The sequence below is a fragment of the Agromyces sp. P2_B3 genome (genome assembly GCF_056404815.1).
Map to the genome: position 1 here is coordinate 54,402 of NZ_JBFUDH010000005.1, position 113,687 is coordinate 168,088.

General features: G+C 69.4%; 100 protein-coding genes (2 of these 100 cut by a window edge). 30 read left to right on the top strand and 70 right to left on the bottom strand.

Features of this window, described 5'->3' with window-relative positions; all coding sequences use genetic code 11:
* The 12 genes from AC1DZA_RS09910 to AC1DZA_RS09965 form a co-directional block, all read right to left on the bottom strand.
* Positions 1 to 1,153, bottom strand: partial view of an RNA polymerase sigma factor gene (locus tag AC1DZA_RS09910; protein ID WP_476772730.1) — the 5' portion only. It extends 89 nt beyond the left edge of the window; 1,153 of the gene's 1,242 nt are visible here — the first part of the coding sequence; the start codon lies at positions 1,151 to 1,153; the stop codon falls past the left edge of the window.
* The gene (locus AC1DZA_RS09915) at positions 1,150 to 1,485 is read right to left on the bottom strand and encodes a YciI family protein (RefSeq protein WP_476772621.1); all 336 of its coding nucleotides are present in this window, start codon (positions 1,483 to 1,485) and stop codon (positions 1,150 to 1,152) included. Before AC1DZA_RS09915 ends, AC1DZA_RS09910 begins: the two co-directional genes overlap by 4 nt.
* A 51-nt stretch (positions 1,486 to 1,536) precedes the next feature.
* Positions 1,537 to 2,136 carry a dihydrofolate reductase family protein gene (locus AC1DZA_RS09920; RefSeq protein WP_476761281.1) on the bottom strand — a complete coding sequence of 200 codons (600 nt, stop codon included), beginning with the start codon at positions 2,134 to 2,136 and terminating at the stop codon, positions 1,537 to 1,539.
* Between the two features lie 152 nt (positions 2,137 to 2,288).
* The gene (locus tag AC1DZA_RS09925) at positions 2,289 to 3,545 is read right to left on the bottom strand and encodes a four-carbon acid sugar kinase family protein (protein ID WP_476772622.1); all 1,257 of its coding nucleotides are present in this window, start codon (positions 3,543 to 3,545) and stop codon (positions 2,289 to 2,291) included.
* Positions 3,546 to 3,628: 83 nt separating this feature from the next.
* Positions 3,629 to 4,957 carry an MFS transporter gene (locus tag AC1DZA_RS09930; protein WP_476772623.1) on the bottom strand — a complete coding sequence of 443 codons (1,329 nt, stop codon included), beginning with the start codon at positions 4,955 to 4,957 and terminating at the stop codon, positions 3,629 to 3,631.
* A 66-nt stretch (positions 4,958 to 5,023) separates the two neighbouring features.
* Entirely contained in the window at positions 5,024 to 5,770 is a 747-nt protein-coding gene (locus tag AC1DZA_RS09935; protein WP_476772624.1) for a FadR/GntR family transcriptional regulator, read from the bottom strand.
* An 88-nt stretch (positions 5,771 to 5,858) separates the two neighbouring features.
* Complete coding sequence (locus AC1DZA_RS09940) at positions 5,859 to 7,220, bottom strand: NAD(P)H-dependent oxidoreductase (protein WP_476772625.1); 1,362 nt, start codon at positions 7,218 to 7,220, stop codon at positions 5,859 to 5,861.
* Between the two features lie 193 nt (positions 7,221 to 7,413).
* A complete protein-coding gene (locus tag AC1DZA_RS09945) occupies positions 7,414 to 8,208 on the bottom strand; it encodes an alpha/beta fold hydrolase (protein ID WP_476761276.1) in 795 nt (264 codons plus the stop codon).
* A 27-nt stretch (positions 8,209 to 8,235) separates the two neighbouring features.
* Entirely contained in the window at positions 8,236 to 9,618 is a 1,383-nt protein-coding gene (locus tag AC1DZA_RS09950; protein WP_476772626.1) for a class I SAM-dependent methyltransferase, read from the bottom strand.
* Positions 9,615 to 10,994, bottom strand: coding sequence for an FAD-binding oxidoreductase (locus tag AC1DZA_RS09955; RefSeq protein WP_476772627.1), 1,380 nt, complete (start codon positions 10,992 to 10,994; stop codon positions 9,615 to 9,617). The genes AC1DZA_RS09950 and AC1DZA_RS09955 overlap by 4 nt, the downstream gene beginning before the upstream one ends.
* Positions 10,995 to 11,003: 9 nt before the next feature.
* Complete coding sequence (locus tag AC1DZA_RS09960; protein ID WP_476761273.1) at positions 11,004 to 11,504, bottom strand: bifunctional nuclease family protein; 501 nt, start codon at positions 11,502 to 11,504, stop codon at positions 11,004 to 11,006.
* Between the two features lie 103 nt (positions 11,505 to 11,607).
* Positions 11,608 to 14,742, bottom strand: coding sequence for an efflux RND transporter permease subunit (locus AC1DZA_RS09965; RefSeq protein ID WP_476772628.1), 3,135 nt, complete (start codon positions 14,740 to 14,742; stop codon positions 11,608 to 11,610).
* A gap of 155 nt (positions 14,743 to 14,897) precedes the next feature.
* Here AC1DZA_RS09965 and AC1DZA_RS09970 point away from each other — a divergent pair, with 155 nt between their 5' ends.
* Positions 14,898 to 15,377: a MarR family winged helix-turn-helix transcriptional regulator gene (locus AC1DZA_RS09970; RefSeq protein ID WP_476772629.1), complete on the top strand. Its 480-nt coding sequence runs from the start codon at positions 14,898 to 14,900 to the stop codon at positions 15,375 to 15,377.
* 26 nt (positions 15,378 to 15,403) lie between these two features.
* On the opposite strand, the gene AC1DZA_RS09975 is transcribed toward AC1DZA_RS09970, so the two are convergent.
* The 3 genes from AC1DZA_RS09975 to AC1DZA_RS09985 all read right to left on the bottom strand — a co-directional run bounded on the left by AC1DZA_RS09975 (position 15,404) and on the right by AC1DZA_RS09985 (position 18,671).
* Entirely contained in the window at positions 15,404 to 16,627 is a 1,224-nt protein-coding gene (locus AC1DZA_RS09975; RefSeq protein ID WP_476772630.1) for a low temperature requirement protein A, read from the bottom strand.
* A 100-nt stretch (positions 16,628 to 16,727) separates the two neighbouring features.
* Positions 16,728 to 17,660: a lytic transglycosylase domain-containing protein gene (locus tag AC1DZA_RS09980; RefSeq protein ID WP_476772631.1), complete on the bottom strand. Its 933-nt coding sequence runs from the start codon at positions 17,658 to 17,660 to the stop codon at positions 16,728 to 16,730.
* Positions 17,661 to 17,789: 129 nt separating this feature from the next.
* Positions 17,790 to 18,671 carry an aldo/keto reductase gene (locus tag AC1DZA_RS09985; protein ID WP_476772632.1) on the bottom strand — a complete coding sequence of 294 codons (882 nt, stop codon included), beginning with the start codon at positions 18,669 to 18,671 and terminating at the stop codon, positions 17,790 to 17,792.
* A 50-nt stretch (positions 18,672 to 18,721) separates the two neighbouring features.
* Between AC1DZA_RS09985 and AC1DZA_RS09990 the strand changes: the two genes are divergently transcribed.
* On the top strand, positions 18,722 to 19,408 hold the full coding sequence (locus tag AC1DZA_RS09990) for a YdeI/OmpD-associated family protein (protein ID WP_476772633.1): 687 nt from the start codon (positions 18,722 to 18,724) through the stop codon (positions 19,406 to 19,408).
* A 14-nt stretch (positions 19,409 to 19,422) separates the two neighbouring features.
* Here AC1DZA_RS09990 and AC1DZA_RS09995 read toward each other — a convergent pair whose 3' ends face one another.
* Positions 19,423 to 20,361, bottom strand: a complete 939-nt coding sequence (locus tag AC1DZA_RS09995) for a LysR family transcriptional regulator (RefSeq protein WP_476772634.1) — start codon at positions 20,359 to 20,361, stop codon at positions 19,423 to 19,425.
* Between the two features lie 77 nt (positions 20,362 to 20,438).
* Here AC1DZA_RS09995 and AC1DZA_RS10000 point away from each other — a divergent pair, with 77 nt between their 5' ends.
* Positions 20,439 to 22,196 carry an L-aspartate oxidase gene (locus AC1DZA_RS10000; RefSeq protein WP_476772635.1) on the top strand — a complete coding sequence of 586 codons (1,758 nt, stop codon included), beginning with the start codon at positions 20,439 to 20,441 and terminating at the stop codon, positions 22,194 to 22,196.
* 39 nt (positions 22,197 to 22,235) lie between these two features.
* On the opposite strand, the gene AC1DZA_RS10005 is transcribed toward AC1DZA_RS10000, so the two are convergent.
* Positions 22,236 to 22,649, bottom strand: coding sequence for a VOC family protein (locus AC1DZA_RS10005; RefSeq protein WP_476772636.1), 414 nt, complete (start codon positions 22,647 to 22,649; stop codon positions 22,236 to 22,238).
* Between the two features lie 51 nt (positions 22,650 to 22,700).
* Between AC1DZA_RS10005 and AC1DZA_RS10010 the strand changes: the two genes are divergently transcribed.
* The gene (locus AC1DZA_RS10010) at positions 22,701 to 23,105 is read left to right on the top strand and encodes a VOC family protein (RefSeq protein ID WP_476760767.1); all 405 of its coding nucleotides are present in this window, start codon (positions 22,701 to 22,703) and stop codon (positions 23,103 to 23,105) included.
* Here the strand turns inward: AC1DZA_RS10010 and AC1DZA_RS10015 are convergent.
* Positions 23,102 to 23,587, bottom strand: a complete 486-nt coding sequence (locus tag AC1DZA_RS10015) for a nucleoside deaminase (RefSeq protein ID WP_476772637.1) — start codon at positions 23,585 to 23,587, stop codon at positions 23,102 to 23,104. The genes AC1DZA_RS10010 and AC1DZA_RS10015 overlap by 4 nt on opposite strands.
* A gap of 151 nt (positions 23,588 to 23,738) precedes the next feature.
* Here AC1DZA_RS10015 and AC1DZA_RS10020 point away from each other — a divergent pair, with 151 nt between their 5' ends.
* Entirely contained in the window at positions 23,739 to 24,416 is a 678-nt protein-coding gene (locus AC1DZA_RS10020) for a lysostaphin resistance A-like protein (protein WP_476772638.1), read from the top strand.
* A 45-nt stretch (positions 24,417 to 24,461) separates the two neighbouring features.
* The gene (locus AC1DZA_RS10025) at positions 24,462 to 24,935 is read left to right on the top strand and encodes a GNAT family N-acetyltransferase (RefSeq protein WP_476772639.1); all 474 of its coding nucleotides are present in this window, start codon (positions 24,462 to 24,464) and stop codon (positions 24,933 to 24,935) included.
* Positions 24,936 to 24,970: 35 nt separating this feature from the next.
* On the opposite strand, the gene AC1DZA_RS10030 is transcribed toward AC1DZA_RS10025, so the two are convergent.
* From AC1DZA_RS10030 to AC1DZA_RS10045, 4 genes are read right to left on the bottom strand one after another with little or no spacing between them, the layout of a single operon-like run.
* A complete protein-coding gene (locus tag AC1DZA_RS10030) occupies positions 24,971 to 25,717 on the bottom strand; it encodes a formylglycine-generating enzyme family protein (RefSeq protein WP_476772640.1) in 747 nt (248 codons plus the stop codon).
* Between the two features lie 26 nt (positions 25,718 to 25,743).
* Entirely contained in the window at positions 25,744 to 26,217 is a 474-nt protein-coding gene (locus AC1DZA_RS10035) for a DNA alkylation repair protein (RefSeq protein WP_476772641.1), read from the bottom strand.
* Between the two features lie 40 nt (positions 26,218 to 26,257).
* Positions 26,258 to 27,019 (bottom strand): SDR family NAD(P)-dependent oxidoreductase, encoded by a 762-nt coding sequence (locus tag AC1DZA_RS10040; protein ID WP_476772642.1) that lies wholly within the window; start codon positions 27,017 to 27,019, stop codon positions 26,258 to 26,260.
* A 22-nt stretch (positions 27,020 to 27,041) separates the two neighbouring features.
* Complete coding sequence (locus AC1DZA_RS10045) at positions 27,042 to 27,992, bottom strand: YncE family protein (protein WP_476772643.1); 951 nt, start codon at positions 27,990 to 27,992, stop codon at positions 27,042 to 27,044.
* A 204-nt stretch (positions 27,993 to 28,196) separates the two neighbouring features.
* On the opposite strand from AC1DZA_RS10045, the gene AC1DZA_RS10050 reads away from it, so the two are divergent.
* The 3 genes from AC1DZA_RS10050 to AC1DZA_RS10060 all read left to right on the top strand — a co-directional run bounded on the left by AC1DZA_RS10050 (position 28,197) and on the right by AC1DZA_RS10060 (position 30,901).
* Complete coding sequence (locus tag AC1DZA_RS10050) at positions 28,197 to 29,198, top strand: ThuA domain-containing protein (protein WP_476772644.1); 1,002 nt, start codon at positions 28,197 to 28,199, stop codon at positions 29,196 to 29,198.
* A gap of 188 nt (positions 29,199 to 29,386) precedes the next feature.
* Positions 29,387 to 30,127: an IclR family transcriptional regulator gene (locus AC1DZA_RS10055; protein WP_476760758.1), complete on the top strand. Its 741-nt coding sequence runs from the start codon at positions 29,387 to 29,389 to the stop codon at positions 30,125 to 30,127.
* Positions 30,128 to 30,130: 3 nt separating this feature from the next.
* Positions 30,131 to 30,901, top strand: coding sequence for an IclR family transcriptional regulator (locus AC1DZA_RS10060; RefSeq protein WP_476772645.1), 771 nt, complete (start codon positions 30,131 to 30,133; stop codon positions 30,899 to 30,901).
* Positions 30,902 to 30,907: 6 nt separating this feature from the next.
* Here the strand turns inward: AC1DZA_RS10060 and AC1DZA_RS10065 are convergent, their stop codons facing one another.
* From AC1DZA_RS10065 to AC1DZA_RS10080, 4 genes are read right to left on the bottom strand one after another with little or no spacing between them, the layout of a single operon-like run.
* A complete protein-coding gene (locus AC1DZA_RS10065; RefSeq protein WP_476760756.1) occupies positions 30,908 to 31,582 on the bottom strand; it encodes a TetR family transcriptional regulator in 675 nt (224 codons plus the stop codon).
* Entirely contained in the window at positions 31,579 to 32,487 is a 909-nt protein-coding gene (locus AC1DZA_RS10070) for a shikimate dehydrogenase (RefSeq protein WP_476760755.1), read from the bottom strand. The genes AC1DZA_RS10065 and AC1DZA_RS10070 overlap by 4 nt, the downstream gene beginning before the upstream one ends.
* Entirely contained in the window at positions 32,484 to 32,786 is a 303-nt protein-coding gene (locus AC1DZA_RS10075) for a Dabb family protein (protein WP_476772646.1), read from the bottom strand. The genes AC1DZA_RS10070 and AC1DZA_RS10075 overlap by 4 nt, the downstream gene beginning before the upstream one ends.
* Positions 32,783 to 34,630: a bifunctional sugar phosphate isomerase/epimerase/4-hydroxyphenylpyruvate dioxygenase family protein gene (locus tag AC1DZA_RS10080; RefSeq protein WP_476760753.1), complete on the bottom strand. Its 1,848-nt coding sequence runs from the start codon at positions 34,628 to 34,630 to the stop codon at positions 32,783 to 32,785. Before AC1DZA_RS10080 ends, AC1DZA_RS10075 begins: the two co-directional genes overlap by 4 nt.
* Before the next feature lie 133 nt (positions 34,631 to 34,763).
* Here AC1DZA_RS10080 and AC1DZA_RS10085 point away from each other — a divergent pair, with 133 nt between their 5' ends.
* Both AC1DZA_RS10085 and AC1DZA_RS10090 read left to right on the top strand, forming a co-directional pair.
* A complete protein-coding gene (locus tag AC1DZA_RS10085; RefSeq protein WP_476772647.1) occupies positions 34,764 to 35,522 on the top strand; it encodes an IclR family transcriptional regulator in 759 nt (252 codons plus the stop codon).
* Between the two features lie 3 nt (positions 35,523 to 35,525).
* Positions 35,526 to 36,290, top strand: coding sequence for an IclR family transcriptional regulator (locus tag AC1DZA_RS10090; RefSeq protein WP_476760751.1), 765 nt, complete (start codon positions 35,526 to 35,528; stop codon positions 36,288 to 36,290).
* A 75-nt stretch (positions 36,291 to 36,365) separates the two neighbouring features.
* On the opposite strand, the gene dctP is transcribed toward AC1DZA_RS10090, so the two are convergent.
* Positions 36,366 to 37,283, bottom strand: coding sequence for a TRAP transporter substrate-binding protein DctP (gene dctP / locus AC1DZA_RS10095; RefSeq protein WP_476772648.1), 918 nt, complete (start codon positions 37,281 to 37,283; stop codon positions 36,366 to 36,368).
* A 43-nt stretch (positions 37,284 to 37,326) separates the two neighbouring features.
* Between dctP and AC1DZA_RS10100 the strand changes: the two genes are divergently transcribed.
* A complete protein-coding gene (locus tag AC1DZA_RS10100; RefSeq protein WP_476772649.1) occupies positions 37,327 to 38,829 on the top strand; it encodes a Gfo/Idh/MocA family protein in 1,503 nt (500 codons plus the stop codon).
* A gap of 10 nt (positions 38,830 to 38,839) precedes the next feature.
* Positions 38,840 to 40,201 (top strand): FAD-dependent oxidoreductase, encoded by a 1,362-nt coding sequence (locus tag AC1DZA_RS10105; protein WP_476772650.1) that lies wholly within the window; start codon positions 38,840 to 38,842, stop codon positions 40,199 to 40,201.
* Positions 40,202 to 40,227: 26 nt separating this feature from the next.
* Here AC1DZA_RS10105 and AC1DZA_RS10110 read toward each other — a convergent pair whose 3' ends face one another.
* From AC1DZA_RS10110 to AC1DZA_RS10125, 4 genes are all read right to left on the bottom strand, one after another.
* Entirely contained in the window at positions 40,228 to 40,674 is a 447-nt protein-coding gene (locus AC1DZA_RS10110) for a type II 3-dehydroquinate dehydratase (protein ID WP_476761586.1), read from the bottom strand.
* 9 nt (positions 40,675 to 40,683) lie between these two features.
* Positions 40,684 to 41,964 (bottom strand): TRAP transporter large permease, encoded by a 1,281-nt coding sequence (locus AC1DZA_RS10115; protein WP_476761585.1) that lies wholly within the window; start codon positions 41,962 to 41,964, stop codon positions 40,684 to 40,686.
* 3 nt (positions 41,965 to 41,967) lie between these two features.
* Positions 41,968 to 42,696, bottom strand: a complete 729-nt coding sequence (locus tag AC1DZA_RS10120) for a TRAP transporter small permease (protein ID WP_476761584.1) — start codon at positions 42,694 to 42,696, stop codon at positions 41,968 to 41,970.
* 135 nt (positions 42,697 to 42,831) lie between these two features.
* The gene (locus AC1DZA_RS10125) at positions 42,832 to 45,522 is read right to left on the bottom strand and encodes an outer membrane protein assembly factor BamB family protein (RefSeq protein ID WP_476772651.1); all 2,691 of its coding nucleotides are present in this window, start codon (positions 45,520 to 45,522) and stop codon (positions 42,832 to 42,834) included.
* Between the two features lie 320 nt (positions 45,523 to 45,842).
* On the opposite strand from AC1DZA_RS10125, the gene AC1DZA_RS10130 reads away from it, so the two are divergent.
* From AC1DZA_RS10130 to AC1DZA_RS10160, 7 genes are all read left to right on the top strand, one after another.
* The gene (locus AC1DZA_RS10130; RefSeq protein ID WP_476772652.1) at positions 45,843 to 47,294 is read left to right on the top strand and encodes an aldehyde dehydrogenase family protein; all 1,452 of its coding nucleotides are present in this window, start codon (positions 45,843 to 45,845) and stop codon (positions 47,292 to 47,294) included.
* A complete protein-coding gene (locus tag AC1DZA_RS10135) occupies positions 47,291 to 48,175 on the top strand; it encodes a citryl-CoA lyase (protein WP_476772653.1) in 885 nt (294 codons plus the stop codon). The genes AC1DZA_RS10130 and AC1DZA_RS10135 overlap by 4 nt, the downstream gene beginning before the upstream one ends.
* Positions 48,176 to 48,186: 11 nt before the next feature.
* Positions 48,187 to 49,950 (top strand): thiamine pyrophosphate-binding protein, encoded by a 1,764-nt coding sequence (locus AC1DZA_RS10140; protein WP_476772654.1) that lies wholly within the window; start codon positions 48,187 to 48,189, stop codon positions 49,948 to 49,950.
* 50 nt (positions 49,951 to 50,000) lie between these two features.
* Complete coding sequence (locus AC1DZA_RS10145) at positions 50,001 to 52,721, top strand: TIM barrel protein (protein ID WP_476772655.1); 2,721 nt, start codon at positions 50,001 to 50,003, stop codon at positions 52,719 to 52,721.
* A 76-nt stretch (positions 52,722 to 52,797) separates the two neighbouring features.
* Positions 52,798 to 53,403 (top strand): helix-turn-helix domain-containing protein, encoded by a 606-nt coding sequence (locus AC1DZA_RS10150; RefSeq protein WP_476772656.1) that lies wholly within the window; start codon positions 52,798 to 52,800, stop codon positions 53,401 to 53,403.
* A 63-nt stretch (positions 53,404 to 53,466) separates the two neighbouring features.
* Complete coding sequence (locus AC1DZA_RS10155; protein WP_476772731.1) at positions 53,467 to 54,357, top strand: EamA family transporter; 891 nt, start codon at positions 53,467 to 53,469, stop codon at positions 54,355 to 54,357.
* Complete coding sequence (locus tag AC1DZA_RS10160; RefSeq protein WP_476772657.1) at positions 54,354 to 54,731, top strand: Rid family detoxifying hydrolase; 378 nt, start codon at positions 54,354 to 54,356, stop codon at positions 54,729 to 54,731. The genes AC1DZA_RS10155 and AC1DZA_RS10160 overlap by 4 nt, the downstream gene beginning before the upstream one ends.
* 15 nt (positions 54,732 to 54,746) lie before the next feature.
* Here the strand turns inward: AC1DZA_RS10160 and AC1DZA_RS10165 are convergent, their stop codons facing one another.
* The 4 genes from AC1DZA_RS10165 to AC1DZA_RS10180 form a co-directional block, all read right to left on the bottom strand.
* Complete coding sequence (locus tag AC1DZA_RS10165) at positions 54,747 to 55,508, bottom strand: SDR family oxidoreductase (RefSeq protein ID WP_476772658.1); 762 nt, start codon at positions 55,506 to 55,508, stop codon at positions 54,747 to 54,749.
* Between the two features lie 123 nt (positions 55,509 to 55,631).
* A complete protein-coding gene (locus AC1DZA_RS10170) occupies positions 55,632 to 56,369 on the bottom strand; it encodes an alpha/beta fold hydrolase (RefSeq protein WP_476772659.1) in 738 nt (245 codons plus the stop codon).
* 51 nt (positions 56,370 to 56,420) lie between these two features.
* Complete coding sequence (locus tag AC1DZA_RS10175) at positions 56,421 to 57,860, bottom strand: DHA2 family efflux MFS transporter permease subunit (protein WP_476772660.1); 1,440 nt, start codon at positions 57,858 to 57,860, stop codon at positions 56,421 to 56,423.
* Between the two features lie 5 nt (positions 57,861 to 57,865).
* Positions 57,866 to 58,816, bottom strand: coding sequence for an alpha/beta hydrolase (locus AC1DZA_RS10180; RefSeq protein WP_476772661.1), 951 nt, complete (start codon positions 58,814 to 58,816; stop codon positions 57,866 to 57,868).
* 219 nt (positions 58,817 to 59,035) lie between these two features.
* On the opposite strand from AC1DZA_RS10180, the gene AC1DZA_RS10185 reads away from it, so the two are divergent.
* Positions 59,036 to 59,968 carry an alpha/beta fold hydrolase gene (locus tag AC1DZA_RS10185; RefSeq protein WP_476772662.1) on the top strand — a complete coding sequence of 311 codons (933 nt, stop codon included), beginning with the start codon at positions 59,036 to 59,038 and terminating at the stop codon, positions 59,966 to 59,968.
* Between the two features lie 13 nt (positions 59,969 to 59,981).
* On the opposite strand, the gene nrdF is transcribed toward AC1DZA_RS10185, so the two are convergent.
* The 4 genes from nrdF to nrdH all read right to left on the bottom strand — a co-directional run bounded on the left by nrdF (position 59,982) and on the right by nrdH (position 63,924).
* The gene (gene nrdF, locus AC1DZA_RS10190) at positions 59,982 to 61,004 is read right to left on the bottom strand and encodes a class 1b ribonucleoside-diphosphate reductase subunit beta (protein WP_476772663.1); all 1,023 of its coding nucleotides are present in this window, start codon (positions 61,002 to 61,004) and stop codon (positions 59,982 to 59,984) included.
* Between the two features lie 60 nt (positions 61,005 to 61,064).
* Positions 61,065 to 63,197, bottom strand: coding sequence for a class 1b ribonucleoside-diphosphate reductase subunit alpha (gene nrdE, locus AC1DZA_RS10195; protein ID WP_476772664.1), 2,133 nt, complete (start codon positions 63,195 to 63,197; stop codon positions 61,065 to 61,067).
* Between the two features lie 5 nt (positions 63,198 to 63,202).
* Positions 63,203 to 63,619, bottom strand: coding sequence for a class Ib ribonucleoside-diphosphate reductase assembly flavoprotein NrdI (gene nrdI / locus AC1DZA_RS10200; RefSeq protein ID WP_476762130.1), 417 nt, complete (start codon positions 63,617 to 63,619; stop codon positions 63,203 to 63,205).
* A gap of 71 nt (positions 63,620 to 63,690) precedes the next feature.
* On the bottom strand, positions 63,691 to 63,924 hold the full coding sequence (gene nrdH / locus AC1DZA_RS10205) for a glutaredoxin-like protein NrdH (protein WP_067873141.1): 234 nt from the start codon (positions 63,922 to 63,924) through the stop codon (positions 63,691 to 63,693).
* Positions 63,925 to 64,462: 538 nt separating this feature from the next.
* On the opposite strand from nrdH, the gene AC1DZA_RS10210 reads away from it, so the two are divergent.
* Positions 64,463 to 65,191 (top strand): hypothetical protein, encoded by a 729-nt coding sequence (locus tag AC1DZA_RS10210; RefSeq protein ID WP_476772665.1) that lies wholly within the window; start codon positions 64,463 to 64,465, stop codon positions 65,189 to 65,191.
* 180 nt (positions 65,192 to 65,371) lie between these two features.
* A complete protein-coding gene (locus AC1DZA_RS10215) occupies positions 65,372 to 66,169 on the top strand; it encodes an alpha/beta fold hydrolase (protein ID WP_476772666.1) in 798 nt (265 codons plus the stop codon).
* A 20-nt stretch (positions 66,170 to 66,189) separates the two neighbouring features.
* On the opposite strand, the gene AC1DZA_RS10220 is transcribed toward AC1DZA_RS10215, so the two are convergent.
* The 6 genes from AC1DZA_RS10220 to AC1DZA_RS10245 all read right to left on the bottom strand — a co-directional run bounded on the left by AC1DZA_RS10220 (position 66,190) and on the right by AC1DZA_RS10245 (position 73,532).
* Positions 66,190 to 67,233: a LacI family DNA-binding transcriptional regulator gene (locus AC1DZA_RS10220; protein WP_476772667.1), complete on the bottom strand. Its 1,044-nt coding sequence runs from the start codon at positions 67,231 to 67,233 to the stop codon at positions 66,190 to 66,192.
* A gap of 177 nt (positions 67,234 to 67,410) precedes the next feature.
* On the bottom strand, positions 67,411 to 68,478 hold the full coding sequence (gene yjfF, locus AC1DZA_RS10225) for a galactofuranose ABC transporter, permease protein YjfF (protein ID WP_476772668.1): 1,068 nt from the start codon (positions 68,476 to 68,478) through the stop codon (positions 67,411 to 67,413).
* The gene (locus tag AC1DZA_RS10230; RefSeq protein WP_476772669.1) at positions 68,475 to 69,521 is read right to left on the bottom strand and encodes an ABC transporter permease; all 1,047 of its coding nucleotides are present in this window, start codon (positions 69,519 to 69,521) and stop codon (positions 68,475 to 68,477) included. The genes yjfF and AC1DZA_RS10230 overlap by 4 nt, the downstream gene beginning before the upstream one ends.
* Positions 69,518 to 71,254 (bottom strand): sugar ABC transporter ATP-binding protein, encoded by a 1,737-nt coding sequence (locus tag AC1DZA_RS10235; RefSeq protein ID WP_476772670.1) that lies wholly within the window; start codon positions 71,252 to 71,254, stop codon positions 69,518 to 69,520. The genes AC1DZA_RS10230 and AC1DZA_RS10235 overlap by 4 nt, the downstream gene beginning before the upstream one ends.
* A gap of 109 nt (positions 71,255 to 71,363) precedes the next feature.
* Positions 71,364 to 72,350, bottom strand: coding sequence for an ABC transporter substrate-binding protein (locus AC1DZA_RS10240; RefSeq protein WP_476772671.1), 987 nt, complete (start codon positions 72,348 to 72,350; stop codon positions 71,364 to 71,366).
* Between the two features lie 606 nt (positions 72,351 to 72,956).
* Complete coding sequence (locus AC1DZA_RS10245; RefSeq protein ID WP_476762839.1) at positions 72,957 to 73,532, bottom strand: HhH-GPD-type base excision DNA repair protein; 576 nt, start codon at positions 73,530 to 73,532, stop codon at positions 72,957 to 72,959.
* 169 nt (positions 73,533 to 73,701) lie between these two features.
* Between AC1DZA_RS10245 and AC1DZA_RS10250 the strand changes: the two genes are divergently transcribed.
* Positions 73,702 to 74,091 (top strand): VOC family protein, encoded by a 390-nt coding sequence (locus AC1DZA_RS10250; RefSeq protein WP_476772672.1) that lies wholly within the window; start codon positions 73,702 to 73,704, stop codon positions 74,089 to 74,091.
* A gap of 5 nt (positions 74,092 to 74,096) precedes the next feature.
* On the opposite strand, the gene AC1DZA_RS10255 is transcribed toward AC1DZA_RS10250, so the two are convergent.
* The 19 genes from AC1DZA_RS10255 to AC1DZA_RS10345 form a co-directional block, all read right to left on the bottom strand.
* Positions 74,097 to 75,164 carry a LacI family DNA-binding transcriptional regulator gene (locus AC1DZA_RS10255; protein WP_476772673.1) on the bottom strand — a complete coding sequence of 356 codons (1,068 nt, stop codon included), beginning with the start codon at positions 75,162 to 75,164 and terminating at the stop codon, positions 74,097 to 74,099.
* Between the two features lie 56 nt (positions 75,165 to 75,220).
* A complete protein-coding gene (gene araA / locus AC1DZA_RS10260) occupies positions 75,221 to 76,744 on the bottom strand; it encodes an L-arabinose isomerase (RefSeq protein ID WP_476772674.1) in 1,524 nt (507 codons plus the stop codon).
* 105 nt (positions 76,745 to 76,849) lie between these two features.
* Positions 76,850 to 78,478 (bottom strand): xylulokinase, encoded by a 1,629-nt coding sequence (locus AC1DZA_RS10265; RefSeq protein ID WP_476772675.1) that lies wholly within the window; start codon positions 78,476 to 78,478, stop codon positions 76,850 to 76,852.
* A complete protein-coding gene (locus tag AC1DZA_RS10270; protein WP_476762144.1) occupies positions 78,475 to 79,230 on the bottom strand; it encodes an L-ribulose-5-phosphate 4-epimerase in 756 nt (251 codons plus the stop codon). Before AC1DZA_RS10270 ends, AC1DZA_RS10265 begins: the two co-directional genes overlap by 4 nt.
* A 372-nt stretch (positions 79,231 to 79,602) precedes the next feature.
* A complete protein-coding gene (gene mmsB / locus AC1DZA_RS10275; RefSeq protein ID WP_476762145.1) occupies positions 79,603 to 80,841 on the bottom strand; it encodes a multiple monosaccharide ABC transporter permease in 1,239 nt (412 codons plus the stop codon).
* A gap of 30 nt (positions 80,842 to 80,871) precedes the next feature.
* Positions 80,872 to 82,401 carry a multiple monosaccharide ABC transporter ATP-binding protein gene (mmsA, locus tag AC1DZA_RS10280; protein WP_309974308.1) on the bottom strand — a complete coding sequence of 510 codons (1,530 nt, stop codon included), beginning with the start codon at positions 82,399 to 82,401 and terminating at the stop codon, positions 80,872 to 80,874.
* Between the two features lie 138 nt (positions 82,402 to 82,539).
* Complete coding sequence (gene chvE, locus AC1DZA_RS10285; RefSeq protein WP_476762151.1) at positions 82,540 to 83,622, bottom strand: multiple monosaccharide ABC transporter substrate-binding protein; 1,083 nt, start codon at positions 83,620 to 83,622, stop codon at positions 82,540 to 82,542.
* A 190-nt stretch (positions 83,623 to 83,812) separates the two neighbouring features.
* A complete protein-coding gene (locus AC1DZA_RS10290; RefSeq protein ID WP_476772676.1) occupies positions 83,813 to 84,610 on the bottom strand; it encodes an L-ribulose-5-phosphate 4-epimerase in 798 nt (265 codons plus the stop codon).
* A gap of 252 nt (positions 84,611 to 84,862) precedes the next feature.
* Entirely contained in the window at positions 84,863 to 85,882 is a 1,020-nt protein-coding gene (locus AC1DZA_RS10295) for a LacI family DNA-binding transcriptional regulator (protein ID WP_476772677.1), read from the bottom strand.
* Between the two features lie 150 nt (positions 85,883 to 86,032).
* Positions 86,033 to 87,538 (bottom strand): MFS transporter, encoded by a 1,506-nt coding sequence (locus AC1DZA_RS10300; protein ID WP_476772678.1) that lies wholly within the window; start codon positions 87,536 to 87,538, stop codon positions 86,033 to 86,035.
* A 91-nt stretch (positions 87,539 to 87,629) separates the two neighbouring features.
* A complete protein-coding gene (locus AC1DZA_RS10305; protein ID WP_476772679.1) occupies positions 87,630 to 88,964 on the bottom strand; it encodes a phytase in 1,335 nt (444 codons plus the stop codon).
* Positions 88,965 to 89,040: 76 nt separating this feature from the next.
* The gene (locus AC1DZA_RS10310; RefSeq protein WP_476761782.1) at positions 89,041 to 89,871 is read right to left on the bottom strand and encodes an aldo/keto reductase; all 831 of its coding nucleotides are present in this window, start codon (positions 89,869 to 89,871) and stop codon (positions 89,041 to 89,043) included.
* A gap of 124 nt (positions 89,872 to 89,995) precedes the next feature.
* On the bottom strand, positions 89,996 to 90,937 hold the full coding sequence (locus AC1DZA_RS10315; RefSeq protein WP_476772680.1) for a cyclase family protein: 942 nt from the start codon (positions 90,935 to 90,937) through the stop codon (positions 89,996 to 89,998).
* Complete coding sequence (locus tag AC1DZA_RS10320; RefSeq protein WP_476772681.1) at positions 90,934 to 92,349, bottom strand: APC family permease; 1,416 nt, start codon at positions 92,347 to 92,349, stop codon at positions 90,934 to 90,936. Before AC1DZA_RS10320 ends, AC1DZA_RS10315 begins: the two co-directional genes overlap by 4 nt.
* Before the next feature lie 57 nt (positions 92,350 to 92,406).
* Positions 92,407 to 93,255, bottom strand: a complete 849-nt coding sequence (locus AC1DZA_RS10325; protein WP_476761779.1) for a slipin family protein — start codon at positions 93,253 to 93,255, stop codon at positions 92,407 to 92,409.
* A gap of 96 nt (positions 93,256 to 93,351) precedes the next feature.
* Positions 93,352 to 94,515, bottom strand: coding sequence for a cystathionine gamma-synthase (locus AC1DZA_RS10330; RefSeq protein WP_476772682.1), 1,164 nt, complete (start codon positions 94,513 to 94,515; stop codon positions 93,352 to 93,354).
* 35 nt (positions 94,516 to 94,550) lie between these two features.
* Positions 94,551 to 95,918, bottom strand: a complete 1,368-nt coding sequence (locus tag AC1DZA_RS10335; protein ID WP_309974323.1) for a cystathionine beta-synthase — start codon at positions 95,916 to 95,918, stop codon at positions 94,551 to 94,553.
* A gap of 35 nt (positions 95,919 to 95,953) precedes the next feature.
* A complete protein-coding gene (locus AC1DZA_RS10340; protein WP_476772683.1) occupies positions 95,954 to 97,513 on the bottom strand; it encodes a sugar porter family MFS transporter in 1,560 nt (519 codons plus the stop codon).
* 121 nt (positions 97,514 to 97,634) lie between these two features.
* Positions 97,635 to 99,542, bottom strand: coding sequence for an ABC transporter ATP-binding protein (locus AC1DZA_RS10345; RefSeq protein WP_476772732.1), 1,908 nt, complete (start codon positions 99,540 to 99,542; stop codon positions 97,635 to 97,637).
* A 181-nt stretch (positions 99,543 to 99,723) separates the two neighbouring features.
* Between AC1DZA_RS10345 and AC1DZA_RS10350 the strand changes: the two genes are divergently transcribed.
* A complete protein-coding gene (locus AC1DZA_RS10350; protein WP_476772684.1) occupies positions 99,724 to 100,962 on the top strand; it encodes a hypothetical protein in 1,239 nt (412 codons plus the stop codon).
* Between the two features lie 2 nt (positions 100,963 to 100,964).
* Here the strand turns inward: AC1DZA_RS10350 and AC1DZA_RS10355 are convergent, their stop codons facing one another.
* The 4 genes from AC1DZA_RS10355 to AC1DZA_RS10370 form a co-directional block, all read right to left on the bottom strand.
* Positions 100,965 to 102,647: an alkaline phosphatase D family protein gene (locus AC1DZA_RS10355; protein WP_476772685.1), complete on the bottom strand. Its 1,683-nt coding sequence runs from the start codon at positions 102,645 to 102,647 to the stop codon at positions 100,965 to 100,967.
* A 119-nt stretch (positions 102,648 to 102,766) separates the two neighbouring features.
* A complete protein-coding gene (locus AC1DZA_RS10360) occupies positions 102,767 to 103,759 on the bottom strand; it encodes a carbohydrate ABC transporter permease (protein WP_476772686.1) in 993 nt (330 codons plus the stop codon).
* Positions 103,756 to 104,724: a carbohydrate ABC transporter permease gene (locus tag AC1DZA_RS10365; protein WP_476772687.1), complete on the bottom strand. Its 969-nt coding sequence runs from the start codon at positions 104,722 to 104,724 to the stop codon at positions 103,756 to 103,758. The genes AC1DZA_RS10360 and AC1DZA_RS10365 overlap by 4 nt, the downstream gene beginning before the upstream one ends.
* Before the next feature lie 110 nt (positions 104,725 to 104,834).
* Positions 104,835 to 106,193, bottom strand: a complete 1,359-nt coding sequence (locus tag AC1DZA_RS10370) for an ABC transporter substrate-binding protein (protein WP_476772688.1) — start codon at positions 106,191 to 106,193, stop codon at positions 104,835 to 104,837.
* A gap of 262 nt (positions 106,194 to 106,455) precedes the next feature.
* Here AC1DZA_RS10370 and AC1DZA_RS10375 point away from each other — a divergent pair, with 262 nt between their 5' ends.
* Complete coding sequence (locus AC1DZA_RS10375) at positions 106,456 to 107,478, top strand: LacI family DNA-binding transcriptional regulator (RefSeq protein ID WP_476761800.1); 1,023 nt, start codon at positions 106,456 to 106,458, stop codon at positions 107,476 to 107,478.
* Between the two features lie 46 nt (positions 107,479 to 107,524).
* Here AC1DZA_RS10375 and AC1DZA_RS10380 read toward each other — a convergent pair whose 3' ends face one another.
* A complete protein-coding gene (locus AC1DZA_RS10380; RefSeq protein ID WP_476772689.1) occupies positions 107,525 to 108,775 on the bottom strand; it encodes an MFS transporter in 1,251 nt (416 codons plus the stop codon).
* On the bottom strand, positions 108,772 to 109,233 hold the full coding sequence (locus AC1DZA_RS10385; RefSeq protein WP_476772690.1) for a MarR family winged helix-turn-helix transcriptional regulator: 462 nt from the start codon (positions 109,231 to 109,233) through the stop codon (positions 108,772 to 108,774). Before AC1DZA_RS10385 ends, AC1DZA_RS10380 begins: the two co-directional genes overlap by 4 nt.
* A 264-nt stretch (positions 109,234 to 109,497) precedes the next feature.
* On the opposite strand from AC1DZA_RS10385, the gene AC1DZA_RS10390 reads away from it, so the two are divergent.
* The 4 genes from AC1DZA_RS10390 to AC1DZA_RS10405 form a co-directional block, all read left to right on the top strand.
* A complete protein-coding gene (locus AC1DZA_RS10390; RefSeq protein WP_476761803.1) occupies positions 109,498 to 110,427 on the top strand; it encodes a carbohydrate ABC transporter permease in 930 nt (309 codons plus the stop codon).
* A 151-nt stretch (positions 110,428 to 110,578) separates the two neighbouring features.
* Positions 110,579 to 111,349, top strand: a complete 771-nt coding sequence (locus AC1DZA_RS10395) for a carbohydrate ABC transporter permease (protein ID WP_396133143.1) — start codon at positions 110,579 to 110,581, stop codon at positions 111,347 to 111,349.
* 107 nt (positions 111,350 to 111,456) lie between these two features.
* Positions 111,457 to 112,794, top strand: coding sequence for an ABC transporter substrate-binding protein (locus tag AC1DZA_RS10400; RefSeq protein ID WP_476772691.1), 1,338 nt, complete (start codon positions 111,457 to 111,459; stop codon positions 112,792 to 112,794).
* 169 nt (positions 112,795 to 112,963) lie between these two features.
* Positions 112,964 to 113,687: the start of a DUF6807 family protein gene (locus tag AC1DZA_RS10405; protein ID WP_476772692.1), read on the top strand. The gene runs 1,199 nt beyond the window's last position; the window shows 724 of its 1,923 coding nt (coding positions 1-724); the start codon lies at positions 112,964 to 112,966; its stop codon lies beyond the right edge, outside the window.

The window sequence follows — 113,687 nt, forward strand, 5'->3', positions numbered from 1 at the left end:
CGTAGGCGGGGCGCGCCTCCGCTCGACGCCCGAGCCGGCGCAGGAGCTCCGCACGGGTGGCGTGGAATGCGTGATAGCCGTCGAGCGCGTCTCCCACCCGGTCGACGGCCCTCAGCGCGGCATCCGGCCCCTCGAGCTCGCCGACCGCGATCGCGCGGTTGAGGGCGACGATCGGCGAGGCATCGAGTCGCTGCAGCTGGTCGTACAGGGCGACGACCTGCGACCAGTCGGTGTCGCGGGCGTCCCGCGCGTCGGTGTGCACCGCGTTGATCGCCGCCAGCAGCTGGTAGCGACCGGGAGCCGCGCCCGAGTCCAGGCGCTCGCGCACCAGCCGGTGCCCCTCCTCGATCAGCGCGCCATCCCACAGCCGGCGGTCCTGCTCCGCGAGCGGCACGAGCTCGCCTGCGGCAGAGAGGCGAGCCGGGCGGCGTGCCTCGGTGAGCAGCATCAGCGCCAGCAGTCCGGCCACCTCGCCGTCGTCGGGAAGCAGTTCGCGGATCAGCCGGGTCAGCCGGATCGCCTCGGCCGTCAGGTCGGAACGCACCGGGTCGGTGTCGGAACCAGTGGCGAGGTACCCCTCGTTGAAGACGAGGAAGAGCACGGCGAGCACGCCGGTGATGCGCGCCGGCAGATCCCGCGCCGACGGCACCCGATAGGGGATGCCGGCGGCGGCGATCTTGGCCTTGGCGCGGGTGAGACGCTGCGCCATGGTGCGCTCCTGCACGAGGAAGCCCTCGGCGATCTGCGGCACGGTGAGTCCGCCGACCAGGCGGAGGGTCAGCGCGATCCGTGCCTCCATCGCCAGGGCGGGGTGGCAGCACGTGAAGATCAGCCTGAGCCGGTCGTCGTTGATGACGCCGAGCGGCTCGGGCGGGTCGTGGTCGGTCAGCATCAGTGCCTCCCGGTGCTTGTCGGCGCGCTTGTGCTCGCGCCGGATGCGGTCGATCGCCTTGCGATTGGCGGTCGTGGTGAGCCACGCGCCGGGGTTGGGCGGCACGCCGTCGGCCGGCCACCGCTCGACGGCCGTCGCGAACGCCTCGGCCGCCGACTCCTCGGCGAGGTCGAGGTCGCCGAAGCGCTTGGCGAGTGAGGCGACCACCCGGGCCCACTCCTCGCGGTGCGCCCGGGTGATCGCCGTTCGGGCGTCGATCAGTCCTCCGGGCCCAGCAGCGGCCGCACCTCGAGCCGCCGGTTGCACGCCTTGGACCCGTCGGCCATGAGTGAGAGCGCGACGTCGAGGTCGGGCGCCTCGATGATCCAGAGGCCCGCCATGTGCTCCTTGGACTCGATGAAGGGTCCGTCCGTGAAGACGGGCTCCTCGCCTCGGCCGTCGATGACCGTCGCGGTACTCGGGTCGGCGAGGCCGGCCGCGAACACCCAGTGGCCGCCGGCCCTGAGCCGGTCGTTGAACGCGTCGATCGCGACCGCCTCCTCGGGCGTGCCCGAGTTGGTCCGGTGGTCGATCACGGAAACCAGGTACTGCATCTCACACCTCCGAGTGCGGTTCAGGTGCCATTGTGCGACGGATGCCGCGTGCTACGCGTACTGCGGACGCCCGGCGGGTCGGTACGTCTGCACCGTGATGCCCGTCGGGAAGGTGCGCGACTCGAGGAGCTCGAGGGCGAAGTCCTTGCCCGAGTCGGGGAACAGGCGCGTGCCGGCACCCACGATGACCGGGCAGACGATCAGCGTCATCTCGTCGACGAGCTCGTGCTCGAGCAGCCAGCGGATCAGCCGGCCGCTGCCGTGCACCTGCAGTTCGCCGCCCGGCTGGGCCTTGAGGTCCCGGATGGCGGCCTCGAGGTCGCCCGAGAGCACGGTCGAGTCCGCCCAGCCCGGGTCGGTGATCGTGTTCGAGGCGACGTACTTGGGGCGGGTGTTCAGCGCGCCCGAGAACGGGTTCTCGCTCGCGTCGCGAACGCCCCAGTACCCGGCGAAGAGCTCGAAGGTGCGCCGGCCGAACAGGAACGCGTCGGCGCGCTGGTAGAAGTCTGCGATGTAGCCGACCGATTCCTCATCGCCGACGGGGATCGCCCACCCACCCCGCTCGAATCCCGGGTCGAGGTCGGGGTTGTTCCCGCCGTTCGCCTGCATGACGCCGTCGACGGTGATCTGGGTGTTGGTGACGAGCTTCATGATCGTGGTCCCTCTCTCGAGCCGCCCCTGCGGCGACCTCTCACCCCTGCTACGAACGGGAGGGGCCGGATGCGACAGCGCCGCCCCGACATTCTCGTGAGGATATCGGCGAGCGTATCGACGTGGCGGCGGGAGCGCCGATCGGGTCCGACTCAGGCGGCGCGCAGCCCCAGCGAGTCGAGCACGCGCACGAGGGTGTCGGGAGCACCGACATTGCCGGGGACGACGACATAGAGCAGCTCCCGGCCGTCGTGGGTATTGAGCCGCCAGACCGACACGCCGGGGAGCACCTGCCCCACCACCACGGCCGACGTCGCGCCGATGCCGACGCGGGCCACCTCGGCCGACGTGATGCCGCCTTTCGACACGACGACCTCCACCTCGGGAAGCAGCGCACGCACTGCGGTGGTAAGGGCGGCCATCACCTTCTCACCGTGTGCGAGCGTGTTGTGCGTGGCCGACCGATCGCGCTCGCTCGTCACGATGGCGAGTGGATGCACGGCGAGGTGTGCCCTGGCAGCCTCGGCTGCCGTCCACCCCGCGGACGCCGGCTCGGCGAGGGCGGCGTCCGTGTCGATGACGGCGGGAGCGCCCCACGACGCGACGAGCGGCGCGAGCTGGGCGGTCGCGCCCGCCGTGTGCGAGCCGCACACGACCAGCACGGGGCCAGGTTCCGGGATCAGGGGCGGCTCGAGCAGTGAACGGCTCGCGACGCCGGCGAGTTCGGCCGCGAGCGGTGCCGCGCAGCGCACGACCACGTCGACTCCCGCCGTCGTCATCGCCTCCACGGCGCGGGCGATGGCGGCGATATCATCGGCGTCGACCGCGTCGGGCACGATGACGGTGCCGGCCGGCGCGTTCGCGATCGTGTCGGCGAGTGACGCGCCGTCACCGCGAACGGCGGACAGCGGGACCGACACGCCCGTGCGGCCCGACTTCTCGGCGACGTAGTCGACGAGCACGCCCGTGGAGAACCCGAACACCGGGTCATCCGCGTATTCGCTCTCTTGGGCGGGCACGTCGACACCGTCGACGCGCACGAGATGCACGCCGTCGCGGGTCGTGCGCCCGCCGTCGGGAAAGGCCGGCACGAAGAGCATGACCGCGCCGTCGTCGAGGAAGACCTCGGTCTCCGCGAAGACGTGGCCCCGGAGGGTCGAGTCGCCGCGGAGGACGAAGCGCACCTCGTCGCCGAGGCGCCGGGCGGCCTCCTCCCCGTCGGCGCGGATGCCTCGCACCAGCGCCACGGCGGTCGGCTCGTCGAGCGCGCGGCTGTTGGTCTGCACGTACACGCTGTCGGCCTTCCGCAGGGCGTCGGTCAGCAGGTCGGCGTCGCTCTCGAGGAGCACGGTGACGCCCGTGGCCGACTGCGTGCCGGTGGGGTCGTCGTCCAGGACGATGGTCTTCATGGTGATTCCTTGGTCGGGAGCGAGGAGGCGCAGCGAATGCCCGTGGAGGACGGGCCGGCGCGTGGGCCGGCCCGTCCGGGGCTTCACGCCTTGGCGATGATCTCGTCGACCCGGGCGCGGTCCTTCGGGCCCCAGGTCTCGCGGGTGACCAGCGTGCCGATGAGGCCGAGCAGGCCGCAGCCGAGGTAGACCCAGGCCACACCGCCCCAACCGAGGGGCACGGCGACCGCGGTCGCGATGAGCGGGATGAACCCCGAGATCGCCGCCGAGAACTGGTAGCCGATCGACGCGCCCGAGGAGCGGATGTTGGTGCTGAACAGCTCGGAGAACCAGGCGCCCTGCGTGCCCGCGAGCGAGTCGTGGATGATCGACATGGCGATGATGTACACGAACACGATCAGGTACGGCAGGCCGGTGTTGACGAGCAGGAACATCGGGAACGCGAACGCGATGAGCAGGATGGTGCCGAAGAGGTACATCGGTCGCCGCCCGACCCGGTCGCTCAGCGCGCCGAACAGGATGGTCGTGAAGAGCCCGATCGCGGCGGCGGTGACGAGGCCGGTGAGGGCGGTCGCCCGGTCGGTGATGGGGTCATCACCCGTCGTGAGGTACGACAGCATGTAGGTGACGATCACGTAGAACCCGCCCGACTCCGCGAGGCGCAGGGCGATGACCCGCAGGATCGTGCGCCAGTCGTTCTTGAAGACCTCCTTGAGGGGGTTCTTCACGACAAGGCCAGCGGTCTTCGTGTCGATGAACTCGGGCGACTCCGACACCTTGGCGCGGATGATGAGGCCGGCGATGATGAGCACCGACGACAGCAGGAACGGCAGCCGCCACGCGAGCTCGTTGTCGAAGTTCGTCGACCAGAGGAAGACGAGGTTGGCGAGGAGGAGGCCCAGCGGCACGCCGGCCTGCGGGATCGCCGTGTACTTGCCTCGCTTCTTCCATGGCGCGTGCTCGAACGTCATGAGGATCGCGCCGCCCCACTCCGCACCGAAGGCGATGCCCTGGATGACGCGGATGAGCACGAGGAGGATGGGAGCGAGCAACCCCACCTGCTCATAGGTCGGCAGGATGCCGATGAGCACGGTGGAGATGCCCATCAGGAGGAGCGCGCCGACGAGCACCGGCTTGCGGCCGATGCGGTCGCCGAGGTAGCCGCCGATGACGCCGCCGAGGGGGCGCATCGCGAAGCCGATGCCGAAGGTGGCGAAGCCGAGCAGGACTCCCACCACCGGATCCTCCGCGTGGAAGAACACGGTGTTGAAGTACAGCGCGGCGGCCGTGCCGTACGCCAGGAAGTCGTAGTTCTCGATGGTGGTGCCGACCGCACTGCCGATGGCGGTGCGGAGCTTGTCGGGTGAGCCGTTCTTGGCTCGGACCTGGGGGTCGATGGTCATGGTCGTCATGATCGGTTCATATCTCCCTTGATACTGGGCCGGTCGTGGCCCGTTCCCTCGGGAGTGAACCGTGGACTAGGTCCGGGCGGCGTTCCCGTGGTGAGCGTTGATCTTGTAGAAGTCGGTGATGTGCTGCTGCACGTGTTCGGCAGCGGCCGGCCCATCGCCGGCCACGATCGCCTGGAGGATCTCGCGGTGTTCTCGGCGGACGGTCTTGGCGGTCTCGCGCCAGTCCTCGAGCTCGGCGTACATCTGCACCATCTGCCGATGGATCGCCGTACGCAGCGAGCCCATGAGGTGGGCGGTCAGGGCGTTCCCCGTCGATTCCGCGATCCGCATGTGGAAGGCGGCATCCAGCCGGTTGAACTCGGAGGAGTCGATCCCGGGGTCGTCCATCCGGTCGAGGATCGCGGCGAGGTCGCCGTGGTCGTCGTCATCTGAACGGTAGGCGGCCTCCTCCACGCTCCACGCCTCGAGGGCGAGTCGGGTCTCCAGCACGTCGTTCCAGCTGAACTGCGCCAGTGCGATCTGGAGCTTGAGGAGGTTGACCATCCCGTCGCCGGGCGTCGAGAGGAGCACCGCTCCCCCATCCGGCCCACCGCCGCGACGGATCTCGACGACGCCCAGCGCCTCGAGCACCCGGAGCGATTCGCGCAGCGACGGCCGGGACACCCCGAGCGAGACGGCGAGTTCCCGTTCGCTGGGCAGGTGATCGCCCGCCTTCAGGCGCCCGTCGAGGATGCGCTCCTCGATCTGCGCCATCACCTGCTCGTACGTGCGGATGCGTTGGACCGGCTCCCAGCCCTCGCCGTTCGTCGCCATGATCGAACCCCTCCGGTCGCCGAAGTCCACGTCGAGTGGATGTCAGTGTCTCCATCGTAGTTTCCATGGTCGGACGGTCTGACCGGGCTCAGGCGGCGACGGCGTGTTCGGCGCGGAACTCGGTCTCGAGCTGCCGCCGGATCTGCACGGCGAACTGGGACTCGTCGAGCGTCACGTCGTCCCACGAGACCGTCTGGTCCTTCGGGACGTCGCGGATGAGCTTCGCCCCGTGTGCGAGGCCGAGGGGCAGCGCGTTGCGGTCGAGCGAGATGTGCGCGGGGGCCAGCTTGCCGAAGACGGTGTAGCCGCCCTCGCCGTCGAGCGTGTCGCCGGCGCGGAGGTCCTTCTTCGCGGTCGTGACGACGTCGCCGCGGAACCCGGTGGGCGCGCCCGTGGCCTCGCGGCGGAGCACCGCCGAGGCGATCGAGACGCCGAGCTCGAGCCCGATCATGTGGTACGGACGGTAGAGCGAGCCGTAGCGCCCGGTCTCGTCGGTGTGCACGCCGTACTCCTTGAAGCACTGCACGGCGTAGTCGGTGGTCGCCTCGAAGGTGACGTAGACGCCCCAGCGGAGGTTGTCGGGAACCTCGCGCCCGTCGCGGTACATGCTCGAGGCGATCTCGACCGTGCCGCGTCGGGTCAGGCTGCCGCCGGCGAACCGGTTCTCGCGGAACACGGTGGGCAGGTCGTCCTTGCTCGCCGCGGGGAAGAGCAGGCCCTCGTCCTGCGGGATGAGGCCGGTGCCATTGGCGACCGCGGCCATCTCGATCGCCGACTTGGTGCCGTCGAGGAACGAGTTGAACATCTTCGGGTTGTAGTCGCCGCTCGCGAGCTGCTCCGGCGTGAAGCCGTAGTAGTTCCACACGGTGTCGGGCGTGGAGTAGTTGTACTCGGGCAGGTACTTGGTGCCCTTGCCGGCGGCGACGACGTCGAAGCCGACCGTGCGGCACCAGTCGACGAGCTCGCAGATGAGCGCGGGCTGGTCGCCGTAGGCCATCGCGTAGATGACCCCGGCCGCCTGGGCGCGGCGCTGCAGGATCGGCCCGACCATGCAGTCGGCCTCGACGTTGACCATGATCACGTGCTTGCCGTGGTCGATCGCGGTGACGGCGTGGTAGGTGCCGACGAGCGGGTTGCCCGTGATCTCGAGGATCACCTCGACGGCCGGGTGCGTGATGAGCGCGGTCGAGTCGTCGATCACCGCGGTACCGCCGGTACGCGCGGCCTCGTCGAGTGAGGCCGCCGCGTACCGCTCGGCCGGCCACCCGGTGCGCTCCAGGGCGTCCTTCGCCTTGGGCACGTTGATATCGGCGACGCCGACGACGTGCAGGTTGTCGCTGCCGACGGCCTGCGTCAGGAACATCGAGGCGAACTTGCCGGCGCCGATGACGCCGACGCGGATGGGCCCCGCTTCGGCGGTGCGTTGCTGCATGAGCGTGAAGAGATTCACGGACCACTCCTTTGTAGATCTCCCGGACGATGGATGCCGGGCCTGAAACCTGTTGGATGAATGGTCAGACCATCATCGCGATGAAACGAGTGTATGAATGGTCTGACCATCTGTCAAGTACGAGATCTCCGGCGGGCGGGCGCGCCGAACGTCGGGTCCGCCCGATCAGAAGACCGGGACGACGCGATCCGGCTCAGCCCGCGAGGAACTCCACCGCGGCCTGGCGGAACACCCGCGACCCCGGCGCGTTGAAGTGGTGACGGCCGGGCAGCTCGACGAACGTGCCGTTCGGCGTGGCATCCGCCAGTCGCTTCGACCGCTCGAGGATCGCGTCCTCGCTGCCGGTCGCGAAGAGGATCGGCTGCTGCGGCGGATCAGCCGGGTCGGGGTCGGCGTCGCCGAGTCGCATGCCCTCGGCGAGCGCGATGAGCGCGCGCAGGTCGTTGTGCGGCACCCGCTCGGCGAGCGTCACGTAGTTCTGGGTCACCTGGTCTTCGACGGGGGTGCCGTGCTCGGCATACGCGCGCGCCTGCTCGATCTGCAGCCGCGCGAGGGGGCGCCCGTCGGGGATGCCGCCGAGCACCGCGCGCTCGACATGCTCGGGCACGTTCACCGCGAGCTGCCAGCCCACGCGCGCACCGAGCGAGTACCCCGCGTATCGCACGGTGTCGAGCAGGTAGGTGTCGAGCACGGTGACGAGGTCGTCGACGAACGCGTCCATGCTGTAGTCGGATGCCTCGTGCGGCTTGTCGCTCGCGCCGTGGCCGCGCTGGTCGACGCCGAGCACGCGGAAGCCCGCGCGCAGCAGGTCGCGCACCCACCCCGTGCTCACCCAGTTGTCGCGGCAGCTCGACGCGAACCCGTGCACGCAGAGCACCGTCGGCGCGTCCTCGTCGCCCCACGAGTACGTGGCGATGCGGCGGCCGTCGCCCGCCATCACGAACTGCGGCGACGGCATCTCGGTCAGGGCTGGCAGCGCGGCATCCATGTCAGCCATTCTCCCGGTGACCGGTCGTCAGGGCGTCCACCACGGCCGCAACGGCAGGTCCTCGTCGCCACCCCGCTCGTCGGGCCGCACCGCGAGCACCTGGTGCAGCTGGATGCCGCCCGACTCGAACGCGAGCCGCGACCCGGCCATGTAGAGCCCCCACACCTTCGCGGTGGGCAGGCCCACCTCGGCGACGGCCTCGTCCCAGTGGGCGACGAGGTTGGCGCACCAGTCGCGCAGGGTCAGCGCGTAGTGGGGGCGCAGGTTCTCCTCGTGCAGCACCTCGAACCCGACGTCCTGCGCCTCGGTGATGATGCGGCCCGACCCGGTGAGCTCGCCGTCGGGGAACACGTAGCGGTCGATGAACCCCCGCGTCGATGGGCGTGACGTGTTGTCGGGGCGGGTGATGCAGTGGTTGAGCAACAGGCCGCCGGGGCGCAGCCGCGACTGCAGGAAGCGGAAGTACGACGCGTAGTTGCGCACGCCGATGTGCTCGAGCAGCCCGATCGACGACACAGCGTCGAAGCCGCCCTCGGCCAGGTCGCGGTAGTCGCCGAAGCGCACCTCGGCCAGGTCGGCGAGGCCCTCCTCGGCGATGGCGCGCTGCGCCCACGAGGTCTGCTCCTCCGAGAGGGTCACGCCGAGGGCCCGCACCCCGCGGCGGGCGGCGTAGCGCACCATGCCGCCCCAGCCGCAGCCGACGTCGAGCAGCCGGTCGCCGGGCTTCAGCCGCAGCTTCTCGAACACGAGGCGGTACTTGTTCTCCTGCGCCTCGTCGAGCGTGGCGTCGGCGTTCGGATAGCAGGCGCACGTGTAGGTCATCGTCGGCCCGAGCACCCACTCATAGAACGTGTTCGAGACGTCGTAGTGGTGGTGGATCGCCTCCGCGTCGCGCGACTTGCTGTGCCGGAGGCCTTCGGCGACGCGGCGCCAGCGCGGCGGCACCTCCTGGGGCGGCGGCGCGATCGGGCGCAGGTGCTCCACCCCGACCGAGCGGAAGACCTGCGCCATGACGCGCGGCGACGGCATCCGGAACACGAGCTCGTCCGCGAGGGCCTTGAGCAGCTCGTAGGGATCGCCGGGATGCACCCCGTGGATCTCGAGGTCGCCCGCGATGTAGGCGCGGGCGAGGCCGAGGTCGCCGCGCGCGGTGGCGAGGTACGTGGTGCCTCGCGGCGTCTTCAGCTCGATCCCGAACGGGGCGTCGGCCGGTCCGGCCGAGCTGCCGTCGTAGGCGGTGAAGTGCAGCGGCAGGCGACCGCCGGCGAAGATCTCGAGGATCTCGGCGAGGGTCAGCTTGTGCGCGGTATCGGGGTGGCTCGCGGCATCCGGCCCGCCCGCGGCATCCGGATGGCTCGTCGACCCGGAGGTCTCCGTCGTGTCGGGCCGCTGGCCCTTGATCGTGGTCATCGTCGTTGCACCGCCTTCGCATAAAGGTCGAGGAGCCGTGAATCGGGGTCGTAGCGCGCCTTCGCCGCGCGGTAGTCGTCGCCGCCGTAGCGCGCGTCGAACTCGTCGCGCGCGTAGAACGCGTCGGAGTACAGCGACTTGTGGCCGTCGAGCTCGCTGACCTCGGCTTCGATCCGCCGGTTGGTCTCGCCCTCGGTCGCACCGACCGGAACGGTCGACCAGAAGCCGACGTTCACCCACGTGCGGCCTGGCTCGATCGGGTACACGGGCCACGCGGCGTCGTCGCGGAGGCGCAGGGGGCACAGCCAGACCGGCTCGATGGGCACGTTCGCGAGGAACCAGTCGAGGAACTCGGCGGTGCGTTCGATCGGGATCTCGACGTCCTGGATGACGCGCTCCCGTGGAGGCCGCCCCTTCAGCCGCTCGAGGCGATCGCCGATGTCGAAGCGCCGCTCGAGCCGCATGAGCCGTGCGTACGACCGGCTGCGCCGGTAGCGCCGGGGCCAGAACCGGCGCACGAGCGGATGCTGCGCACCGAATGCCGCCGAGCACCAGAACCAGTCGGTGTCCCACCGCCACAGGTAGTCGTGCACGGTGAGGTGGTCGTGCGCGGCGCCCTCCTCGTGCCTGATGGACCGGTAGTAGATGCGCTGGCCCGTGTAGTCGCTGACGGGTCCGGATGCCGCGGTCTGCGTGCCGAGGCACAGGTACGCCTCGTCCGCGCTGAACACGACGCCGTCGAGGAAGTCGACACGTTCCCCGTCGTGCCGGCCGGTCGCGACGATGGCGTCCATCGCGGCCACGAGCTCGCGGAGGTCGTGGAACCGCACGTGCGTGAGCGCGACGAACGGCAGCACCGGCTCGAGCTCGATGCGCAGGCGCACCGCATAGCCCAGCGTCCCGTACGAGTTGGGGAACGCGCGGAACAGGTCGGCGTGCTCGTTCGGCGAGGCCGTGACCACCTCGCCGGCGCCCGTGAGGATGTCCATCTCGAGCACGGACTCGTGCGGCAGCCCGTTGCGGAACGACGTCGACTCGATGCCGAGTCCCGTCACGGCGCCGCCCAGGGTGATGGTCTTCAGCTGCGGCACGACGAGCGGGGCGAGTCCGTGGGGAAGGGTCGCCGCGACCAGGTCCTCGTAGGTGCACATGCCGGCCACGTCGGCCGTGCGGGCCTCGGGGTCGACGGCGATGACGTGCGTCAGCCCCGACGTGTCGAGGCCGGGGGCATCCGTCGCCGATCGCGACCGGAACAGGTTCGACGTGGGCTTCGCGAGACGCACCGCGGATGTCTCGGGCACGGCCCGATAGCTCTCGACCAGGCGCTCGACGCCGTGGGCGTGAGCGGTTCGTGCGTCGGTCGCGGGCGCGGACACGACCCCACGCTATCCCTGGAAGTCCTCTGGGTCGACGTCATCGAGGAACCGCTTGAACTCGTCGAGCTTCTCCTCCTCGTCGTCCTGGTCGAAGTCGACCATCTCGGCGGGGATGCCGGCCTCGTCGAGCACCTCGTCGGCCACCCAGATCGGCGCGTGCACCCGCACGGCGAGCGCGATGGCGTCGGACGGGCGCGAGTCGAGCACCTGCGAGCCGGTCGGCGTCGTCAGGCTCAGCTCGGCGTAGAACGTGCCGTCGTCGATGCGGGTCACGTCGACCCGGTCGATACGGGCGCCGAGCGTGCCGAACAGGGTGGTGATGAGGTCGTGCGACAGCGGACGGGGCGCCTGCTCGCCCTGCACGGCGATGAGAATCGAGGTGGCCTCCTGCGCACCGACCCAGATCGGCAGCACCCGGCCCTCCCCCGGCTCCTCGAGCAGCGGCTTCAGCAGCACGATGTGCTGCCGTGCGGCATCCAGCGCGACACCGAGCACGCGAACCTGGACCATGGCCCCTCCCGTCTGGCGATCGGGTGTGGTCCTGCCATCGTACGTCGCAGCGGCGCGACGCAGCCCAACCTCGCGGCGGGGCTGCGTCGCGCGTACCGGAGTGCTAGGCCAGCGAGGGCTCGGGCTCCGGCTGCGGCTCGGCGCGCTCCTCGGCCAGGGCCGCCGACGCCTTCCGGAGTGCCCGCCGCTCGCGCCGCCCCTCGACGAGGCGGTAGAGCACCGGCACGAGGATGAGCGTGAGCAGCGTCGACGAGATGAGCCCGCCGATCACCACGATCGCGAGGTCCTGCGAGATGAACCCGCTCGACCCGGTCACGCCGAGCGCCATGGGCACCAGGGCGAAGATCGTGGCGAGCGCGGTCATGAGGATCGGGCGCAGTCGCTGCCGCGCGCCGTTGAACACCGCGTCGGCCACCGACTGGCCCTGCTTCCGGTACTGGTTCACGAGGTCGATGAGCACGATCGCGTTCGTCACGACGATGCCGATGAGCATCAGCATGCCGATGAGCGCCGAGATGCCGAGTGGGGTGCCGGTCGCGAGCAGCAGCGCGATGGCGCCGGTCGCCGCGAACGGGATCGAGACGAGCAGGATCAGCGGCTGGAGCAGCGAGCGGAACGTCGCCACGAGCAGCATGAACACGATCGCGATCGCCACGAGCATCGCGAGCCCGAGCTGCTGGAACGACTGCGCCTGCGTCTCGGCGAGGCCGCCGACCTCGGCGGTCACGCCCGAGGGCAGCTCCAGGTCGGTGAGCGTCTGCTGCACCGACGCGCTCACGGCGCCGAGCTCGCCCTCGTCGGGCGTGAGCGAGATCGTCGCGGTGAGGTCGCCCGACTGGCGGGTGATCGAGGTCGGGACCGTGACCTCCTCCACGGTCGCGACCGACGAGAGCGGTGCGAACCCAGCGGCGGTCGGCAGGATGAGCTCCTCGAGCTCGGCCACGGTCGCGGGCGCGTCGGGGCCGTCGATGTAGATGTCGAGCTCCTCGCCGTCGAGCGCGATCGAGCCGACCGATTGCGGCGAGAGCGTGCCCGCCACGATGCCGAGCACCTGCACCTCGGTGAGGCCCTGCTCGAGGGCGGCGGTACGGTCCACGGTCACCTGCACGATGGGCTGCGCCGGTGCGAGGTCGGTCGTGACCTCGGCCGTGTCCGGCGTGTCCTCGAGTGCCGTGTAGACGTCGGCCGCGGCATCCGTCAGCTCGGCCGCGTCCTGCGCCGTGACCACCACGTCGACGGTGCCGCCGAGTCCTCCCATGCCGGCCGAGGCGTCCGTGATCTCGACCTCGCCCGGCGCGTCGAGCTCTTCGAGCATCGTGCGCACGTCGTCCTTCAGGGCGACCTGGTCGGCGTCCTTCGACGTGTTGACGATGAACGTGGCGGTGGCGCCACCGCCGCCCATCATCGCGAAGACGCCGCCGCCGGTGCCGGCGGTGAGCATGACGTCCTCGACGCCGTCGATGTCGAGGAGTGCGTCCTCCACCTGCGCCGCGCCCGCCGAGATGGTCTCGAGGTCGGTGCCGTCGTCGAAGGTCTGCGTGAGGTTCAGCGTGTTCTGCCCGGTGCTGCCGAGGAAGTCGACCTTGAGCAGCGGCACCATGCCGAGGGTGATGACGAGCAGCAGCACCGACGCGGTGAGCGTGATCACCGGGTGCTTCTGCGTGCCGCGCAGCAGGGGCGTGTACCCGCGCTGCAGCCAGCCGCGGTGCTCCTTCTCCTCTGCCTCGCGACGCGTGGTCTCGGTGTCCACGACGTTCTTCGGCTGCCTCAGGAACCAGTACGAGAGCACCGGCACGATCGTCAGCGAGACGAGCAGCGATGACAGCATCGCGATCGTCACGGTGAGCGCGAAGGGGGCGAACAGCTCGCCGACCAGGCCGCCCACGAGGGCGATCGGCAGGAACACCGCCACGGTCGTGAGGGTCGAGGACGTGATCGCACCCGCGACCTCGCGCACGCCGGCGAGGATCGCGTGCTGCTTGGCCTCGCCGTAGCCGAGGTGGCGCTTGATGTTCTCGATGACGACGATCGAGTCGTCGACGACGCGGCCGATCGCGATGGTCAGCGCACCCAGGGTCAGCATGTTCAGCGAGTAGCCGCCGAGGTTCAGCCCGATGAAGGTGACGAGCACCGACAGCGGGATCGAGATGGCGGTGACCAGGGTCGAACGCACCGACAGCAGGAAGATCAGGATGACGACGATCGCGAACACCAGGCCGAGCAGGCCCTCGATCGCGAGGTGCTGGATGGACTCCTCGATGAACGGCGCCTGGCTGAACATCACGGTGAGCTCGACGTCGTCGAGCTCGGCGCCCAGGTCGGCGAGCGCGTCGTCGACCGCGTGGGTGACCCCCACGATGTCGGCGTCCTGCGTGGCGGTGATCATGAGGGAGAGCGCCTCGGCCCCGTTCGTGCGCGTGATCGACGTCTGCTCCTCGGCCACGAGGTCGACGGATGCCACGTCGCCGAGCGACACGACGACGCCCGGCTGCGTGGTCGACGCGAGCGGGATCTCACGCAGCGCGTCGAGGGACTCGATGGGCTCGCCGCCCTGCACGGGCATGAGCGTGCCGTCGCCGCTGACGCTGCCGAGCGGGAGGGTCATGCCGTTCGCCTCGAGGGCGCCCGAGATGGCCGTCGGCGAGATGCCGTACTCGGCGAGCGCGGCCTGGTCGGGCGCGATGACGACGCGCTGCGTCTCGGCACCCGAGACCGTGACGGCGCGCACGCCGTCGATCGACTCCAGGCGGGGCACCACGACGTCGTCGAGCTGGCTCGTGAGCTCGGCGAGCGACAGCTCGTCGGAGCTCGCGGTGAGGAACATGATGGGCAGGGCCGACGTGGATCCGCCCACCACCTCGGGAGCGGCATCCGTCGGCAGCGTGCCCTCGAGGCCGTCGAGCGCCTCGTTCAGCGAGGCGGTGAACTCGTCGGCGTCGGTGCCGTAGGCGTACGCGACCGACACGGTCGACACGCTCGACGAGCTCGTGGCCACGACGGACTCGACGCCGTCGAGGTCGCGCAGCGCGTTCGAAATCGGGAGGCTCACCTGCTGGTCCATCACCTCGGGGCTCGCGCCGGGGACGACCGTCACGACCTGCGACTGCGGCAGGTCGATCGGCGGGATCAGCTCCTGCTTGAGCTGCGTCATCGAGAACAGGCCGAAGCCGGCGATGACGAGCGTGACGAGCGCGATGAGCGCACGATTGGCGAGACTGAATCTGGCCAGCCTGAACATGGGACTCCGTTGGGGATCGGCGACGAGGGGTGCACGGCGGGGCCGGGGAAGCCGACGTCGGGCAGATGCTTAGCCTGAAGCAAAGCTTCGTCTCAGGCTAACCAAATGGCGCTGGGCGTGCGCTGTGAGCCCCGGAGGTCGTTACGGTAGGCAGTATGGCCACGGCGAACGAGCGGCAGGGCGCGGGCGACGACCGCCGCGCGCTGCTCGACCGGCTGGCGGCGATGCAGGACGCGCTCGACACGACGGCACTGCCCTCGATGCTCGAGCCGCTCATGTCGATGGATCTCACGATCCAGCAGCTCAAGGTGCTGATGATCCTCGTGACCTCCGACGAGGGCGGCACCGGCGCGGGTCTGGCCCGCGCGCTCGGCATCTCACTCGCCAGCGTCTCGGGCCTCATCGACCGGCTCGAGGGGCACGGCATGGTCGAACGGGTGGAGGACGAGCGCGATCACCGGGTGCGGCGCGTGCTCGTCACCCCCCTGGGCCGCCAGACCGTGCACCGCCTCGTCTCAGCGCAATCGCAGATGAGCCGCGAACCGCTCGAGAAGCTCGAGCTCGACGACCTGCGCGCGCTCGAGCAGGGCATGCGTGCCGTGCTGCGCGTGATGGGCGTGCCGCTCGAGGGGTAGCGCGCACGACGGCCGACGTACCGACGTCAAGCCGTGGTCGTGACCGCGGCGCGCCTCGACCGCTGCAGCACTCCCTCGATGAGCAGCATCGCGGCGAGCAGCGCCGCCACGATGACGAGCGCCCACATCGCGGCGACGAGCGCGAGCAGGGGGATCAACGCTGCGAGCGCCACCGCGGCTCCGAGGCGCACGAGCGGCCAGGGCAGGTCGGCGATGCGGCCGAACACGGCCGTCGCCGCCGCGTAGACGGCGACGCCGGCACCGAGTGCGGATGCCCCGAACGAGCCGAACGGCTCCGCGTCGGCGACGTGCGCCATCGCCTCCTCCACACCCAGCGCCGCGAGGATGATGCCGCCCACGATGGCGAAGTGCATGTAGGTGTACTCGTCGCGCGCGAACACGACCCGCGCACCGCCCGTGCGGCGCTGCAGTCCGTGCTCGCCCGCCGGCGCGATGCGCGTGAAGTACGCGCGCCACAGCAGCACCGAGATGGTGACCGAGATCGCCACGCCGAGCACGATCGGCCCGCTGATGGGCTCCTGCGCGACGCCCACCCCGATGGCCACGATCGACTCGCCGAGGGCGAGGATGACGATGAGCCCGTATCGCTCCGCCCAGTGCACGGGCGAGTGCAGGCGCCACCCCCCGCCGCCGCGGGAGCTCACGTACGTGAAGGTGAAATCCCAGGCGAACGCGGCAAGCCAGATCCACGTCTGCGCCGCACCGCCGATGAGCGCCCCGACGATGAGGGCGGTCGCCGACGGCAGCATCGCGACGAGCTGCGTGCCGAGCACCTGACGACGCAGGGCATTGTCGTCGCCGGCGACGATCACGTAGAGGGTCGTATGCACGATGCGCACGAACAGGTAGGCCAGCGCGACGACGAGCGGCGCGTACCACCCGCCGGGCAGGTCGTCGTAGGCCTCGGGAATCGCGAGCGCGACGACGAACACCGCGATCATGGCGAGCGTCATGCCCGCCTGCACCACACCGCGGTCGGCGGGCGCCTGGTTGCCGAGCCAGCTGTAGGAGCACCACATCCACCACAGCAGGCCGAGCACCACGAGCGCCTGGAGCACCCCCAGCGCGCTGTGCGTGTCGGCCATGAGCCCGCTGACCTGCGTGAACGCGAAGACGTAGACGAGGTCGAAGAACAGCTCGAAGGTCGTCACCCGGGCGGATTCGCCGCCGCCGGCGGCACGCGGCATCCGCTCGGCGTCGCCGTTCGGTTCGGTTCGCTCCTGCTGCACGGCACCAGTGTGCACCATCGCTCCGACACGGTGGCGGATGCCGCAACACGGCGTCAAGGGCGACGGCGACCGCGACGGCGACGTCGTCGCCGGCCCGCGGCTACCAGGCCGACTCGGCGTACCCGTTGGCGACCTTCGCGACCTTGTCGACGTAGTCGTTGTCGTGGTTGTAGGAGTAGACGCCCGCACGCCAGCCCTCGGGACTCGTCATGGAGCCCGAGGCGCACAGGTAGCGCGCCGTCGTCAGCGCCGCGTCGTCGATCTGGTTCGGGTCGGCCACGTCGTCGCCGTTCGCGTCGCTGCCCCACTTCTCCCACGTCGAGGGGATGAACTGCATGGGCCCGACCGCCCGGTCCCACTGGTCGTCGCCGTCGAAGAGCCCGCCGTCGGTGTCGGCGATCTTCGCCACGCCGTTGCCGTCGAGTGCCGGGCCGACGATCGCCGGCTCGGTGTAGCCGTACTCGTCGAGCACGCTCCGGCCGTGGCTGCCGTGACCCGACTCGATCGAGCCGATGGCCGCGATCGTCGTCCAGTCGAGCCCGCACTCGGGGTCCTCGGACGCGATCGTCACGTGCGCGAGCGCGTAGGCCTCGAGCGCCCGCTCTGGGATGCCCGTCGCCGCCGAGACCTGCGCCGTCCATGCGGGGTCGACGAGGGGCACCGGGGAGGCCGCGAGACCCGAGTCGGAGGCACCCGCTGTCTCATCGGGGGTCTGCTCTGCGGCGTTCGCCTGCCCGTCGGCAGGCTCGCCCGACTCGGTGGCTGCTCCGTCGCTGCCGGCGTCGGTGGGCGTGACCACCGGAGGCAGCGCCAGGCCGGGCGCGTTCGCTGCCGGCGCCGCGAATCCGCCGGGTTTCGCCGCAACGCCCGCGGCGTTCACCGCGAAGACCGCGCCGACCGCGAGCGCGACCACGCCCACCACGACGCCGACGTAGGCGGCGACGCGACGCACGAGACGCCATCCGGTGATGCGCGCCCGCCCCGGACGACGCTCGCCGAACTCGTCGGCGAAGGAATCGTCATCCCAAGACATCGGTGCGGTACTCCGTTCGGGCGTCGGTTCGTAGGGGTGCCCTCGGGCGGCCGTCGACTCCCGGTGAGCGTGCGTCGCCGACCCGTGCTTCAAGAGTACGCGTTCGTGCGCGCCCAGGCCCGGCCGATTTCAGTCCTCGGAGATCACCAGCCCGAACGCCTCGAGCGTGACAGCCTCGGGCTCGGGACCGCCCCGGATGCCGCGGTCGAGGCCGTCGAGCACGGCGACCTCCTCGGCGGCGAGCTCGAAGTCGAACACGTCGAAGTTCTCGCGGATCCGTGCCGGGTTCACCGACTTCGGGATCGCGGACCGGCCTTCCTGCAGATGCCACCGCAGCATGACCTGCGCGGGCGTCTTGGCGTGCTTCTCGGCGATCTCGAGGATCGCGGGATCCTCGAACGTGCTCGTGCCGCCCCGGTTGCGATACGACGTGATGCCGCCGATGGGCGACCACGCCTGGGTGACGGTGCCGTTCGCGGCATCCGCTGCCTGCACCTGGGGCTGGGTGAAGTACGGGTGCACCTCCACCTGGTTCACCGCGGGCACGATCTCGGTCTGCTCCCGCAGGCTCGCCAGGTGGTCGGGCATGAAGTTGCTGACCCCGATCGCACGCACCTTGCCGTCGGCGAGGAGCCGCTCCAGCGCGCGGTACGCCGCGATCGTGCGGTCGAACGCGGTCGGCAGCGCCTGGTGCAGGATGAGCAGGTCGATCGTGTCGACGCCGAGCTTGCGGCTGCTCTTGTCGAAGGCGTGCAGGGTCTCATCGAACCCGAAGTCGGTGATCCACACCTTCGTCTCGATGAAGACCTCGTCGCGGTGCAGTCCCGACGCGCGGATGGCCTCGCCGACGCCGTGCTCATTCCGGTACCCCGCCGCCGTGTCGATGAGCCGGTAGCCGGTGGCGAGGGCGGTGGCGACCGCCTCGGCGGTCTCGTCGGGCGGGGTCTGGTAGACGCCGAAGCCGAGCGCCGGCATCTCGACGCCGTTGTTCAGGGTGAGGTTGCGGTCCATGCTCTCGACGCTAACCCCGCGGGGTGGGTGGCTGCTGGCAGACTCGGCGCATGGCCACGACGATCGGAACCCCCGGCGGCACGCCCGACCGGCCGGCCGTGTTCTTCTCCGGCCCCGAGGAGTTCCGGGCGTGGCTCGAGGCGAACCACGCCACCGAGACCGAGCTGTGGATGGGCCTCTTCAAGCGGCACGTGCCCGATCGCGGGCTCACCTGGGAGCAGGCGGTGCCCGAGGCGCTCTGCTTCGGCTGGATCGACTCGGTCTCGCAGCGCATCGACGACGATGCGCGCCGCCAGCGGTGGACCCCCCGCAAGCCCGCCAGCATCTGGTCGAGCGTGAACATCGCCCTCGTCGAGCAGCTCACCGCCGACGGACGCATGCACCCCGCCGGCCTCGCCGCCTTCGAGCGACGGCGTGAAGACCGGTCGAGCGTCTACTCGCACGAGAACCCGCTCCAGGAGTTGCCGCCCGAGGCCGCGGCACGGCTGGCAGCGGATGCCGCGGCATCCGCGTTCTGGCAGGCGGCCACGCCCACCTACCGACGACAGGTCACGCACTGGGTGCTCTCGGCGAAGCAGGAGGCGACGCGCGAGCGGCGCCTGGCGCAGCTCATCGAGGAGAGCGCGGCCGGCCGGCTGGTGTCGTTCCAGCGCTACGGCGAGACGCCGAAGTGGGTGGAGCGTGCAGCTGCCGCCGCGCGCGCCGCGGCGTCCGCCTCAGGCACGGCAGGCGACTGAGCACGCGACTCGGGTCATCCCGGGCTCGCCGCCGCCAGCCGCATGGTCGCGCCGGCTCTCGCCGCGAACGCGGTGGCGCTCGTCGTGATGGTGCGCCGCATGACCTCGACCGCCGCGGTCGGGGCGACGTCCGCCGGACTCGCGACGCTGATCGTGCGGTCGAGCGTCGTGCCCTGGAGCCGGACCGGCCGCAGTCCCGGCCGATCGATGAGCACCATGGCCGGCACGATCGCGACCCCGAGGCCGCGCTCGACGAAGCGCAGCACCGCGTCCATCTCGGCCCCCTCGAGCACGACCTCGGGCGTGAGCCCGGCCGCGCGGAATGCGGCGTCCGTCGTGCTGCGCAGGTCGTAGCTCGAGCTGAAGGTGACCTGCGGCAGGCGGGCGACCTCCTCGAGCGTGATGGCATCGCGCCCCGTGACCGGCGGCGCGGCGGCAGACGAGACCACCACGAGCTCCTCCACGAGCAGCGGCGTGACCGTCAACCGCTCGGCCGACGAGGCATCCGTCGTCGTGATCAGCGCCAGATCGAGCTCGCCGCTGCCGAGTTCGTCGAGCAGCCGGAGCGACCCCTGCTCCGAGAGGTGCAGTTCGATCGCCGGATGCTCCGCGTGGAACGCGCTGAGCACCTCGGCGACCAGGCTGATGCAGAGGGTGGGCGTGGCGCCGAGCCGCACCCGACCGCGCTCCAGGCCGGCGAGCTCGGCAAGCTCGCGTCGCACCGACTCCGCGTCGGCGAGCATGCGGCGTGCGAGCGGCAGCAGCGACTCGCCCGCGACGGTCAGGGTGCTGCCGCCGCGGGCCCGGTGGAACAGCTCGGCGCCCAGATCCTGCTCGAGGGCGGCGATCTGCCGGCTCAGCGAGGGCTGGGCGAGGTAGAGCTCCTCGGCGGCACGGGTGAAGTTGCCGAAGCGCGCCACCTCGACGAAGCTCCGCAGTTGCTCGAGGTTCACATCGATAGCCTAGACGCATCGTTCCGAGGCAGAAGATGCATTGGAGTAATCGAGCGCGCCTCCCTAGCGTGGATGACATGAGCACCACGACCCCCGCCGGCACCACCACGCCTGAGCGCCAGATCTCCACGACCGTCCTCGTCATCGGCACGGGCGGATCGGGCCTGCGCGCCGCCATCGAACTCGCCGAGGCGGGCGTCGACGTGCTCGCCCTCGGCAAGCGGCCCAAGTCCGATGCGCACACCTCGCTCGCGGCCGGCGGCATCAATGCCGCCCTCGCCACGATGGATGCCGACGACAGCTGGCAGCAGCACGCGGCCGACACGCTGAAGGAGAGCTACCTGCTCGCCAACCCGCACACCGTCGAGATCGTCACCTCGGGGGCGGCTCGCGGCATCGAGGACCTCGAGCGGTACGGCATGCCCTTCGCCCGTGAGGACGACGGCCGCATCTCGCAGCGCTTCTTCGGCGCGCACACCTACCGCCGCACCGCCTTCGCGGGCGACTACACGGGGCTCGAGATCCAGCGCACGCTGATCAACCGGGCCGCGCAGTTGAATGTGCCGATCCTCGACACGGTCTACGTCACGCGCATCCTCGTGAACGACGAGGGCGCGGTCTTCGGCGCCTACGGCTTCGACCTCGAGGACGGCACGCGCTACCTCATCCACGCCGACGCGGTCATCCTCGCCGCCGGCGGGCACAACCGGATCTGGCGGCGCACCTCGTCTCGGCGCGACGAGAACACGGGCGACTCATGGCGGCTCGCCGTCGAGGCGGGCGGGCGCGTGCGCGACCCCGAGCTCGTGCAGTTCCACCCGTCCGGCATCATCGAGCCCGAGAGCGCGGCTGGCACCCTCATCTCCGAAGCCGCACGCGGCGAAGGCGGCATCCTCACCAACGGGCTCGGCGAGCGCTTCATGTCGAAGTACGACCCTGAGCGGATGGAACTCTCGACGCGCGACCGTGTGGCACTCGCCGCGTACACCGAGATCAAGGAGGGGCGCGGCACCCCCAACGGCGGTGTCTGGCTGGATGTCTCGCACCTGCCCCGCGAGACGATCATGCGGCGCCTCCCCCGCGTCTACCAGACCATGCTCGAGCTGCAGATGCTCGACATCACGAAGTCCCCCATCGAGATCGCGCCCACCGCGCACTACTCGATGGGCGGCGTGTGGGTGCGACCCGACGACCACGGCACGGATGTCCCGGGGCTCTACGCCATCGGCGAGGCATCCTCGGGGCTGCATGGCGCCAACCGCCTCGGCGGCAACTCCCTCATCGAACTGCTCGTCTTCGGGCGCATCGTCGGGCAGGCCGCCGCGGAGTACTCGCGCTCGCTCGACGCCCAGAAGCGGTCGGCCGCCGCCGTGCAGACCGCGCGCGACGAGATCGCGGCGCTCCTTGAATCCGACGGCGCCGAGAACGTGCGCGCCCTGCAGCGCGCGATCCGCGACACCATGACCGAGCACGCCGGCGTCGTGCGCGACGAGGAAGGCCTCCTCGCCGGGCTCGCCGAGCTCGACGGGATCGCGGCGCGCATGGCCGACATCGGCGTGCACCCCGACATCGCCGGCTACCAGGACCTGGCGCACGCCTTCGACCTCAAGTCGGCGGCCCTGGCGGCGCGCGCGACGCTCGAGGCCGCGCTCGAGCGGCGCGAGACCCGCGGATGCCACAACCGCAGCGATTTCCCTGACACGGATGCCGCGTTGCAGGTGAACCTCGTCTGGTCGCCCGCGACCGGCGTGACGCGCGAGGCGATCCCGCCCATTCCGGCCGAGATCGCGGCGCTCATGCGTGAGGTGTCGGTGGCCGGCAAGCTCGTCGAGTAGCCGCGAACGAGCGAACCCCTGGTCCGTGTCGGGTACGCCCTACGCCGACGGGCCCTCAGCCTGTTCTTGCAGCGCCAGCCACTCCTGGAGCTCGATCAGATTCCCTTCCGGGTCTTCCAGGTACGCGGTCCGTATCCGGTCACCCATCGGTTCCGGACCCCGGGCGAACTTCGCCCCCCGTGAGGTGAGCTCGGCGTGGGCGGCGTCCACGTCCTCCACCCGCAGGACGATCAGTGCCCGAGTTCCCTCCGGCTCCGATCCCAACGACCCCACCACGCCGGCCATCTGCGCCCGGTCCTGCAGTGCGATCGCGGCGTGTCCGGAGTCGGGGGTGAACTTGGCGTACGGACCGCTCTCGGCCTCGAATTGCGGCTCGAGCCCGAGCACGTCCCGATAGAAGCGGTAGACAGCGGGGAAGTCGGATACCAACAGGCGTATCTGAGTGAGCTCCATACCGACGTTTGTAGCCGAATTCCGGCGTCGGTTCCCGAATAGAATCTCGGGATGCTGTTCGACCATCTCGCCATCAGCGTCGACGACCTCCCTCGTTCGATCGCGCAGTTCGACCCCGTCATGCAGGGGCTCGGCTGCACCCGGCAGGACGCCGACGACTCGGTGTCCTGGTACAAGGGCGAGGAGGAGCTGATCCTCTTCCCCGCCCGCGAAGCGGGCAGCGGGCCGCATCGCACCGGACGGATCGGCTGGCAGCATCTCGCCTTCGCCGTCGACTCGCGCGCCGAGGTCGATCGCCTGCACGCGATCGCCGTCGACGCCGGATGGACGGCGGTGCGCGAACCGAAGCTCTACCCCCGGTTCAACGACCGCTACTACGCGTCCTTCATCGAGGATGACAACGGCATCCGCCTCGAGTTCATGTACAACCCGCCGAGGGACTCGTCCGCAGGCTAGTTCGCGCCCACCGCCCGCTCGATGAGCGCCCGCACGTCGGGAACGAGTTCGTCGACCGGCCCTTCGACCGGCAGTCCGGGCGCGATGCCGTTGATCGGCAGCACGGCCACGGGTGACGGCCCGGCGCCGAGTCCCCGGCGCCAGCCCGCGATCTGCTCCGCCGAGGCGACGTAGATGATCCGGCCCAGCCCGACCCAGGCATGCGCCGCCGAGCACATGGGGCAGTGCTCCCCCGACGTGTAGACCGTGGCCCCCGCCCGCTCGTCAACGGTCAGGTGCTCCGCTGCCCACCGGGCGATCGCGAACTCCGGATGCCTCGTGGGGTCGCCCGTGCTCTGCTCCCGGTTGCGGTCGGCGAACCGCTCGACGCCCGCGCTGTCGACGAGCAGCGACCCGAACGGCCCGTCGCCGGCGTCGAGCGCCTCCCGGGCGAGCTCGACCGCGCGGCGCAGGTGGATGAGGTCGATTTCCGAGATCGTCATGGGCAAACAGTATGCGGTGCCGCGTCGTCGATGGCGGATGCCGCGTGGCATCCGCCCCCGCGATACAGTCATCGGCGTAGACGTCATCAACGCCCCCGCACCCGTGGCCCCCTCGACCAGTCGGTGGGGTCTTCTTCATGCCCTCGTCGGCGTGGCCATCTTCGTCGCGTGCATCTTCGCGCCATCGTTGCTGCCCGACGAGTGGATGTCGTATCCGGTGTGGCTCGCCGTGCGGTTCACCATGCCGATGTTCGTCATCGGCTGGATCGTCTTCGCCTCCCGGAGGTGGGGCACGGGGAGCCTCGTCGCCGACTACGGGTTGTCGTTCAAGTGGATCGACCTCCTGGCGATCCCGGCGGCGTTCGCCGTGATCTGGGTCGGCGAGCCGATCATCGCTGGCATCGCCCTGGTCATGTTCGGCGATCCGGGTGGATTCGACACGAACGTGTTCACCTCCCCCGAACCGATGATCTGGGTGCCCGACCTGATCCTCGCGGTCCTCATCGCGCCGTTCACCGAGGAGATCGTCTTCCGCGGCATGCTGCAGCCCTCGCTGAAGCGGTGGTTCGACGGGAACGCGCCCGACCAGGACCGGAGCTTCCGGGCGACCAACGCGGCGGTGCTGATCACGGCCGCGTTGTTCTGCTCACTCCACCTGCCGCAGATCCTCGGCGGGGTCAACGGCGTGAGCCTCGCCGCGGTGACGTTCTTCTCGGGGATCGTGCTCGGGGCCCTGGCCATGGCCACCCGACGAACCGCACCGTCGATCGTCGTGCACTCGGCGACGAACCTCCTCGCGACCGCCACCGCCTACGGCCTCGTGACCTGACCGCGCCCCTTCGCCGGATCTGCTCGTGCGGCTAGTCTGACGGCCATGTCCGACGTCTTCACCGATGCAGATCCGCGACGTGCCCGCCCCGACGACGCCGAGACGGTCGCGCGCCTGCTGCACGACTTCAACACCGAGTTCGACACGCCCTCCCCCGACACGGCGATCCTGGCCGGACGGCTGCGTTCGCTGCTCGCCGGACCCGGAACGCTCGCCTACCTCGTCGGTGAGCCGGCGGCGGGGGTCGCGCTGGTGACGCTGCGAAGCAACGTCTGGTACGACGGACCGGTCGCCCTCCTCGACGAACTGTACGTGCAGCCCGATCTTCGCGGTCACGGCCTCGGCGCGGCGATGATCCGCCTGCTGGTCGCCGAGGCGCGGGCGACGGGCGTCTCGGCGATCGAGATCAACGTCGACGCGGGGGATGTCGACGCGCAGCGCTTCTACGAGCGCCACGGGTTCAGCGGCGCAGATCCCGGCACGGGAGAGCGCGCGTTCTACTATTCGCTCGAGCTGTAGGCACGTCAGCGAGGGACCCGCGCCTGCGCCGCAGCTCAGCGGCGCGGGGTCCAGCCCGACGGGAGCGGCCCGTCGATCGCGGCGCGTTCCGCGTCCGCCTCCGCAGACCAGCCCTGCGCGGCATCCGTCGCATCGAAGCCACCACGCGCGACGCGGAATCCGACGTCCTCATGGTGCATGCGCGGAGCGCCGCCCCGCCGGGTCGAGGCCCTGACGCTCCACGCGTCGTCGGCGAATCCGCCGCCCCGGAACACCCGATAGGCGTCGTAGCGGGCGGGATCGAGCAGGTCCCAGCACCACTCCCACACGTTCCCGAGGGTGTCGAAGAGCCCGTTCAGGTTGGGCAGCTTGGCGCCGATCTCCTGTGGGGCCGTCACGCCGTCGAGGCTGGTCCAGGCGACCTCGGCGAGCGGCCCGTAGTGCGCTCCGGTCGACCCGGCCCGGCACGCGAACTCCCACTCCGCCTCGGTGGGCAGCCGGTACCCGTCGGCGTCGACGTGCCACGTGACGTCTTCACCGTCGAAGGTGTACACGGGGTCGAGCCCCTCCCACTCGGATGCCGCGTTGCAGAACCGGATGGCCCGCAGCCAGCTCACGTCGGCCGCCGGGCGGCGCGGATGCGTCGCGGTCTCGCCGAGCATCTCGGCGAGCTGCTCCTGCGTCACCGGATACACGCCGATCTCGAACGGCTCGAGGTCGACGCTCCACCGCACCTTGCGGCGCGCGTCGTGCAGGACGACCGTGCCCTCCGCGATCCGCGCGAGCTCGATGTCGGTGGTCATCCGGGCAGTTTGGCCGTCATCCGCGCTCAGAGCAACCCGGCGGCGCGCTGCAGGTTCGGGTCGTCCGACTCCGACCACCGCTGCACGATCCGACGTGCGCGCGTGACATCCGGTTCCTCCAACCGCTCGAGCAGCGGGCCGACGACGTCGCCGGCCAGCGGATCGATCAACTCGGGCACGCGCGCGTCGCGAAGGAACTGCTCGACCCGGGTGAGGTCGTTTCCCCGCAGGAGCGGCAACGCACGTTGCAGCAGGACGATCGCCGCCAGCCGGCGCTCGTACACGGGCTGCGACCACAGCTCCGACGCGAGCGCCGTGACCTCGTCGTGCGGCATCCGTGGATATCGCCGGTCTGCATCGCGCACCGTGCCGCGCACCGCGCCGACGGATGCGCCGTAGAACCGGAGGCCTCCCCCGATGCGGTCGGCATCGGCATCCGCCCGAGCCTCGGAGCCCTCGGCCTGGAGGGTGCGGTCGATGAACTCGGCCGCGGACGTCATGCTTCGATTCTCCGCCAATCCGGGCGACGGGTGACGCTCGTCAGACGGCGGTGTATCCGCCGTCGACGACGAGGATCGAGCCGGTGACGAACGACGACGCGCCGCTCGCGAGGAACACGACGCTCGGAGCGATCTCCTCGGGGAGCGCGACGCGCTGCTGAGGCGCATCCTCCACCCAGTACCGCTGGAACTCGGGTCGGTCGACCGGTGCCATCTCGGTCTTGACGTAGCCGGGCGCGACGGCGTTCACGCGGATGTTGTAGGGCGCCCACTCGACCGCGAGCGACTTCGTGAGGTGGTGCACCGCCGCCTTCGAGGCGTTGTACGCCGGCTGCCACTGGGGGCGGTTGACGATCAGTCCCGACATGCTGCCGATGTTGACGATCGACCCGCCACCGAGCTCGCGCATGTGGGCACCGGCGGCGATGCTGGCCTTCCACAAGGCTCGCACGTTCAGGTCCCACACGCCGTCCCACTCCTCGTCGGTCACGTCGAACGACGGGTTGTGCACGCAGGTCCCGGCGTTGTTGACGAGCACGTCGATGCGCCCGAGGCCCTCGATCGCGGCATCCGTCATCGCCGCGACCTGCGCGTCGTCGGTGAGGTCGGCGGTGATCGGGAGGAACTCGTGCCCCGCGTCCCGCGCCTCGTCGACGACCGCGGCGTTGCGTTGTGCGCTGCGTCCGGCGATGGCGACGCGCGCGCCGGCTTCGGCCAGCCCGAACGCGAACGCCTTGCCCAGGCCCTGATTGCCTCCGGTGACGAGGGCGGTCTTGCCCTCGAGGCTGAATGGTGAGGTCATGCGTGCACCTTTCGTGATCCGCTCATCCCACCCCGTTCGGAGTGGGAAGCCGGCTCCAGGCGATCCCATCGGGATTGCGACCGGTCGTGATTCGACGCAACAGCCGTCCGGCACGAATGTCGACCTCCACGACGCAGTCGTCGACATCGCAGGCGGAATACGCGCGGACGCCGTCGGGGTGCAGCACGATCGCCTGTGGGTGGTCCGGGGTTGCGATCCGATGCACGACCTCGCCCGATCGGGGATCGACCACCGCGATCTCCGAAGCGGCCCTGAGCGCGACGATGAGGTGCGAACCGCTGGCCGTCACCGCCGTGCCGAACCCGATCGACGGCAACTCGATCCAACCGACGCGCTGGAGGAGCTCCGTATCGATGACGGCGATCCGAGGCGAACCCTGGTCGGCCGTGTAGGCGAACCGTCCTCCGGGCTCGAGGCAGATGCGGTTGACCTTCTCCGCCACCTCCACGACGCCACGGAGCGCACGCGACGGGACATCGATGACGCTGACGCTCCCCGGGCCGACATTCGCCGTCACGAGGCGACGTCCGTCCGCGCTGACCGCGAACGTGTGCGACTCCGCCTGACCGGTCGGCAGTCGTGCGACGACGCGAAGGGTTCGCTGGTCGATCACGGTGACCGATTCGTCGAGCTCCGTGGAGACGACCACGCGATCCGTCGAGAGCAGGCTCGATTGGTGCGGTCGGCTCGCGAAGCCCAGCCGGATCTCGCCGACACGCTGGAACGTCAGGAGATCGACGACGTCGACCCGCCGGCCGTCGCTTCCGGGAGATCCGACGGGCGCGTCGCTGTACACGGGCAGGAAGGCACGTCGTCCGTCCTCGGTCGCGACGACCTCATGCGGAGTGAAGCCTGATGCCGTGACCAACCCAGCATGGGTGGACGTCTCGAGGTCGATGACCTCGAGCGTGCTGTCGTCCTTGCACACGACGAGCAATCGACCGTCGTCCATGGCGCCTCCGGTCTCCAGTGAACGCCATCATCCACGCTCGTGTCCATCTCCAAGCGGGTCTCCGGTGGTTGGAAGTCGCGGTCGGCTTACTGGGTGGAACGGGCTTTGCCTCCCCGCTTCGGGGACGCCTAGATTCGCACCAGCCTCGGACCGATCGCGCTCGGCGCACTCGAGGAATCAGCAGGAACGATCAAAGGAGATCACATGAAATCCCTCATACGCTCCGGAGTCGCCCTCGTCGCCGCTGCAGCGCTCGGCGCGAGTATGGCCGTCGGAGGAACGGCCCTGAGCACTGGCAACGGGAACGGCAATGGCAATGGCAATGGCAATGGCAATGGCAATGGCAACGGTCTCGGCGGACAGCCGACGACGGCAAGCGAGATCTACCTCGATGAGATCAAGGACTACGGCGTCTGCCGCGGTGCCGATCCCGCCTGCTACAACGAATGGGGCAATGGCTGGACCGAGGGTGAGCCGAAACGGATCCTCATCTGGAGCCGCACCGCCGGCCCGCGCCACGCCCACCTCGGCACGCCGCTGGCGGCAGGGCTCAACCCGCCGCTGAACGCCGACAACATCGCCCAAGCCGCACTCATCGCCTGGGCGGCGGAGCGCGGGATCGCGGCCGACTACACCGAGGACCTGTCGCAGTTCCGCCTCAACAACTACCAGGCGGTCGTCTTCCTGAGCTCCAACCGGGACACCCTCGACGACGCGGCGCAGACGACGCTGATGCAGTACATCCGCGGCGGCGGCGGCTTCGTCGGCATCCACAACGCGTTCGGAGCCGAGTACCACTGGCCGTACTACGAGGGCCTGCTGGGTGGAGCGAACTTCTACAACCACGGACCGAACCGGGACGGCACGGTCGAGACGATCAACGGCAACGACGTCTCGACGTCGTTCATGCCCAAGACCTGGGCCTTCAAGGACGAGTGGTACAACCTGGTGCCCTATCCCAGCTTCGTCAACGTGCTGCTCGAGGTCGACAAGGCCACGAGCGAGGCGACCCCGGCCGGCCATGGCGAGTCGCACCCGGTGAGCTGGTGCCAGTACTACGACGGCGGCCGGGCGTGGCTGACGACCCTGGGTCACGACGCCGCGGCCTGGACCGGTGCCCCGCTGGCGGGCGACGAGTTCTTCAAGCAGCACGTGATGGAGGGCCTCGAGAGCGCCATGGGCATCAAGCCGTTCTGCGCGGTCTGAGGCACGTCCACGGACTCCGCGAGTCCTGAGCCGGAGGGCCCGAACACGCCGAAGCGGCGGCGTTCGGGCCCTTCCCACGCCGGCGAGGCGACACGATCGAGCGGGGCGTGTCCCACTCAGTGGGACCGCCCCGTCGGCAATGCCGGGCGCGCTTGCCGCCCCGACCGAAGCCGACGGATACTGCCGACATGCGATCCGCTCTCAGAGACGAGCCCGTCTCCGTGCTCGACCGGATTCTCGCCATCCTCGAGACCGTTCGGGAGTCCCACGGCTCGACCACGATCACCGGGCTCGCGCTCAGCACCGGCATTCCGAAGTCCACTGTCTCGCGCCTGGTCGGCGATCTCGTGCGGCAGCACTACCTGATGCGGACCGAGGACGGAGTCGTGATCGGCCTGAGGCTCTTCGAGCTCGGGGCGCGTGCCAGCACTCCCCGACGCCTCAGCGTTGCCGCCCTGCCGGTGCTCGTCGAGCTGTTCAACGCGACCGGTGAGCACCTGAACGTCGCGGTTCAGGAAGGGCGCGACATGCTCTCGGTGATCTCGGTGCGGGGCCGGTTGCGACCGGTACCGTCGCGGGCGGGAGTTCGCGTGCCGTCGGTGACGACCGCCCTCGGCAAGGCCGTCCTGGCATTCACGGATGACGAGTCGGTCCTCTGCAGCGTGATGAACGGCCTCGGTGCCCGCGAGCGTCACCTGCTCGAGCGGGAGCTCGCCATGGTTCGCGCGGAATCGGTCGCCATCGACCGCTGCGAGACCTTCCCGGGGGTCGTGGGCGTGGCGAGCCCGGTCCTCTCACCGGAACGGTTGCCGGTGGCTGCGATCTCCGTCGCGGGGCCGGTGACCGACATGGATGCGAACCGGATGATGCCGCTCGTGCGACACGCGGCGCTCGCGCTCACCCACCGGCTGGCACTGCAGGTGGCCTGACCGATGCCCGAGGCTGCCGCGAATGACGCGCTCGGCGTCCTCGACCGCATGACCTCCATCCTCGAGGCGTTCGACCAGGACGACCGTGGATTGGGCATCTCCGAACTCGCGCTGCGTGCAGGCCTTCCGAAGTCCACCGTCTCACGACTGGTCGCGACGCTGGTGCGCCAGAGGTATCTCGAGCGCGACGGGAAGCGGATCCATCTCGGCCTCCGGTTGTTCGAGCTCGGGCAGCTCGCCCAGCAGCCGCGAGAGCTCAGGGTCGCTGCTCTGCCGGTGATGGCCGACCTTCGCAATGCGACCGGCGAGAACGTGCACCTGGCCATCCCCGACCGCGGCGAGATGGTCTGCATCGGCGTGATGCGCGGCCGCTCGGCGGCACCGCCCACCGTCCGCACCGGCGGACGGCTGCCGATTCATGCCACCGCGCTGGGGAAGGCCGTGCTCGCGCACTCACCCTCTTCCGACGTCGAGGAGGTCCTCGCCTCGGGGCTCGAGGCCTGGACGTCCCGGACGATCAGGGATCCGGCGGAGCTGCGGCGTCAGCTCGTCGACATCCGACGGGGCGCGCTCGCGTCGGAGATCGGCGAGTTCGCTGCCGGACTGTCCTGCGCGGCGAGCGCCGTGTTCGCGCCCTTGGGCGGGCTGGTGGGGGCGGTCTCGGTCTCGGGATGCACGGACCGGTTCGACGCCGACCGGTTCGCACCGGCGATCCGCGCTGCTGCGCAGGCGCTCACGCGTCGCCTCGCGCCGGGCAGGCCGCCGGCGGTCTGACCCCGGTCAGGGCACGCGTCGGTCGTTGTGACGATCCGTCATGGTCGCAACGACCATGTCGCCGATGAGCCGTCGGTGCGACTCCTGGAGTGCGGGGTCGAGCATGTCCCGATCGAAGATGGCGGCGAAGGTGTGCCGGTTGGCGACGTGGAAGCACGCGTAGGCGCTGATCATCATGTGCACGTCGACGGCATCGACGTCGTCGCGGAAGATGCCGTCGCGCACGCCCCGCTCGATGACCTCCTCGAGCAGCGTGATGGCGGTGACGTTCTCGCGCAGAATCGTCTCCGACTGGCGCAGGTGCTCGGCGCGATGGATGTTCTCGATGCTGACGAGCTGGATGAACGCCTCGTGCGTCGTGTGGTGATCGTACGTCGCCTCCGCGAGGGTTCGCAGCGCGTCATCCGGTGACAGCTCGTCGATCTGGATCCCGCGCTCGACCCGGCGGATCTGCGCGTAGACGCGTTCCAGGACTGCGAGGTACAGCCCCTCCTTCGAACCGAAGTAGTAGTAGATCATGCGCTTCGTCGTGCGCGTGCGCGCGGCGATCTCGTCGACCCGGGCGCCCGCGTAGCCGTTCGCGGCGAACTCGGCGGTGGCGACCTCGAGGATGTCCCCCTGGGTCCGGATCGCCCGCTCGGTCATCCCGTTGTCGCGCACATCGCTCAGCCGATCGCTCATTGCGAACTCCCTCCGGCGCGGGACTGCCCCTCAGCGCGGACGAGCGCACGGAAATGCCGCTCCATCCGCTCACGATCGGGCCGCAGGCCCGAGATGATTCGGAGACTAGCGCATGCCTGCCCCACGGCCATCCGCCCACCGTCGAGCACGGGATGCCCGCGCTCGGCAGCCTGCCGGACGAGTTCGGTCTCGAGGGGTCGGTAGACGACATCCGACACCCAGGCTCCCTGCCGCAGCAGGTCGGGGTCGAAGGGGATCCCGGGGTGATGGAGCATGCCCATCGGCGTGGCGTGGACGACGCCGTTCGCGCGCGCGATCGCTCGGGGGACGTCGTCCGGTGCGATCGTCCCGATGCGGAGCGCCGGGAAGTGCGTGCGCATCCGTGCGGCGAGGTCTTCCGCGCGGGTGGGGTCGACGTCCACCAGGTCGAGCCGCTCGGTGCCCTCCGAGAGGAGCGCGTACGCGGTCGCCGCCCCCGCACCCCCGCAGCCGATCTGCACCACGCGCTCGAACGATGCTCCCGGCAGGCCTGCCACGAGACCGTCGCGATACCCCATCCAGTCCGTGTTGAACCCGATGAGACGGCCATCGTCGAAGACCACGAGGTTGACTGCTCCCAGGTGAGCGGCATCCGAGTCCAGCTCATCGACGAGGTCGACGACGAGCTGCTTGCAGGGGTGGGTGATGTTCATCGCCGCGAAGCCCGCGGACTCGGCTTCGGTGAGGATCGCGCCGACGTCCGTCGCCGGGCGGCCGAGCTCGATCAGGTCGAAGATGCGGTACTCGTAGTCGAGTCCCATCTCCCGGGCTTCCGCCTCGTGCATCGCCGGCGTCAGGGATGCGGTGATGCCCTCGCCGATCAGGCCGACGAGGTAGCGCCCTCCGAGGTCACGCGCACCGGTCACGAGGCATCCGGAATCTCGAAGTCGACCGTCGCAAGCGACACCTTCACAGGTGCGGAGATCTTCAGCACCTCGGCATGGGCCGGATGCTGCGTGTAGGCGGCCAGTCCGTCGAGGTCGTCGAAGTCGGCGACGATGGCGAGCTCATGCGAGGTCGGTCCTCCGAGCACATCCGGACCGACGCTCATGCTGCGCAGCTCGGGGATGTGACTCGGCAGTGCCCGCAGCAACGACATCCAATGCTCTCGCTGTTCCATCGTGAATTCCGGGACGAATCGAAAGACGGCGACGTGCCGGATCACGTGAGCACCCCCCGACGTACGGCGTGGCGATGCTGGTACTGGGCCGCGAGTCGGACGGGCGCGTTGAGCGCGCCGTACCCCGCGTATCCGCCGCGACGCTCGACGACCTCTAGGAACACGGTCCCGATGGGATGCGTGTAGAAGTGCAGGAATTCCCCGGTCTCGTCCCGGTCGTACATGACGTTCAGCTCCTTGAGCTCGTCGAGGAGCGCAGGCTCGAGCTGGTAGCGCGCCTCGATGTCGTCGTAGTAGTTCGCGGGGATGTCGAGGGGCCGGAAACCGCGGTCACGAGCCGCACGAGCGAGCGCGAGGGCATCGGATGTCGCGAAGGCGAGGTGCTGCGGAAGGATCGCATCCGCGCGCGCACCCGAGGGCACCAGGTTGAGCGCGATTCGCAGGATCTCGTTGTCGCTGTGGAGGACCTGGCTGCGTACCAGGCCCACCGGTGCGGCCACCTCGATCGACGCCTCCGTGCGCAGGTCGAGCACCGAACGGAAGAAGAGCACCGCTGCATCGAAGTGCTGCCAGGGCTGGGCGAGGTTGACGTGATCGATACGTTCGACCATCTGCGGGTCGCCGTGTTCAGGGGCGCCGAACTCACTCACCCATGCCGGCGTCGATTCTCCCGCGGCACCGAAGAACACCTCCGACCCGTCAGGCGCTCGAACACCGACGAGGGGTTCCTCGCCTGTTCCCTCCTCCCGAGGAACGTCGGGAGCGAACAGGTCTCGCGCCCGTCGCAGCGCAGTGGCAGGATCACTCACGGAAAGGCCGATGCCCGCGACCGTCGGCCGCATCTGCTCCGAATCCGGCGCGCCGAGCACGATCCGAACGGCGCCTTGCGACCACAGCTCGACCGGCTTCGTCCGGTGTTCTCCATGGGAGCGGAACCCCAGTTGCCCGAGCAGGCGCCTGAGCTCGTGCACCTCGCCGGTTCGCAGCTCGACGTAGTTGATGTCGGCAGGGGGCTCGACGGCGGGAAGCCCGGCCGTGCGCATCCGAGCCGCACCTCCGCCCGCCGCGGCGCCCAAGGAGGCGGCGGTCTCATGCTCGAGCCAGCGCAGCGAGCGTCGGGCGTCGACCGCCGTCGCGAGGGGATCAGCCTGGCGGAACGTGTCGTTGAAGATCTCGAGTGAGACAGGACCGTCGTAGCCCGTTCGAACCAGGTGTGCCATGAACGTGCCGAGGTCGAAACCGCCCTCGCCCGGAAAGAGGCGGTGGTGCCGGCTCCACGAGAGCACGTCCATCGACAGGAGCGGGGCGTCCGCCATCTGCACGAAGAAGATCTTGTCGGCGGAGATGGTCTCGATCGCCTCCGGACTGTGGCCCTTCGAGAGGATGTGGAAGCTGTCGAGGCAGAGGCCGATGCGTGGGTGGTCGGCGAGCCGCACGATGCGAGCGGCTGCTTCATAGCTGTCGACGAATCGGCCCCAGGCGAGCGCCTCATAGGCGACGCGAACTCCGAAGCGCTCCGCGACGTCCCCGAGCTGGCGCAGTTGGGCAGCGGCGAGCTGCTCATCCCCGCTCCGCGCCGTAGCGACGTTGCTGCACAGCAGCAGGGTTCGGATGCCCAGGCGATTCATCAGGGCGAACTTCGACGCGGCCCGGCGAAGGTTCTGGTCGAGGAGTTCGGGGCCGACACCCTCGAAGTCGCGGAAGGGCTGGTAGAGGTCGAGGGACAGGCCGAGCTGCTCGGCTCTCGCGCGGATCGCCTCAGGGGACTCGGGCGAGGCGACCAGATCCGGCTCGAAGATCTCGACGCCATCGAATCCCGCCTCGCGCGCGGCGACGAGCTTCTGGTCGAGTGTGCCGCTCAGGCAGACCGTGGCGATCGATGTGCGCATGGCACCCTTCTGCGTCCACCGCCATCGGTGTCCGCCTGGTTCTGAAAACAGCATTGCATGGATCTGTACGAACTAGTACGTTCGGAATCAAGGGCGGTCGACGACGATTCAAGCCGCTGGGAGGGGATACTCGATGACGAGTTTCGCCGAATGGAACACGGTTCCCGCTCGGCCGGGCGCACCGGCCTCTGTGCTCGGTCGCATGATCGCGATCCTCGATGCCGTGAAGGACTCCGGCGGCTCGATCTCGATCACCGATCTCGCGTCGACGACGTGCCTGCCGAAGTCCACCGTCTCGCGCCTCGTCGCGGAGCTGACCGCACAGCGCTACGTCGAGCGCACGGAGGACGGCGTGACCCTCGGGTTGCGCCTCTTCGAGCTCGGCACGCGCGCGAGCCTCCCCCGCCGGCTGCTCACCGCCGCGGCGCCAGTCATCCGGCAGCTGCGGGATGTCACGGGTGAGCGGGTGGGGCTGTGGGTCCAGCAGGGAACGGACATGGTGTCGATCGCCGCCGTCGCGGGTCGCCTTCCGATGCTCCCCACCCGAGCCGGCATGCGCTCGCCCGCGCTGACCACCGCCAGCGGCAAGGCCTACCTCGCCTTCTGCGCCGATCAGGATGTCGTGGACCGGGTGACCGCGCCGCTCATCGACGACGACGCCGATCACTTCCGCGCCGAACTCACGCATGTGCGCGCCTCCGTCGTCGCGACGGACCTCGAGGTCTCCTACCCCGGCATCTTCGCCGTCGCGAGTCCCGTACTTGCGGGTGACCGCGTGGTGCTCGGCGCGATCTCGATCGCCGGACCCAGTGGAGCGATGGACCCGGATCGCGTCGCACCCCTCGTGCGTGCCGCAGGCACGAACGTCAGCCGTCGACTCACGGCCGCGTAAGACATGCGCACCGCGGAGTGGACTGATTCGATCAGCGTGCTCGACCGCGTGACGGCCGTCTTCGACGCGTTCGGCGAGGAGGACGAAGGGCTCGGTGTCTCGGAGCTGGCCCGGCGTGCCAACCTTCCGAAGTCCACGGTCTCTCGGCTCGCCGCCGATCTCGTCGCGCAGCGCTTCCTCGACCGCGATGGCGCCAAGCTCTACCTGGGCACTCGCCTCTTCGAATTGGCCATGACCGTCGAGCAGCCGCGAAGGCTGCGCCACCTGGCGCTTCCGGTGATGACCGAGCTGCGCGACGCGACCGGTCAGACGGTGAACCTGGCGGTGCTCGAAGGCGCCGACGTCGTCTTCGTCGCGATCGTGCGCGGCGAGTCCGCGTCGAAGCCGTTGGCGAGGATGGGCGGCCGCCTCCCCGCACACGCGACGGCACTCGGGAAGGCCATCCTGGCCTGCTCACCGCAGGACGTCGTCGAGCGCGTCATCCGGGGCGGCCTTGAGGTGCGCACGCCGCACACGACCTCCGAGCCGTCGGCATTGCGGCGCGAGCTGATCGAGATCCGCAGGCTCGGGGTGGCGACCGAGAATGAGGAGTGCGCCATCGATCGCGCATGCGCGGCGAGCCCGATCCTCGGCCATGGTGGCGCGCCCGTCGCGGCGATCTCCGTGACCGGGACGGTCTCGGACGTGGTCCCCGACCGCGTCGCTCCGGCCGTGCGCGCCGCCGGGATGACGCTGAGTCGTCGGCTGGGCACGAGCCCGGCGCACTGATCCTCGAGCCGGTCGGACACTCGGAAAACGGGGTGGGTGCGTCTGCACACCCACCCCGTTCCTGCCTCGCGGAGGTCAGTCCGCGGTTTCGCGGATCGCCTGGTAGGCCTCGAGGTTCTCTCCGCTGAAGTAGCCCTCGAAGAACTTCTCCGCCTGACTGATGAAGGCATCCATGTCGATGTCCTCCTTCTCGATCACCGTGAACGCGTCGTTCGCGCGGTACTCGTCGAGGATCTCCTCGGTCGCCTCTTCGACGCACTCCCGGTTCTCGGGGCGGATCTCGTGGACGGTCTCCTCGAGCAGAGCCGTCTGCTCCTCGCTCATCTTCTCGTACGTCTTGTCGCTGACGAGGATCCAGTGGATGCCGACGTTGTGGTCGTTCAAGATGGCGGTGTTGAGGACCTCATCGTAGCTGGACGAGTGCGTCGCGACGATCGGGTTCTCCTGGCCTACCGCGATCCCCTGCTGCAGGGCGGTGTAGACCTCTTCGACCGCTACCGACACGGGGCTGGTCACTCCGAGCGCTTCGGCATTCGCGAGGAAGATCGGGGAGTTCGGGAATCGGATCGGCACGCCCTCCAGGTCATCGGGGCCGTGCACCTCGACGTCCTTGGTCGTGAAGGTGCGGTTGCCGAAGAACCAGCCGTCGACGATGTTGACGCCGGTGGCCTCATGGAACCCCGAGAACAGGTCTTCCGAGCCCTCGTCGATCCACTTGAACGCGTGGTCCACGTCATTGAACGCGTAGGCGGCATCGACGACGCCGATCGGCTCGTACGTGGCGCTGAGCGCGGACGCACCCTGCAGGTCGATATCGATGTCGCCGGCCTGCACGAGCGGGAAGCGGTCTGCGTCGGGGCCGAGCTGACTTGCCGGATACAGCTCGACGGTGAAGCCGATATCGGCTTCCTCGAGTCGCTCCTTGAGGAGCTCGACTCCGCAGAAGTAGTTCGGGGTCTGCTCGTTCTGGCTCGTCGCGACAGTGATGGTCACGGGCTTGTTGTCCGAAGCGCCCGCGTCACCGGACTCTTCGGGAGTGCCGCCGCCGCCGGCACAGCCGGTGACGACGAGGGTGGTTGCTGCGAGCACCGACGCGGCGATCAAGCCTCGGCGCGTCGATCGGGCTGTGCCCATGGGACTCTCCTCTTTTCTTCGCACGTCTTCGTGCAAGCGCCGACGTGAGATCGGTGGCCGAAGCGCGACATGCAGTCGACATGCTTCGCACGGGGCGAGATCGTCGTCGACCACGCTGTCAAGCTACGGCTCGGTGGCAGTGCCGACTCTTACGGACTTCGATCGGTTCGCAAAGCGATGTCCCGTCGAGTGGAACATGCTGGCCCGGGGTTCCAGTGGAGACGTCGCCGCTGAATGGAACGATTCGTGTGCGTCGATTCATCCTGCCATACGCTCGGTTCCGACCGGCGCAACGGCGACGTTGCAGGGAGGCCCCATGACCGCATCCGAAGCACCCCCTCTTCGCATCGGAGTGGTCGGAGCAGGTTTCATGGGGCGGCAGCACATCGAGTTCATTCGAGCGGCCCCCGGGGCCGTCCTGGCTGCGATCGCCGACCCGTTCCTGTCCGCGGACGTGCGTCACGACGGTCCGATATATGCGGACGTGGTGACGATGCTCGACGCAGGTGGGATCGATGCCGTCATCATCGCCAACCCCAACTCCCTGCACGTCGAGACAGCGGTCGAATGCCTCGAGGCCGGCGTCGCGGTGCTGCTCGAGAAGCCGATCGCCACGGACTCCGCTGATTCGCGTCGCCTCGTCGACACGGTTGCCAGGCTCAACGGGCGACTCCTGGTCGGCCACCACCGCCGCCATCATCCGGCCGTCGCAGGTGCCCGCACCGCCATCCGCGACGGCGAGCTCGGAGAGATCGTCGCCGTCAGCGGGCTCTGGTCCGCGCGCAAGGACGACGCGTATTTCACCGACACGCCATGGCACCGCGAACCGGGCGCAGGCGTCATGCTCATCAACGTCGTGCATGACCTCGACCTCTTGCGGCACCTGTGCGGCGAGGTGGCCGAGATCCAGGCGATGCGCGGTTCGCACGCCCGTGGCCTCGAGGTCGAGGACACGGTGTCGCTGAACCTCCGATTCGAGTCGGGAGCGGTCGGAAGCTTCCTCGCCTCCGACGCCGGGGTATCCCCGTGGGGATGGGACCAGGCCACCGAAGAGACGCTCGCGTTCCCATTCCTCCCCGACGAGGTCGCCTACCGGATCGTCGGCACGCGCGGGGCGCTGTCGGTGCCGAACCTCGCGAAGTACACCTATGGTCCGTCGGTCTCCCACGACTGGCATTCGCCGCTCTCTCGCACCTACCTTCCCGTCGAACGGCGCGGTTCCTTCGAGGCGCAGCTCGACCACTTCATCGACGTCGCACGTGGAACGGCGGAGCCACTCGTCACGGCCGACGACGCCTCCCGCACGCTCGCACTCGTCGAAGCGGCGGCGCTCGCCGCCGGCACCTCCGGGACGGTCGACGTCGCGCGGTTCCGGGCGGAAGTCGAACCACCGGAGCAGTCGTGACCGGGCAGCGATGACGACGCGGCGTGGTCGGGTGTTCGACGCGATCGTCGTCGGCGGAGGACTCGCAGGCCTGGCCGCGACGCAACGCCTCGCCGAGAACGGACTGACCGTCGCCCTGGTGGAGAAGCGTGATCGGCTGGGAGGCAGCTCCGCCTTGAGCGGAGGCTGGTTCGCGTTCTCCGCCACCACCCTCCAGCGCCGAGCGGGGGTCGAGGATTCCGACGACCTGTTCCTGGCGGACATGGCGGCGACCGGCGGAGGCTTCGCCGACGAGACGCTGCTGCGCGCGCTCGTCGACCGGCAGGCCGACGCGGTCGCGGCGATCGATCGTGCGGGGGCATGGACCGATGAGCTCAAGGTCAGTGCCGGAATGACCGTCGCCCGCGCACACCTCGTCCGCATCGGCGACCTCCTCGCGCACCTCGAGGACGAGGCCGTCGCGGCGGGTGCCGTCATCCTCACCGGCCACCCGGCCGGTGACCTCGTGACCGATGGATCCCGGGTGATCGGCATCACGTCCGGGAGCGGAGACCTCATCGCATCCTCAGGCGTCGTCCTCGCCAGCGGCGGGTTCTCGCGCTCGCGCGAGCTGCTCGACCTGTTCGTGCCGGATCAGGCTGCCGCCATGCCGTACGGAGGCGTCGGCAACACCGGCGACGGACTTCGAATGGCATGGATGCTCGGTGCCGGCCTCGCCGACATCGGGCACATCGCCGGCACCTACGGCCAGCACGCGGAAACGAGCGACGACGAGCACGAGCTGTTGACCGCCAATTACCTCGGCGCGATCCTCGTCAACATCCACGGTCAGCGCTTCGCGGACGAGTCCGAGTCGTACAAGATCCTCGGGTCGGCGGTGCTGGGCCAGCCGGGCCGGACTGCCTTCCAAGTCTTCGACGCCGTCGTACGGGCCCGTTCGAAGCCCGGCGTCCCGCTGTCGGACATGGAGCGCCTCGAGGAGCTCGGACACCTCGTGAGCGCACCGACGATCCCTGCGCTCGGGCGCGAGCTCGGGATCCCGCCGGAGCGGCTGGAGCGCACCGTTGCGCACTACAACGAGATCGTGTCAGGGCGCCGCGATGACCCGTTCGGACGGACGGGTCTCGTGAACGGGGTGGGCACGCTGGTGCGCCTGGAAACCCCGCCGTTCTACGCCTACGCCGCCGTGACCGCGATGACCTCGACGTACGGAGGGCTGAGCGTCAGGGCCGATGCGGCAGTGAAGCGGGTAAACGGAAGCCGCATCGAGGGGCTGTACGCCGCGGGTGAGGTCGTCGGAGGCTTCCACGGCGCCTCCTACATGACCGGAACAGCGCTGACGAAGGCACTCGTGTTCGGGATCCGAGCCGCCGACTCGATCGCCCGCAGCTGACCCGTCGCACGACTGCCAGGCGCTCGCTACGCGTCCTCGGGCGCCAACCGGTCGGCCGCACGAATCGCCAGCTCATATCCGTAGACGCCCGCGCCGGCGATGACCACCTGTGCGACCGGCGACACGAGGGAGTGGTGGTAGACGGCATCCCGGGCGTGGATGTTGGTGATGTGCACCTCGACAATCGGAGTCGTGAGCATTCGGAGGGCGTCAAGGATCGGCACGGACTGGAAACTGAAACCCGCGGGGTTGATCACGACGGTCGCCTGCCGGCGAAATGCCTCGTGCAACCACTCGACGATCTCGTGCTCGGCATTGGATTGGGCGAAGAAGAGGTCGAATCCCAACTCGCTCGCCACCCGTTCGCAGTCGCCACGAACATCGTCCAGCGTCGAAGAGCCATACACCTCGGGCTGGCGCAGGCCGAGCATGTTCAAGTTCGATCCGTTCAGCACGAAAAGCATCCGTGACATGGATGACTCCTACATCAGGCCGAGCAACGTCGGCAGGCTCGTGACGATCACCGGGAACAGGGTCAGGAGCAGCAGTACCGCCCCGAGCGGGATCAGGAAGGGAAGGATGCCGCGGAAGAGCTCTCCCATCGGCCTGCGAGTGATCGAGCCGACGACGAACAGCACTGCGCCGACCGGTGGTGTCAACGAACCGATCATCAGGTTGAGGATCATGATGACGCCGAGCTGCACTGGATCGATCCCGAACTGCGCGATGATCGGCATGAGGATCGGCACGAGCACCAGGATCACCGGCGGCGCCTCGAGCGGGATGCCGAGCAGGATCAGCAGCACGTTGAGCATCAGCAGGAAGACGACCGGATTGTCGGTGAATCCCGTGAGCCACTCCCCCAGCAAGCGCGAGACCTGCTCGCGCGCCAGAACTTGGCCCATGAGGTTCGACGCGCCGAGGATCAGCAGGATCCCGCCCGAGATGACGACCGTCTCCTTGGCCGACTTCCAGAACACGCGCCAGTTCAGGGTGCGGTAGATCGCACCGAGGATGAGCATGTACACCGCCGCGATGCCCGCGCTCTCAGTGGGCGTGAACAGCCCACTGAAGATACCGCCGAGGATGATCACGGGGAGCAACGCCGGTCCGATCACTCGCACGGCCGCCTTGCCGAGCATCGAGCCGACGAAGGGCCGGCTCACCGCGACGTCGGGGTGGCGCCGGACCCAGAAGAAGACATAGGCGGCCAGCCCGACCGCCATGAGCATGGCCGGGATGATCGAGCCTGCGAACAGGGCACCGGTGGAGATGGACGCGGTCGCCGCGAAGAGCACGGCGGGAATGCTGGGCGGCATGACGGTGCTCATCAGCGAGCCCGATGCCGTCAGGCCGGCCGAGAACCCGTACGGGTACCCCGCCTTGAGCATCTGAGGGATCTGGACCTTGCTCGTCGACGCGGCATCGGCGAGCGCGGAGCCGCTGATCCACGAGAAGCCGATCGCAGTACCGAGGTTCACGTATGCGAGGTTGCCCGGGAGCCGCGGCAGGAGCGCCCGCGCCAGGTCGTAGAGCCGCGTGGCGATGCCCAGATGATTGGCAATGGTTCCGACGAAGATGAACAGGGGGACCGCGAGCAGCGGGAAGCTGTTGATGCCGTTCACGATCGACGAGATCGCATAGCCCGCCGAGAGCCCGTGGCTGTAGAAATACAGCATGCTCGACCCGATCATCGCGAACGCGACGGGGACTCTCAGCAGCAGCAGGATGACGAACAGCAGGATGTAGAGCCAGAGATCCAAGTGTCAGCCTTCCATCTCGCCGATATCGAGCTTGCGCTCCGGACGGTTTGCGAACGGGATCTTGAAGGCCGAGTGGATCGCGGCCGACAGGAAGCCGACGAGGGCGAAGAGGTACAGCACGCCCATCGGCATGTGCATCGCCGCGCTGAGCCTGCCCCACTCGGTCTCGATCTTCACGAACGCCTCATACGCGAGGGCCAGGCTGATGATGACCATGAGGGCCGCCGAGACGACCCGCAAGGCGACGAAGAGCCGGGATCCGGCAAGGAGGTCGTCGAACATCTCGAGCACGATGTGCCCGTTGCGTCCGACGAGATAGCCCGTCGTGATGAAGGTCATGGCCACCATCGACATCAGGGCGACCTCGCCGGCGCCGACCCAGCTGATCGACGGGAAGTACCGTCCCAGCACCTGATACATGACGCCGAAGACGATCAAGGTGAAGAGCGTGACGCCGAGCGTGATCTCGACGGCCGAGAGGACCCGAATGAAGCCGGGGTCGGCCGGGACACCCTTGTTGAGTTCGGGCCCCGCGTAGAAGGTGTCGGTATGGGGGTAGATCGAGTCGCCGAGGGCAGCCTCCGACGCCTTCCGCGTTGCGTCCTCAGACTCGGCGGGCTGGCCCTCCTCGGGCTCCGGCCCCGGTTCCTTGTCGGTCATGGCGTCACCGCCACGGTGTCGGGGTGCATGGTCAACCTCTCTGTTGATGCGGGGTCCGGCGTGCTCGCGCACATCTGTGCCCCTGTGACTCTGGTCTGCCATCCGGCATGTGCAAAGTCGAGTCTCGCCGAATGGGACACGGCCCGCACAGACCGATCCGCCTCCATCGATGACGACGGAGACGGATCGGTGTCGTGTCGGAATCGGCTACTTGCGGATGCTCACCGTCGCGCTCGACGAGAGTTGTTCCTGCACGCCTTGGGCGTTGAGGACGTTGGCCCTCAGGGTCAAGTTCACCTCGCCGGTCGGCACGTTGTTGTCGACGTCCGCGGCGTCGAACTGGACGATGATCCGGTTCTTGTTGGCCGTCACCTTCGCGGCCGGGATGGGAGCCGGTGAGAGCGGAGTGACCAGGACGGCACCGCTTTCATAGCTGTATCCCGATGGCAGCTCGAAGTGGGCCGAGATCGTTCCGTTCACACCGGTGAAGAGCCCGGTTCCCGAACCGAGATCGAGCCGGGCCGGCGTGAACTTCAGCGCTCCCTGCAGATCCTGCGGCTCGAGGTAGACCTCGATCTTGCCGGTCGGCCGCGGATCGGTGCAGTCGTTGAAGAAGTACTCGCCGGCACGGTCGAACGTGTGCTGGTACGTCTCTCCAGGCTGCAGCTCGACGTCGAACTCACCCTCGAAGAATTGCGTCGCGCAATGCGGCTTCAGGTTCGGGAAGTTCGGGAACGTCTCCGCCCCGGGGTTCCGGAACGTCACTGTCGTGCCGACGGGCACGCGCAGGTGGGTGGGCTGCATCCCGTTCTGCGACACGCTGTCTCGCGCCGCTGCGGTGTCGGCAGTGCTGCTGGTCCGTGCGAGGAGCACCGTGTTGCCGACCGTCTCACCGGCGACGGCCGCACCGCCCACCGGCCGACGGATCGACAGTGGTGCCGTGTCGGGTCCCTCCTGGCTTCCCGACTCGGTCGTGTAGGTCCCGCCGAGCTTGAAGGCCCAGAGCGAGTCGCCCTGCGTGACGGACGCCCCGTACGGGTTGGTCGATCCGGCGGCGAACACGGCGACGTACTGCTCGCCGTCGACCTCGTAGGTGACCGGCGCCGATGCGATGCCGGAGCCCGTCTGGAAGCTCCAGAGGACGTCGCCGTCGGCGGCATCCATCGCCAGGACCTCGCCATCGATCTGTCCGACGAAGAGCAGGTCGGATGCCGTCGTCAGCGGTCCTTGGCCGTGCGACATGTCCGTGCCGAGGTGGTTGCGCCACGCGACCTCGCCGGTGGACGCGTCGTAGGCCAGGATGCCGCCGGTCTGGTACTGCCCGATCGCACGCAGCCCGTTGGAGGCGGCGCCGTCATAGTGCGCGACCGGGTTCGTGCCGTACGGGAAGTAGACCAGGTTCGTGCTCTGGCTGTAGGAGTTGTTCGACCAGTCGCCGCCGCCGTTCTGACTCGTGGTCGACAGGATCGGCGCTTGGAACTGCGGATCGTACAGGCAGCCCTCGCGGTGTCCCGACGAACCCGCAGGATAGTCGAGGAACGGCTCGTCGACCGAGACGTAGCTGCCGGGGTTGAACACGAGGTTCCCCTCGGCATCGGCCTGGTACCCGTTGTAGTTCGGCACACCGCGCCAGGGGTTTCCCGGCACGTTGTCAGCGTCGAGCTTCTCCCACACGACGCAGTCCGGCAGGAGCCGCGTCTCCGGCATGGGCTGCGTCGCCGCGTTGTGCTGGCGGGAATCCGTGATCACGGGCTTCTCGGTCACAGGCAGCACAGGCCCGCCGTTGGTGCGGTCGATGACGAACTGGTGGCCTGACTTGCTGCCGTAGAAGGCGACCTTTCGCTCCTCACCGTCGACCGTGATGTCGGCCAGCGTCGGCGGGTGCACGTTGTCCATGTCCCACACATCGTGGTGGATGGACTGGTAGTGCCACTTGAACGTGCCGGTCCGTGCGTCGACGGCGACCATCGTGTCCGAGAACAGGTTGTCGCCGGGGCGCCCCGTGGCGTTCTGCGACGACGTGCAGCTGCGCGCGTTGCCGAAGGTCATGATGTAGTAGCCGAGTTCGGGGTCGACGGCGCCGTGCATCCACGACGTCGCACCGCCCTCTTCCGCGCAGTCCGTGCCGTCGGCCTGCACGGGGCCCCAGGTCGCCGACGCGTCGAACGTCGCGCCATCCAGGCCCGTGAAGAGCTCGCCGCGCTTCGGTCCCCCGAAGAAGTGCCAGAGGTAGTGGCCGTCGCTCGCGTCCAGGGCGACGACCGCACCGCGGTCGCCGTCCGCAGCGTGGGCGTAGACGATTCCGTCGGAGTAGACCGTCGCGACCTTGCCGACGCGGCCGAGGTCTTCGCCGTTGGGCCCGGTGGGCTGCACCGCCCACACCTCAGCGCCTGTCGCCTGGTCGAGGGCGACCACGCGGTTGCCGCCGGCCAGGGTGAAGATCTTCCCGTCGCCCGCCGAGACGCCGCGCCGAGTGCCCGACGTTCCGTAGGCGGGCTTGTCCCACTTCCAGATGGCGTCCCCCGTCACGCCGTCGACGGCGATGACGCCGCCGCTCGGCGTATCGAGGTAGATGACGCCGCCGACGACGATCGGCGTCGTCTGCTGTCCGACGTTGGTCGACGCGGGTGCGACGGCCGACAGGTGCGTCCGCCAGGCCGGTGCGAGATCCTTCAGGTTCTGCTTGGTGATTTCCGTCAGACCCGAATAGTGCTGATTGCCGAGGTTGCCGCCGACGGTCGGCATGTCGGCGCCGGTCGGCTCGAGGCCCGTCAGCCCTGCGGGCGGGGCCGGTTCGGCGGAGCCCGCCAGTCCATACGCGGGTGACGCGGCGACCGCGAACACCATCAGTGCTCCGATTCCCGCGACTCCCAACCTCGTGGTCAGTCGTTTGCGCATCCGTTGACTCCTTGATCGTCGTTGATCCGGCGACGGATGAGCTCTCGCCCTTCCGACGTCGCCCTGGGTGCCGCCCGGCTCCTCCGACGTTGGGATCGGTGAATCCGCGGGTCGGTGAATCCGGCTGGCGCTCGGACGCTAACCCCGAGGGCATGGGCGGGCAACCGCATGACCCATCGAGTGGTACAACTCCCGCCGTCGGCAGCCGCGGCTCTGCGTGGCCGGAGCCCGTTTCTGCCCAATGGGACACGCTTTGTCGCCGACGACGGCGTGTGCCTACCATGCGGCAGTCGGCACAAATGCCCATGGACGGAGTTGTCATGGCCGCTTCAACACCCAAGTCCCTCTCCCCTGAGCAGGAGCAGGAGCTCGATGACGTCTTCGCCCGAGCGCAGGCCGCGCTCGCGATCATCGAGACGTACGACCAGGCTCGCGTCGACCGCCTGATCCAGGCCGTCGCGTGGGCGGTCGCGAACCGCTCCGCATTCCATCGGCTGGTGGGGATGGGAATCGAGGAGTCCGGACTCGGCGACTTCGACAGCCGCATGAACAAGCGGATGAAGATCCGCGGCGTCCTTCGGGATGCGCTCCGGAGTCCCTCGGTCGGGATCATCGAGGAGGATGCCGAGAAGGGGCTCGTCAAGTACGGGAAACCGGTCGGGATAATCGGATGCGTCGTCCCGACGACGAACCCCGACCTGACCCCTGCCGGCAACGCCATCTACGCGATCAAGGCCCGCGACGTCGTGGTGTTCTCCCCGCATCCGCGGTCGAAGCACACGACCTTCGAGACCGTTCGGCTCATGCGCGAGGCGCTGGAGGCGGAGGGCGCGCCGGCCGACATCCTGCAGTGCATCACGCTCCCGAGCCTCGCGGCGTCGCAGGAGATCATGCGGCGATCCGACCTCGTGATCGCCACGGGCGGTCAGGGCCTCGTCCGGGCGGCCTACAGCTCGGGAACGCCCGCCTACGGGGTGGGGGCGGGCAACGCGACCGAGTTCGTCGACGAGACCGCCGACCTGCTGGAGACCGCACGCAACTGCATGCTGTCGAAGACCTCGGACTTCGGCTCGGGCTGCTCCGCGGACGGGAATGTCCTGGTGCCCGCGGGGCGGTATCGCGAGATGCTCGAGGCACTCCAGGCCGAAGGCGGATACCTCGCGACGTCGGAGGAGCGAGCGGCGCTGCAGTCGGTGATGTGGGACGAGGAAGGGCACCGTCTGCCCGACACGGTCGCCGTCTCGCCGCAGGCGCTCGCACGGGCGGCGGGATTCGACATCCCCGCGGATCGCAGGTTCATCCTGGTCGAGGGGGATGGCATCGATGACGACCGCCAATTCTGCAAGGAGAAGCTGACCACCCTGATGGCGGTCCACGCCTACGAGGGCAGCTTCGAGGACGGCGTCGAAGTCGCGAAGCGGCTCTACGACATCGGTGGCAAGGGCCACTCGTGCGGCATCGCCTCGACCGACGATGCGCACATCGACTACTTCGCTCGGCACATGCCGGTCTCGCGCATCATGGTCCGCCAGCCGAACTCGAAGGCGAATGCGGGATCCTTCACGAACGGGATGCCGATGACCTCGTCGATGGGGTGCGGCACGTGGGGCGGCAACATCACCTCCGAGAACGTCTCGCTCCGTCACTACCTGAACACGACGTGGGTCGCGCGCACCATCGCCGAGGACCGGCCATCCGACGAGGAGCTGTTCGGGGACTTCTACGACGCCGCGCTCGAGTCGGCGGACGCGACACTGGCGGCGGCGCCGTGACCGGACCGGCGAACGACGGTGCGGAGCGCAAGCCGATGTCCGGAACGTCGCCGGAAGCCCTCGTCGACGAAGCACGTCGCTGGTGGCGAACGGACATCATCGACATCAGCCCCGGGGAGATCGCGCTGCGCGGCTATCCCATCCAAGAGCTCATCGGCAACGTCGGATTCGTCGACACCATCTGGCTCATGCTGCGCGGTGAGCTGCCGTCGCGCGCTCAAGCGGCCCTCTTCGAGACGGCACTCGTGGCGTCCGTCGACCATGGACCGCAGGCGCCTTCGATCGCGATCGCCCGGATGGCGACGACCTGCGGTCTGCCCGTCAACGGCGCGATGGCGTCGGCGATCAACGTGCTCGACGACGTCCACGGTGGTCCGGGCCAGCAGTGCATGGAGTTGTACCTCGAGATCGACGCCGAGCTCGAACGCACGGGCGACCTCGAGGAGGCGGTCCGGCTCGTCCTGCAACGGCATCGTGATGCGGGCGTCCGCTATTTCCCCGGATTCGGCCATCGATTCCATCCGCTCGATCCACGCTCGCCTCGCCTGCTGGCGCTCGTCGACGCGGCGGCGGCGGAGGGGGTGGTGAGCGGCCGCTTCGCGGAGATCGGCCGCGCGGTCGAGCACGCGATCAACGCGGGCAGGGCCAGGCCCATTCCCATGAACGTCGATGGAGTGACGGCCGTCATCTACTGCGAGCTCGGGTTCACCCCGGAGCTCGGGCGCGGTGTCTTCATCCTCGCGCGCTCGGTGGGCATCCTCGCCCACACCGTCGAGCAACTGACGCAGGGAGGCCGCATCAAGGGTCCGATGCCGAAGTCCATCGGATACACCTACTCGGGTCCGGCTCGCCGATCGGTCCCGCACGAAGGCGACGAATGAAGGAGAACGTCATGAAGGACCTGGTGTCAAACCAGATCGTTCGCTACCTGGAGGCACGCGAGGTCGAGCACGTCTTCGGGCTGTGCGGACACACGAACATCGCGCTGCTCGCAGCCCTCGAGAAGAGCGAACGCATCTCCTTCGTGAACGTGCGTCACGAGCAGATCGCCGCGCATGCCGCCGATGGCTACGCACGGGTGACCAAGCGGGCCGGAGTCGTCCTGACGCACCTCGGCCCCGGCCTGACGAATGCCACGACCGGCGTGGCCAACGCCGCGCTCGACTCGATCCCGATGGTCGTCATCGCGGGCGACGTGCCGACGCACTACTTCGGGAAGCATCCGCACCAGGAGATCAACCTCCACGCCGACGCGGCCCAGTACGAGATCTACCGGCCGTTCGTCAAGCGTGCGTGGCGCGTCGACCAGCCCCACCTCATCGCCGAGGTGCTCGACAAGGCCTTCACCCTCGCGGAGAGCGGCCGGCCCGGGCCCGTCCTCGTCGACGTGCCCATGGACGTGTTCTCCGCGGAGATCGACGTCGCGCTGTTCGACAAGGTGGTCGGCAATACCCGCTCGCTGGTGAAGCCCAGCCTCGATGAAGCGGTCGCCGAGCGGATCGTGTTGAACCTGCTGGATGCCGAGCGGCCAGTGCTGTACGTCGGCGGCGGCATCGTCGCTGCCGACGCGGCATCCGAGCTCGCCGAATTCGCCTCGCTGCTGTCGCTGCCCATCGCGCACAGCCTCATGGGCAAGGGCGCCATGCCCGACGACAGCGCCCTCGTCCTCGGCATGACGGGATTCTGGGGAACGGCGTTCACCAACGAGACGACGCGAACGGCCGACTGGATCCTCGCACTGGGGACCCGCTTCGCCGAAGCCGACTCGAGCTCGTGGTACGCCGAGTACACCTTCGACATCCCCGCCACGAAGCTCATGCAGATCGACGTCGATCCTGCCGAGCTCGGGCGCAACTACCCGCTCGAGATCGGCGCACTGGCCGATCTCAAGTCCGCGCTTGCCGTGCTCGTCCGAGTCGCGCGCCGCCTTGCGCCCGGAGGCGTGCGGCGCGACGAGCTTCTCGCGCAGATCGCCGTGAGCCGCGCGACGGTGAAGCTCCAGAATGCGGCTGCCCAGGCCTCCGACGCGTGGCCGATGCGACCCGAACGGATCCTCTCCGAGACTCGGGAGGTGCTGCCGGCCGATGCGATCATCACCACGGACGTGGGCTGGAACAAGAACGGCGTCGGTCAGCAGTTCGACATCCTCACCCCGGGCACGTTCCTCACGCCGGGCGGCTTCGCGACCATGGGCTTCGGGGCGCCCGCCGCCGTCGGGGCCAAGATCGCCCGCCCGGATCGCGTCGTCGTCTCCCTCGTGGGCGACGGCGGCTTCGGACAGAACCCGGCGGTGCTCGCCACAGCTCGCGAGGAGAACGTTCCCGTCGTCTGGGTCGTGATGAACAACAACGCCTTCGGCACCATCGCGGGGCTCGAGAAGGCTGCGTTCGACACCACCTACGGGACGGTCTTCGGCAACGCGGACGATCCCATGTACACGAACTTCGCCGCGATCGCGGAAGCCTACGGGGTCACCGGCATCAAGGTCGACTCCGCTGCGGAGTTCAAGCCGGCCCTCGAGCGCGCGATCGCACTCGGCAGTCCGGTCGTGATCGACGTGTCCATGGTGAATGTGCCGACGCCGACCACGGGCCACTGGAACATCCTCGACATCTACTCGCCCGATGAGGAGATCGAACACGTCGCGACGCACTGAGCAGCGCGGGTCACCGGCACGAAATCCCTCGCACGTGAGGAGGTTCACTCATGAACGTCGTCCCCGGTGCGCAGAACGTCATCATCTCGACCGTGTGCCTGTCGGGCACGCTCGAAGACAAGTTGCGCGCCGCGGCGGCGGCCGGGTTCGCCGGGGTTGAGATGCTCGAGTACGACCTCGTCATGTCGCCGTGGTCGCCCGCCCGAATGGCCGACGAGGCTGCGAGCCTCGGCCTGTCGGTCGACGTGTATCAGCCGTTCCACGTCGAGACGGTTCCGCCCGATCTCTTCGTCGCCGGCCTGCGTCATGCCGAGCGGAAGTTCGACCTGCTGTCCGAACTGGGCGCGCGCGTCCTCGTGTGCTGCTCGTCGCGAACCGCGAACGGACTCGACGACGACGATCTCACGGCGGAGCAGCTGAACCTCCTGGCGGACCGCGCCGAGCAGCGCGGACTCCGGCTCGCGTACGAGGCCGTGCCATGGGGACGTGTCCGCACCTTCGAGGATGCCTGGCGCATCGTCGAACGCGTCGACCACCCCGCGCTGGGGATGTGCCTCGACAGCTTCCACGTCCTGTCCATCGTGAACGATCCCGCCGTCATCGCCCGAGTGGCCGGCGAGAAGGTGTTCCACGTCCAGCTTGCCGATGCGCCCCGATTGAACATGGATGTTCGCGAGTGGAGCCTCCACTCCCGGATGTTCCCCGGACAGGGCTCGCTCGACGTCGCGGGATTCCTCAGCCGGATCCTGAGGATGGGGTACACCGGCCCGATCGCGCTCGAGGTGTTCAACGATGTCTACCAGCAGGAGGATCCCAGGCACGCCGCCACCGATGCGATGCGATCCATGCTCACGCTCGCCGAGGCGGCCGCCACCCGCGGCACGGGAGACGCGTCCCGGCTGTTCCCTCGCGGCCACCTGCCACCGGCTCCGCGGCTCGAGGGATTCGCGTTCGCCGAGCTCGCCGTTGACGAGGTCTCCGCCCCCCTCGTCTCGCGCGCCCTCGCCGCACTCGGGTTCGCGCATGCCGGGCAGCATCGCTCCAAGCCGGTGCAACTGTGGGAGCAGGGCCGTGCTCGGGTCCTGCTGAATCTCGCCCCCGACCGTTCGGTCGCGCCGGCTACCGCATCGATCAGCGCGCTCGCCGTCGAGAGCACGGACCCGTCCGCCTCGAGCCGACGGGCGGAGCGGCTGCTGGCACCGAAGCTCGCCCGGCGTCGCGGCCCAGACGAGACCGACTTGGACTCCGTGGCCACCCCCGACGGCACGGCGCTGTTCCTCTGCGGCTCCGATCGCGAGCGTGCGTGGCTCGACGACTTCAGTCCGACCGGCGCAGCGGATGACCCCTCCCCCATGCTCGGCGAGATCGATCACGTGTCCATCACGGAGTCGGTCGACGACTTCGATCAGTCCGCCCTGTTCTTTCACGCCGTCCTCGGCCTCGAGCCGGGCGCGTCTTCGGAGATCACTGCTCCCTTCGGTCTCATCCGCAGCTGGTCGGCACGAGATCCGAGTGGACGCGTGCGCATCATGCTCAGCACCACTCCGCTGCGGCGCGGCGATTGGGCGCCCGGGGTCTCGAGCCCGCAACTCGTCGCCTTCGCCACGGAGGACGCGATCGCGTGCGCCGGGATCATGCGCGAGCGCGGAGCACCGATCCTCGAGATGCCGGGCAATTACTATGACGACCTCGACACCCGTCTGTCGCTGCCGACCGAGTTCGTCGACCGGCTGCGCGAGCACTCGATCCTCTACGACCGCGACGAGCATGGGGAGTTCCTGCACTTCTTCACCGAGATGCTGGGCTCGCGCGTCATCTTCGAGGTGGTCCAGCGCGTCGACGGCTATGAGGGATTCGGTGATCCCCACAGTGTTCCGTTGCGCATGGCCGCCCATCGTCGGCAGCGGTTGCGCATGCTGGCGAGTGCACCGACCGAGGCGGCATCCGAAGACCGGCACGACTACTCGCTCGCTCACCTGACCGCGCTGAGCCTGTCTCCTCCTGAACTGGTGGATGCCGCCGCCGCCGCCGGCTACCGCTACGTGGGCGTGCGGATGACCAAGGTCACGGCGCAGGAACCCCACTACCCGCTGGCATACGACCCGGCGTTGATGCGGGCCACGAAGACGCACCTCGCGGCGACCGGCATCGAGGTGCTCGACATCGAGCTCGCGCGCTTCACGTCGGGAGACAGTCCACGCGACTACCTGCGCTTCCTGGAGGCCGGCGCCGAGCTCGGAGCGCGCCACGTCATCACGCAACTGCCGGATGCGGACTTCTCACGCAAGACCGACCGGTTCGCCGAGCTGTGCCAGCTGGCGTTGCCGCTCGGGCTGACCATCGACCTCGAGTTCCCGTCATGGACGGAGACCCCGAACCTGACCGAGGCCACGCGAGTCCTCCGGGCGGCCGACCAACCCAACGCCGGAATGCTCGTCGACCTCCTGCACTTCGCCCGGTCGAGATCCAGCGTCGACGACCTGCGGATGCTTCCACCCGAGTGGTTCCACTACGCCCACGTGTGCGACGCCCCCGGGGAGATCCCCACCACCACGGCAGGGCTGATCCACACGGCACGCTTCGAGCGCCTCTTCCCGGGTGAGGGCGAGATCGACATGCTCGGCATCCTGGCCGCCCTGCCTGCGGGCATCCCGTTCGCGCTCGAGATACCGCGCGCGACGCTCGTGGCTCAGGTGGGCGCGAAGGAGCACGCCCGTCTCGCGATCAGCGCCGCCCGCCGTCACCTCGACGCGGCTCACGTGGTCGTGTGACGATGCGGATGGTGTCGGCCGGGCTGGTGAGCTCCGTGCGTAGATGACTGCACGATCAGTGCAGTATGCTGCACTGATGGGATTGGATGCTGAAGCGCTCGCGGGAGTGATCGGGTCGCGGGTGCGACATGAACGCAACGCTCGGAACTGGACACTCGACCGGCTCGCCGAGGTCGCGGGTGTCAGCCGCCGCATGGTCGTCAACGTCGAGCAGGGCACCGTGAACCCGAGCATCGGCACGCTCCTGCGCTTGAGCGATGCCCTCGGCGTCGGGCTCCCCGCGCTCGTCGAGCCGCCGCACCATGCCCGGACGAAGGTCACTCGCGCCGGCGGCGGAGCCGTCCTGTGGCGCGGCGACGCCGGCGGGCGCGCGGTCCTCGTCGCCGGCACCGAACCACCCGACGTGCTGGAACTCTGGGACTGGACCCTCGAGCCCGGCGAGGAGCATGCCAGCGAGGCGCACTCCGAGGGCACCCGCGAACTGCTGCACGTCCATGAGGGCACACTCGTCATCACATTGGCCGGGGAATCGTTCACCCTCTCGGCCGGCGATGCGCTGACTTTCGTGGGTGACGAGGTGCACTCCTACGCGAATCCCGGGGACCTGCCCTCCCGCTTCTCGCTCGCCGTCTACGAGCCGGGCGTCGGATCCGCACACCGAACGGACGGCGTCGATGGCTGAGTCATCCTCGATCGGAGCATCGTGAGCCGGTCACTGGGCAGCGCGCGCGTGCCCGCATGGTCGATGGCGGTCGCCGCGATGCTGTTGATCCAGCTGTGCAACGCGCTCTCCATCGGGCTCATCGCAGAGGTCGGCGCCGCGGGAACCGCGTGGCTTCGGCTCAGCATGGGCGCACTCGTCCTGATCCTGATCGCCCGGCCGCCGCTGCGTTCGATCCGACGAGCGGATGTCCCTGCGCTGCTCGGACTGGGCATCGCCAGCGGCCTCATGACGACGGCATTCCTCTCGGCGATCGACCGCATCCCCCTCGGGACGGCGGTCGCGATCGAGTTCCTCGGGCCGCTGACGGTCGCGGCGATCCTCAGCCGCAGCCGACGCATGCTGGTGTGGCCCGTGCTCGCGCTCGCGGGCGTGGTGCTGCTCACCGAGCCCTGGCGGGGTGAGATGGACGTGATCGGTGTGGGCTTCGCCGCACTGGCCGGACTCGGCTGGGGTGTCTACATCGTGTTGACCCAACGCGTCGGCGACCGCTTCGCCGGCATCAGCGGCCTGTCCATGACGATCCCGATCGCCGCGATCGTGACGGCGTTCATCGGGGTTCCGCAGTCGTTCGGGCATCTCGACTGGCGTGTGCTGCTGTTCGCGCTCGCACTGGCGCTGCTCGCCCCGGTGCTCGCGTTCGGCCTCGAGATGCTCGCCCTGCGCCGGATGACGCACACCGCCTTCGGAACGCTCATGGCGCTCGAGCCGGCGTTCGGCGTGGTCCTCGGCCTGCTCGTGCAGCACCAGCTGCCGTCGGTTCTGCAGGTCGCTGGCATCCTCCTCGTTGTGCTGGCCGGTGCCGGCGCGCAGCGCGGCGGTGCGCGGGTTCCTGAAGCAACCACCACGCCCTCGCCCTCGCCCTCGCCCTCGCCCTCGGCATTGGACTCGCCTCCGTCTAGGCTGCTGCCGTGACCCGAACCGCCGTCTTCGATCCGCATGCCCCCGAACCGGTCGGCCCGTACTCGCATGCCGCGGTCGGAGCCGATGGAACGCTGTTCCTCTCCGGCCAGACCCCGATCGATCCCTCGACCGGACGACTCGTCGACGGCGACGTGGCGACGCAGACGCGACAGGTCTTCGCGAACCTCGCGTCCGTGCTGTCGGCTGCCGGGCGAACGCTCGACGACGTCACGAAGGTCAACGTGTACCTGGTCGACATGGCTGACTTCGCGGCGATGAACTGCGTCTACTCGACGATCTTCAGCGCGCCGTATCCGGCGCGCACGACCGTGGCCGTGGCCGGCCTGCCGCTCGGCGCGCGAGTGGAGATCGAGCTGGTCGCGTAGTGCGCCGCGCCCACCTCATTGGACTTGATCGGTCGGGCGCACGAGGATCTCGTTGACCGACACGTGGTCGGGTTGGCTGAGCGCGTAGACGATCGCCTCGGCGATGTCCTCGGGCCGGAGCGTGCGCATCGAGGCGGCGATGTCGGCAGCGGCGGCCTGCATGGTCGGGTCGGTGATGTGGCTCGTGAGCTCGGTGTCGACGAAGCCGGGCTGGATGACGATCACTCGGACACCGCGGCGGGTGACCTCTTGGCGCAGTGACTCGGAGAAGGCGCTGATGCCGAACTTCGTGGCGGCATACACGCCGCTGCCGAGTGACGCGGAACGAGCAGCGGTCGACGACACCTGAACGACCGCGCCCTTCGTCTCGAGCAGGTGAGGCAGCGCAGCGTGGACGGCATACATCGAGCCGAGCAGGTTGGTGTCGATCATGCGCTGCCACTCGCGCACGTCGGCGCCGAGGATCAGGCCGCTCTGCATGAGGCCGGCGTTGTTGACCAGCGCGTCGAGCCGGCCGAAGTGGTGGACGGTCTCCGCCACGGCACGCTGGACCGACTCGAGGTCGGTGACGTCGAGCTGGAGCGGCAGGACTTCGCCGGGGGCGCTGCCGACGAGGCTGGCGAGCCGATCGACGCGACGTGCGCCGATCGCGACGCGCGCGCCGGCGGCCGACAGCGCCAGCGCGACCTCGCGACCGATGCCCGAGGACGCACCGGTCACGAGGATGACCTTTCCCGCGAGTGAGCGGTGAGCCTCGATGGATTCCGTGAAGTTCACAATGGTTCCTTCCGGCGGGCCTGTGACCCGCATCTGCAAGTGGTCGAGCGTGGAGACGCTGCGGGTGCGCGGGACCTCGGCAGTCGGCCCGCGCACCCGCGGCGTCCAGTGATGCGGCAGCGGTTACGCGGCCGCTCGGTCCTGGTTCACCCCGCGGATCGCGTCGAGGATGGTGGCCGCGACCGCCTCCGGCTGCGAGACGCTGACCGCGTGCGAGGCGCCCGCGAGTTCGGTCGTGCCTCGCGAGCCCGCGCGTTCGGCGCCGGCACGGTGCACCGCGACGGGGATGTTGCGGTCCTCGCTGCCGAACACGTGCCATGACGGGCGGTCCTTCCACCCGGGCGTCGCCGCCTGCACGGCGTCCTTCAGAGCCGCTTCGGTCACCGGCCGCTGGGTCGCGCCCATCAGGCCGGCGACTTGCACGGGCACGTCCGCGGCGAACTGGTCCCGGAACAGCGGTCGGCGGATGACGAGTTCCACGCCGCCGGTCGAGATCGGGTGCGCGTCGAGGGCGTCGCCGAGCGTGGAGCCCGGTTCGCTCGCGGAGAGGGAGAAGGCGCTGTCGCCGGGCTCGGGCACGAAGGCGCCGGCGTACACCAGGCCGACGACCTGGTCGTTTCCTGCCGAGGCCTCGCTGATCACGAGGCCGCCGTAGGAGTGGCCGACGAGCAGGACGGGCCCGTCGATGGAGGCGACGACGTCGCGCACGTACGCGGCGTCGCCGGCGAGGCTGCGGAGCGGATTGGCGACCGCCACGGAGGTGACGCCTTCCGCGTAGAGGGCCGCGATGACGCCGTTCCAGCTGGCGGACTCGGCGAATGCGCCGTGCACGAACACGACGGTCGGCTTCTGATCTGACATGACTGTTCCCCTTCTCGAATCACCCCCACCCAGCGCGGACGCGATACCAACTCAGACCACGCGGGAAGCGCTGGTGTGACCGCTTGGGCGGAGATCGTGATCTGACCGCGGTTCGGTGAATCCAGTGCGGCGCCTCGTGTCCCGGATGCCGACCGCGGAGATCGCACCTCCGAGGATCATGGCGACGGCCGCGGACGCGACGAGGCGGTGGAAGCTGTCGAGGTCGATCGTCGCGGACCCACCGAGAGTCGCGGCGAGGGCGACGGCGATGAGCCCGGCCACCCGGGACACGGCGTTGTTGGTCGCTGAGGCGATGCCCGAGTGCGTCGGATCGACCGCACCGAGGATCGTCGCCGTCAGCGGTGCGACCGTGAGGGCCATGCCGAACCCGAAGACGAGCACGGCTGGGAGCACCTGCGTCAGGTACTCGGCCTCGTCGGTGATCGCGAGCATCAGCGCGAACCCGAAGCCTGCGATCACGGGTCCCGCGCCCATCAGGAGACGGGCGCCCAGACGTCCGCTCAACCGTCCGATGTACGCGGAAAAGCCGATCAACACGAGGCTCGAGGGAATCATCGCGAGGCCGGCCATCGTGGCCGAGTAGCCGGCGCTCTGCTGGAGGAAGACCGCCAGCGCGAAGGTGCCCAGCGACAGTCCTCCGTAGATGAAGAAGGTCGCGACGTTCCCGACCGTGAAGTTCCGTGCTCGGAAGATCCCCATCGGCAGCATCGGTTGCGAGGTCCGCAGCTCCCACAGGACGAACCCGACGAAGCTCGCGCCACCGACGATCACCGCAGCGAGGATGATCGGCGAGTCCCATCCGAACCGGGAGTGCTCGATGAGCGCGAACACCGGAAGTCCGAGACCCGCGACGCCGAGCAGGGCACCGACGACGTCCACGCGAGCGCCGGGCGATCGCGGCGGATCCTCCTGGAGCCGAGACGCGAGCGCGACGGCGAACGCGATCGGCAGCACGTTGACACCGAAGACCCACCGCCAGGACAGTGCATCGACGAGCACTCCGCCGAGTGCCGGCCCGGCGATGGTGGCGATGCTCGTGAACGCCGTCCAGCTCCCGATCGCACGGCCCTGCTTGTCGGCCGGGAAGGCGTCGAGGATGAGGGCGAGCGAGCTCGGCACCAGGAGGGCGCCGAAGACCCCCTTCAGGCCGCGCACGAGGATGAGCGTCTCGACGGTGGGCGCGATCGCACAGGCCACGGAGGTGAGTCCGAAGCCGATGAGCCCGGTCATGAGCACCCGCTTGCGGCCGAACAGGTCGGAGAGCGACCCCGCGAGCAGGATGAATGCGCCGAGGCTCAGGAGGTAGGAGTCCACGACCCATTGCTGGGAGGAGAGCCCGCCTCCGAGATCGGCGCTGATCGCCGGCAACGCGATGTTCACCGCGCTCCCGTCCAGGAACGCGGCGAACGACGCGAGGATGGCGACCGACAGTACCGTCCGCTGTGGCGCGGTCGTCCATCTGGTCATCATCGTGTTCAGGCGCGGCCGAGGGCCTTGCGGAGCACGTGCACCGCCTGCTCGACCGCGGCGGTCACGGCCGGCGAGGGGCGGAGCGGGTTCAGCATCATGAAGTCGTGCAGCGTGTCGTTGTACCGCACGCTCGTGGTCCGCACGCCCGCCTCCACGAGGCGCCGCGCATACGCTTCGCCCTCGTCGCGGAGCACGTCGTTCTCGTCGGTGATCACGAACGCCTCGGGGAGCCCGGTCAGCTGCTCGATCGTGGCGCGAAGCGGCGACGCCGTGATGTCGCTCCGCTTCGCGACATCCGGCAGGTAGCTGTCCCAGAACCAGGCCATGGCGGCCGCCGTCAGGTACGGGCCGTCGGCGAACTCGCGGTAGCTGTCGGTGTCCTGCGCGGCATCGGTGACCGGGTAGTAGAGCGACTGGTGCACGAACGACACGTCGCCGCGTTCCTTGGCGAGGATCGCGACGACCGCGGTCATGTTGCCGCCGACCGAGTCGCCGGCCACGGCGAGCCGCGTCGCGTCGAGGCCCTTCTCAGCGCCCGATTCGGTGATCCACTGCGCGGTCGCGTAGGCCTGTTCGATGGCGACCGGATGCTGCGCCTCCGGCGAACGGTCGTACTCGACGAACACCACTGCAGCGTCGACCCCGACGGCGATCTCGCGCACGAGGCGGTCGTGGGTGGCGGCGTTGCCGATGACCCAGCCGCCGCCGTGGATGTAGAGGATCGTCGGCAGCAGGCCGGTCGATCCGGTCGGCTTGACGATCCGAACGCGCACGTCGCCGACGGCGGCGGGGACGGTGATCCATTCCTCGTCGACGTCGGGCTTCGCGATCGGCGCGGCCTGCAGGTCGTCGAGGACCTTTCGCGCGCCTTCCGCGCCGAGCTGGTAGAGGAACGGGGGTGTCGAGGTGGCGTCGGCGATGGCCTGCGCCTCGGGGTCGAGGATGTGCGCGTGCATGATCGTGCCTTTCGTGGTCGGCGGTGAGGACAGGCGCATCCGGCGGACGCTCCTGTCAAGGAGGACCGGACCGCACGCCGCCCTGTGACGAACACATCGGCGAGGGACGACGCCGTCGCCACGGTCACGTTCGCGCGTCCTGGCCGGTCGAAGCTGATGACCGGTTCGTCCGAGCCGCGTTCAACGCGCCACTCCCCATTCCACGACAAGGAGCAGATCATGAGCCCGATCCCCCGACTACTGCCCCTGCGACACGTCGAAACGGCACACCTCGACGTCGCCTACTTCGAAGCCGGTCCGGAAGACGGCCCACCCGTGCTGCTGCTGCACGGGTTCCCGTACGACATCCACAGCTACGTCGACGTCGCACCGATGCTGGCCGACGCCGGATTCCGCGTCATCGTGCCCTCCCTGCGCGGGCACGGCGACACCCGGTTCTCGGGCGACTCAGTCCCACGCACCGGGCAGCAGGCCGCGCTGGGACAGGATGTCATCGAGCTCATGGACGCCCTCCGGATTCCGCAGGCGATCCTCGCGGGGTACGACTGGGGCGGCCGTGCGGCATGCGTCGTCGCAGCGCTGTGGCCCGAGCGCGTCACCGCCCTCGTGTCGGTCAACGGGTATCTCATCCAGGAAATCAGCGCCTCGATGCAACCGATCCGCCCTGACCTCGAAGCGGGCTTCTGGTACTTCTTCTATTTCCTCACCGAGCGCGGTCGCGCGGGCCTGACCGAGAACCGCCGCGGCATCGCGGAGGTGATCTGGCGCCGGAACTCCCCCGACTGGGACTTCACTGACGCTGAGCTCGACCGAGCGGCGGCTGCGTTCGAGAACCCCGACTTCGTCGACGTCGTGATCCATTCCTACCGGCACCGTCTGTTCCACGTCCCCGGGGCCTCGGAGTACTCCCGGCTCGAGGCGCAGTTGGCGCAGCTCCCCTCGATCACCACGCCGACCATTACCCTCGATGGACTCGCCGACGGCAATTTCCCCGCACGCGACGCCGCCACCGCCGGTGCACGCTTCACCGGCCCGTACGAGCACCGACAGGTGCCGCTCGCCGGCCACAACCTGCCGCAGGAAGCCCCGCTCGCGTTCGCCGAGGCAATCCGGAGCGCGGCGGAACTCGCGGCCCGGCGCCCTGCCGCGTAGCGCGCTGCCTGCGCTAGAAGTCCCAGTCCTCGTCTTCCGTGACGACGGCCTTGCCGATCACGTACGACGAGCCCGAACCCGAGAAGAAGTCGTGGTTCTCGTCGGCGTTCGGCGAGAGCGCCGAGAGGATCGCGGGGTTCACGTCGGTCACGGTCTTCGGGAACATCGGCTCGTAGCCGAGGTTCATGAGGGCCTTGTTCGCGTTGTAGTGCAGGAACTTCTTGACGTCTTCGGTCAGGCCGACGCCGTCGTAGAGGTCCTGCGTGTACTGCACCTCGTTGTCGTAGAGCTCGTAGAGCAGCGAGAACGTGTAGTCCTTGAGGTCGTCGCGCTCCTGCTGGCTGACCAGCTCGAGCCCCTTCTGGAACTTGTAGCCGATGTAGTACCCGTGCACGGCCTCGTCGCGGATGATGAGGCGGATCAGGTCGGCCGTGTTGGTCAGCTTCGCCCGCGACGACCAGTACATCGGCAGGTAGAAGCCCGAGTAGAAGAGGAACGACTCGAGCAGCGTCGAGGCGACCTTGCGCTTCAGCGGCGAGTCGCCCTGGTAGTACTCCATGACGATCGAGGCCTTCTTCTGAAGGTTCTCGTTCTCGACCGACCAGCGGAACGCGTCGTCGATGTCCTTCGTCGAGCACAGCGTCGAGAAGATCGACGAGTAGCTCTTCGCGTGCACCGACTCCATGAACGCGATGTTCGTGTACACGGCCTCTTCGTGCGGCGTGAGCGAGTCGGGGATCAGCGACACCGCGCCCACCGTGCCCTGGATCGTGTCGAGCAGCGTCAGCCCCGTGAACACGCGCATCGTGAGCGTCTGCTCGTCGGGCGTCAGCGTGTTCCACGACTGGATGTCGTTCGACAGCGGCACCTTCTCGGGCAGCCAGAAGTTGTTCACCAGGCGGTTCCAGACCTCGAGGTCCTTGTCGTCCTGGATCTTGTTCCAGTTGATCGCGTTGACGTGGTCGACGAGCTTGATCTTGCCGCCGGCGTGCGCCGGGTCGTTCTTGGCCGAGTTGACCGGATCGGTGAGAGTCATGTCAGTTCCTTCTGAACGGATGTCGCGAGCGGGCGAATCTTCGAACGTGAGCGGTGACCGCTACAGCGTGCAGCTCACGCACATGTCCAGCTCGGTCCCCTCGAGGGCCATCTGGCGCAGGCGGATGTAGTAGATGGTCTTGATGCCCTTCTTCCACGCGTAGATCTGCGCCTTGTTGATGTCGCGCGTCGTCGCCGTGTCCTTGAAGAACAGCGTGAGCGAGAGGCCCTGGTCGACGTGCTGCGTCGCCGCGGCGTAGGTGTCGATGACCTTCTCGTAGCCGATCTCGTAGGCGTCCTGGTAGTACTCGAGGTTGTCGTTCGTCATGAACGCCGCCGGGTAGTAGACGCGCCCGAGCTTGCCCTCCTTGCGGATCTCGATCTTCGAGGCGATCGGGTGGATCGACGCCGTCGAGTTGTTGATGTACGAGATCGATCCTGTGGGCGGCACGGCCTGCAGGTTCTGGTTGTAGATGCCGTGCTCCTGGATGGAGGCCTTCAGCTCCTGCCAGTCCTGCTGCGTGGGGATGTGCACGCCGGCGTCGGCGAAGAGCTGCGTGACCTTCGCGGTCTCGGGCACCCACGCGGCATCCGTGTACTTGTCGAAGAATTCACCCGACGCGTACTTGGAGTCCCAGAAGCCGTCGAACACCTCGCCGCGCTCGATGGAGATCCGGTTCGAGGCGCGCAGCGCGTGGAACAGCACCGTGTAGAAGTAGATGTTCGTGAAGTCGACGCCCTCTTCGCTGCCGTAGAAGACGCGCTCGCGGGCGAGGTAGCCGTGCAGGTTCATCTGGCCGAGGCCGATGGCGTGCGACTTGTCGTTGCCGTCTTCGATGGAGCGCACGGATGCGATGTGGCTCTGGTTCGACACCGACGTGAGGCCGCGGATGGCGGTCTCGACGGTCTTGCCGAAGTCGGGCGAGTCCATCGTGAGGGCGATGTTCAGCGAACCGAGGTTGCAGCTGATGTCCTTGCCGATCTGGTTGTACGAGAGGTCTTCGTTGTAGGTCGTCGGCGTGTTGACCTGGAGGATCTCGGAGCACAGGTTCGACATGTTGATGCGGCCCTTGATCGGGTTCGCCTTGTTCACCGTGTCCTCGAACACGATGTAGGGGTATCCGCTCTCGAACTGGATCTCGGCGAGGGTCTGGAAGAACTCGCGCGCGTTGATCTTCGTCTTCTTGATGCGCGGGTCGTCGACCATGGCGCGGTAGTTCTCGGTGATCGGCACGTCGCCGAACGGCTTGCCGTAGACCTTCTCGACGTCGTACGGCGAGAAGAGGTACATGTCCTCGTTGTTCTTCGCCAGCTCGAACGTGATATCGGGCACGACGACACCGAGCGACAGGGTCTTGATGCGGATCTTCTCGTCGGCGTTCTCGCGCTTGGTGTCGAGGAACCGCATGATGTCGGGGTGGTGCGCGCTGAGGTACACCGCGCCGGCGCCCTGGCGAGCGCCGAGCTGGTTGGCGTAGCTGAAGCTGTCTTCGAGCAGCTTCATGACGGGGATGATGCCCGACGACTGGTTCTCGATCTGCTTGATGGGAGCACCCGACTCGCGGATGTTGCTGAGCAGCAGTGCGACGCCGCCGCCACGCTTCGACAGCTGGAGCGCCGAGTTGATGCCGCGGGCGATCGACTCCATGTTGTCCTCGATGCGGAGCAGGAAGCAGGAGACGAGCTCGCCGCGCTGCGCCTTGCCCGTGTTGAGGAACGTGGGGGTGGCCGGCTGGAAGCGACCGGCGATGATCTCCTCGACCAGGTCGGTGGCGAGCTGCTCGTCGCCCTGCGCGAGGCCGAGCGCGGTCATGACGACGCGGTCCTCGAAGCGCTCGAGGTACCGCTTGCCGTCGAAGGTCTTCAGCGTGTAGCTCGTGTAGTACTTGAACGCGCCGAGGAACGTCTCGAAGCGGAACTTCTTCGAGTACGCGAGGTCGTTGAGCCGCTGGATGAAGGCGAAGTCGTACTGCGCCAGCACCTCGGGCTCGTAGTACTCCTTCTCGACGAGGTAGTCGAGGCGCTCCTTCAGGGAGTGGAAGAAGACCGTGTTCTGGTTGACGTGCTGGAGGAAGTACTCGCGCGCTGCCTCACGGTCCTTCTCGAACTGGATCTCGCCGTTCGGGCCGTAGAGGTTGAGCATCGCGTTGAGCGAGTGGTAGTCCATGCCACTGGCCACGCGGGGCGCGTCCATGAGGGCTACGCCGTCAGTTGCTGCTGAGTCGACCAAAATGCGTCCAATCCTTCGTCGACGGCGCGAACGTCGTCTGGGGTTCCGAATACTTCGAAGCGATAGAGGTGGGGCACCCCGGTCTTCCTGGCGATGACATCGCCGGCGAGTCCGTAGGCGCTCCCGAAGTTGGTGTTGCCGGCGGCGATGACGCCGCGCAGCAGGGCGCGATTGTGCGGGTCGTTCAGGAACCTGATGACCTGCTTGGGCACCGCACCGTGGCCGTCGCCGCCACCGTAGGTGGGCACGACCAGCACGAAGGGTTCCTCAGCGCGCAGCGCGTCGTCGCGCGCAAGCAGCGGAATCCTCGCTGCCGGGCGGCCCAGTTTCTCGATGAAGCGCTTGGTGTTGCCCGAGACGCTCGAGAAGTAGACCAGGTTCGTCATGGTGCATCCTTCGCCGCATTCCCGTTGTTCCGGCTCTGCGATCCGTTGCCGCTGCCGTATCGGGCCGCGGGTCAGGCGAGACGAGAGGCGAGTTCGGCGATCTTGTCGGGGCGGAAGCCCGACCAGTGGTCTTCGTCGGTGATGACGACCGGGGCCTGCAGGTAACCCAGCTCCTTGACGTGCGCGAGGGCGCCCTCGTCGGTGGAGACGTCGAGCACTTCGTACTCGATGCCCTTGCTGTCGAGCGCGCGATACGTCGCGTTGCACTGGACGCAGGAAGGCTTGGTGTAGACCGTGACCGTCATGGTTTCCCCTCGTTCTCTTCGTGTTCTCGAGCCCCGGAGGAGCCCGCCCCCGTACTGCTGTTTTCGCTTCCTCAATACTACATCTAGTGCCTGCGGAACTGAACCGCCACAACATGCTGTAGTTACATTCGTGTAGTTTTCCACGGGTTTCTCCACCGTTCATCCCCAGCCGGATGCCCCGGTGATCCGCGGATTCTCGCGGGGACCCGATGGGTTATCCACAACCCGGCCGTTTCGGGATTTCTCGCCTGTGGATGGAATCCCCGGCGTGTCGCGATTCCCGACCCCTTGGGGCTCCTGGATGCCGCGACCCCTACATATGGTGTTGTGACTTCATGCTGCCACCACCCACCGACATCGCGGCGGGGGCGCTGCGCGTGTCGCGGGGCGCGGACGCGGCATCCGCTCGCCCCGCTCGTCTCGGGCGTATCCGACGACTGAGCAGCCTCGCGAGAGGACGCGATCTGCGGGTATGAGGCCCCGTCGACCCGCGAATCGCGTCCTCTCGAGCTACGTGCCCGCCACTACGGTTGACCCCATGCAGATCACGGCGGGCGTCCCGTTCGAGTGGAGCGTCCGGCTCTCCCCGAGGCGCCGCCCCGGGCTGCCCCGCCGGCGTCGCCCGGCCTACCGGGTGCTCACCGTGATCCCCGTCTGCGTGCTGGCGAGCGCCGTGATCATCGTCACCGGAACGGACCTCGCAGCGCTCGGCGCCGTCGCCCTCGTCGTCTCGCTCTTCGTGACGACGTGGTTCGCGCTGGTCTTCGCCAGTGCCTCGGGAGGTCGGACTCGCTACCGCGCCCTCCGCGAGGAGATGGGCAAAGATGGCGTCGCGCTCCGAAGCACCACATGGATCGACTCCGGCGTCCCCTTCTCAGCATCCGAGCAGGACGACGGGCGCAAGCCCGGCCGACGTCACCAGATGCTTGCATTCACCCCCGCCGGTCTCGAATTCCGCGAGCGCCCCATCGGCGGCGCGAACGGCGCAACCCTGCTTCCGTACGACGCCATTGACCACGTCGTGGTCGGCACGGCCACCTTCAGCGACTGGACCGAGCGGGCCGTGCTCATCGCCGGGCGGATTGAGGGGCGACCGGCGGAGTTCGGCATCGTCCCCGTCAACGAGTCGTCGCTCCTGATCTCACCGGTGACGGATGCCGCGTACCGTGCGCTGCTCGACCGGCTCATCACGTGCGCGAAGTCGGGCGGCCTGGTCTCGGCATCGCTCGACGGACATCGAGCTGAGGGCACGAGCCCGGCCGCGTAGCCTCTCGCTGCCGCAGGGGCGCCGCCTGGACGCGTGAGATGACGCGAACCGTCGTTCCCACACCATCCGAACGTCGATTCGCGTCACCTCACGCGGCGACTGCGCGGTACAGCGGCGACTGGGCGGTGGAGGTCGTCGGAGGGTCGGCGTAGCGTGGCGCCACGACAGCAAGGAGGCCCGATGACCGAGTTCGTGACATCCGCCGACGGCACGCGCATCGCGTTCGACCGCGAGGGCGGCGGGCCGCCCGTGATCCTCATCGGCGGGGCCATGCAGTTCCGCGGGTTCGACCCCGCGACGGCCGAGATGGCGCACCTGCTCGCGGGCCACGGCTTCACCGTGGTGAACTACGACCGGCGCGGGCGTGGCGAGAGCCCAGCCGAGCCGCCGATCACCCTCGCCCAGACCATCGACGACCTGCGTGCGCTCACCGAGCTGCTCACCGAGGGGGCGGATGACGCGGTCGCCCTCTTCGGCAACTCGTCGGGCGGCTCCATCGCCCTCGCCGCCGCCGCGGCCGGACTGCCCATCTCGAAGCTCGTGTTCTTCGAGGTACCGCTCGACGCCGAGGGCGGAGCCGAGGGGGCCGTCTTCGTCGAGGAGCTCCGCGAGCGCATCGATGCCGGCGACCGGGTCGGCACCCTGGAGGTGTACATGGCCGACATGCCGCCCGAGTGGCTCGAGGGCGCGAAGCAGAGCCCCGGATGGCCGACCATGCTCGAGGTCGCGCCGAGCCTGCTTCCCGACGCCGAGTCGCTCGCGTGGACGCAGTCCGCTCCCCGCGCAGAGCTCTGGCGGAGCATCACCGCGCCCACGCTCGCCCTCGTCGGCGAGCAGACGCAGCCGATCATGACGTCGGCCGCGGCATCCCTCGTCGCCTCGATGCCGGATGCCACGACGCGCACCATCCCGGGCGCCGACCACCGCTGGGATCCGCACGTGCTGGCGCTCGTGATCGCGGAGTTCCTCGTCGGCTGAGCGGATTCCGGGGCGACGCCTCAGGGCGACGCGACCGCCACCCGCGCCCGCGTGGGCGCGGCCGTGCTCGCCCGCGCCACGAGGTCGGGCACGCGCGGAGCGGGCATGAGCCGGTCGTCGTCGCCGAGGACGGCGAGCACCCCGGCCATCGCGTCGCGGCCGAGGGCGTCGAAGTCCTGTCGCACGGTCGTGAGCGGCGGGGTGAAGTACGCAGCTTCGGGGATGTCGTCGAAGCCGACGACGCTGACGTCGCCCGGCACCGAGCGTCCGGACTCGGCGAGCGCGTGCATCACGCCGAGCGCCATCTGGTCGTTCGACACGAACACGGCGGTCATGTCGGCGTCGGCTGCGAGCGTGCGTCCGTGGGCGGCACCGCTGCGCGGCGACCAGTCGCCCACGAGTGGCTCGCGGGCCGGAAGCCCGTGCTCGCCGAGCACCGCCGACCACCCCCGCAGGCGCTCCGCGGCATCCATCGCGTTCGACGGGCCGCTGACATGCCGGATCTCGCGGTGCCCCAGCGAGATCAGGTGCTCGACGGCCAGGCGGGCGCCCGAGTACTGGTCGAGCCAGACGCGGTGCATGCCGCCGCGGTCCTCGGAGGCGACGGCGATGATCGGCACGCCGAGCTCCACCCCGTCGAGGGCGTCGAGCGCGCCCCGCTCGGCGGCGATGAGCACGATCGCCTCGACGTTCTGGCGCACGAGCAGTTCGGCCGCCGAGCGCAGGCTCGGGGCATCCGTCTCGAGCATGCTCGCCGTGATCACCGAGTAGCGGGCGTCGCGTGCGGCCTCGTTGAAGTGCAGCGCCGTGCTCGAGGGTCCGTAGTCGGGGGCCCCGGTCACGATCAGGCCGAGCGTGCGCGTGCGCCGGGTCACCAGGGCGCGCGCGGCCGGGGACGGCACGTAGCGGAGTTGCTTGATCGCCTGCTCGACGCGGGCGCGGGTGGCCGGGCGCACGTTGGGCAGGTCGTTGAGCACGCGCGACACCGTCTGGTGCGACACGCCTGCGAGCCGTGCGACGTCGAAGATCGTCGCAGCGCGCGCCCTGTCGTCTGGCTCGACCACTCGCTGCTGCGCTCCCGCCCCGCGCCGTGGGGCGCGCTCATTATGTCGATTATCCTGCCCGGAGCCGGTCGGTCCGGCCGCCTGGGGTCAGCCGCCGCGTCGTCCGGCGGCTCGGCCGCAGCGATCGCCGTCGGCACCCGCCACCCGCCGCCCGCCGCCCGCCGCCCCGCGGCACCATCACCGCCGCCTGGCCGTGAGCACCTTCTGCAGGATGATGAACACGAGCAGCAGGGCGCCGATGAAGATCTTCGTCCACCACGACGAGAGCGTGCCCTCGAACGTGATGATGGTCTGGATCACGCCGAGCACCAGCACGCCGAGCACCGACCCGAGCACGAAGCCGTAGCCGCCGGTGAGCAGCGTGCCGCCGATGACGACCGCCGCGATCGCGTCGAGCTCGGTGCCGATCGCCGTGAGCGGGTAGCCCGAGAGCGTGTAGAAGGTGAAGAGCACGCCGGCGAGGCCGGAGCAGAAGCCGCTGATCACGTAGACGAGCACCTTCGTGCGGGCGACGGGGAGGCCCATCAACAGGCCGCTCTGCTCACTGCCGCCGATGGCGTACACCGTGCGTCCGAAGCGGGTGGCGTGCAGCACCCACACGGCGATCGCGACGGCGACGACCGCGATGATCACGCTGGGGGTGATCGACATGTTGCCGCCCAGCGGGATGCGGGCCACGGCCAACTGCACGAACGTGGCATCCGTGATCGAGATCGAGCTCTGGCTGATCACGTAGCAGAGGCCGCGCGCGAGGAACATCGCGGCGAGCGTGGCGATGAACGGCTGCACCTTGAAGATGTGGATCATCAGGCCGACGAGCAGGCCGAGCACGCTCGTGAGCACGAGGATCAAGGGGATCACCGCGGCCGGCGACCAGCCGGTCTGCAGCAGGCTCGCGGCGATCATGCCGCTGAGGGCCACGACCGCGCCGACCGACAGGTCGATGCCGCCGGTGAGGATGACGAACGTCATACCGACCGCGAGCACGATGAGGTAGGCGTTGTCGACGAACAGGTTGAGGAACACCTGCCCTGAGAGGAACCCGCGATACCGCACGCCGCCGATGATGAAGATGGCCACGAACAGCACGGCCGTCACGGTGACGGGGCCGTACTTCGGGCTCGTCAGCAGGTTCCGGATGCTGCGCACCACGCGCGCGCGGGGAGCCGGGCCGGTCGGGCCGCCACGGCCGCCACGGCCGCCGGTGCGCGTGGGGCGCTCGGGAGCGTCGAGGAGCTTCGTCATGACGTCGCCACCCCCTTGCCGGCTCGCACGGACAGTCTTCGCCGGAATCCGCTGAGCGCCTCGGCCGTGGTCGGCGACTGCAGCAGGCACACGACGGTGACCACCGCGGCCTTGAACACCATCGTCGCGATCGGCGGGATGCCGACCGTGTAGACGGTGGTCACGAGGGTCTGGATGACGAGTGCGCCGACCAGCGTGCCGGCCAGGGTGTAGCGGCCGCCGGCCAGGGACGTGCCGCCGATGACCACCGCGAGGATCGCGTCGAGCTCGATGAACAGGCCCGTGTTGTTCGCGTCGGCGGCCGCGGTGTTCGCCGTGAGGATGAGCCCGGCGATCGCCGCGCAGAACGCGCTGAACGTGTAGACGACGAACAGCAGCCCGCGCGCCCGCACGCCGGCCTGGCGGCTCGCCTCTGGGTTGATGCCGACCGACTCGATGAACATGCCGAGCGCGGTGCGGCGCGTGATGAGGGCCGCCGCGGCGAAGACGACCGCAGCGATGATGACGGCGATCGGCACGCCGAACCAGAAGCCCGAGCCGAGCGCCTTGAACGGCGGGCTGTTCACCGTGAGGATCTGCCCCTCGGTGATGAGCATCGCCACGCCCCGGCCGGCGGTCATGAGGATGAGCGTCGCGATGATCGGCTGGATGCCGAGCACCGCCACGAGGAAGCCGTTCCACGCGCCCAGCACGAGCGAGATGAGCAGCGCGACGGTGATCGCGACGGCGACCGTGGCGGGGTTGCCCGGGTCGGGCGAGCCGAGCATGATCGAGCAGGCCACGGCGCCGGCGATCGCGGCGACAGCGCCCACCGACAGGTCGATGCCGCGTGTGGCGATGACGAGCGTCATGCCCACCGCGATGATGAGCGTGGGTGCGCCGTTCCGCAGGATGTCGACGAGGCTGCCGAACAGGTGCCCGTCGCGCAGGGTGACCGTGAAGAAGCCGGGGAATGCGATCAGGTTGATCGTGAACAGCACGATCAGCATCACGATCGGCCAGAACAGCCGGTTCGCGATGAGCCGGGCGAGCAGGGCGCTCATCGGGGGTCTCCTGTGGGGTCGGTCGTGGTCGGGTCGGTCACGGTCGGATCGGTCGGGGCGGCCGCGATCCCGGCGGTCGTGGCGCGGGGCGACGTGCCGCCGGACGCGGCCGGGTCGGTGACGGATGCCGCGGGCGGCACGGATGCGGCGAGCAGCTCGCCGCCCGCGGCATCCGGAGCCTCTGGATCGTCGCCAGAGCCGTCGGCGATGAGGGCGAGCAGCGCGTCGACGGTGAGCCCGTCGTTCTCGAGGTCGGCGACGACGTGCCGGTCGCGCAGCACCACGATGCGGTGGCTGAGGCGCAGCACCTCCTCGAGCTCGGCCGAGATGAAGAGCACGCTCATTCCGTTCTCGGCGAGGTTGAAGACGAGCTTCTGGATCTCGGCCTTCGCCCCGATGTCGATGCCTCGGGTGGGCTCGTCGAGGATGAGGAGCCGGGGGGCGATCGCGAGCCAGCGCGCGAGCAGCACCTTCTGCTGGTTGCCGCCCGAGAGGTTGCGCACGAGTGCGTCGGGGTTGGCGGGCCGGATGTTGAGGGTCTGGATGTAGCTCTGCGTGAGCTCGTCCTGCCGCTTTTTGGGGATGGGCCTGGCCCACCCGCGGTCGGCCTGCAGGGCGAGCACGATGTTGTCGCGCACGGTGAGGTCGCCGACGATGCCCTCGTCGCGGCGGTTCTCCGACGAGAAGGCGATGCGGTGCGACAGCGCCTGGCGCGGCGTGCGCAGGCGGGTCGACCTGCCGCCGATGGACAGCTCGCCCGAGTCGGCGCGGTCGATGCCGCCGAGCAGGCGGGCGAACTCGGTGCGGCCCGAGCCGAGCAGTCCCGCGAAGCCCACGACCTCGCCCGCCGCGATCGGCAGGTCGGCCGGGTGCATCGCGCCGCGGCGCCCCAGCTTCGTCGCCTGGACGAAGGTCGCGGCATCCGACTCGTCGACCGACACCGATCGGGCGCGCTGCTCGAGGTCGTCGAGCACCGTGAGCTCCTTGCCGATCATCTTCTGCACGAGGTCGATGCGCAGCAGCTCCTCGACGAGGTACTCCCCCACGAGCTTGCCGTTGCGCAGCACGGTGAGGCGGTCGCAGATCTCGTACACCTGGTCGAGGAAGTGCGACACGAAGAGGATGGCGACGCCCTGCTCCTTGAGCGAGCGGATGACGCGGAAGAGCTCGGCGACCTCGTCGGCGTCGAGCGACGAGGTGGGCTCGTCGAGGATGAGCACCTTCGCCTGCACGTCGATGGCGCGGGCGATCGCGATGAGCTGCTGCACCGCGAGCGAGTGGTCGCCGAGGAGCGAGCCCGGATCGAGGTCGAGGTTGAGGCCCGCAAGCAGCTCGGCGGAGCGGCGGCGCATCGCGCGCCAGTCGACCGAGCCGAAGCGCCGCGGCTCACGCCCGAGCATGATGTTCTCGGCCACCGACAGGTTCGGCAGGAGGTTCACCTCCTGGTACACCGTCGAGATGCCGGATGCCTGCGCCTGGGCCGGTCCGCTGAACGAGACCTGCTCGCCGGCGAGCGTAATGGTGCCGGCGTCGATGCCGTACACCCCGGTGAGCGCCTTGATGAGGGTGGACTTGCCCGCGCCGTTCTCACCCATGAGCGAGTGCACCTCGCCGGGGAACAGGCGGAAGTCGACGCCGTCGAGCGCCTTGACGCCCGGGAACGTGATCGAGATGCCGCGCATCTCCACCACGGGGGCGGCGGGATCGGTGGGGTTGGTCACGAGGCGCTCCATCGAGTCTGGTGGTGGGTCGAGCGTAGGGCACGGCGGGTGCGCGGGAGTTGCTCCGCGCACCCGCCGGCCCGACCGGTCGACGGATGCCTCGCGGCATCCGTCGATCGGATCAGTACTGCCGGTCGGGCAGGGCCTCGATGGCCTGCTCCTGGTCGAACGTGGTCTCCTCGGTGATGATGCGCTGCTCGACCTCGCCACCGTCGTTGAGGGTCTTGATGATGTCGACGAGCTGCTTGCCGAGGAGCGGCGAGCACTCCACAATGAAGTTGATCTTGCCGTCGGCGAGGGCCTGCATGCCGTCGTGCACCGCGTCGACCGTGACGATCTTGATGTCCTCGCCGGGAACCAGGCCCGCCGCTTCGATCGCCTCGATGGCGCCGAGGCCCATGTCGTCGTTGTGCGCGTAGACCAGGTCGATGTCGGGGTTCGACTTCAGCATCGCCTCCATGACCTGCTTGCCGCCGGCACGCGTGAAGTCACCGGTCTGGCTGGCGACGACCTCGAGGTTCGGGTTCTGGCGGATGGTGTCGGCGAAGCCCTCGGCCCGGTCGATCGCCGGAGCGGCGCCCGTGGTGCCCTCGAGCTGGACGATGTTGACCTTCTCCGTCGAGTCCTTGTACTGGTCGAGCACCCAGAGGCCGGCCTTCTTGCCCTCCTCGATGAAGTCGGAGCCGAGGAACGACTGGTACAACGAGGTGTCCTTGCTGTCGACCGCACGGTCGGTGAGCACGACGGGGATGCCTGCGGCCTTGGCCTCGTTGAGCACCGCATCCCACCCGGTCTCGACGACGGGCGAGAAGGCGATGTAGTCGACGCCCTGCTGGATGTAGGAGCGGATCGCCTTGATCTGGTTCTCCTGCTTCTGCTGCGCGTCGGAGAACTTGAGCTCGATGCCCGCGTCCTCGAAGGCCGCCTGGATGTCCTTGGTGTTGGCGGTGCGCCATCCCGACTCCGCGCCGACCTGGGCGAAACCGACGACGAGTTCGTCGAGCGCCTTCGGGCCCTCGCTCGCGCCGCCGCTCCCGCCGGCTCCCGCGCAGGCGGAAAGGGCGAGGAGCATCGCGCCGGCGGCGGCGATTCCGATGAGCTTCTTCATCAGTGTGAACCTCCTTGTTCAGTGGTGCCGGCGGAGTGATCGGTGATGCTGCGTCCCTGGTGCGCCGGGCGGTCAGTTCATCCTGACCGCATTCGCGATGTTAGCGCTCACTTGTTAGCGCTCACAAGTGCGAGTTCGATAACGGATGCATCACGGTCGATGGATGCCGCTTTCCGGGCGCTTCTCCGCCTTCCCGCTGGTGTCGGCAGGCCGGCCGGGGCGGCCGCAGGCTGGGCGGGCCGACGTCGGCCGACGCGAATGTGAGCGCTCATTCGGGGCGGTCCGATCGGAGCTCGCCCGATTGTCGCCCCACCCAGGCGGCTCAGCGATCCGCCTCCACCACCGGGCTCGCGGGAATCCCATTCGCGCGTGGGAAGCCCCCGCGCGGAGGATTCCGCCGCGCGAGCGGGATTCCAGCGGGCATCGGCCCGCGGCATCCCCTCGCCTGACCCCGTGTTCGTCGGCGGCGGCATTACCGCGCGGCGGCGGCTCAGGCGAACAGCCGGCGCTCAGGACGAAACGCGCCGATTCCGCCTGAATCGCGCCCGGTTGCCTGAATCGGTGCGGTGACGAGTGCGGGCGGCGCGCGCGGCCCCCGACTCGGCGCTAGGCCTTGGGCGCCTTGGCCGCGGCCTTGGCCGCCTGCTTCGTCGCGCGCACCTTGGCGAGCGACTCGGGGTCGGTGATGTCGGCGACCGAGGCGAAGCATCCGTCGTCGCCGTAGTGGCCGACGGCCTCGCGCCAGCCGGATGCCTCGAGCCCGAGCTGCTTGCCCAGCAGCGCCAGGAAGATCCGCGCCTTCTGCTCGCCGAACCCCGGCAGCGCCTTGAGGCGCTTGAGCACCTCGGCCCCGTCGGGGTCGCCCTGCGTCCAGATGGCGGCGGCGTCGCCACCCCAGTCGTCGACGACGGCCTGCGCCAACGACTGCACCCGCCCGGCCATCGACCCCGGGTAGCGGTGCACGGCGGGCGTCTGCTTGAACAGCTCAGCGAATCGCTCGGGATCGTAGCCGGCCAGGGCGGCAGGCTCGATCGAGCCGGCGCGCTCCTTGATCTTCAGTGGCCCGGCGAAGGCCGTCTCCATCGCGACCTGCTGGTCGAGCAGCATGCCCGTGAGCAGGGCGAACGCGTCGGTGCTGAGCAGTTCGTCGGCGGCGTCGTCTCCGGTGATGTGCAGTGCCATGGGCTCCATCCTTCCACCGGGGGTCGACGGCGTCACGGGGCGAGCGGATGCCGCGGCGCGGAGCTCCGGCATCCGTCACCTTATGCGGACAGGAACTGACCGCATCGTTGCCAGACTGGGCGCAGGCGATTCGATGGAACGGATCGCGCAACCGACCGAGGAGCCACCCATGGACTGGAAGATCGAACTCATCCACGTGCCCGTCAGCGACGTCGACCGGGCGAAGGACTTCTACGTGAACAAGCTCGGCTTCAACGCCGACCACGACCGCACCGTCTTCGAGGGGCTGCGCTTCGTGCAGCTCACCCCGCCCGGATCCGCGTGCTCGATCGCGATCGGCGAAGGCCTCGGCGCGACGCTGGAGCCCGGGTCGCTCGACGTCATCCAGGTCGTGATCGACGACGCCGACGCGGTGCTCGCCGACCTGCGCGCGAAGGGCGTCGAGGCCGACGGCGTCGACGAGCAGGAGTGGGGTCGGTTCATCACGCTGAAGGATCCCGACGGCAACCGCTGGACCCTGCAGGAGCTGCCCGACTACTCGGCGCAGGCGACCGAGTGAGCTGATCAGCGCGCGGGCGGCGCCGTGCTCGCCCGATCGATCACCTCGGGGACGCGAGCCGTGCGGTCGGGCGCATCGGGCTCGTCGCGCAGCACGTCGAGCACCGTCGCCATGATGTCGTGGCCGAGCGCCTCGAAGTCCTGGCGCACGGTGGTGAGCGCCGGCGTGAAGAACGCCGCCTCGGGGATGTCGTCGAACCCGATGACGCTGAGGTCGTCGGGCACGCGCACGCCCGACGCGAAGCACGCGTGCAGCAGCCCGAGCGACATCTGGTCGTTCGCCACGAACACGGCCGTCGCGACGCCCTCCGCGAGGATGGCGCGTGCCGCCGCGTCACCGGATGCCGCGAGCCAGTCCCCGACGATCGGCGCGTGCACCTCGAGACCGTGGGCCCGCATCGCGTCCGTCCACCCGCGGCGGCGCTCCGCGGCATCCATCGAGTCGGCCGGGCCGGCGACGTGGCGGATCTCGCGGTGCCCGAGCGCGATGAGGTGCTCGGTCGCGAGTCGGGCGCCGGCGTACTGGTCCATCGACACGCGGTGCAGCCCGGGCGTCGGCTCGGAGGCCACCACGACGAGTGGCACGCCCGCGTCGATGCCCGTGAGCACGCCGACGCCCTCCCGCTCCCCCGAGATCAGCACGATCGCCTCGACGCGCTGCAGCGCGAGCCGGTGCACCGCCTGGCGGAGCACCTCGGCGTCGAGCGAGCGCATGCTCGCCTGGGTCACGGTGTAGCCGGCCTCGTGCGCGGCCTCATTGAAGCCGAGCGCGGCGTTCGACGGTCCGTAGTCGGGTCGGCCCGCCTGGATCAGCCCGATCGACCCCGAGCGGCGCTTCGCCATCGCGCGGGCGGCCGGCGACGGCGTGTACGACAGCTCGGCGATGGCCTGCTCGACGCGGAGCTTCGTCGAGGCCGCGACCCCGGTGAGGTCGTTGAGCACCCGCGAGACCGTCTGGTGCGAGACGCCGGCGCGCCGGGCGACGTCGAACATGGTCGGCACGCCCGCTGCGCCGGATGCCGCGGCCGGCTCAGCCGCCGGGACCGGCCGGCTCGCGGCATCCGCTTCGCTCATGTCGACCTCGCCGCCTGCACTGACCTCGCCGCCTGCACTGCCCTCGCCGCCCTCGATCAGAGGCCCTGCGCCAGGCGGTAGTACGCCTGGTTCCAGCGCACCTCGCGCTGGAACCCGGGCAGGGTGGTGTCCTCGTCGATGACGAGCAGCTCGGCCTTGGCCATCTCGGCGAAGTCGCGGAACACCTCGACGCCCACGGCCGTCGACATCACGGTGTGGTGCGCCGCTCCGGCGGTCAGCCAGGCCGCGGCACTGGTGTGGAAGTCGGGGGCCGGCTTCCAGACAGCGCGGCCGACGGGGAGCTTGGGCAGCGGATGCCGCAGCTCGACGTTTTCGACGACGTTCGCCGTGAGGCGGAACCGGTCGCGCATGTCGCTCATCGCGACGACCACGGCGGGGCCCGGGTCGGCGGTGAAGACGAGGCGCACGGGGTCCTCCTTGCCGCCGATGCCGAGCGGGTGGATCTCGAGCGTCGGCTTCGCGGTGGTGAGCGACGGCGACACCTCGAGCATGTGCGCGCCGAGGATGAGCTCGTCGCCGGGCGTGAGGTCGTAGGTGTAGTCCTCCATGAGGCTCGCACCGCCCGGCAGGCCGGCGCCCATGACGTTCGCGACGCGCACGAGGATGGCGGTCTTCCAGTCGCCCTCGGCGCCGAAGCCGTAGCCCTCGGCCATGAGGCGCTGCACCGCGAGGCCCGGCAGCTGCTTCAGCGCGCCGAGGTCCTCGAAGCTCGTGGTGAACGCGCCGAAGCCGCCCTCCTCGAGGAACGAGCGCAGGCCCAGCTCGATCGCCGCGCCGTCGCGCAGCGACTGGTGCCGCTCGCCGCCCTTCCGCAGTTCGGGCACGACCTCATAGAGGTCCTCGTACTCGGCGACGAGCAGGTCGACCTCGGCGTCGGATGCCGCGGCCACCGCCTCGGCGAGCTCGTTCACGCCCCACGTGTTGACCTGCACGCCGAATCGCAGCTCGGCCTCGGTCTTGTCGCCCTCGGTCACGGCGACGTAGCGCATGTTGTCGCCGAAGCGGGCGAGCTTCAGGCTGCGGGATGCCGCGAGGCCGGCGGCCGCGCGCTGCCACGTGCCGAGATCCCGCTGCACGCGAGGGTCGCTCGCGTGGCCGACGATGGTCTTGCGCGGAACGCCGAGGCGGGTCTGGATGTAGCCGAACTCGCGGTCGCCGTGCGCGGCCTGGTTGAGGTTCATGAAGTCGAAGTCGATGTCGCCCCAGGGCAGCTCGACGTTGGCCTGGGTGTGCAGGTGCGCGAGCGGCTTCTGCAGGGCGTCGAGCCCGGCGATCCACATCTTGGCGGGGCTGAACGTGTGCATCCACGCGACGAGCCCGATGACGTTCTCGGCGGCGTTCGCCTCGAGGGCGACGCGCTTGATGGCGTCGGAGTCGGTGAGCACCGGCATCCACACGACCTTCACGGGCACATCGGATGCCGCGTCGAGCGTCTCGGCGACCTGTCGCGACTGGTCGGCGACCTGCTTGAGCGTCTCGGGGCCGTACAGGTGCTGGCTGCCGGTGAGGAACCAGACCTCGTACTGGTCGAGGTTCGTCTGGAGGGGCGTGCGGGTCATGTGGGTCTCCTCGTGGTGCGATGTTCGGTGCGTCGGGGGGTGCTTGGTGGTGTGGGTGCGGTGTGGGTGCGGCGTGCGGCGCCATCGCGGCGCGGGCCGCTACGGTCAGAGCGCGTCGACGGCGGCCGACTCGACGGCCAGCCCGGCCCGGTAGCGGTCAAGGTAGGCGGAGAACCCGGCGACGTCGTCGGCCACGGGCTCGACGGTGTCGATCGCGGCATCCGCGAAGACGCGTTCGCCGAGGTAGGTGCCGAGGTCGACCTCGTCGGCGGCCGAGAGGTACGACGCCAGCACGGCGATGCCCCACGCGCCGCCCTCGGACGCCGTCTCGCCGACCGCGACGGGCGCGTCGAGTGCGCCCGCGAGGAAGCGCTGGGCGACGCCCGCGGTGCGGAAGATGCCGCCGTGCGCGAACATCCGGTCGATCTCGACCCCCTCCCCGGCGAGCACCCGCATGCCGAGCGCGAGGGTGCCGTACACGCCGTAGAGCTGCGCGCGCATGAAGTTGCCGAGGCTGAACCGGCTGTCGGGCGTGCGCACGAACAGCGGCCGGCCCTCGGTGAGCCCCGCGATCGGCTCGCCCGCGAGGTGGTTGTAGGCGAGCAGGCCACCGGCGTCGGCGTCGCCGTCGAGCGCCTCGCGGAAGAGGGCCTCGAACACGGCATCCGGCTCGACGGGGGTTCCGGATGCCGCGGCGAACCGGGCGAACACGCCGGCCCACGCCGCGAGCTCGCTGGCGCCGTTGTTGCAGTGCACCATCGCCACGGGGTCGCCCGCGGGCGTCGTGACGAGGTCGAGCTCGTGGTGCGCGTGCGCGAGCGGGCGCTCGAGCACCACCATCGCGAAGATGCTCGTGCCGGCGCTGACGTTGCCCGTCCTCGGGGCGACGGAGTTCGTCGCCACCATGCCGGTGCCGGCGTCGCCCTCGGGCGGGCAGAGCGGCGCACCGGGCTGGAGGACTCCCGACGGGTCGAGCAGCGCAGCGCCGTCGGCCGTGAGGGCACCGGCTGCCCGGCCCGCCGGCAGCACCTCGGGGAGGAGCTCGGCGAGGTGCAGGCCCGGGGCGCGGTCCGCCACGAGGCCGTCGAACACCTCGAGCAGCCGTGCGTCGTAGTCGTGGGTCGCGGCATCGATCGGGAACATGCCCGAGGCGTCGCCCACGCCGATGGCCTTGCGGCCCGTGAGGCGCCAGTGCACATAGCCCGCGAGCGTCGTGACGAAATCGATCTGCGGCACGTGCGGCTCGTCGTCGAGCACCGCCTGGTAGACGTGCGCGATCGACCAGCGCAGTGGGATGTTCAAGCCGAACCGCTCGCTGAGCTCGGCGGCGGCCGGGCCGGTCGACGTGTTGCGCCAGGTGCGGAACGGCACGAGCAGCTCGTCGCTCGCGTCGAACGCGAGGTAGCCGTGCATCATGGCCGAGACGCCGATGGCGCCGAACGTCTGCGGCTGCACGTCGTAGCGGCGTCGCACGTCGGCGACGAGGTCGGCGTACGCCGCCTGGAGTCCCGACCAGACGTCCTCGAGCGAGTAGGTCCACACCCGGTTCTCGAACCGGTTCTCCCACTCGTGGCTGCCCACGGCGAGCACCTCGGTCGGGTCCTCGCCGACGAGGCAGGCCTTGATGCGCGTGGAGCCGAGCTCGATGCCGAGCGACGTGCGTCCCTCGAGGATGGCGGCGCGGGCGCGCTCGCCGGTGGTGCCCGCAGCCTGCGGGTTCATGGAGTCGGTCATCGGGCTGCGTCCTCACTCGGTGCGGTGTCGTCGTCGCGGCGGGCGTCGGACGCCTGGCCGTACACGTTCTGGTAGCGGTCGTAGAGCCGGTCGATCGCGTCCTGCGGGATCGGGATGAGCGGGCCCGCCTCGCGGGCGAAGTGCACCGTGCGCGCGACATCCTCGACCATCACGGCGGCCTTCACGGCGTCCTTGGCATCGGTGCCGATCGTGAACGGGCCGTGGTTCTGCATGAGCACCGCACGGGAACGGTGGCCCGCGAGGGTCTCGACGATGCCGCGCCCGATCGAGTCGTCGCCGATGATCGCGAACGGACCCACGGGGATCGGCCCGCCGAACTCGTCGGCCATGGCCGTGATGACGCAGGGGATCTCCTCCCCGCGGGCGGCCCACGCGACCGCGAACGTCGAGTGGGTGTGCACGACGCCGCCGACCTCGGGCATGTTGCGGTACACGTACGCGTGGGCAGCGGTGTCGCTCGAGGGGCTGCGGGCGGATCCCGGCGTGCCGGGGATCACGTTGCCGTCGAGGTCGCAGAGGATCATGTTCTCGGGCGCGAGGTCGTCATACGACACTCCCGACGGCTTGATCACGAAGAGGTCGGCGCCGGGCACCCGGCCCGAAACGTTGCCGCCCGTCCAGACAACGAGGCCGTATCGAGTGAGCTCACCGTGCAGCCGCGCGACGTCGTCGCGCACCTTCGCGATGGCCGCGTCGACCTCGGGCGTGAAGGCGGATGCCGCGGCGCTCATGCCGCCGCCATCCGGCCGTCGGCCCCGATCGGCAGGTGGTCGTGGTCGGGCACGGGGACTCCTTCGTCGTCTGGTTCGTTAGCGCTAACGAACCACGATGTTAGCGCTAACGAAGCCGGTCGGCAAGCGCGCCGGGTGCGGCATCCGGAGCCCCTGCCCGGCCCGGATGCGAAATGGAGGAAGAAACGGCCGACACGCCGCGCGGCCCTCCCCCGGCACGCCGCGCGCCACCAAGAACTTCCTACATTTCGGTGGTGGAGCTCGGCGGTCAGGGCCACTGCGACGGCTGGCGCGGCATTTGGTTCTGCATGGATGACTCGGGTACGACGAAGGGGCGGATGCCGCAGCACCCGCCCCTTCGGTCACCAGACCCTAGTTGCCGCCGGAGCGTCGACGGTTGTACACGTCGAACGCGACCGCGAGCAGCAGCACGAGGCCCTTGACGACCTGCTGCCACTCGATGCCGATGCCGAGGATCGACATGCCGTTGTTCAGCACGCCGATGATCAGGCCACCGATGATGGCGCCGCCGATGGTGCCGACGCCGCCCTGCACGGCCGCGCCGCCGATGAAGGCCGCGGAGATCGCCTCGAGTTCGAAGCCGTCACCGGCCTTCGGGCCGGCCAGGTTGAGCCGGGCCGTGAAGATGAGGCCGGCGAGGGCGGCGAGCGTGCCCATGTTCACGAACAGCCAGAAGTCGACGCGACGGGTCTTGATGCCCGACAGCTCCGCCGCGTGGCGGTTGCCGCCGATCGCGTAGATGTGCCGACCGAAGACCGTGCGGTTCATCACGATGCCGTAGACGAGCACGAGCACGGCGAGGATGATCAGCGTGACCGGGATGCCCTTGTAGGACGCGAGGGACCAGGTGAAGAAGCCGATCGCGGCCGACACGAGCACGAGCTTGATGATGAACCACACCATGGGCTCGACGTCCTGGCCGTACTTCTGGCGGCCGCGACGGGTGCGCACCTGCTGCACGATCAGGATGACGATCGCGAGCGCGCCGACACCGAGCGTGAGCGGGTCGAGCTCGAAGTCGCCGACCGAGACGAAGCCGTTGCCGAGCGCGCGGTACTCGGCGGGGAACGAGCCGATGTTCGCGTTGCCGAGCACGACGAGCGCGAGGCCTCGGAAGATGAGCATGCCCGCCAACGTCACGATGAACGCCGGAATGCCGACGAAGGCGATCCAGAAGCCCTGCCACACGCCGACGAGGGCGCCGATGCCCAGCGAGAGGATGACCGAGAGCCACCAGGGCAGGCCCCATTGCACGGCGAAGACGCCGGAACAGGCACCGACGAAGGCGGCGACCGACCCGACCGACAGGTCGATGTGGCCGGCGATGATGACCATCACCATGCCGATCGCGAGCACGAGGATGTAGCCGTTCTGCACGACGAGGTTCGAGATGTTCTGCGGTCGCAGCAGGATGCCGTTGGTGAGGACCGAGAACAGCACGACCACCGCGACGAGCGCGATGAAGATGCCGTTCTTGCCGAGGTCTGAGAGCACGTGGCTCAGCCGGTCGGTGAACTTGTTCTCGACGGGGTTGAGGTTGCCGCCGGGGAGCTGGACTTCCTCGGAGGTGGTGGGGGTCGGATTCGACATGGTGTCTCCTGGTGTATCCGCCAGCGCCGGCTAGCGGGGCTTTTCCATGGTCATGAGCTTGAGCATCGCCTCGGGTGTGGCCTCCGCGATGGGGAGCTCACCGGTGATGCGCCCCTCCGAGAGGGCGTAGACGCGGTCGCAGATGCCGAGCAGCTCGGGCAGCTCCGACGAGATCACGATGATCCCCTTGCCCGATGCGGCCAAGCGGTTGATGATCGTGTAGATCTCGTACTTCGCGCCCACATCGATGCCACGCGTCGGCTCGTCGAGGATGAGCACGTCGGGATCCGAGTAGATCCACTTCGACAGCACGACCTTCTGCTGGTTGCCGCCCGAGAGCTTGCCGGTCTTCACCAGCACGCTCGGCGCCTTGATGTTCATCGACTTGCGGTACTCGTTGGCGACCGCGTACTCCTCGTTGTCGTGCACGAGGCCGTACTTCTCGAGCTTCTTCAGCGAGGCCATCGAGATGTTCCGCTTGATGTCCTCGATGAGGTTGAGGCCGTACGTCTTGCGGTCCTCGGTGGCGTAGGCGATGCCATGGTCGATCGCCTCGGCGACCGTGCGGGTCTTGATCTCCTTGCCGCGGAGGAACACCTTCCCGGTGATCTTCGACCCGTAGCTCTGGCCGAACAGGCTCATCGCGAATTCGGTGCGACCCGCGCCCATGAGGCCCGCGATGCCGACGATCTCGCCGGCACGAACGTGGAGGTTCACGTTGTCGACCATCACCCGCGAGGTGTCCTGGGGGTGGTGCGCCGTCCAGTCCTCGACGCGGAGCAGCTCCTCGCCGATGTCGGGCGTGTGGTCGGGGTAGCGGTTCTCGAGATCACGGCCGACCATGTCCTTGATGATGCGGTCTTCCGTGACGTCCTGCTTCGCGATCGTCTCGATCGTCTTGCCATCGCGGATGACCGTGACGGAGTCGGCGACCTTCTTGATCTCGTTCAGCTTGTGGCTGATGATGATCGACGTGATGCCCTGCCCCTTGAGGTGCAGGATCAGGTCGAGCAGGTGGTCGGAGTCCTCGTCGTTGAGCGCGGCGGTCGGCTCGTCGAGGATGAGGAGCTTGACTTCCTTCGAGAGCGCCTTCGCGATCTCGACGAGCTGCTGCTTGCCGACGCCGATGTCCATGATCTTCGTCGTCGGGTTCTCGCGCAGCCCCACTCGGGCGAGGAGCTTGGATGCCTCGAAGTTCGTCTTGTTCCAGTCGATCAGGCCGCCGCGGCCCTTCAGCTCGTTGTTGAGGAAGATGTTCTCGGCGATCGACAGGTAGGGGCTGAGCGCCAGCTCCTGGTGGATGATGACGATGCCCTTGGCCTCACTGTCCGTGAGGTCCCGGAACTCCACCGTCTCGTTCTCGAAGACGATGTCGCCGTCGTAGGTGCCGTGCGGGTACACGCCCGACAGCACCTTCATGAGGGTCGACTTGCCGGCGCCGTTCTCGCCGCAGATGGCGTGCACCTCGCCGCGCTCGACCCCGATGGTGACGTTCGACAGGGCCTTCACGCCCGGGAACGTCTTCGTGATGCCGCGCATCTCGAGAATGTTGGTGGTCATCCTTGCTCCTGCTTCATTGCCGGGTGGGGCCGGCCGGATGACGGATGCCCCCGCGGCCGGGACCTGAGGCGAGAGTACTCCCGCTCGGGCCCCGACACGCGGGGTTGCCGTCATCCGGCCGACGTGTACCGGTGGTGACTAGCCGTTGATTTCCGCTTCGGTCCAGTAGCCGCTGTCGACGAGGATCTCCTTGATGTTGTCCTTGACGACGATGGCCGACTCCAGGAGGTACGACGGCACGACCTTCACGCCGTTGTCGTAGTCCTCGGTGTTGTTGACCTCGGGCTCGTCGCCGTTCAGGATCGCGGACGCCATGTCGACGGCGACCTTCGCGAGCTCACGCGTGTCCTTGAAGATGGTCGCGTACTGCTCGCCGGAGTTGATCGCCTTGACCGAGTCGAGCTCGGCGTCCTGGCCGGAGATGATCGGCCAGCCCTCGCCGACCGAGTAGCCCGCGTCGGTGAGCGCCGAGATGATGCCGCGCGACAGGCCGTCGTAGGGCGAGAGCACCGCGTTGACCGTGGAGCCGTCGGAGTACGTCGAGGTGAGGATGTTCTCCATGCGCTCCTGCGCGACCTCGCCGTCCCAACGGAGCGTTGCGGCCTGCTCGAAGTCCGTCTGGCCCGACTTCACCACGAGGGTGCCGTCGTCGATCAGCGGCTGGAGCGTGTCGATCGCACCGTTCCAGAAGAACGTGGCGTTGTTGTCGTCGGGCGAACCGGCGAACAGCTCGATGTTGAACGGGCCGGCGGGCGCGTCAGCGGCCGGCTCGCCCTCGAGGTCGGTGAGGCCGAGGCCGTTCAGCAGCGAGTTGGCCTGCTGCACGCCGACCTTGTAGTTGTCGAACGACGCGTAGTAGTCGACGTTCTCCGAGTCGCGGATGAGGCGGTCGTAGGCGATGACCGGGATGTCGGCGTCGGCCGCGTCCTGGAGCACCTGCGACAGCGTCGTGCCGTCGATCGAGGCGATGATGAGCGCCTCGGCGCCCTTCGTGATCATGTTCTCGATCTGCGAGACCTGGGTGGGGATGTCGTCCTCCGCGTACTGGAGGTCGACGGTGAAGCCCTGGTCCTCGAGCTGCTGCTTGACGGCGTCGCCGTCCTGGATCCAGCGCTCCGAGCTCTTCGTGGGCATCGCGACGCCGATGAGGCCGCCGTCGCCGCCGCCGCCGCTGCTGTCGCCGCCACCGCTGCCGCCCGAGCACGCGGCAAGCGCGAGCATGGAACCGGCCGCGAGGGTGGCGAGAAGCACCTTCTTCGTGTTCTTCACGGTGTGTCCTTTCACTGTGTGTCATTCATGGACGACATTGTCTTGGTGACAGTCGGAGTCGGCCGCGTCCATGCCAGCCGTCTCCCCTCGCGCCGCGCCCGTCGGGACGGGCTGCGCAAGATCTGGGGTACCGAGCGATCGTTCATCGCCGGTCTGCGACCTTCCGGCGGGCTTCGGGAGCCGCCTTCGGGGCCTTCGCGCGACCAGCGTCGGACGCCGGCCCCGCGCTCTTCGTGCGGCGGGCGTCTGACGCCTGGCCGTACACGTTCTGGTACCGATCGTAGAGCCGGTCGATCGCGTCCTGCGGGATGGGCACCAGCGGACCGGCCTCGCGGGCGAGGTGCACGGTACGCGCGACATCCTCGACCATCACGGCGGCCTTCACCGCGTCCTTCGCGCTGGCGCCGATCGTGAAGGGGCCGTGGTTGCGCATCAGCACCGCGCGGCTGCGGTGGCCGGTGAGCGTCTCGACGATGCCGCGACCGATCGAGTCGTCGCCGATGATCGCGAACGGGCCGACCGGGATGGAGCCGCCGAACTCGTCGGCCATCGCGGTGATCACGCAGGGGATCTCCTCGCCGCGCGCGGCCCACGCCGTGGCGTAGGTGGAGTGCGTGTGGACCACGCCGCCCACCTCGGGCATGTTCCGGTAGACGTAGGCGTGCGCCGAGGTGTCGCTCGACGGAGACCGGTCGGCGCCGGGCGTGCCCTCGATGACGGTGCCGTCGAGGTCGCAGAGGATCATGTTCTCGGGCGCCAGCTCGTCGTACGAGACGCCCGAGGGCTTGATCACGAAGAGGTCGGCCCCCGGCACGCGACCCGAGACGTTGCCGCCCGTCCACACGACGAGCCCGTACCGGGTGAGCTCGGCGTGGAGCTTCGCGACGTCGGCGCGAACGCGTGCGATCGCCACTTCGACCTGGGGGCCGTAGCTGTTCATACGCCCACCGCCACGGCGTCCATGCCGGCCCATCGGCTCTCGCACGCGGTGGCGTGCGGGGCAGCGGTGGGGGCGATCGGCACTGGAAGACTCCTTCGTCGGGCGGGGAGGTGCTCCACGATGTCGGTCTCGATGTGACCGTTCACATGGCGACACTCATGTTAGCCACAATCACGCCGCACCTGTCAACTTCGAGAGGTCACGGATCCATAACGCCGGCTCTGACAGGCATGGTGGCCCGCGTGGCGCGGGTCAGAACGCCGGCGCACCGGTGCTGCGGCGCACCACGAGCTCGGGCGTGATCGTGCCGGCCGCCTCCGCCGATGCGTCGCCGATGTCGCCGAGCAGCAGCGCCACGCACCGGCGGCCCAATTCGCCGAAGTCCTGGCGCACCGTCGTGAGCGGCGGCCAGAAGTGCGCCGCTTCGGGGATGTCGTCGAATCCGATGATCGAGACGTCGCGCGGGATGTCCAGGCCGGCGTCGCGCACGGCGTGCATGAGGCCGAGTGCCATCTGGTCGTTCGACGCGAAGATCGCCGTGAAGTCCCGCACGGTGAGCAGCTCACGGCCGGCGTAGTAGCCGAACTCCGCGGTCCAGTCCCCCAGGATCGGCGCGGTCGTGGCGACGTCCTGTGCGCTCATCTCCTCGAGGAAGCCGCGCATCCGCGCTTCCGCCTCGATCCAGTCCTGGGGTCCGGCGAGGTGGTAGATGCTGCGGTGGCCCAGCTCGATGAGGTGTCGGGTGGCCATCCGCGCGCCCGCGATCTGGTCGACCGACAGGGCGTGGTCGTCGTCGCGACCGGTGGACTGGAGGCTCACGTACGGCACGTCCATCTCGAGGCGCGCGAGTGTGTCGAACACGCGCATCTGCGGCGCGATCACGACGAGGCCCTCGATGCCCTGGGCCGTGAGGTGCGCCAGCGCATCGGCGATCGACGCGGCATCCGACGACTCGATGTTCGCCGTGCTGACCCAGTAACCGGCGGCCCGGGCCGCCGACTCGATGGCCGCGATGCTCGACGCCGGCCCGTACTGGGTGCTCGACGCCGAGAGGATGCCGAGCGTGCGGGATCGGCTCGTGACGAGCGCCCGGGCCGCCCGGTTGGGCTTGTACTGCAGCTCGCCCATGACGTCGAGCACGCGTTGCTTCGTCTCGGGACGAATGCTCGGATGGTGGTTCAGCACCCGGCTCACGGTCTGGTGCGAGACGCCGGCCAGCCGCGCGACATCACGGATGCTCGGGGCGCGACCCCGCTGCGGCTCCTCTGGCACGGCGACCTCGATCGAATCTCGGCATGTTCACGGTCACACACGCCGGCGCAGTCAATTATGCACAGGTCGGGGGCGAATGTGACTGTCACACGAATGTGACCGTCACATCGTGCGCACGTCGTGACGCACCAGAGACCGCGTCGAAGGTCGTCAGGCTCGGGATGCCACGGCCGGCGGCCGCACGCGGCTCGCCAGCAGCAACCCGACCACGGCGATCGCCACGGTCACCGCGAAGTCGGCCGTGAACATGCCGGCGCCGGCCGCACTCGACACCAGTGCGGTGATCGCGAGCGCCACCGCCGCCCCGAGCGACTCCGAGATGGTGAGCGCCGCGCTGTTGAAGCCCTGCGCCGACACCGGCGACAGGGCGAGCACCGCGACCGAGAAGCGCGGATACATGAACCCCATCGCGGCACCCGCGAGCGTCCATGCCACGAAGGCGATGGCCGGGGCGAGGGTGAAGGTGGCGACGACGAGCACGACGACGAGCGCGACGACGAGCGTCGCCGCGCCGATCACGACGGCCTGCGTGTTCGAGACGCGTTCGGTGAGCCGGCCCTGCAGCCAGGACGCCGCAGCCCACGAGAGCCCCGCGCCGGTGAGCACGGCACCGGCCAGGCTCGGCGAGAAGTCGTAGTGCTCGATGAACAGGTACGGGAGGTAGATCTCGCTGCCGAAGAACGCACCGGCGACGATGAGCTTCAGCATCACCGTGGCGGGCATGCCGCGGGCGGCGCGGATGGTGCCCACGGGAAGCAGCGGCCGCGCCCCCACGGCCGCCACGGCGATCGCCGTGACGGCCACGACCCACTGCCAGGGGTCGGGCAGCTCCTTGGCGAGCGACACGGCGAGCGCGGCCGCGGCGGTCAGCACCGACCAGCCCACCCGACTGAGGCTCCACGGCACCGACGGGTCGCCCTGCACCTGGTCGCGCACGCGCACGATGGGCGGCAGCATCATGGCCGCGGCCGGGAGCATGAGCACGATGACCCCGAGGAACACCCAGTGCCAGCTGGTGGCCTCGGCGACGGCGCCGGCGAGCGCGGGACCGACGATCGACGGGATGACCCACGCGGCGGCGAAGCCCGCGAACACCCTGGCCCGCAGGTGCTCGGGGTAGACGCGCCCGACGATCACGTAGAGCGGCACGATCACCGCGGCCCCCGAGAGCCCGTGCACGAACCGGCCGACGATGAACACCCCCATGTTCACGGCGGTGCCGGCGATCACCAGCCCGACGACGAACAGCACCGCCGAGACGATGAGCGACGGCAGCGGGCCCGCACGGTCGGTCCAGTTGCCCGCGATGACCATGCCGATGATGCCGGCGGCGAGCGGCACGGCGAAGGACAGGGCGAAGAGCGCCTCGCCGTCGAGGTCGGTCGCGACGAGCGGCATGATCGTGGTGACGGCCATCGCCTCGAACGCGGCGAGGAAGATGATCGAGAACATGCCGATCGAGAGCCACCGGTAGGGCTTCGAAAGCGGCCCCCGGGCGAGCGGCTCGCGGGTGCGCTGCGCCGGCACGTCGCCCGAGGGGGCGGCCGCGGCGTTGGCCGCCTCGGCGTCGGCCGCCTCGGCCGCCTCGGCCGCCTCGGCAGCGTCGACCGGATGCTCCGTGGCCGGGGAATCCGTCTTCTTCGTCACGTCGCTCACTGATCGAGCCTATCCCCGGCCGCCGACAGGAGCACCCGACGGCGGGCCCGGCCGCGTCCAGGCCGGACCCGCCACGCCTGCGGCCCGCGACCTAGCGGAAGCGCGGGTCGTTCCCGGCCGACGTGCTCACCCGCAGGCCGAGTCCATCGGCGATGTCGCCCCACGACACGTACGAGAAGTTCGTGGCGTCGCGCTCGGGATCGACGCCGGTGCCGGTCTCGGGCTCGTCGTGCGTGACGAGCAGCCCCTCCCGGTAGTCGCCGACGACGCGGTTGGTCACGGCCAGCCCGTCGGACCCGTTCACCTCGTCGACGCCCTCGACGCCCTCGATGCGGAACGTGCCGACCAGGCGGTTGCTGCCCTGCCGCTGGTAGACGGCGTAGGTGTCGTCGCCCTGGCTCGACACGATCACGTAGCCGGTGGCGCCAGGTCCGTAGTACACGTCGACCCCTTCCGCGTCGGCTTCGAGCGCCGAGCCGCCGAAGCCCGCGTCGTCCGGGTCGATCGGCGCGCACTCCTCCGTCTCGGGGTCGTAGGCGTCGTGCACGCCGAAGTCCTCGACGCGGTCGATGAGCCGGGGCTCCGCCGAGCCGAACGGCAGTGCGATGCGCCAGACGCCCACGTCCTCCTGCGCGGCGTAGAGCACCCCCGAGCGCTGGTCGACCGAGAGTCCCTCGAGCTGCGGGCCGACGCCGGGCTCCTCGCACGGCGTCCAGGTGGTGCCGTCGGGCAGCGGGAACGACGACGGCATCACGGTCGTCGTGGCATCCGCGTACCCGACGAGGCCACCGGATGCCGCGAGCCGCACGGTCGCGAGGGTCGGTGCGCCCTCCTGGGTGACGACGGCGTACGTCTCGCCCGGGGCGGGCTGCCACACCGCGAGCCCGTACGCGGTGTGCTCCTCGGCCACCGTGGCGCGGTCGGGACTGAACAGGAACGGCAGGTCGGGCGCGGTGACCTCGGTCAGCGGCGTCGGCGCGTCGGCCCCGGCCGGGTCGATCACGAAGAACCGCAGCTGGTCGTTGTAGCGATCCGAGACCACTGCGAGGTCGACGGATGCCGCGCCGAGGGGCACGTCGTAGGCGATGTCGACGTTGTTGTACCGGCCCTCGATGCCGTCGGCCCGCGGCGGCGCCGCCGCGACGAGGGACTGCAGCTCGCGGGCGGCGAGGTCGTACACGCGGAGCCCGCCCTCCTTCGCCGTCGTGATGACGATGGAGTCGTGCGAGTCGGTCGGATCCACCCAGATCGCCGGATCGTCGCCGCTGGCGTTGCCGCCATCGGCGTCGTCGTAGAGCGCTGGCGTCTCGGTGCCGGTCGTGACGACGGCATCGGGCACGGACGGCCGGGCGACCGCGCCGGTCGCGGGAACGAGGAGGAGGGCGAGTGCGGCCGCGGCGGCACCGGCGACGAGGGTCGGCTTCATGTGCAGCATGCTGCCGAGGCCCGAGGAACGGCGCGTGAAGCACCGGGGTGAAGCGGGTGAACAGCGCGGCGAGCGCTCAGAACTCCTCGTGCGTGTCGGGGTCGGCGCCCCAGAGCCGCCCGCGGGAGAGGGCCGTGATCGCCTCGACCTCCTCGGGGGCCAGCCCGAACGAGAAGACGTCGAGGTTCTCACGGCGGCGCGCGGCATCCGCCGACTTGGGGATCGGCACCGCTTCGAGCTCGACGTGCCAGCGCAGCACGATCTGCGCGGGCGTGACGCCCTTCTCGGCGGCGAGCGCGGTGATGACGCCCTCCTGCAGGAGCTCGCTGCGCTTGGCGAGCGGGCTCCAGCTCTCGGTGCGGATGTCGTGCTCGTCGTGGTAGGCCCGCAGTTCCTCCTGCGGGAAGTACGGGTGCAGCTCGACCTGGTTCACGACGGGCACGACCTGCGTGTCGCGTTCCAGGCGTTCGAGCATGGCGACGGTGAAGTTCGAGACGCCGATCGACCGCACGAGGCCCTTCTCGCGCAGCCGGATCATCGCCCGCCAGGTGTCGACGTACTTGTCGATGCGGGGGTTGGGCCAGTGGATCAGGTAGAGGTCGACCCAGTCGAGGTCGAGGCGGCGGCGCGACTCCTCGAAGCTGGCGAGGGTCTCGTCGAATCCGTGGTGGCGCCCGGGCAGCTTGGTGGTGATCACGAGGTCGCTGCGGTCGACGTCGGTGCGGCGCACGGCCTCGCCGACGACGTCCTCGTTGCCGTAGTTGTAGGCGGTGTCGATGAGGCGGTAGCCGTCGGCGATGCCCGACACGATCGCCGCGATGCCCGCCTGCTCGTTGAGCCCGTACGTGCCGAGCCCGAGCGCGGGGATGGAGTTGCCGTCGCGGAGCGAGTACGCGGGAGCGATCATCCACCCATCCTCACTCACGAGGGCGACGGATGCCACTGCCCGCGCCGCTCCCGGACGCTCGCCGTCATCCGGCCCGCCGTCGCGCCCCCGCGCGCGGACCGACGACCGACGCACCGGACGAGCGTCAGCGCGCGGGCAGCTCCGCGAACGCCCGCACGGGGAACGTGCCGAACCCCTCGACCCGCGGCGGCACCGCGGTGAAGCGCGCACCACGCACCGGCACGCGGTCGAGCGCGGTGAGGTGCTCGACGACGTGCACGCCCGCCGCGAGCAGGATCGAGTGGGCCGGGCGCTCTCCGCCCGACTCCGTGTCGTCGATGTTCAGCGCGTCGATGCCGACGATCGCGACCCCGGCGTCGACGAGGTGGCGCGCTCCGGCCTCGGTGAGGAACGGCGACCCGTGCGCGTACTCGGGCGCGCCGAAGTGCCGGCTCCAGCCGGTGTGCAGCAGCACCGCGGTGCCCGCGAGCTCGCGGTCGAGGAACACCTCGGCAGGGATGCCGCGGCTCGCGGCATCCGTCAACCGGAACACCTCGGCGGGGACGCCGACGAGCGTGGCGAGCTCGAGGCTCGCGAGGTCGCCGCCGTGCGCGTAGCGGTGGAACGGGCTGTCGAGGTAGGTGCCGGTGTTGCCGGCCATCGTGATGAGGTCGATCGCGAACTCGGTGCCGGGCGCGTAGTGCTCGCGCGATGCCTCGCGGGTGAGATGCGGCGTGATCGTCGGCGCCGGGATGCCGGGGTAGGTCACGAGCCCTGCCCGGATGGGGTGACTGAGGTCGACGAGCTCGCCGCGCGCCTCCGGCGTACCCGGCCCAGCGGATGCCGCGGCATCCGTCGGGGCATCGACGACCCCGCGCGACCCGCGATGCGGCTCCTCGACGACCTCGAGGTTCGACAGCTGCACCCGGCCGACCAGGGTGAGTCCGAGGTGCCGCACGAGCAGCTCGCCGACCTGCGCCTCGGTGAGGTCGCGCGACGGGAGGTCGAGGCGGAACGCCTCGGCGCGCAACGCACCCCCGTTGACGAACTCGATCTCGGCGTCGAAGTGGGCGCGGTACTCGGTCAACTGAGCTCCTGGGTGGTCGCGACGGGGGCGGAAGCCGCTGGGGCGGGCGCGGCGGATGCCATGCGGGCACCCGAGGCGGTGCGGCCGCGCAGGCGTCGCACGACCGTGACGAGCACCGCGGCGAGCGCGAGGATGACGGGCACGAGCAGGTTCGCCCACGCGAGCACGAGCAGGCCCACGGTCATGACCGTGGCGACCACGGCGAGCCACCAGCCGAAGGACCAGCGCCGCAGGAGGAGCGTCGCGGCCACCATGCCGGCCGCGTAGATGGCGACCATGTTGCTCGTGTGGATCAGGATGAACGCCGAAAGGTTCATGCCGTTCAGCAGCATGAGCACGAAGTACACGGCGACGAGTGCAGCCGTGAGCAGCAGCGCCCGACGCGGCACCTCGCCGGCGGCCGCGCCCTTGGCGAAGTAGCGCGGCAGGTCGCCGTCGCGGCCGAGTGCCGACCCGAGCTTCGCGAACGCGGGCAGGTAGGCGTTCATGACGCCGAGGCAGACGATCGCGGTGACGATCGCGACGAGCGTGGAGCCGATGCCCGGCACCGTGGTGTCGACGAGGTCGAGCAGCGGCACGACGCCCTCGCCGGCCTGGTCGCCGAGCACGCCGACGGTCACGACCTGCAGCGCGAGGTAGCCCGCGCCGACCACGACGATCGCGATGGCCGTGGCGAGCGGGATGATGCGGCGCGGATTCCGGAACTCGCCCGCGATGTGGGTGCCGACCTCCCAGCCCGCGAACGCCCAGACGAAGAGGCTGATCGCGGTGCCGACCCCGCCCCACCCGTTGGGCAGGAAGGGCTGGAAGTTCGACGACTCGACGGCCGGGAAGGTCACCGCGACGACGCCGACGACGGTGGCGATGAGGAGCCCGGTGAGCACGAACTGCGCCCACCCCGCGACGCGCACGCCGAACCAGTTCGCGACGAACGGCGGCACGAAGATCGCCAGCGAGATGATCGGCACGGCGGAGCGGTCGACGCCGAGCACCGCGACGACGTACTCGCCGCCGAGCACGGCCAGCACGGGTGCGCCGATGCACACGCCGAAGAAGAACCAGTAGCCGGTCATGCGGGCGGCCGTGTCGCCGAGGGTGCGGCGCACGTAGCTGGCGACGCCGCCCGGGTCGGGGTAGCGCGAGGCGAGCGCCGCGAACGTGCCGGCGAGCGGGATCGAGAGCACGAGCACGGCGGCGACGGCCACGATCGAGGCCGGCCCTGCTGCGGCGGCCGCCAGCCCCGGCAGCACGAGGATGCCGGTGCCGAGCACGCTCGCGATGTAGAGCGCCGTGCCCTGCACGAGGCCGAGGGAGCCGCGGTGCTCGGTGGCGGGCTCGCTGCCCTCGGCTCCGGCTGCGGCACCGGCAGGTGCGTCGGCGCCCGCCGAGGCGGCGGTCTGGTTCGTGGTCACCCGCTCAGTCTGGAGCATCCGACCGACACGCGTCGCTGGCAGGGACGACAGCCGTCGTCAAGATCCTGCCAAGCGCTCCGAACTCGCCCGCACCTGGGCGGTCGCGGCTTCGCGATCGATGAAGCTCGTCAGGGCCTCGATCGAGCCGAGCAGGGGCGCCGGCACGACCACGAGCGTGTTCTTGTCGACCCCGACCTCCACGAGCGTCTGCAGCGTGCGAAGCTGCAGGGCCAGTGGATGCGCCATCATCGTGTCGGACGCCACGCCGAGCTTCACGGAGGCGAGCGCCTCCCCCTCGGCGGCGATGATCTTCGCCCGCTTCTCGCGCTCCGCCTCGGCCTGCCGTGCCATCGCCCGCTTCATCGAATCGGGCAGCAGGATGTCCTTGAGCTCCACGAGGGTCACCTCGACGCCCCAGTCGGCCGTGGTCACGTCGAGGATCACACGGATGTTGGCGTTCAACGTCGCCGTGTCGGAGAGCGCCTCGTCGAGGTGATGCTGGCCGACCACCTTGCGCAGCGTGGTCTGGGCGATCTGGTCGATCGCCGACTGCACGTTCTCGATCGCGATGACCGACTTCACGGCGTCGACCACGCGGTAGTAGGCGACGGCGGACACCCCCACGCTCACGTTGTCGCGCGTGATGATGCCCTGCGACTGGATCGGAAGGGTGACGATGCGGAACGACACCTTCGTCATGACGTCGACGATGGGGATGATGAACCGGATGCCGGGATCGCGCACGCTCTGCAGCCGGCCGAAGCGCAGCACCACCCCGCGCTCGTATTGCTTCACGATCTTCACCGACATGAAGAACAGCACGATCACGAGCACGACCACGATGACCAGGGTGACCCAGAACCAGACCATGGAGATCATCTCCTCGGCGCCGGTGACGTGCCGCACGCCGCTCCCTCCATTGTCCCACCGCGGTGGGAGACGGATGCCGCGACGGCCGGCCGAGCGCGACGGGAGACGGATGCCGCGGCATCCGCCCGACCGCTACAGGCGGCCGAGCGCCTCGTCGATGTCACCGAGCAGGTCGTCGACGTCCTCGATGCCGACCGACAGCCGCACGATGGACTCGGGGACCTCCGCCTCGGTGCCGCGCACCGACGCGTGCGTCATCTCGGACGGGTAGTTGACGAGCGACTCCACGCCGCCGAGCGACTCCGCAAGCTGGAAGAGCGACGTCGACTCCGCGAACCGGCGCGCGGCCGCGGCCCCGCCCGTCAGCGAGATCGAGATCATGCCGCCGAAGCCCGACATCTGCCGGGCCGCCAGCTCGTGCCCGGGGTGCGACTCGAGCCCGGGGTAGAACACGTGCTCGATGCCGGCGTGGCCCTCGAGCCGCTGCGCGATCGCCATCGCGTTCTCGCTGTGCCGCTGCATCCGGATGCCGAGCGTCTTGATGCCGCGCGAGGTGAGGAACGCGTCGAACGGCCCCGACACGGCGCCGGCGGCGAACTGGGTGAACGCGACGCGTTCGGCGAGCTCCTCCTGCCCCGCCGCGAACACGAGCGCGCCGCCGACCACGTCGGAGTGGCCGCCGAGGTACTTCGTGGTGGAGTGCACGACCACGTCGGCGCCGACGGCGATCGGCTGCTGCAGCGCCGGCGACGCGAACGTGTTGTCGACGACCACGAGCACGCCCGCCTCGTTGCCGAGCTCGGCGAGCGCCGCGACATCCGAGATCTTCATGAGGGGGTTCGACGGGGTCTCGACCCAGAGCACCTTGGTCGCGCCGAGCTCGATCGCCCCGCGCACCGCGTCGAGGTCGCTGGTGTCGACGGTGGTGTGCCGGATGCCCCAGGCGCCGAAGACCTTGCGGATGAGCCGATGCGTGCCGCCGTAGACGTCGTTGCCGATCACCACGTGGTCGCCGGGCACGAGCACCGTGCGGAGCAGCGCGTCCTCGGCCGCGAGGCCCGACGCGAACGAGAGGCCGCGGATGCCGCCCTCGAGCGCGGCGAGCTGCGTCTCGAGACCCGTGCGGGTGGGGTTGCCGCCGCGCGAGTACTCGTAGCCGCCGCGGAGGCCGCCGATGCCATCCTGCACGTAGGTCGAGGTGAGGTACACGGGCGGGATGACCGCGCCGGTGGTGGGATCGAACTCCTGGCCGGCGTGGATGGCGCGGGTGTCGAAGCGGGCGTCGTCGTGGAGCATGGTGCGGGTGCCTTCCGGGTGGTGCGCGCGGCCGCTCAGGCCGACAGGTAGGTGAGGAGGTCGGTGCGGGTGATGACGCCGAGCGCCTTGCCGCCGTCGGTGACGAGCAGCGCGGGCGCCGTCGCGAACGCCGAGCGGGCGGTGGCGACGGGCTCGTTCACGCCGATGAGGTCGAGCGGCTCGCCCACGACGGTCGACACCTCGTCGGTGAGCTTCGCCTTCCCCGAGAACACGAGGTCGAGCAGCACCTCCTCGTGGAGCGCGCCGAGCACCTCGCCGAGCACCACGGGGGGCTCCGCCGAGAGCACGACGAGCTGCGAGACGCCCGTCTCGGTCATGCGGTCGATGGCCTCCCGCACCGTGTCGGCCGGGTGCACGTAGACGAGGGGCGCCGTGCGGTCGGCCTTCGCGCCGAGCAGGTCGCGCACGGTGTGGCCGGCGGGTGCGTTGCCGAAGCCGTAGGCGCGCAGCCACTTGTCGTTGAAGATCTTGCCGAGGTAGCCGCGACCCGAGTCGGGCAGCAGCACCACGAACACGTCGTCGGGGCCGGCGGATGCCGCGGCCTTCAGCGCTGCGACCACGGCCATGCCGCTCGAGCCGCCCACGAGGATGCCCTCCTCGCGCGCGAGCCGGCGCGTCATCGCGAACGACTCGGCGTCGCTGACCGCGATGATCTCGTGCGGCACGGCGGGGTCGTAGGCCGTCGGCCAGAAGTCCTCGCCGACGCCCTCCACGAAGTAGGGGCGGCCGGTGCCGCCCGAGTAGACGGATCCCTCGGGGTCCGCGCCGATGATGCGCACGGTGTCGCCCGAGACCTCGCGCAGGTAGCGGCCGGTGCCGGTGATGGTGCCGCCCGTGCCCACGCCCGCCACGAAGTGCGTGACCGTGCCGTCGGTGTCGCGCCAGATCTCGGGGCCCGTGGTCTCGTAGTGCGAGCGCGGCCCGTTCGGGTTCGAGTACTGGTCGGGCTTGAACGCGCCGGGGATCTCGCGTGCGAGCCGGTCGGACACCCCGTAGTACGACTCGGGGCTGTCGGGCGCCACCGCGGTCGGGGTCACGACCACCTCGGCGCCGTAGGCCGTGAGCACGTTGCGCTTGTCCTCGCCGACCTTGTCGGGGCACACGAAGATGCACTTGTAGCCGCGCTGCTGCGCGACGAGGGCCAGGCCGACGCCGGTGTTGCCGCTCGTCGGCTCCACGATCGTGCCGCCGGGCTTCAGCTTGCCCTCGCGCTCGGCGGCGTCGATGATGCGCGCGGCGATGCGGTCCTTCGATGAGCCGCCCGGGTTGAAGTACTCGAGCTTGACCAGCACCGTGGCATCCGTCACCCCCGCGGTGACCTTGTGGAGCTTGACGAGCGGGGTGTCGCCGACGAGATCGACGATGGTCTCTGCGTACTTCATGCCGTGTTCATTCCTCGTGTGGGTGCGGCCACAGCCTAGCCCGATTCCACGGCCGGGCGGCGGGCCGATCCCTTCGCCGGGAACACCGTCTCGGACTCCTCGAGGGACATGCCGTTCGTCTCGGGCACCTTCCAGAACACGAACACGAACGACAGCGCGGCGAACGTCGCGTACATGCCGTAGGTGAAGAAGAGGGAGAAGTTCGACAGCACCGGGAACGTCACCGTGACGAGGAAGTTGGCGACCCACTGGGCCGCTGCGGCGAGGCCCAGCGCCCGGGCACGGATGCGCCCCGGGAAGATCTCGCCGAGCAGCACCCACACGAGCGGCCCCCACGAGAAGCCGAAGAAGACGACGAAGAGGTTCGCCGCGACGAGCGCGATCGGCCCCCAGGCACCGGGGAGGGTCAGCTCGCCGTCGACCGTCACGGCACTCGCGAACGCCACGGCCATCGTCGCGAGAGCGAGCGTCATGCCGGCCGAGCCGGTGAGCAGCAGCGGGCGCCGGCCGATGCGGTCGACGAGCGCGATGGCGACGAAGGTGACCACGATGTTCGTGATCGACGTGAAGACGCTGATGGTGAACGAGTCGGACTCGTCGAAGCCCACCGCCTGCCACAGGGTCGTCGAGTAGTAGAAGATCACGTTGATGCCGACGAACTGCTGGAACACCGAGAGCAGGATGCCGATCCACACGATGCCCTGCAACCCGAACACGCGCCCGCGCAGGGCGCCCTTGCGCTTGGCGAGCGAGTCCTCGTGCATCGAGGCTCGGATGTCGCGGATGCCGCGATCCTCCTCGCCCGGCTGGATGCGGATGAGCACGCGGCGGGCGTCGTCCTCCTTGCCGGCCTTCACGAGGAAGCGCGGCGACTCGGGCAGGGTCAGGGCGAGCGCGCCGTAGATCACGGACGGCACCACGCACGCGAGGAACATCCAGCGCCAGGCGTCGATGCCGAACCAGAACGGCTCGCCCGCCCCGCCGGCGGCGTTGGCGAACAGCGCGTCCGAGAGCAGGGCGGCGAAGATGCCGAAGACGATGGCGAGCTGCTGCAGCGACGCGAGCCTGCCGCGCATGAGCCGCGGCGAGATCTCGGCGATGTACGCCGGCGACACGACCGACGCGATGCCGATGCCGACGCCGCCGATCACGCGCCACACGATGAGGTCGATGACCCCGAATGCGGAGCCCGACCCGATCGACGACACGAGGAAGAGGATCGCCCCGATGAGCATGACCGGGATGCGGCCGAACCGGTCGGCGAGCCGCCCCGCGAGCTCGGCGCCGAGCGCGCAGCCGAGCAGGGCGCTCGCCACCGCGAACCCGGTGACGACCGCGGTGAGGTCGAACTCGGACTGGATCGCGTCGACCGCGCCGTTCACCACCGACGAGTCGAAGCCGAACAGGAAGCCGCCGACCGCGCCCGCCGCGGCGAGCCCGATGACGCGCGGCTTCAGGCTGCTCGCGAGCGCCGGCGGCGGCGCGCCGGCGGCGGCCCCCCGCGATGACCCGTCGGCCGCAGGCCCAGCCGATCCGTTCACGAGCGGCGCGGCTCCGGATGCCCCCGAGCCGGTCTCGTCCTGTTCCTCCGTCATGGGATCTCCCCCTCCGCCGACCCATCGAGCCTATTCGTCGAGCGGATGCCGCGCCCGAGCGACGCGCATGCCGAAGGGATCGTGGCGGCGGCGTCCGGCGGTGGCGGCCACCGCGCGGCCGTCAGGCCTCGAGGACGGTGCGCTCCTCCTGCTGGCGGTACAGCGACGCGTACACGCCGTCGGCGAGCACCAGTTCGGCGTGCGTGCCCTGCTCGACGACTCGGCCGGCCACGATCACGAAGATGACATCGGCCGACACCACGGTCGACAGCCGGTGCGCGATCGCGATCGTCGTGCGGCCGCGGGCCGCGTCGTCGAGCGCCTGCTGCACCACGCGCTCCGAGATGGTGTCGAGCGCGCTCGTCGCCTCGTCGAGCACCAGGACGGCCGGGTCCTTCAGCAGCACGCGCGCGATCGCGATGCGCTGCTTCTCGCCGCCTGACAGACGGTAGCCGCGCTCCCCCACGATCGTCTCGTAGCCCTCGGGGAACGACGCGATCGTCTCGTGGATGTTCGCCGCGCGGGCCGCCGCCTCGAGCTCCGCGTCGGTGGCGTCGGGCCTCGCGTACCGCAGGTTGTCGGCGATCGACGCGTGGAACAGGTAGGTCTCCTGGCTCACGATGCCGATGTGCGAGATGAGCGACTCCTGGCTGAGGTCGCGCACGTCCTCCCCGGCGAATCGCACCGCACCCTCCGACGCCTCGTAGAGTCGCGGCACGAGGTACGACACGGTGGTCTTGCCGGCGCCCGACGGACCGACGAACGCGGCGAACTGCCCCGGCTCGATGGTGAAGCTCACGCCGTCGAGCGTGGGGCGCCCCTCGCCCTCGGCGTCGGGGTAGCGGAACGTGACGTCGTCGAACTCCACCCGCCCGAGCGCCGGCCCCGCGGTCACCGCACGCGCCGCCGGGGCATCCGTGATCGAGGGCTTCAGGTCGAGGTACTCGAAGATGCGCGCGAACAGGGCGCTCGAGGTCTGCAGGTCGAGTGCGACCCGCATGAGCCCCATGAGCGGGAACAGCAGCCGCGCCTGCACGGTCGTGAACGCGACGATCGTGCCGGCCGTGACATCCGCGGTGCCGCCGGCGATGAGCCACCCCGAGACGAGGTAGACGATGGCGGGGATCGCCGACATGAAGATGCCCACCATCGCGAAGAACCACTGGCCCGTCATCTGCTGCTTCACCTGCAGCTGGATCTGGTTCCGGTTCTCGTCGGCGTAGCGGTCGATCTCGCTCCGCTGTCGCGTGAAGCTCTTCGACAGCAGGATGCCCGAGACCGAGAGGGTCTCCTGCGTGATGGCCGTCATCTCCGACAGCGACTCCTGGGTCTTGCCGGCGATGCGCGCCCGCACCTGCCCCACGCGTCGCTGCGCGATGACCATGAACGGCAGCAGCACGAGCGCGATGACCGTGAGCTGCCAGCTGAGGATCAGCATGGCGACGAACGCCGAGATGACGGTGACGGTGTTGCCGAGCACGCTCGAGACGGTGTTGGTGAGCACGGATGCCACGCCGCCCACGTCGTTCTGCAGGCGCGACTGGATGACGCCCGTCTTGGTGCGCGTGAAGAAGCTGAGCTCCATCGACTGCAGGTGCGTGAAGAGGCGCACGCGCAGCGAGCCCATGACCTTGTTGCCGATATTCGCCGTCAGCCAGGTCTGCCAGACGCCGAGCAGCGCCGAGACGATGTAGACGAGGATCATCGCGCCGACGATCCACGCGAGCACCGGGAGGTTCGGGCCCGTGACATCGCCGTCGGCGCCGACCGGGAAGAGGCCGTCGTCGAACGCCCGCTGGGTGAGCAGCGGCGGGATGACGCTGAGCGCCGCCCCGATGAGCACGAGCACCACGGTGGTGGCGAGGGCGACCTTGTGGTCGACGAACAGCTCGGAGATGCGGCGGAGCAGGTGCGGGATCTTGGGGGCCTCGGCGTTCTCGGCCCGCTGCGCCGACTCGTCGGCCGAGGCGATGCGGGTGCGCGCCTTGCCGTACCTGCCGGTCTGGCCCCCCGGCGCGCTCGCATGCATGCTCATGCGCTCAAGCCTAAGTCGGGGGTGCGACGCCTCGGCCGAGCCGGGAGCTGGCGGGCCGCTGCGTTCGCTGAGCGCGTCATCCCGCCTGCATGCCCCTGTTCCGGGGGGTGCGCCGCCGTTCGGCACGCGATACATTGACCGCGAATCGGCTGTCCCGACCCGAGGGAGTGATGCCATGAGCCGCATCGGCGTGCCCGCGAACCGATCCTCCCGACCCCGGGGCGTGCGCACGCCATGGCGGGCTGCGCTGGCGGCACTCGTCGTCACCGGTCTGGCATTGCTCGGCGTCGGCGCCCTCGCCGCGCCGGCGACCGCCGCGGAGGGGGATCCGCTCACCGTCACGGTCAGGGACTGCGGCTACTACCAGACGGGCCGGATCGACTACGCGTACACGTTCGCCGATTCGACGTTCGAGAAGTTCGTCGCCCTGCTCGACGCGGACGGGTTCCTCATCGAGCAGCGGGGCCTCGGAACCGGCCCCACCGGCACGGGGAGCTTCGATGCGGCGCCGGGTTCGTACTTCATCGCCCTCGCCGAGGGAGTCGGCGACATCGGCAGTGTCGTGGCCCAACTCCCCGCCACCGTGGGGCCCTGCGCCGACCTGGGCGTGGCCGTGGAGGTCACCTCGTGCAGCACCGATCGCACCGGGTCGATGCTGCTCACCCTGACCGAGCTCGTCGCGGGCGGTCTCGTCGTCTACGACGTGGAGGGGCCGAACTTCTCGACCGGCGGGCCACTGGATGAGTACGGTGCGACCGAAGTGATCGACCTCGCCGACATGCCCCCGGGCAATTACTACGCCTACGCGGAATGGCAGCCGCTCCCCGGCGCCGAGCAACCCCCGGCCCCGACGTACGACTGGGTCGGATTCGCGATCGAACCGTGCCAGCCGGCGGCGCAGGTGGAGGTCACGCCCACGGCCGCCGACGGCGATGGCGGCATGAACGTGTCCCTGTCGAGCCTCGTGAACGGGGTGGACTACACGGTATGGGTGAGCGACGTGGGCGACCACGATGGCATGCCCTCCGGCGAGCCGCAGCTGGTGACGGGCGATTCGACCGGCACGGCCGCGCTCACGTTCGGCTCGTTGCCGGGCGGCCGCGCCTACACCGTGTGGGTCGAGGGCGTGTGGACGGGCACATGGGACGAGCCGCCCTTCCTCGGAAATGGCGGGAACTTCGTTCCGCTCGAGTCGGTGGTGCTCGCCACGAGTGCCGACTTCGCGGTGCCGGCGGCGCCCGCTCTTGTCGTGCCGCAGACGGTGACGCCGGCCTCGACGGCGACGGCGACGCTGCCCGACACCGGCCCCGACGGGCTCGGCGGATCGATGCTCGCGGCCGTCGCGCTGCTCGGGTTCGGCGCCGCGCTCCGCTTCCGCCGGCCCCCGCGCGCCGCGGGTCGCTCGCGCGGCTGACCCTACGCCTCGGCCGCGACGCGCCGGCCCCCGCGTGTCGCCGGCACGACGACGCGGGCCACCCGCTCGAGCCGCGGGTGCAGCTCGTCGCCGTCGTCCACCACGCCGGTGTACCAGCTCATGGCCAGGCCCTCAGCCGTGTCCTCCAGCAGTGCGAGGTTGTTGTCGAACCACGGGCCCTTCACGGTGCTCCACCGGAACGGCGGATCGGGAACCTTCGCGGATCGCGCCGCCGCTGCGCCGACGGGAGTCGCCACGCCGTACGACATCACGACCGCGAACCACCGCAGGAACCGCGGCAGCGGGTTCCGCACGGGCGAGCACACCGCCTGCACGATGCGGGCGCCGTCGTCACGATCCACCTCCGCGAGGTACGAGTAGTGGACGTCACCCGACAGGAACGTGATCGCCTGCGGCACCGGGCCCCGCTCGCCGTCGGCGACCTCCGTCACGATGCGCGCGACCGCCTGGAAGCTGTTCTGGAACGCGGCCCAGTGCTCGAGGTCGACGGCCCGCCGCAGCCGTTCGCCCATCCACGCCGCCGACCGGCCCCAGGCGCCCTGCGCGATCGCCTCGTCCCAGGCTTCGACGTTGTGCAGCCCCATCGGCAGGAGGAACGGCAGTGAGGTCGCCACGAGCACGTGCCGGAACCCGCCCCGCAGGTGGTCGTCCAGCCAGGCGAGTTCCTGCGCGTTGACCAGCCCCCGATGCGAGGGCGTGAGATCGCGCGAGACCCTCGAGTCCACGACGACGAGCCGTACGTCGTCGAACTCCCGGCTGTAGCTCCACCGGTAGGTGTCGGGGTGGGTGTCGCACCGGTCGGCGAACTCGTCGAGCACGACGGTCAGGTCGAGTTCCTCCTCACCCTCGTGTGCGCGGATCTGCTGCCAGATCTCGTCGTCCGCGCGCTCCGCCGGTGAGAGGTTCCCGAGGTGCTGGTACACCCAGTAGGCCCCCAGGCCGGCGACGATCCGGCCTCGCCACCACGAGGTGGCCTCCATCTCCCTCTTCCAGTCCAGCGAGGCATTCCAGTCGTCGCGGATGTCGTGGTCGTCGAAGATCATGGCGGTCGGCACGCACGACAGCAGCCATCGATTCGCCCCATCCGACCACGCCAGCTGGTAGAGGTGCGCGTACTCCTCGTAGTCCTTGAGCTCGCGACCGGGTTCCTCGTGGATGTCGCGTCGCGCACGGATGAAGTCCTGCATCTCGGTCGACGTGGAGTCCGCATAGACCTGGTCGCCGAGGAACAGCAGCAGGTCGGGCCGTTCCTCCCGGCCCGCCGCCGCGGCCAGCGCGAAGGCCCGCAGCGAATCGACCCCGTGCGTTCGGTTGCCCGAGCGATCGTGCGGAACGCTCGTGCGGCAGGACCCGTACGCCATCCGGAGGGGCCGCCCGGGTGTGCGCGTCGAGATCACCGAAGCCGGGAACTCGGACCCGGCCTCGGGCCACACGACGATCTCGTCGATGCGCACCTCGTAGGGCAGCTCCGAGCCGACATCGAGGCCATCGACCTCGACGAGGGCGTAGTGGTGCCCGTGCACCGCGAAGGTGCGCGCATCCCACGACCGCCCATCGGCCGCCACGCTCACTCGGCAGGCCGCTCGCGTCTCCACCCAGATGCTGGCCGACGTCTCATCGACGTAGCGCAGCATCGGGCCGAGGAGCAGCGGCGACGAGGCCATCCTACTGTTCTACCGCCTGCGGTCGTCGCCGGCCACGGGTTGCGCTGCACACATGGCGGATGCCGCGAGCCCCCGCTCGCGGCATCCGTTCACCCAGCTCGTTCGGGTCGAGCGGGAGCCTACCCCTTCGTGGATCCGGCCAGCAGGCCGCGCACGAAGTAGCGCTGCAGGCTGAAGAACACGATGAGCGGGATGACGATCGAGATGAACGCCGCCGCCGTCAGCAGCTGCCAGTCCTGGCCGCGTGTGCCGGTCAGCTCCGCCAATCGTTGCGTCAGTGGCGCCACGTCTTGGGTGCCGCCCGAGAAGATCAGCGCGACGAGCAGGTCGTTCCACACCCAGATGAACTGGAAGATCGCGAACGAGGCGATCGCGGGAACCGCCAGCGGGAGCACGATGCGGAAGAAGATCTGCCCGTGCGTCGCCCCGTCGACCTTGGCCGCCTCGATCACGTCGGCCGGGATCTCGGAGATGAAGTTGTGCAGCAGGAAGATCGCCAGCGGAAGGGCGAACATCGAGTGCGCGAGCCACAGCGGCAGGTAGTTCTGCTCGGGGATGATCGGGACCACGTCGTGCAACCAGGCCTGCATCGGGCGCAGCACCGTCGAGAAGATCTGCAGCAGCGGCACGAGGGCCATCTGCAGCGGGATGATCTGCAACGCGAAGATGATGATGAACAGCACGCCCACGCCGCGGAACCGCATCCACGCGAAGGCGTACGCCGCCATCGACGCGAACACGAGCGGGATCAGCGTGGCGAGCAGCGCGATCGCGATCGAGTTCACGATGTACGAGCCGAGCTGCGGCGACGACGCCGACGACGAGAACAGCACGTTCTGGTAGTTCTCGAGGGTGAACCCCGGGTTCGAGAAGATCGTCCACCAGCCGGTGGTGCGGATGAGCTCCGCCGGACGGAACGACGAGATGAAGAGGCCGAACGTGGGGATCGTCCACAGCACCGCGATGATGAGCGATGCGATGGTGGCGGTGCGGGAGGTGAGCCGCTTCTTCACCCGCATCGTCTTCGGCATGTCGTATTCGCGCTGCTCGACCTCCTCGAGGGTGCCGAGATTCTTGCCGACGGGAAGATCGGCCGGGGCGACGCTGCTCATCGGATCTCCCTCTGCTTGCGGAGCACGTTGACGTTGTAGATGACGATGGGCAGCACGAGCACGAAGAGGATGAGTGCGAGCGCGGAGCCGCGCCCGATCTCACTCGCGCGGAACGCCTGCGTGTACATCTCGTTGGCCACGATGCTGGTGTTGAAGTTTCCGGCGGTCATGGTGCGCACGATGTCGAACACCTTGAGGGTGGCGATCGAGATCGTTGTCAGCACGACGACGAGTGCGCCCCGGATGCCGGGGATGGTGACATTCGTGAAGCGCTGCCAGGCGTTAGTGCCGTCGAGCTGCGCCGCCTCGATCTGCTCGGTCGCGATGCCCTTGATGGCCGCGCTCAGCACCACCATGGCGAATCCGGTCTGCACCCAGATCATCACGACGATGAGGAGGATCGTGTTGATCGGGTCCGTCTGCAGCCACTGCACGGGTTCACCGCCGAACGCGACGACGATGGCATTGAGGAGCCCGATCTGCTCGCGGTCGCCCGAGCGGTACTCGTAGACGAACTTCCAGATGACGCTCGCACCGACGAAGGAGATGGCGATCGGCATGAACAGGACCGACTTGTAGTATTTCTCGCCGCGGGACCGATCGATGAAGACGGCGTAGGCGAGACCGACCGCCGTCGCGAACGTGGGCACGAGCAGTACCCAGATCACGGTGTTGATGAGCGTGCGGATGGCGGCCGGCTGGGTGAAGGTCCAGACGAAGTTGTCGAACGTCCAGTCCCCCGACGAGTCCTGGAAGGCCAGGATGCTCGTGCGGATGGCCGGATAGACGAGGCCGATCGCGACGAAGATGAGCGCCGGTGCGAGGAACCCCACCAGTTGCCAGTAGTCGCGGCCCTTCTTCGGGGCCTTGTCGATGAAGAAGATGAGGAGGCCGACGACCGCGGCGAACACCGCGAGCCCCATCACCACCTGCAGGATCTTGCCGAGGAGATCGGCCGTGGTCATCGTGCCTCCCGTTCGTCGTTGAAGCTGGGGTGACGAGGGGCGGGGTTCTCCAACCCCGCCCCTCGATCATGCGCCTTGCCCGCGGTGCGCCGGGCGCGACGCGCGGACGATCAGCTGGACGGCCAGGTCGACTCGATGGTGTCGAGCACCTGCTGGGTGCTGTCGCCACCGACCCAGGCCACGATGCCCTTCCAGAAGGAGTCGGCGCCGACGGCACCGGGCATCAGGTCGGACCCGTCGAACCGGAACGTCGTCTCGGGGTCCTGGAGGATCTCGATGGACTGCACCAGCAGCTCGCTCGACGCGTTCTCGGGGTCGACGCCCTTGTTCGCGCTGATGACGCCGCCGAGGCTGACGCGGTTGTTCGCCCAGGTGTCGCTCGAGAGGTAGGCGCGGAACGCCTCGACCTCGTCGGCCTCGCGGAAGGCCACGACGATCTCGCCACCGCCGGTGACCGACAGCGGGTCGTCGGCGTTGGCCGGCGGGAGCAGGAAGCCGAACACGTCGCCGTCGGAGGCGACCTTCACCTCGTCACCGCCCTCGGGGTTCCAGAAGGTCTCGTAGAACGAGGCCTGGTGGTGCAGCGAGCACTCGCCGTCGAGGATGGGGAGGCCCGCCGTCTGGAACGCCTCGGTGACCTGCGTGGACACGTCGCCGATGCCGCCGTTGACCATGTCCTCGCTCTTCAGGTACTGCCCGACCGCGTCGAACGCGTCGGCGACCTGCGGGTCGTTGAAGGGGATCTCGTGGGTCACCCACTGGTCGTAGGCGTCGGCGCCGTTGAGGCGCAGCATGTAGTCCTCGACCCAGTCGGTGCCCGGCCAGCCGGTGGCCTCACCGGACTCGAGTCCCACGCACCACGGCTTGTGGTCGCCGTCGGCCGCGATCTGGTCGGAGAGGTCCTTGAGCTCGTCGAGCGTCTTCGGGATCTCGTAGCCCTTCTCCTTGAACTCCGCCGGCGAATACCAGACGTAGCCCTTGATGCTGGCCATGAGGGGCGCCCCGTAGAAGGTGTCTTCGTACGTGCCGTACGCCTTCCAGTCGGGCGACCAGAACTCGTCGGCGTTGGCCTCCACTTCCTCGGATGCCGGGATGAGCCAGCCGCCCGCCGCGAGGCGGTTCATCAGGCCGGGCTGCGGCACGAAGCCGACGTCGGGGGCGTTGCCACCCTCGGCGAGCACCGCGATCTGGGCCTCGAACTCGCTCGAGCCCTGGTACTCCACGGAGATGCCGGTGCAGGTCTCGAAGTCGGCCCACGACTCGTTCAGCCGGTCGGCCTCGAGGTCGAGGATGGTGCCGGCGGCCGTCACCTCTGCGCCGTCGAAGGTGCCGTACTGCTCGTAGGGCCCGCAGTCGACGTCCGCCGCGGACTCCTCGGCGGCGTCTCCCGTACAGCCCGTCAGCGCGAGCGCGACCGCGGCAGCGCCCACGACGGGGGCCAGCCAACGGCTATGCCGTGTGGATCTCATGTCTTCTCCTCGTTGAGTGTGGTGCAGGCGAAGCCGGAACCGGTTCCAGCCTCCACGGTAGGACAACCCGCGATTCCTGACAACCCGCGAGAGGTCACGGTTCGGACACCGATCCCACATTGCGCTGGATGTTAGGGGAGAGCGCTCCCACCACGCGGGCTCGCGCCGGTCCGGGGGCGTCGGCGCATTCAGGAAACGGTTCCACATTGGCGAGCCCGGACACTACACTCGCAACGAAGCAGCCCGACGGAGGGAGGCGCGGATGGCCGCCATCGGCGATGTCGCGCGTCTCGCGGGGGTCTCGAAAGCCACCGCGTCGCGGGCCCTGTCGGGCCGCGGCTACGTGGCCGACCAGACCCGGCTCCGAGTCGAGGCCGCGGCCGCCGAGATCGGCTACATCGCCTCCCCCGACGCCGCGAGCCTCGTCACCGGGCGCACCAAGAACGTCGGCGTGATCATTCCCTTCGTCAACCGCTGGTTCTTCGGCGAGGTGCTCGAGGGCATCGAGCGCGCCCTGCTCGGCGCGGGCTACGACCTCACGCTCTACAACCTCTCGGACTGGGGCCCGGGCCGCGACCGGGTCTTCGACTTCTTCCTTGCCCGCAAGCGCGTGGACGCGGTGATCGCGGTCGGCGTCGACCTCGATGAGCGCGAGGTCGCGTCGCTCGACCGGCGGGAGAAGGCGCTCGTGTGCCTCGGCGGCAGCGGCGGCGCCGCCGCGCGGCTCTCGGTCGACGATCACGCCGTCGGGCAGCTCGCCACGGAGCACCTCCTGCACCTGGGGCACACGCGCATCGCGCATCTCGCCGGCCTCGGCGCCGAGAGCCGGCCCGCGAGCGTGCAGGGCCAGCGGCGCCAGGGCTTCCTCGACGCCATGTCCGCCGCGGGCGTCCCGTCGGCCGAGCCCGCGCACCTCCTCGAGGCCGACATGAGCATGCCCGGCGGCTACACCGGCGCACTGCAGCTCCTCGGCCATCCCGGCCGACGCCCGACCGCCGTGTTCGCGGCATCCGACGAGATGGCCTTCGGCGCCATCCGCGCCGCGGAACGGCTCGGCATCGACGTGCCGGGCGACCTCTCGGTGATCGGCGTCGACGGGCACGAGAACGCCGAGATGTTCGAGCTCACCACGATCGAGCAGTACCCGGGCGAGCAGGGCCGGCTGGCCGTCGACGTGGTGCTGCGCCTGCTCGGCGACGACGCCACGGCCGACCCGCTGCCCGACTCGGGTGCGCCGCTGCCGACGCGCCTGGTCGTGCGCGCGACGACGAGCGCTCCCCGCTGACCAGCCCGACGAACCGAGCAACGGCAGCGGATGCCGCGTCGGCGCTTCAGGTCGCGTCGCCGACCGAGATCGCCTCGGCCTCGGCGAGCGCGGGCTCCGGCGCCCCGTCGACCCGCCGCAGCGCGCGATGCCCGACGAGCACCACGAGGAGCGCGACCAGCACCGAACCGGCCGCCGCGAAGTACGGCGCCTCTGGCGAGATGAGGTGCGCGAGCTCGGCCGCCGCGGGCGGCGCGATGGCGCCGCCGAGGAACCGCACGGCCGAGTACGCGCTCGACGCGACGGAGCGATGCAGGTCGGTCGCCTCCATGACGCACTCGGTGAGCACGGTGTTGAGCACGCCGAGCACGAGTCCGCCGGCGACGATGCAGACCACGAGCGCGGTCGGGTCCTCGATCACGAACCCGGCGGCGGCGAGGTCGACCGCGAGGAGCGGCAGGGCGATCCAGAGCACGCGGGTGCGCGGCATCCGTGCGGTGAGGAGCGGCGCGACGAAGACGGAGGTGATCGCGAGCGCGACGCCCCACCCGAAGAACGTGAGGCCCAGCCCGATGGCGTCGAACCCGAGCGGGAACGGCGAGTACGCGAGCAGCACGAAGAAGCCGATGTTGTAGAACAGGGCGGCGCCGGCGAGCACCGCGAGCGCCGGCTGGCGGAGGGCGCGGATGGGGGCGGACAGCCGCGTCGGCACCGGCCGGCTCGCGGCATCCGGCCCGCTCGTGTCGTCCTTCAGGAACACGACGATCGCGATGAAGCCGATCGCCATCAGGGCGGCGGTGCCGAAGAACGGGCCCCGCCAGCTGAGGTTGCCGAGGAATCCGCCGAGGAGCGGCCCGATCGCGATGCCGAGGCCGAGTGCGGCCTCGTAGAGGATGATCGCCGAGCCCGATCCGCCCGCGGCGGCACCGACGATGGTGGCGAGAGCGGTGGAGATGAACAGCGCGTTGCCGAGGCCCCAGCCGGCGCGGAAGCCGATGATCGACTCGACGTTCTGCGAGAGCCCCGCGGCCGCCGCGAAGACGACGATGATGCCGAGGCCGATGAGCAGCGTCCGCTTCGCGCCGATGCGACTCGAGATGTAGCTGGTGCCGAGCATGGCGACGCCCGTGACCAGCAGGTAGCTCGTGAAGAGCAGCTCAGTCTGCGTTGGCGTGGCCTCGAGGCTCTCGGCGATCGCCGGGAGGATCGGGTCGACGAGGCCGATGCCCATGAAGGCGATGACGCACGAGAAGGCGACGGCCCAGACGGCCTTCGGCTGCTTGAGAATCGACCCGGATGCCGCGTGGCCGGCGCTCACGCGACCACTCCCGTCGAGGCGGCGTCGCGGGCCCGCTCGAGTCGAGCGCGGACGATCTCGACCGCCGCTGCCAGCGTGGCGAGCTCGTCGGGGCCGAGGTCCGCGAAGGTGGGGGTGAGTGCGGCCGCCAGCTCCTCGCGCCACCCGGCGAGGGCGGCGAGGCCGCGGGGGTCGGCCGAGATCAGCCACGCACGCGCATCGCTGACGTCGGCGATGCGGCGGATCCAGCCGCGCTCGTCGAGCGTGTGCACGAGCTTCGTCATGGTCGGCTGCGACACGCGGCTGACCCGGGCGAGCTCGCCCAGGCGCATCGGGCCGAGGTCGCGGAGCACGCTGAGGGTGCGCCAGACGGCCGGCGACTCGGTGCTGCCGGTGACGGATGCCGCGAGCCTCGTGATGCGGTGGTTCACCGAGACGAGGTCGCCGAGGACGGTGGGAAGGTCTGCTGGCGTGGTCACCCGACCATTTTACATAGCTTGCCTATCTACTGGCTCGAACTCGCTGGGAGATTTCAGAAAGCCCTTTCTCGGAAGTTCGCGCCAATGGCACGAATCCGCCGAATTGCCTCTTGCCAAGGCGCACGATCGTGGGATAGAAACGTCTCCAGCACCTGAGATAGCGCTTTCTCAGCGGTGATCAACGACGATGACTGGAGACCACGTGTTCCCGACGACACGACGAGGCCGCCCTCTGCGGGCCGCCGCCCGAACGCGAGGCCATCGATGAGCGCCCTCGGCGAACTGCGGCGCATCAAGGGCACCTCGGCGCCGAAGTCCCGCAAGCAGAACAAGGCGGCCTTCCTCTTCCTCCTGCCGTGGTTCATCGGGCTCGCGCTCATCACCGTCGGGCCGATGGTGGCGTCGTTCGCCCTCTCGTTCACCAGGTACAACCTGCTGAGCCCGCCCCGCTTCATCGGCGTCGACAACTACGTGCGGATGTTCGAGGACGAGCGGCTCCACACGGCCCTCTCCGTCACGTTCCAGTACGTGTTCATCTCGGTCCCGCTGCAGCTCGGCCTCGCGCTGGCGCTCGCGATCGTGCTCGACCGCGGGCTCCGCGGCCTCGCGCTCTACCGGTCGGCGTTCTACCTGCCGTCGCTGCTCGGCGCGAGCGTCGCGATCGCGATCCTGTGGCGCCAGCTCTTCGGCGTCGACGGCCTCTTCAACGTGGTGCTCGGCTGGTTCGGCATCGAGGGACAGGGCTGGATCTCCAACCCCGAGACCGCCCTCGGCACGCTCATGATCCTCAACGTCTGGACGTTCGGCGCGCCGATGGTGATCTTCCTCGCCGGGCTCAGGCAGATCCCCGTCATGTACTACGAGGCGGCATCCGTCGACGGCGCCAACCGCTGGCAGCAGTTCCGGCACATCACGCTGCCCATGCTCACGCCGATCATCTTCTTCAACCTCATCCTGCAGCTCATCGGGGCGTTCCAGTCATTCACCCAGGCGTTCGTCGTCTCGGGCGGAACGGGCGGTCCGGTGGACTCGACGCTGTTCTACACGCTGTACCTCTACCAGCAGGGGTTCGCGAACCTCAACATGGGGTACGCCTCGGCCATGGCCTGGCTGCTCCTGGTGATCGTCGCCGCGCTCACCGCCATCAACTTCTGGGCCTCGAAGTATTGGGTGTTCTACGATGACCAAGACTGACCCCTCGACCGACCTCGCGCCGCTGACCGAATCGGTCGTCACCGGACTCCCGCCCGAGCGGATCCGCGAGCAGCGCCGCCGCCGCAGCCCGTTCCGCAAGCCGGTCACGAGCATCCTGCGCCACGTGTTCCTCATCGCGGCGGCCGTGCTGATGCTCTACCCCGTGATCTGGATGGTGGTCAGCTCGTTCCGGCCGACCGACCTGATCTTCCGCGAGGCGGGCCTCGTCTTCGACAGCTTCGAGATCTCGAACTACGTCGACGGATGGAACGCGCTGACGTACCCGTTCAACGTGTACCTGCTGAACTCGGGGCTCGTGGTCATCGGCTCGATCGTCGGCAACCTCGTCTCGTGCTCCCTCGCGGCCTACGCGTTCGCGCGGCTCGAGTTCACGGGCAAGCGGTTCTGGTTCGCGATCATGCTGCTGAGCATCATGCTCCCGATTCACGTGATCATCGTGCCGCAGTACGTGCTGTTCTCCCAGCTCGGGTGGGTCAACACGTTCCTGCCGCTCATCGTGCCGAAGCTGCTCGCGACCGATGCGTTCTTCATCTTCCTGATGGTGCAGTTCATCCGCGGCATCCCGCGTGAACTCGACGAGGCCGCGCGCATCGACGGGGCGGGGCATCCGCGCATCTTCCTGCAGATCATCCTGCCGCTCATGGTGCCCGCCCTCGCGACGACCACGATCTTCACGTTCATCTGGACCTGGAACGACTTCTTCAGCCAGCTCATCTTCCTGACCAAGCCGGCGCTCTACACCGTGCCGCTCGCCCTCAACGCGTTCCAGGACGCGCAGAGCTCGACCGACTTCGGCGAGCTGTTCGCGATGAGCGTCGTGTCGCTCATCCCCATCTTCCTGATCTTCCTCTTCGGCCAGCGATTCCTGATCAAGGGCATCGCCACGACGGGGATCAAGTGATCGGCCAGGCCGATCCGACGCGGGCGCGCACGGTCGCGCGCCGGCCCACCGCACCACCGGCTCCACCCACTCCCCTGCACCACACCACACCACGGAAGGACACCACCATGCGAGGCACCACACGACGCCGCATGGGCGTCGTCACGGCCATCGGCGCAGCGACGATGCTCGCGCTCACGGCCTGCGCCGGCAACCCCGCCGCCCCCGCCGACGAGGCGCCGAAGCTCGAGCTCTCGGACGAACCCGTGACGCTCTCGTTCACCTGGTGGGGCAACGACACCCGTCACGCGATCACGCAGGAGCTCATCGCCGCGTTCGAGGCGGAGCACCCGAACATCACCATCGAGCCCCAGTACACCGACTGGGCGGGCTACTGGGACAAGCTCTCCACCTCGGTGGCGGCCGGCGACATCCCCGACATCATCCAGATGGACGAGAAGCAGCTGTCGACGTACGCGTCCAACGGCGTGCTCATGGACCTCGGCGGCCTCTCCTCAGTGCTCTCCACCGAGGACTACCCCGAGGCCGTGCTCGGCACCGGCGCGCTCGACGGCACCCAGTACGGCGTGCCCGTCGGCATCAACTCGTACACGATCATCGCCAACCAGGACGTGCTCGACCAGTACGGCATCGACCTGCCCGACGACGAGACCTGGACGTGGGACGACTTCGTCGCCACCGCCCAGGAGGTCGCCGAGGCGAGCGGCGGCGCGGTCGCGGGCACCCAGTCGTGGGGCTTCGAGGACGGCGGCCTGAACAACTGGCTGCGCCAGCACGACAGCGCGCTCTACGACGCCGACGGCGAGATCGCCGCGAGCGAGGAGGACCTCGCGGGCTGGTGGGAGTTCCTGCTCGACGCGACGAAGGACGGCGCCACGCCCGAACCGTCGGCGACGATCGAGCGCGAGTCCGGCGGCCTCGCCGAGTCGTTCACCGCGACGAACCAGTCGGCGTTCGGCCCGTGGTGGTCGAACCAGGTGCAGGCGCTCCGCGACGCGAGCGGCCAGGATCTCGTGGCCCTGCGCGTGCCCACGAGCAAGGGCGCATCCGACGGCTGGGCGTACTACAAGCCGTCGATGTTCTGGTCGGCGTCGTCGAAGACCGAGCACCCGGCCGAGGTCGCCACGTTCCTCGACTTCCTGTCGAACAGCGAGGAGGCCGCCGACCTGCTGCTCGCAGAGCGCGGCGTGCCCGCCAACGAGAAGATCCGCGACTACATCACGCCGAAGCTCGACGAGGTCAACCAGACCGTCGTCGGCTTCCTGGACGACCTCGCACCGCAGGTCGGCGACGCACCGGCGGCCACGCCCCCGGGCGGCGGCATGATCGAGGCGATCATCGACCAGCACACCCAGCAGGTGCTCTTCGGCGAGATGACTCCCGAAGAGGCCGCGGCGAGCTTCCTCGCCGAGCTGCAGCGGGCGCTCGACGACGCCGCCGTGTAGTCCGCGAGCGAGTTCCCAAGCCGACGGATCCTCCCGGACCGTCACCCGAGCGGCTGCCGCGTCTGCCTGCGCGGCAGCCGCTCATCTCCCCGTCGACCCGCGTCGGCATCGCCTTCCCCGCCGCACGCGGCGTAGCGTCATCCCAAGCCCCTTCCCGATGGAGGTCCCAGTGCCCAACCCGCCCCGGCAGGTCACGATCGCCCAGGTCGCCGAGTACGCCGGCGTCTCGCAGGCGTCGGTGTCACGGGTGCTGAACCGCAACCAGAAGGTCGACCCGGCCATCTCGGCCAAGGTGCGCGACGCGATCGAGAAGCTCAACTACTCGCCGAGCCAGATGGCGCGCAACCTCGTGCGCGGCCGCAGCAACACCGTCGCCCTCGTCGTGCCCGACCTCGAGAACCCCATGTTCCAGGGCGTGCTCAAGGGGCTCGCCCGCGAGGCGGCGCTCGACGGCTACCGGGTGCTCGTCGCCGACACTGCCGAGCGCGTCGCCGACGAGGAGGACATCGCCGTCGAGGCCCGCTCCCGGTGCGACGCGCTCGTGCTCGTCTCGCCGCGCATGCCGGCCGAGCGGCTCGAGGCCCTGCTCGCCCGATCCGGCCCCATCGTGGTCGTGAACCGCCCGGTCGCGAGCGATCCGGCGGCAGAGCTCTCGGTCGACTACGAACACGCGACACGCACCCTCGGCGAGCACCTGGTCGCACTCGGCCACACCCGTATCGCCTACCTCGCCGGGCCGCCGCAGGCCTATGCCGACGGGCTCCGCCGGCACGGGCTCGCCGAGCTCGTCGCCCGCCACGAGCGCGTCGAGGTGTTCGACCTCGCGGCCGGCTCACAGGTCGAGGACGGCTACCGCGCCGCCGAGGACGTGCTCTCGTCGAGCGCGACCGCCG

Excerpts from the sequence above, each read along its gene's own strand:
- AC1DZA_RS10125 (WP_476772651.1), bottom strand. The coding sequence starts at position 45,522 with ATGCGCAAACGACTGACCACGAGGTTGGGAGTCGCGGGAATCGGAGCA.
- AC1DZA_RS10330 (WP_476772682.1), bottom strand. The coding sequence starts at position 94,515 with ATGCTCCACGACGACGCCCGCTTCGACACCCGCGCCATCCACGCCGGC.
- AC1DZA_RS10040 (WP_476772642.1), bottom strand. The coding sequence starts at position 27,019 with ATGACCTCACCATTCAGCCTCGAGGGCAAGACCGCCCTCGTCACCGGA.
- AC1DZA_RS09920 (WP_476761281.1), bottom strand. The coding sequence starts at position 2,136 with ATGAAGCTCGTCACCAACACCCAGATCACCGTCGACGGCGTCATGCAG.
- AC1DZA_RS10370 (WP_476772688.1), bottom strand. The coding sequence starts at position 106,193 with ATGAGATCCACACGGCATAGCCGTTGGCTGGCCCCCGTCGTGGGCGCT.
- AC1DZA_RS10090 (WP_476760751.1), top strand. The coding sequence starts at position 35,526 with ATGCGCACCGCGGAGTGGACTGATTCGATCAGCGTGCTCGACCGCGTG.
- AC1DZA_RS10290 (WP_476772676.1), bottom strand. The coding sequence starts at position 84,610 with ATGAACAGCTACGGCCCCCAGGTCGAAGTGGCGATCGCACGCGTTCGC.
- AC1DZA_RS10345 (WP_476772732.1), bottom strand. The coding sequence starts at position 99,542 with ATGCATGCGAGCGCGCCGGGGGGCCAGACCGGCAGGTACGGCAAGGCG.
- AC1DZA_RS10030 (WP_476772640.1), bottom strand. The coding sequence starts at position 25,717 with ATGACCACCGACATCGAGCTCGCGCGGATCGCGGAGGGCACGGTCGTC.
- nrdH (WP_067873141.1), bottom strand. The coding sequence starts at position 63,924 with ATGACGGTCACGGTCTACACCAAGCCTTCCTGCGTCCAGTGCAACGCG.
- nrdF (WP_476772663.1), bottom strand. The coding sequence starts at position 61,004 with ATGACTCTCACCGATCCGGTCAACTCGGCCAAGAACGACCCGGCGCAC.
- AC1DZA_RS09970 (WP_476772629.1), top strand. The coding sequence starts at position 14,898 with ATGGCCACGGCGAACGAGCGGCAGGGCGCGGGCGACGACCGCCGCGCG.
- AC1DZA_RS10050 (WP_476772644.1), top strand. The coding sequence starts at position 28,197 with ATGAAATCCCTCATACGCTCCGGAGTCGCCCTCGTCGCCGCTGCAGCG.
- AC1DZA_RS10060 (WP_476772645.1), top strand. The coding sequence starts at position 30,131 with ATGCCCGAGGCTGCCGCGAATGACGCGCTCGGCGTCCTCGACCGCATG.
- AC1DZA_RS10245 (WP_476762839.1), bottom strand. The coding sequence starts at position 73,532 with ATGGCACTGCACATCACCGGAGACGACGCCGCCGACGAACTGCTCAGC.
- AC1DZA_RS09935 (WP_476772624.1), bottom strand. The coding sequence starts at position 5,770 with ATGGCGACGAACGGCGAGGGCTGGGAGCCGGTCCAACGCATCCGCACG.
- AC1DZA_RS10000 (WP_476772635.1), top strand. The coding sequence starts at position 20,439 with ATGAGCACCACGACCCCCGCCGGCACCACCACGCCTGAGCGCCAGATC.
- AC1DZA_RS10035 (WP_476772641.1), bottom strand. The coding sequence starts at position 26,217 with ATGACGTCCGCGGCCGAGTTCATCGACCGCACCCTCCAGGCCGAGGGC.
- AC1DZA_RS10130 (WP_476772652.1), top strand. The coding sequence starts at position 45,843 with ATGGCCGCTTCAACACCCAAGTCCCTCTCCCCTGAGCAGGAGCAGGAG.
- AC1DZA_RS09960 (WP_476761273.1), bottom strand. The coding sequence starts at position 11,504 with ATGGTCCAGGTTCGCGTGCTCGGTGTCGCGCTGGATGCCGCACGGCAG.
- AC1DZA_RS10085 (WP_476772647.1), top strand. The coding sequence starts at position 34,764 with ATGACGAGTTTCGCCGAATGGAACACGGTTCCCGCTCGGCCGGGCGCA.
- AC1DZA_RS09965 (WP_476772628.1), bottom strand. The coding sequence starts at position 14,742 with ATGTTCAGGCTGGCCAGATTCAGTCTCGCCAATCGTGCGCTCATCGCG.
- AC1DZA_RS10255 (WP_476772673.1), bottom strand. The coding sequence starts at position 75,164 with ATGAGCGAAGCGGATGCCGCGAGCCGGCCGGTCCCGGCGGCTGAGCCG.
- AC1DZA_RS09990 (WP_476772633.1), top strand. The coding sequence starts at position 18,722 with ATGGCCACGACGATCGGAACCCCCGGCGGCACGCCCGACCGGCCGGCC.
- AC1DZA_RS10265 (WP_476772675.1), bottom strand. The coding sequence starts at position 78,478 with ATGACCGACTCCATGAACCCGCAGGCTGCGGGCACCACCGGCGAGCGC.
- AC1DZA_RS10215 (WP_476772666.1), top strand. The coding sequence starts at position 65,372 with ATGACCGAGTTCGTGACATCCGCCGACGGCACGCGCATCGCGTTCGAC.
- AC1DZA_RS10395 (WP_396133143.1), top strand. The coding sequence starts at position 110,579 with ATGCTCTACCCCGTGATCTGGATGGTGGTCAGCTCGTTCCGGCCGACC.
- AC1DZA_RS09950 (WP_476772626.1), bottom strand. The coding sequence starts at position 9,618 with ATGACCACGATCAAGGGCCAGCGGCCCGACACGACGGAGACCTCCGGG.
- AC1DZA_RS10045 (WP_476772643.1), bottom strand. The coding sequence starts at position 27,992 with ATGGACGACGGTCGATTGCTCGTCGTGTGCAAGGACGACAGCACGCTC.
- AC1DZA_RS10355 (WP_476772685.1), bottom strand. The coding sequence starts at position 102,647 with ATGGCCTCGTCGCCGCTGCTCCTCGGCCCGATGCTGCGCTACGTCGAT.
- AC1DZA_RS10150 (WP_476772656.1), top strand. The coding sequence starts at position 52,798 with ATGGGATTGGATGCTGAAGCGCTCGCGGGAGTGATCGGGTCGCGGGTG.
- AC1DZA_RS10235 (WP_476772670.1), bottom strand. The coding sequence starts at position 71,254 with ATGGAGCGCCTCGTGACCAACCCCACCGATCCCGCCGCCCCCGTGGTG.
- AC1DZA_RS10175 (WP_476772660.1), bottom strand. The coding sequence starts at position 57,860 with ATGATGACCAGATGGACGACCGCGCCACAGCGGACGGTACTGTCGGTC.
- AC1DZA_RS10360 (WP_476772686.1), bottom strand. The coding sequence starts at position 103,759 with ATGAGCAGCGTCGCCCCGGCCGATCTTCCCGTCGGCAAGAATCTCGGC.
- AC1DZA_RS10010 (WP_476760767.1), top strand. The coding sequence starts at position 22,701 with ATGCTGTTCGACCATCTCGCCATCAGCGTCGACGACCTCCCTCGTTCG.
- araA (WP_476772674.1), bottom strand. The coding sequence starts at position 76,744 with ATGACCCGCACGCCCCTCCAGACGAACCTCGACCAGTACGAGGTCTGG.
- AC1DZA_RS10025 (WP_476772639.1), top strand. The coding sequence starts at position 24,462 with ATGTCCGACGTCTTCACCGATGCAGATCCGCGACGTGCCCGCCCCGAC.
- AC1DZA_RS10145 (WP_476772655.1), top strand. The coding sequence starts at position 50,001 with ATGAACGTCGTCCCCGGTGCGCAGAACGTCATCATCTCGACCGTGTGC.
- AC1DZA_RS10065 (WP_476760756.1), bottom strand. The coding sequence starts at position 31,582 with ATGAGCGATCGGCTGAGCGATGTGCGCGACAACGGGATGACCGAGCGG.
- AC1DZA_RS10230 (WP_476772669.1), bottom strand. The coding sequence starts at position 69,521 with ATGAGCGCCCTGCTCGCCCGGCTCATCGCGAACCGGCTGTTCTGGCCG.
- AC1DZA_RS10180 (WP_476772661.1), bottom strand. The coding sequence starts at position 58,816 with ATGCACGCGCACATCCTCGACCCCGAGGCGCAGGCCATCGCCGACGCC.
- AC1DZA_RS10365 (WP_476772687.1), bottom strand. The coding sequence starts at position 104,724 with ATGACCACGGCCGATCTCCTCGGCAAGATCCTGCAGGTGGTGATGGGG.
- AC1DZA_RS10080 (WP_476760753.1), bottom strand. The coding sequence starts at position 34,630 with ATGCGCACATCGATCGCCACGGTCTGCCTGAGCGGCACACTCGACCAG.
- AC1DZA_RS09915 (WP_476772621.1), bottom strand. The coding sequence starts at position 1,485 with ATGCAGTACCTGGTTTCCGTGATCGACCACCGGACCAACTCGGGCACG.
- AC1DZA_RS10305 (WP_476772679.1), bottom strand. The coding sequence starts at position 88,964 with ATGAAGCCGACCCTCGTCGCCGGTGCCGCCGCGGCCGCACTCGCCCTC.
- nrdI (WP_476762130.1), bottom strand. The coding sequence starts at position 63,619 with ATGACGAACCTGGTCTACTTCTCGAGCGTCTCGGGCAACACCAAGCGC.
- AC1DZA_RS10340 (WP_476772683.1), bottom strand. The coding sequence starts at position 97,513 with ATGACGGAGGAACAGGACGAGACCGGCTCGGGGGCATCCGGAGCCGCG.
- AC1DZA_RS09945 (WP_476761276.1), bottom strand. The coding sequence starts at position 8,208 with ATGGATGCCGCGCTGCCAGCCCTGACCGAGATGCCGTCGCCGCAGTTC.
- AC1DZA_RS10005 (WP_476772636.1), bottom strand. The coding sequence starts at position 22,649 with ATGGAGCTCACTCAGATACGCCTGTTGGTATCCGACTTCCCCGCTGTC.
- AC1DZA_RS10210 (WP_476772665.1), top strand. The coding sequence starts at position 64,463 with ATGCAGATCACGGCGGGCGTCCCGTTCGAGTGGAGCGTCCGGCTCTCC.
- AC1DZA_RS10015 (WP_476772637.1), bottom strand. The coding sequence starts at position 23,587 with ATGACGATCTCGGAAATCGACCTCATCCACCTGCGCCGCGCGGTCGAG.
- AC1DZA_RS10350 (WP_476772684.1), top strand. The coding sequence starts at position 99,724 with ATGAGCCGCATCGGCGTGCCCGCGAACCGATCCTCCCGACCCCGGGGC.
- AC1DZA_RS10390 (WP_476761803.1), top strand. The coding sequence starts at position 109,498 with ATGAGCGCCCTCGGCGAACTGCGGCGCATCAAGGGCACCTCGGCGCCG.
- AC1DZA_RS10375 (WP_476761800.1), top strand. The coding sequence starts at position 106,456 with ATGGCCGCCATCGGCGATGTCGCGCGTCTCGCGGGGGTCTCGAAAGCC.
- AC1DZA_RS10185 (WP_476772662.1), top strand. The coding sequence starts at position 59,036 with ATGAGCCCGATCCCCCGACTACTGCCCCTGCGACACGTCGAAACGGCA.
- nrdE (WP_476772664.1), bottom strand. The coding sequence starts at position 63,197 with ATGGACGCGCCCCGCGTGGCCAGTGGCATGGACTACCACTCGCTCAAC.
- AC1DZA_RS09985 (WP_476772632.1), bottom strand. The coding sequence starts at position 18,671 with ATGGACCGCAACCTCACCCTGAACAACGGCGTCGAGATGCCGGCGCTC.
- AC1DZA_RS10105 (WP_476772650.1), top strand. The coding sequence starts at position 38,840 with ATGACGACGCGGCGTGGTCGGGTGTTCGACGCGATCGTCGTCGGCGGA.
- chvE (WP_476762151.1), bottom strand. The coding sequence starts at position 83,622 with ATGCTCGCGCTTGCCGCGTGCTCGGGCGGCAGCGGTGGCGGCGACAGC.
- AC1DZA_RS10055 (WP_476760758.1), top strand. The coding sequence starts at position 29,387 with ATGCGATCCGCTCTCAGAGACGAGCCCGTCTCCGTGCTCGACCGGATT.
- AC1DZA_RS09980 (WP_476772631.1), bottom strand. The coding sequence starts at position 17,660 with ATGTCTTGGGATGACGATTCCTTCGCCGACGAGTTCGGCGAGCGTCGT.
- mmsA (WP_309974308.1), bottom strand. The coding sequence starts at position 82,401 with ATGACCACCAACATTCTCGAGATGCGCGGCATCACGAAGACGTTCCCG.
- mmsB (WP_476762145.1), bottom strand. The coding sequence starts at position 80,841 with ATGTCGAATCCGACCCCCACCACCTCCGAGGAAGTCCAGCTCCCCGGC.
- AC1DZA_RS10400 (WP_476772691.1), top strand. The coding sequence starts at position 111,457 with ATGCGAGGCACCACACGACGCCGCATGGGCGTCGTCACGGCCATCGGC.
- AC1DZA_RS10335 (WP_309974323.1), bottom strand. The coding sequence starts at position 95,918 with ATGAAGTACGCAGAGACCATCGTCGATCTCGTCGGCGACACCCCGCTC.
- AC1DZA_RS10310 (WP_476761782.1), bottom strand. The coding sequence starts at position 89,871 with ATGATCGCTCCCGCGTACTCGCTCCGCGACGGCAACTCCATCCCCGCG.
- AC1DZA_RS10250 (WP_476772672.1), top strand. The coding sequence starts at position 73,702 with ATGGACTGGAAGATCGAACTCATCCACGTGCCCGTCAGCGACGTCGAC.
- AC1DZA_RS10140 (WP_476772654.1), top strand. The coding sequence starts at position 48,187 with ATGAAGGACCTGGTGTCAAACCAGATCGTTCGCTACCTGGAGGCACGC.
- AC1DZA_RS10155 (WP_476772731.1), top strand. The coding sequence starts at position 53,467 with ATGGCGGTCGCCGCGATGCTGTTGATCCAGCTGTGCAACGCGCTCTCC.
- AC1DZA_RS09925 (WP_476772622.1), bottom strand. The coding sequence starts at position 3,545 with ATGAAGACCATCGTCCTGGACGACGACCCCACCGGCACGCAGTCGGCC.
- AC1DZA_RS10270 (WP_476762144.1), bottom strand. The coding sequence starts at position 79,230 with ATGAGCGCCGCGGCATCCGCCTTCACGCCCGAGGTCGACGCGGCCATC.
- AC1DZA_RS10170 (WP_476772659.1), bottom strand. The coding sequence starts at position 56,369 with ATGTCAGATCAGAAGCCGACCGTCGTGTTCGTGCACGGCGCATTCGCC.
- AC1DZA_RS09930 (WP_476772623.1), bottom strand. The coding sequence starts at position 4,957 with ATGACGACCATGACCATCGACCCCCAGGTCCGAGCCAAGAACGGCTCA.
- AC1DZA_RS10240 (WP_476772671.1), bottom strand. The coding sequence starts at position 72,350 with ATGAAGAAGCTCATCGGAATCGCCGCCGCCGGCGCGATGCTCCTCGCC.
- yjfF (WP_476772668.1), bottom strand. The coding sequence starts at position 68,478 with ATGACGAAGCTCCTCGACGCTCCCGAGCGCCCCACGCGCACCGGCGGC.
- AC1DZA_RS10110 (WP_476761586.1), bottom strand. The coding sequence starts at position 40,674 with ATGTCACGGATGCTTTTCGTGCTGAACGGATCGAACTTGAACATGCTC.